This window comes from Bacillus sp. EB106-02-03-XG38 (genome assembly GCF_058792175.1).
The window spans coordinates 449226-564568 of sequence record NZ_JBYTED010000003.1; the positions used below are offsets into that span (position 1 = coordinate 449226).

The window sequence follows — 115343 nt, forward strand, 5'->3', positions numbered from 1 at the left end:
GTTTAGACTACTACCAACACACTGTATTTGAAATTATGAGTGAGGCAGAAGGTTTTGGTGCTATTACTACATTAAGCGGTGGTGGCCGTTATAACGGACTTGTACAAGAAATCGGTGGACCAGAAATGCCAGGTATCGGTTTTGCGATGAGTATCGAACGTTTAATTATGGCACTAAAAGCTGAAAACATTGAATTACCAATTGAACATAGCATTGATTGTTACGTTGTAGCGCTTGGCGACAAAGCGAAAGACCATGCTGCAAAAGTTGCATTTGATCTTCGTAAAGCTGGATTATCAGTTGAAAAAGATTATTTAGACCGCAAAATGAAGGCGCAATTTAAATCAGCAGATCGTCTAAAAGCGAAATTTGTAGCTGTATTAGGGGAAGATGAGCTAGATAAAGGTATCATTAACTTGAAAGATATGGCAACAGGTGAACAAGAAGAAGTAGCATTAGATGTATTTGCTTCATACGTAGCAGAGAAATTAATATAGGGGGAACTTACAGTGGCTGAAAGAACACATGCATGTGGAAAAGTAACAGTAGAAGCAGTTGGACAAACAGTTCAATTAAAAGGTTGGGTACAAAAACGCCGTGATTTAGGTGGATTAATCTTTATCGACTTACGTGACCGTACAGGTATCGTACAAGTTGTATTTAACCCAGAAACATCAAAAGAAGCGCTAGAAGTAGCAGAAACAATTCGTAGCGAATACGTATTACACGTAGAAGGTACAGTTGTTGAGCGTGGTGAAGGCGCAATTAATGACAATATGGCAACTGGTCGTATTGAAGTACAAGCAACGAAAGTAAACGTATTAAATGCAGCGAAAACAACGCCAATCATTATTGCTGATGATACAGATGCATCAGAAGATGTGCGTTTAAAATATCGTTATTTAGACTTACGCCGTCCTGTAATGTTTAACACATTCAAAATGCGTCACGACGTAACAAAAACAATTCGTAACTTCTTAGACACAGAAGATTTCTTAGAAGTGGAAACACCAATTTTAACGAAGAGCACACCAGAAGGAGCTCGTGACTATTTAGTACCAAGTCGTGTACATGACGGTGAATTCTATGCGTTACCACAGTCTCCGCAATTATTTAAACAGCTTCTTATGGTCGGCGGATTTGAGCGTTACTATCAAGTAGCACGCTGTTTCCGTGACGAAGATTTACGTGCAGACCGTCAACCGGAATTCACGCAAATCGATATCGAAGCTTCATTCTTAACACAAGATGAAATTTTAGATATGATGGAGCGCATGATGACGAAAGTTATGAAGGATGCAAAAGGTGTAGAAGTGAGCGCACCATTCCCTCGTATGAAATATGCTGATGCAATGGCTCGTTACGGTTCTGATAAGCCAGATACACGCTTTGAAATGGAATTAACAGACCTATCTGAATTTGCAGCAGGTTGTGGTTTTAAAGTATTTACAAGTGCTGTAGAAAGCGGCGGACAAGTAAAAGCAATTAATGCAAAAGGTGCTGCGAGCAAATACTCTCGTAAAGATATCGATGCATTAACTGAATTCGTGAAAGTATACGGTGCAAAAGGTTTAGCTTGGCTTAAAGTGGAAGAAGACGGCCTAAAAGGACCAATCGCGAAATTCTTCGGTGAAGAAGAAGCAAACGCGTTAATGGCTACATTAGAAGCTACTGCTGGCGACTTATTACTATTCGTAGCAGATAAGAAGAGTGTTGTTGCAGATAGCTTAGGTGCACTTCGTTTACGTCTAGGTAAAGAGCTTGAGTTAATTGACGAAAGTAAATATAACTTCCTATGGGTAACGGATTGGCCACTTCTTGAGTACGATGAAGATGCAGATCGTTACTTCGCAGCTCACCACCCATTCACAATGCCATTCCGTGAAGACGTTGAGTTATTAGAAACAGCACCAGAAAAAGCACGTGCACAAGCATATGACCTTGTATTAAACGGTTATGAGCTTGGTGGTGGATCACTTCGTATTTACGAGCGTGACGTACAAGAAAAAATGTTCAAAGCACTTGGATTCTCACAAGAAGAAGCGCAAGAGCAATTCGGATTCTTATTAGAAGCATTCGAATACGGTACGCCACCACACGGCGGTATCGCATTAGGTTTAGACCGTCTTGTTATGTTACTTGCAGGTCGTACAAACCTTCGCGATACAATTGCATTCCCGAAAACAGCAAGCGCAAGCTGCTTATTAACAGAAGCTCCAAGCCCAGTTGCAGAAGCACAGCTTGAAGAGTTAAACTTAAAATTAAGCTTAAAAGAAGAGAAGTAAGAATAGGGTCTAGATGGTTATACTAATACCATCTAGGCTTTTTTTTGAGAGGTTGTTTAAAAAGTCCGGTTCAGATGGCAGTCGCATCTCGTCGTTGCTTCGCCAGTCCGGTGCTCGAGTAGTACGGCTACACTGCGCTCCTCCTGGCTTCAGCGCCTCGAGCTGCTCGGCCCTCTGAATCCTCCTTTTTAAATGTATATTGGAATGGAAGTTTAAAAAGTCCGGTTTAGATAACTGTCGCATCTCATCGTTACGTATGCTAGTCCGGTGCTCGAGTAGTACGGCTACACTGCGCTCCTCCTAGCATACGTGCCTCGAGCTGCTCGGTTCTCTGAATTCTCCTTTTTAAACCTGTATTTGGGAAGAAATAAAAGTCGGTTTACACTATGTTTTTATGCTCGAAATATGTATTTTTAGGAATTCTATAACTTTTTCTATACAAATAGTCGGAAAAACGCTAGAATACATGGTAGACCATTTTTGTAATAGGAGTGTAGAGCTGAATGTTACATCAATTTTCACGTAATGAATTAGCCTTCGGTAAAGAAGGACTTGAAATATTAAAAAATAGTACAGTCGGTATTTTAGGAATTGGCGGCGTAGGGTCATTTTCGGCAGAGGCGTTAGCGCGTTCTGGCGTAGGGCGTCTCGTACTAGTTGATAAAGACGTTGTAGATATTACAAACGTAAACCGTCAAATTCACGCTTTAGTATCTACTGTAGGACGTTCAAAAGTAGAATTAATGAAAGAGCGTATCGCAGATATTAACCCAGAGTGTGAAGTAATTGGACTAGAAATGTTTTATACGGATGAAACATATGAAGAGTTTTTTAAACACGGTTTAGACTTCGTAGTGGATGCATCTGATACGATTACGTTCAAAATCCATTTAATTAAACAATGTTTACGTCGCAAAATTAAAATTATCTCGAGTATGGGTGCAGCAAATAAAATGGACCCAACTCGTTTCCGTATTGCGGACATCTCTAAAACACATACAGATCCAATTGCGAAAGTAATTCGTACGAAACTTCGTAAAGAGGGTATTAAAAAAGGTGTAAAAGTTGTCTTCTCTGACGAAAACCCAATCGTAATTCGTGAAGAAGTACGTAAAGAAATCGTACCAGACGAAAATGCAAAAATTCGTAAAGCGAAATTACCACCTTCATCAAACGCATTTGTACCATCTGTGGCAGGCTTAATTATGGCAAGTCACGTTGTACGTGAACGCATTAAAAATGTAGAAGTGAAACGTGTAGGGCAAGAATAAAAGAAAAGCATATATCCATTTCGGATATATGCTTTTTGTATGTATTAAAGAAATAGGGATATTTGCATTACTACTAGTTCAAATGTAAGCAACGCTAGTAAGTAGTGATCATATTTATCTGATTTATAGGCGGACGTCTTTTTTAAACTGTTAATGGTGAAAAGAGCCAAAGTTAGAACGAGAACACCGAGTGTTATTTTGAAGACTATTAAAGAAATAGTAACCAGCTCCCTTTAAAATTATATGTTTATAATAACATTTTAGTAAAAAATATCCAATATATATCAAGAGTTTCCTTTTATGATAGGGAGGGATATTTCGTCAGTTTTTGTCGGTAAATCGATATTCCTTGTCGAATCGTCGATATATTAAAAAATCGTTAATATAATTTCATTTACCGACAAATACATATTATACTCTCGACCAAAAAAACAAAAAAGGATGTCACTCAGTCAAAAAAGTGACATCCTTTTTTTAATTCTCTGCAGAATATATAATATCTAAATTTCCGTTTTGATCTGTTTTGAAAATTGGAGCGATCTGTTCTTCTTGTTCTTCAACTGAAACGAGTTTTCGAGCGCGGTCCATAATTCTAACGAGCATTGCGTAATCTTCTTCGATTGCTTGTTGTTTTTTTGAGAGTACCGCTAATTTTGCTTCCAGTTCATTATTCGTCTTTTTCAAAGTCGTGAGCTGAGCTTGTAATACTTCATTTTCAGTTTGTAACTTTGCGAGTGAAGGATTGGTATGCTCTAAGTTTTGCAAAAACGAGATGACATTTTGCATTGTAAGATCCTGCTTGTTTGGCATAATATCTTCTGAAAACTCGGCGTCAATTACAAGTTGTTTCGTTTTCGTGAAATGCTCTTTTTCTATTTTAGCTTCAGAGCGTTTTAATTCTTTACGTTGTTTTTTTGCAAGTTGCACCGCATCTTCGTAATTCGGCCTTACTTCAGCATTCCATCTAAATCCGCAAGCGGCTGAAGTACGGTTTAATGCATCGCCGACTTCATCGAATGCTTTTATTTGTGTACTGCCGCTGCGAATATGTCGTAAAACGGTTTCTGCTAAAAGGAGATCGTCTTCTTTTGTCCATGCATCTTGACGTGTTTTCATAAGCGAAGCCTCCGTAATGGTGACGTTTTCGCTTATGTTACCCTTTATTTTTCGTTTTATTCGAACTTTGTAATCTTTCATATACAGTAGAAAGTGCTTGCTCAAATTTCCCTGTCGTTTTCGGTTTATAATATTGTTTGTTTTTTATTTTATCAGGTAAGTATTGTTGTTGTACCCAACCACTTGGTTGATCGTGTGGGTATAAGTATCCAATGCCTCTTCCAAGTGATTCTGCGCCTTTGTAATGACTATCTTTTAAATGACTTGGGATGTCGCCTGTTTGACCGTTACGTAAATCGTGTAATGCAGCATCAAGTGCTTTATAAGCTGAGTTTGATTTTGGTGATAGGCAAAGCTCGATAACAGCATTTGCAAGTGGTATGCGTGCCTCGGGGAACCCAACTCGTTCAGCTGATTCTATAGCTGCTAGTGTACGTGGTCCAGCTTGCGGGCTAGCAAGTCCGATATCTTCATATGCCATAATAAGAAGACGTCTACCAATGCTTTGCAAATCACCTGCTTCAATAAGACGTGCTAAATAGTGAAGTGCTGCATTTACATCACTTCCGCGTACTGATTTTTGAAATGCTGATAATACGTCGTAATGAGCATCTCCACCTTTGTCGTGAACGAAGCTCTTCTTTTGCAAGCATTCTTCTGCAACTTCTAGTGTAATTTCCGCAGCTTTGTCATCCGTTGTAAAGCTAGATAAAACAGCTAGTTCAAGTGCGTTATAAGCGGAACGCATATCTCCGCCTGATGCATTTGCAAAGTGATGTAATGCTTCAGGCGTAACGGTTACATCATACTCTCCAAGACCTTTCTCTTTATCTTCAAGTGCTCGTTTTAAGCCAATTAAAAGATCATCTTCTGTTAATGCGTGTAACTCGAAGATTTGACAACGACTTCGAATAGCAGAATTAATAGCATGGAACGGATTACTCGTCGTTGCCCCAATTAAGGTAAGAAGTCCGCTTTCTAAATGAGGTAATAGAAAATCCTGTTTTGCTTTATCTAGACGGTGTACTTCATCTAAAATTAAAACGAGGTGTCGATGCATCTTTGCTTCTTGTACGACAACTTCCATATCTTTTTTATTATGAGTAACAGCATTTAATAAGCGAAAAGGGGTTCCGGTACTTCCTGCAATTGCGCTTGCAATGGATGTTTTCCCAGTACCTGGAGGGCCGTATAAAATCATAGATTGAAAATGATTTGCTTGGACCATTCGCCATAAAATCTTTCCTTCACCAACTAAATGTTGTTGTCCGATAATTTCTTGAATATTTATAGGGCGCATTCGATGTGCGAGTGGTTGTTTCATTTTTACCGTCTCCCTTAAAGTATAATCTCTTTCTATCGTATCATTTTTTTTAGTGGAATTTGAAATAGGATGCTGTTTTGTGGGAAAAATGAATATTAATATTTTCATTTTTCTTTCAATTGTAATAATTTCCGAGTTTTTCAATGTGATTTTATGTTATCATTTTGATACACAAGTTGAAATTTCTTATAATACTATATTATGCTATAATTTCATAGGATTTTAAATTGTGTTCTTTTATAAATAAGATATAACCAATAGAAGTGAAAATTTGAAAAGAGGTGCAAAATAGATGAAGATTTCAACGAAAGGCCGTTACGGCTTAACAATTATGATCGATCTTGCAAAAAAGTTTGGTGAAGGTCCAATTTCCTTAAAATCAATTGCGCAGGCACATGATTTATCGGAGCATTACTTAGAGCAATTAATTTCACCACTTCGTAACGCTCGTTTAGTAAAGAGTACGCGCGGAGCATACGGCGGATATGTATTATCAGATCAGCCAGCTAACATTACAGCTGGGGATGTAATCCGTGTATTAGAAGGTCCAATTAGTGTTGTAGAAATGATAGAAGAAGAAGAACCAGCACAACGCCAATTATGGATGCGTGTTCGTGATGCGGTGCAAGAAGTGTTAGATAGTACAACATTAGAAGATTTAGTACGTTATGAGGAAGAAAATCACGGGGGCTATATGTTTTACATTTAATTCCTTGTGAAACGATTTGGAAAGAAGGAGATTTAATGGAACGCATTTACTTAGATCATGCTGCGACATCTCCGACTCACCCAGAAGTGGTCGAAAAGATGATTCCATATATGACAGAAACATTCGGAAACCCGTCTAGTATTCACTTTTATGGACGTCAAACGCGCCATGTAGTAGATGAGGCGAGACGCGCGTGTGCACGTAGCATTCATGCGAATCCGAATGAAATTATATTTACGAGCGGTGGTACAGAAGCTGATAATTTAGCACTGATTGGTGTAGCGCGTGCAAACCGTCATAAAGGTAACCATATTATAACGACGCAAATTGAACATCATGCAATTTTGCATACGTGTGAACTGTTAGAGCGTGAAGGGTTTGAAGTGACATATTTACCTGTCGATGAAACAGGGCGCGTTCAAGTTTCTGACATACAAAAGGCATTAACAGAAGAGACAATTCTCGTATCCGTTATGTTTGGGAATAATGAAGTTGGGACGATGCAACCAATTGCGGAAATAGGTAAGTTGTTAAAAGAGCATCAAGCTTATTTCCATACAGATGCGGTACAAGCTTACGGTTTAATAGAAATAGATGTGAAAGAGTTCGGCATTGATTTATTATCGATTTCAGCTCATAAAATTAACGGGCCAAAAGGTGTCGGGTTTTTATACGCTGGTGCAGATGTGAAATTTGAACCGTTATTAATAGGCGGGGAGCAAGAAAGAAAACGCCGTGCTGGTACTGAAAATGTACCGAGTATCGCCGGGCTCCAGCATGCTATTTTGTTAGCTGAAAAAACTCGTGAGCAAAAAAATGCCCAATATGAAGAGTTTAAAGATATAATGGTATCTGTCTTCAAAAATGAAGACATTACTTTCGAGGTAAACGGAAACTTAGAATATCGCTTACCACATGTGCTTAATATTAGTTTTACAGGAATGAACATTGAACCATTTCTTGTGAACTTAGACTTAGCTGGCATTGCAGTTTCAAGTGGTTCGGCTTGTACAGCTGGTTCGATTGATCCATCACATGTATTAGTAGCGATGTTCGGAAAAGACTCCGATCAAATACGTTCATCCGTACGCTTTAGTTTCGGACTTGGAAATACGAAAGAGCAAATTGAGAAAGCGGCGTACGAAACAGTGAAAATCGTGAAGCGATTAACACAAAATTAGCATGGGAGGTGACATGATGAACAAACTACCTCAAGAAACACGCGTTGTCATCGGAATGTCCGGTGGCGTCGATTCATCTGTAGCGGCTCTTTTATTAAAAGAGCAAGGTTATGATGTAATCGGAATTTTTATGAAAAACTGGGATGATACAGATGAGAATGGTATCTGTACAGCAACTGAAGATTACAATGATGTAATTGAAGTGTGTAACCAAATTGGCATTCCATATTATGCAGTAAACTTTGAAAAACAATACTGGGATAAAGTATTTACGTACTTCCTAGATGAGTACCGAGCTGGTCGTACACCAAACCCAGATGTAATGTGTAATAAAGAAATTAAATTTAAAGCATTTTTAGAGCATGCCATTGCGCTTGGTGCTGATTATGTAGCAACAGGTCATTATGCACGCGTTGCTTATATGGACGGCGAATATAAAATGCTTCGCGGCGTTGATGATAATAAGGACCAAACGTATTTCTTAAATCAATTAAGCCAAGAGCAATTATCAAAAACAATGTTCCCGCTCGGTGAACTGAAGAAACCACAAATTCGTGAAATGGCGAAAGAAGCTGGTTTAGCGACAGCGGCGAAAAAAGATAGTACTGGTATTTGCTTCATTGGTGAGCGTAACTTTAAAGATTTCTTAAGTAACTATTTACCAGCACAACCAGGTGTGATGCAAACATTATCTGGTGAAGTGAAAGGAAAGCATGACGGTTTAATGTACTATACAATTGGACAACGTCATGGCCTTGGTATTGGTGGTAACGGTGATCCCTGGTTTGCTGTTGGGAAAAACTTGAAAGAAAACATTTTATATGTGGATCAAGGATTCCATAACGAACTTCTATATGGTGATGAAGTTATTGCTACGAATATTGGTTGGGTAAGTAATGGAGCGAAAGAAAAAGAATTTAAATGCACAGCGAAATTCCGTTATCGTCAAGAAGACAATAAAGTAACGGTTCAAATCGTTGATGAAAATACAGTTCGTATTCTTTGTGACGAGCCAATTCGTGCAATTACACCAGGACAAGCAGTCGTTTTCTATGATGGAGATGAGTGCTTAGGCGGTGCTACAATTGATGAAGTGTACCGTAGCGGTAAGAAATTGGATTATTTAGGATAAAACGAGAAGCCTCTGCCGATTCGCGGTTAGAGGTTTCTTTTACATAAAGCGAATTTTCGTTCGCTTGGAAAATACATTCTTTGTTATAATTTGTTGTAGAGGTGAAGGACATGACAAACAAACTTGAAACAGGTATTCAATATATGCAAGAAGGAAACTGGGAAGAAGCTGCTAAAAATTTCACAGAAGCAATCGAAGAAAATCCGAAAGATGCGCTTGGATATATTAATTTTGCAAACTTATTAGATGTACTAGGTGACAGTGAGAGAGCCATTTTATTTTATAAACGTGCATTAGAGTTAGATGATAAATCTGCGGCTGCTTATTATGGGTTAGGAAACGTATATTACGGTCAAGAGCAATTTGCAGAGGCTAAAGCTGTATTTGAACAGGCGATGCAAGCTGGATTACAATCAGCTGATGTAACATTTATGTTAGGTATTACACATGTGCAACTTGGTAATGATCGCCTTGCGCTACCATTTTTACAAAGAGCAACAGAATTAGATGAAAACGATGTAGAAGCTGTGTTCCAGTGCGGACTTTGTTTTGCACGACTAGAACATATTCAAGAGGCAAAACCTTATTTTGAAAAGGTATTAGAAATGGATGAAGAGCATGCAGATGCGTATTATAATTTAGGCGTTGCGTACGTATTTGAAGAAAATAACGAGAAGGCTCTAGCTTTATTTAAAAAAGCAACTGAAATTCAACCAGATCACTTTTTAGCTGGTAATGGTGTTCGTTTATTAGAGCAAGAAGCTGAATAAGATGAAAATATAGTTAATGGGTAGTTATCCCTCATCTAAAGAGGTGGGGGATGTACTGCTCATTAAAGTGAAATGAAACCGGAAAGGAGAGGAAAGATGGGAAATCAACATGCAATGGATTTGTTTGAAGAAGAGAAAAAGTTTATAAAAGCGCAAGTTCTTCATACCATTTTCCACAACGAAGAAAACCTCTATTCCGTTGTTAGTATGAAAGTCATTGAAACGAATGAAACGTACGACGAAAAAAAAGTGATGATAAACGGTCATTTTCCCCGCATGCATGAAGATGAAGTGTTTACATTGACAGGGCATTTTAAAGACCATCCGAAGTATGGGAAACAATATTTAGTTGAAACGTTTAAGAAAGAATTGCCGCAAACAAAAGCTGGTATGGTGCAATATTTAGCGAGTGATTTATTTAAAGGAATAGGAAAGCGTACAGCTGAAAAAATTGTGGACCATCTCGGGGAACATGCCATTTCTAAAATTATGGATGATCCTGATGCTTTAAACGGTGTTGTCAATAAGCAAAAAGCGCAAGAAATATATGAGACAATTGTTGAACACCAAGGATTAGAGAAAGTAATGAGTTTTTTAAATGGTTACGGTTTTGGAACGAAGCTTTCTATTAAGATTTACCAGCAATATAAAGAGATGACATTGGAAGTGATTCGTAAAAATCCATATCAGCTTATTGAAGAAGTGGACGGGATTGGGTTTGGAAGAGCCGATGATATCGGACGTGCGTTAGGGATATCGGGTAATCACGACGACCGTGTACGTGCGGGATGTTTTTATACGCTAGAGAATGTATCGTTGCAGCTTGGCCATGTTTATATGGGAAAAGATCAACTTGTAAGAGAAACGATGTCACTTTTAAATAATCAAGAAGGACGAGTGACGGAGGAAGACATTGTAGATTGCATTGAAATGATGCAAAGTGAAGGGAAAGTCATCATAGAAGAAGAACGGATATATTTAGCATCGTTATTCTACTCTGAAAAAGGTGTTGTAAAGTCTATTCGTAGGCTTATGAATCAAGAAGAAACACCTTCATTTCCTGAAGCAGAAGTGTTAAAGACGTTAGGTGAAATTGAAGAACAACTGAATGTACAGTATGCACCATTTCAGCAAGAAGCAATTCAAACGGCACTTCATAAACCGATGATGTTATTAACAGGTGGACCAGGAACAGGGAAAACAACAGTTATTAAAGGAATTGTTGAAATGTATGCGTCACTTCACGGGCTATCGTTAAATCCGAATGAATACAGTGATGATAATCCATTTCCGATATTATTAACGGCTCCAACAGGAAGAGCAGCGAAGCGAATGAGTGAATCAACAGGGCTTCCAGCTTGCACAATTCACCGTTTACTTGGCTGGACGCCAGAAGGGTCTTTCCAGCGTAATGAAACGGACCCGGTACAAGGGAAATTGCTCATTATTGATGAATTTTCAATGGTTGATATTTGGCTGGCAAATCAGCTGTTTAAGTCATTGCCGACGAACATTCAAGTTATTGTTGTAGGTGATGAAGATCAGTTACCGTCTGTAGGGCCTGGACAAGTGTTGAAAGATTTATTGAATGCAGGTGCAGTTCCAACGGTAAAGCTTACTGAAATTTATCGTCAAGCGGAAGGTTCATCAGTTATTCAACTCGCCCATGCGATAAAAAATGGAACGCTCCCACCAGATTTAGCGCAAAATCAAAAAGATCGTTCATTTATCGGCTGTACAGGAGCTCAAATTGTTGAGGTTGTTAAGAAGGTTTGTGAGAATGCTAAGACAAAAGGGTTTAGCGCAAGAGATGTACAAGTATTGGCCCCGATGTATCGTGGCCCTGCCGGTATTAATGTACTAAACGAAGCGTTACAAGAAGTGTTTAATCCGAAAAGGGAAAAGAGTAAAGAAATTGCTTACGGTGATGTCGTATACCGACGAGGCGATAAAGTATTGCAGCTCGTTAATCAGCCAGAGAGCCAAGTGTTTAATGGTGATATTGGAGAAATTGTTTCGGTGTTTTATGCAAAAGAAAACGTTGAACAACAAGATATGATTATCGTTTCATTTGATGGAATTGAGGTAACATATACAAAGCCGGACTTAAATCAAATTACACATGCTTATTGCTGTTCGATTCATAAGTCGCAAGGTAGTGAGTTCCCGATCGTGATCATGCCGATAGTAAAAAGTTACAATCGTATGTTACGTCGTAATTTAATTTACACTGGCATTACAAGAAGTAAAAAGTTCCTCATTATTTGCGGGGAGGAAACAGCTTTCCAGTCTGGTGTAAATCGCCTTGATGATGCAATGCGTCAAACGACTTTAGCGAGTCGTTTGCAAGAATCACAAGGAGAAGTACAGATGGTAACAGTTAATGGGGAGGAAATGGACGTGGAAAACATTTCACCGTATGATTTCATGTAACAAGGTGAAATTATATAGTGAAACTTTCAAACGTATAACGTTCAAAGGCCCCAGCAATGTATAAATGAATGCGGTTTGGACATAATGGCGAATAGAATCTGGGAGACTGTAAGGAGATGAAAGCCATATGTTTATTTGTCCAAATTGCAAAGGGAAAGACATTGGAAAAATAGGTGTCAACCAATTTTATTGCTGGAATTGTTATATCGAATTATCGGTTTCAAAAGGGAAAATCCATACGCATCAAGTAGAGGAAGATGGTTCATTAAGCTCACTTGATGATTTATTTGATGAGAACGAAAGAACGATCGGATAACGAAAAGGGGGATTTACTTTGAATCTACGCAATTCATTAATCGCATTAGGTGTTGGAGCGGCAGCATATCAATATGCGCGCAAACAAGATGTATTTTCAAAACGCAATATGAAAAAAGCACGTAAGATGATTAAATCTTATTTATAAGCGTAAAAAACTCCCTTTATCATAAGGGAGTTTTTTTATGCACTTGTATGCAAATATAAAAGTCCAATTTCAGAAAAGAGATAAGATAGGCCGTAACATCCAACGCCAAGCATTCCGTAATGAAATAATTGCTTCGCTCTTTCTTTTCGTGAGGAACGAATAAAGAAACCTTTCCAAATACCAAACCCGATACAAACCCATTCAAGAATCATAAAAAGTGCTGATAATACGAGCATAAATAAAACCATTATGAGCCCTCCTGATTATATTGTTTCACGCTGCATTCTCAGGGGTGGTTGTCCCTATTATGTTATGTATATGTATGTCTTTACAAAACAGTATGGTCTGCACGAAAAGATTTTAAAACTTTTGCACATAACCTACCCTATTTATTTTCAAAATAAAGGTGAGGAGGTTTTTCGTGTGAAGAATCTTAAAATCATTTGGATATATCGTTTAGGGTTATTGTTACTTGTATTTCTTTGTTTGCTCGTCTTTTTAAAAATTAAACCGTTATGGGCACCGATTATTTTTGTATTCAAAGTGGCCATTACACCGTTTCTTATTGCGTGTTTTATCGCGTATTTATTGCACCCTTTAATTGAAAAAATTCATAAGGAAGGGATGCCGCGTACACTCGCTATTTTGCTCATTTACATCCTTTTCTTTGGAGGAATTGGTTATGGCATTTATAAAGGAACGCCAGTTGTGATTAAGCAATTACAAGAAATCAATGAACAATTCCCGCAGTTTACAAAAATGTATGATTCTTGGATGGATGGCGTTACGGAACAAACAGCAAATTTCCCGTCCTTTATTCATGAAAAGGTGAAACAAATTTTTGTTGGAGTAGAAACGAAGATACAAGCACTATTAAATAAAGTGATGAGCACTGCTCGTGGTGTATTAGACTCGTTACTCATTATTTTCTTAATTCCGTTCATTGTATTTTACATATTAAAAGATTACGGTGAGTTTTATCATATCTTTTGGAAACTAGTGCCGAGTAAGTGGCGTAGTACGGGGCAAATGCTGGCGAAAGAAATTGATAAGTCACTCGGAAGTTATATTCGAGGCCAGTTGTTTGTTTGCTTAGTATTAGGGGGCGTATCTGTTCTTTCTTTTTGGTTTATCGGTATGAAATATCCATTATTACTCGGCATTATAATTGGGGTAACGGATATAATCCCGTACTTCGGTCCTATTTTAGGAGCGATCCCGACGTTGATGATCGCGGCAACGGTATCAACGAGTTTACTTATTAAGGCAGGGATTACGATTGCTATTTTGCAATTTTTGGAAAGTAACATTTTATCCCCTTACATCGTTGGTAAGTCGCTTCGCATGCATCCTGTTATTATTATGCTGGCATTACTAGTTGGGGGAGAAGTGGCAGGGATTGTAGGATTATTAATATCAGTTCCAATTTTAGCGGTCATTCGTACAGTGATCGTTCATGTAAGGCCTCTTTGGAAAAAAGAAAATGTATAATAGGAAAGCCCTCTACTTATAAGAGTAGAGGGCTATGATTATTTAGAGAGTTGCTCGTGTACTTGTTGAACGAGAGTGCTTATATCGTTTGTTTGAATATGTTTTATTTTTTTCCATTCATTATCATACATAAATATAATTTGATTGCTGAAAAGAGGCGTTTGTTCTTTTAGGTCAGAAATTTTTTCGAAATAGTACTCTTCAAATAATGGGTTCTTACCTATATCTGGTCCATAAAAGAAGAGGCGTTTGTTCGTTAAAATTAACAGTCCTGGTCTTGCAACGGAACGATAAATATATATATCTAATGAACAGGCCACGTAAAATAATATTTTTTCGTCAGTCGTTAACATATTTTTAGCTTTGCCCAATAAGGTTGTCATTACGATCGCTCCTTTATTGTTGATAATTTAATTATAACGAAAATATAATATTTAGAAAAGTCCATAGAGGTAGTACAATTTAGTAATACATGCATAATATATGAAAAGGCTGTTAAGAATGAATAGTAGAATAGCTATGATTAATAAGCAATTGATATAATATAAATGATTATCTACATTGACAAACTTAAGAGAATTCTATTATATTTAGTCATATAATACATTAAATCAATGATGGAACAAGTACGTTACAGTCCATTTATAGAGAGAAGCTTCCATATGGCTGAAAGAAGCTTTAAATGAAGGGTAACAGAAAGCTAATCCTGAGAGCAGCTAATCACTGCCGTCTTGCCACGTTACGGCACCATGAGGTGATGAATTGATTGTTATAATCAATTCATAATTAGGGTGGTATCGCGAGTTAACTCTCGTCCCTTTTATAGGGGCGGGAGTTTTTTATATTTAAGGAGGAAAATACAATGAAACAACTAACAGGCGCACAAATTCGTCAAATGTTTTTAGACTTTTTCCAAGAAAAAGGACATGCAGTAGAACCTAGTGCATCACTAGTTCCACATGAAGATCCATCTCTTTTATGGATTAATAGTGGTGTAGCAACATTAAAGAAATATTTTGATGGACGTGTAATTCCGCAAAATCCACGTATTACAAATGCTCAAAAATCAATTCGTACAAACGATATTGAGAACGTAGGGAAAACAGCTCGTCACCATACATTCTTTGAAATGTTAGGAAACTTCTCAATCGGTGATTACTTTAAAGAAGAAGCAATTACTTGGGCTTGGGAATTCTTAACGAGCGACAAATGGATCGGATTCGATAAAGAATTACTATCGGTTACAATCCATCCAGAAGATGAAGAAGCATTCAAAATTTGGAATGAAAAAATGGGAGTTCCAAAAGAGCGTATCATTCGTTTAGAAGAAAACTTCTGGGATATCGGTGAAGGACCAAGTGGACCGAATACAGAGATTTTCTATGACCGCGGAGAAGCTTACGGTAATGACTTTAGTGATCCAGAATTATATCCAGGCGGAGAAAACGAGCGTTACTTAGAAGTATGGAACCTTGTATTCTCTCAATTTAACCATAATCCAGACGGTTCATATACACCGCTTCCTAAGAAAAACATCGATACAGGGATGGGTCTAGAGCGTATGACATCTATCGTTCAAGATGTACCTACAAACTTTGACACAGACTTATTCATGCCAATGATTGGTGCAACAGAAACAATCTCTGGTGAGAAATATCGCAATGGTGACTTAGAAAAAGATATGGCGTTTAAAGTAATCGCTGACCATATCCGTACAGTAACATTCGCTGTTGGTGACGGTGCTCTTCCATCTAACGAAGGCCGTGGTTATGTATTACGTCGTTTATTACGTCGTGCTGTTCGTTATTCTAAGAAATTAAACATCAACCGTCCATTCATGTTTGAATTAGTACCGGTTGTTGGAGAAGTAATGAAAGACTTCTATCCAGAAGTACTTGAAAAGAAAGATTTCATCGCAAAAGTTGTGAAAAATGAAGAAGAGCGTTTCCACGAAACACTTCATGATGGTGAAGCAATTCTAGCTGAAGTTATCGCAAAAGCAAAAGAAGAAAAAACAACTGTTATTTCTGGAGTAGATGCGTTCCGTCTATATGACACATACGGTTTCCCAATTGAATTAACAGAAGAATATGCAGAAGAAGCTGGTATGACAGTTGATCAAGAAGGTTTTGAAAATGAAATGGAAAAACAACGTGAGCGCGCACGTGCTGCTCGTCAAGACGTTGATTCTATGCAAGTTCAAGGCGGTGTCCTTGGAGAAGTGAAAGTAGCGAGTGAGTTCGTTGGTTACGGTACAGTTGCAACAGAAAGTAACGTTGTTGCACTTGTGAAAAACGGCGAATACACAGACAGCTTACAAGCTGGCGAAGAAGGACAACTAATGCTTGATGTAACACCATTCTATGCTGAGAGCGGCGGACAAATTGCAGACCGTGGTTACCTTCTTGCTGATGGCGTGAAAGTTCTTGTAAAAGACGTACAAAAAGCACCAAACGGTCAAAACTTGCACAAAGTTGTTGTGGAAGAAGGTACATTAACGAAAGATGCAGCTGTGAAAGCTATTATCGATACGAAAAACCGTAGTAGCGTTGTGAAAAACCATACAGCAACTCACTTACTACACCAAGCATTAAAAGACGTACTTGGAACGCACGTTAACCAAGCAGGTTCTCTTGTAACTTCTGAACGTCTACGTTTTGACTTCTCTCACTTCGGTCAAGTACAAGCTGACGAATTAGAAAAAATTGAGCGTATCGTAAACGAGAAAATTTGGGAAAGTATTGATGTTGAGATTTCTCAAAAAGCAATCGAAGAAGCGAAAGAAATGGGTGCAATGGCATTATTCGGTGAAAAATACGGTGATGTTGTACGCGTTGTACAAGTTGGCGATTATAGCTTAGAGCTTTGCGGTGGTTGTCACGTTGATAACACAGCTTCTATCGGTATTTTCAAAATCGTTGCTGAGTCTGGTATCGGTGCAGGAACTCGTCGTATTGAGGCGGTAACTGGTAAGTCTGCTTATGAATTAATGAACGATCAAGTAGGTTTATTAAAAGAAGCAGCAGGAAAAATGAAAACAAATCCGAAAGACATTTTAACAAGAGTTGACGGTTTATTTGCTGAAGTAAAACAACTTCAAAAAGAAAACGAATCTCTTGCAGCGAAATTAAGCAATATTGAAGCTGGAAACTTAACTGATTCAGTAATGACAGTTGATGGCGTAAACGTATTAGCGGCAAAAGTAAATGTTGCAGATATGAACAACTTACGTACGATGATGGATGACCTAAAAAACAAATTAGAATCTGCAGTTGTCGTATTAGCGTCTGTAAATGATGACAAAGTAAACATCTTAGCTGGCGTAACGAAAGATTTAATTAGCCAAGGATACCATGCTGGTAAACTTGTGAAAGAAGTAGCTTCTCGTTGTGGCGGTGGCGGTGGTGGCCGTCCTGATATGGCACAAGCGGGCGGTAAAAACCCAGCGCAAGTTGAGGAAGCTTTAGCATTTGTACAAGAGTACGTTAAATCTGTTTCAAAATAAAGAGATAGTAGTGTACAATGGTAGGGAGAGGAGAAGTTCTTCTCCCTATACTTACTATATAAGTGAGGTGCTTGAAATGGACGGTTTTGATAAAACAATGAAGTTTAGCATTCAAGATGAAAAACAGAGTGTCCATGTTAATGATGTACTTTTAACTGTGTATGATGCACTTCAAGAAAAAGGCTATAATCCGATTAACCAAATCGTCGGTTATTTATTAAGTGGAGACCCAGCATACATACCTCGCCATAAAGATGCACGAAGCATCATTCGCAAGCTTGAACGTGATGAATTAATTGAAGAGCTTGTGAAGTCTTACTTGAAACATCATCGTGAGGAGTAATTTATGCGGATATTAGGTTTAGATGTAGGTACAAAAACAGTCGGAGTTGCAATTAGCGACGAAATGGGCTGGACAGCGCAAGGACTTGAAACAATCAAGATTAACGAAGAACGAGGTCACTTTGGTTTTGACCGTATTTCTGAGTTAGTAAAGCAGTACAATGTGGACAAAATAGTAGTAGGTTTACCTAAAAATATGAATGGTACAATTGGCCCGCGTGGTGAAGCGTGCCAACAATTTGCAGAAAACCTACGAGAACTGTTACAATTAGACGTTGTAATGTGGGACGAGCGTTTGTCAACGATGGCAGCGGAACGTTTACTCATTTCAGCTGATGTAAGCCGTAAGAAGCGAAAGCAAGTAATCGATAAGATGGCTGCGGTCGTAATCTTACAAGGATTTTTAGATAGTAAATAAGAGGTGACCAAAATGGAAGAAAATCAAATTACAATTGTAGACGAAAAAGGTAACGAACATTTATGTGAAATTATTTTCACTTTTGATGCTGAAAAATTTGGCAAAAAATCATACGTAGTCTTCTCTCCAATCGGTGAAGTAGACGAAGATGGAGACCCAATTTATGATGCAATGGCTTATGAGCAAAATGAAGAAGAGGGCGGAAGTTTACTTCCAATCGAATCTGAAGAAGAGTGGGAAATGGTACAAGAAATGTTCAACACTCTTGCTGATGAGCAAGAAGCTGAATAATAAGTACTGAAAAGGTGGACGATATATCGTCCACCTTTTTTTTGTATGTAAAATGAAAGATTTTTTGTCGAAACTGCGCAATCCTTTGTAGTATAATGAGACGGATTGTAGAAAAATAAAGTATCTGTCAAAAATGATAGGTAAGTTTATTGTGATTTTTCATTGTGTTGTATAGAAAGATGTACATATGGCCTACAATTGAATAAGGAGGAAGAGTTTTGGTAGAGAATCAAGTGAAAAAGAAGCGTAGACGCATTTTTTTATTTTCGATTATTGCACTGCTTTTAGTTTGTGGTTCAGTCTATGCGTATATTTCATCCGCATTAGGACCAGTCGCTAGCGGGAATAAAAAAGAGATTGAAGTAGAAATTCCAAAGGGAGCATCTACTAGTAAAATTGGTGAGATTTTAGAAGAAAAAGGTGCTGTGAAAAACGGTACAGTTTTTAGTTTTTATACGAAGGCTAAATCTAAAAATTTACAAGCGGGTACATATTTATTAAATCCTTCAATGAGTGCCTCAGATGTTATTGAGCAAATGTCATCGGGTAATGTACATCGTCCAGCTCTTTATAAAGTGACGATAAAAGAAGGTGCGCAAGTAACTGAAATTGCAGAAACGGTTGCAAACGAATTGAAGTGGAATAAAGATGATGTTGTACGTCAATTGAACGATAAAGCATTTATTCAAAAAATGCAGAAAAAGTATCCGAAGTTGTTAACGGATAAAATCTTTGATAGCAATATTAAATATCCATTAGAAGGTTATTTATATCCTGCGACGTACTCTTTCTATAAAAAAGATACGACGTTAGAAGAAATTGTAATTTCAATGCTTGAGAAAACAAATGCAATCATTGTTCAAAACGAAGCGAAAATGAAAGCAAAGAACTGGGATGTTCATCAGCTTCTAACATTGTCTTCACTTATTGAAGAAGAGGCAACAGGCTTTACAGATCGTCAAAAGATCTCTAGCGTCTTTTATAATCGTTTAGCGAAAGGTATGCCTCTGCAAACGGATCCAACGGTATTATACGCACTTGGAAAGCATAAGCAACGTGTATTATACGAAGATTTAAAGATAAACTCACCATACAATACGTATGTTGTAAAGGGATTGCCAGTTGGCCCAATTGCAAACTCTGGTAAACATTCAGTGGAAGCAGCGTTAGAGCCCGCGCAAACAGATTATTATTATTTCTTAGCTGCACCATCTGGTGAAGTGTACTATGCGAAAACATTGGAAGAGCATAATGCACTAAAGCAAAAATATATTACGAAAAAACAGTGAAATGGGGAGGGATAGCGAAAAATGTCGCACATCCCTCTTTTTTGTGGTAAAATATATCGGGTTAAAAACTGGCAGAAGAATCGTTTTTAATATCAAAACGGGACGTACAAGCTAAGGGTAAAGCTGGCTTGTATTTTTATTGCATTCTATGTGTGAAAAGACGTCATAGAGGCACTTCTCCATGTAAATAAGGAGGACCATTATGGAGGATGCAGTTAACGAGTACCTATTATCATTTATTGATCCGAAAGATAAATTAATTCTTGAAATGGAAGACTATGCGAAAGAAAATCATGTGCCGATTATGGATCGACTTGGAATGGAATTTATGTTGCAATTTTTACGTTTAATTGGACCAAAAAGCATTTTAGAGCTGGGTACAGCGATTGGCTATTCTAGTATTCGTATGATGCAAGCTATTCCAGATTCTCGTATTGTGACAGTTGAGCGCAATCGCGAGCGATATGAAAAAGCACTTGAATATATAGAACGTTCACCAGTTAAAGAGCGTATTTCTGTTATTTACGGTGATGCGTTAGAAACAGGCGAGCAAGTAGAAGAACACGGAACATTTGACGTTATTTTTATTGATGCAGCAAAAGGACAATATCGTCGCTTTTTTGACTTATATGAACCGTTATTAAATCCTGGTGGCGTAATTATTTCAGATAATGTTATGTACCATGGGCTTGTAACAACAAAAGAGAAAATTGAAAACAGACGTACACGTGGTTTAATCCGTCGTATTAAGACGTACAATGAATGGCTTATGAATCATGAAGGATATGATACAACGATTTTCCCAATTGGTGATGGAGTAGCTGTTAGTAAAAAGAGAGGGTGACCAAGGTATGAAGAAACCTGAATTGTTAGTAACGCCAAAAGCAGTGGCGGACATCGAACCTCTTGCGAAAGCAGGAGCAGATGCGGTAATGATCGGTGAGCAAAAGTTTGGTTTACGTTTAGCAGGGGAATTTTCACGTGAAGATGTGAAACAAGCTGTGAAGATTGCACATGAAAATGGTGTAAAAGTATACGTAGCAATGAACGCTATGTTCCACAATGATAAAGTAGAAGAATTAACAGATTATGTTGCATTTTTAAACGAAGTCCATGTAGATGCAATTGTTTTCGGAGATCCAGCAGTATTAATGGCGGTTCGCGAAGTAGCACCAAATATGCAATTGCACTGGAATACAGAAACAACAGCAACAAACTGGTTTACTTGTAACTACTGGGGACAAAGAGGAGCAAAACGTGCTGTATTAGCTCGTGAGCTTAGCTTAGATGAAATTGTTGAATTAAAAGAAAATGCTGAAGTGGAACTTGAAGTACAAATTCACGGTATGACTTGTATGTTCCAATCGAAGCGTTCATTGGTAGGAAACTACTTTGAGTATCAAGGACGTAATCTTGACATTGAAAAGAAAAAATATGAAGAGAATATGTTCTTATATGACCCAGAGCGTAACAACAAATATCCAATTTATGAAGATGAAAATGGTACTCACATTATGAGTCCAAACGATATTTGTTTCATTGATGAGTTAGAAGAGCTAATTGATGCGGAAGTCGATAGCTTAAAAGTTGATGGTGTACTAAAAAGCTCTGCATACATTATTGAGGTAACGAAGAAATATCGTAAAGCAATTGATTTATGTGTAGAAGATCGTGATGCGTATTATGACGTGAAAGACGATTTATATAAAGAGATAGAAGAAATGCAACCAGTAAATCGTCCGTTAGATACGGGATTCTTCTTTAAAGAGACGGTTTACTAAACGAGGAGGGTGTAGGAAATGACTGTACAAGAAATTTCACGAGTGATCGATGGCAAACGCGTTATTGTGAAGAAACCTGAACTGTTAATCCCTGCGGGTAACTTAGAAAAATTAAAAGTAGCTATCCATTACGGGGCAGATGCTGTATATTTAGGTGGACAAGAATTTGGTCTTCGTTCGAATGCAGGTAACTTTACACTGGAAGAAATGGCAGAAGGTGTGGAATTTGCAAAGAAATATGGAGCAAAAATATATGTAACAACAAATATCTTTGCACATAATGAAAATATGGACGGGCTAGAGGAATATTTAAAAGGGATTGAAAAAGCTGGCGTAACGGGAATTATCGTTGCTGATCCGCTTATTATTGAGACTTGTAAACGTGTGGCGCCTTCTGTTGAGGTACATTTAAGTACACAACAATCACTATCCAACTGGAAAGCAGCACAGTATTGGAAAGAAGAAGGTTTACATCGTCTTGTATTAGCTCGTGAAGCAAGCTATGAAGAAATGAAAGAAATTAAAGAAAAAGTGGATATTGAAATTGAAGCATTTGTCCATGGTGCAATGTGTATCGCATATTCAGGTAGATGTACGTTAAGTAACCATATGACAGCACGTGACTCTAACCGTGGTGGTTGTTGTCAGTCTTGCCGCTGGGACTATGATTTAGTTCAAACAGTATCACAACATAAAGATGCAAAAGAGCTTCCTCTATTCCAAGAAGAAGATGCTCACTTTGCAATGAGTCCAAAAGACTTAAATTTAATTTTATCAATTCCGAAAATGATTGAAATTGGCATTGATAGCTTAAAAGTTGAAGGACGTATGAAATCAATCCATTACGTAGCGACTGTAGCGACAGTATACCGTAAAGTAATTGATGCGTATTGTGCGGATCCTGATAACTTTGAGTTTAAACAAGAATGGTTAGATGAGCTTGATAAATGTGCAAATCGTGATACAGCTCCTGCATTCTTTGAAGGGGTTCCAGGACATCAAGAGCAAATGTTTGGAAATCATAGTAAGAAAACAACGTATGATTTCGCTGGTTTAGTGTTAGATTATAATGAAGAAACGGGCATCGTAACGATTGAGCAACGTAATCATTTCAAACCAGGACATGAAGTGGAGTTCTTTGGACCAGAAATAGAAAACTTTACGCAAACGGTGGAGAAAATTTGGGATGAGGATGGAAACGAATTAGATGCAGCGAGACATCCGTTGCAAATCGTGAAATTCAAAGTGGATCAACCAGTGTATGTGAATAATATGATGCGCAAAAGCATACTTCAATAAGAAAGAGTTGATAGTCGAATGGGGACGAATAAGCCTGTTGTAATTGGAATTGCTGGTGGTTCGGGATCAGGTAAAACGAGTGTAACGAAAGCGATTTTTGACCATTTTAAAGGTCATTCTATTTTAATCTTGGAGCAAGATTATTATTACAAAGATCAAAGCCATTTACCAATGGAAGAGCGTTTAAAAACAAATTATGATCATCCGCTTGCGTTTGATAATGATCTGTTAATTGAACATTTGCAGCAGTTGCTTGCATATGAGCAAATTGATAAGCCTGTATATGACTATACATTGCATACGCGTTCAGAAGAAATTATTCCAGTTGAGCCGAAAGATGTAATCATTTTAGAAGGAATTCTTATTTTAGAAGACCCACGTCTTTGTGAGTTAATGGACATTAAGTTATTCGTTGATACAGATGCAGATCTTCGTATTCTGCGCCGCATGCAGCGTGATATTAAAGAACGCGGTCGTACGATGGATTCAGTTATTGATCAATACGTAAATGTTGTACGTCCAATGCACAATCAATTTATTGAGCCTTCTAAGAAATTTGCGGATATCATTATCCCTGAAGGTGGACAAAACCACGTTGCAATTGATATTATGGTTACAAAAATTGCAACAATTCTTGAACAAAAAGTAAATTTGTAATAGCATAGTAAAAGATATACGGTAGGAAGGGATTTTTTCCCTTCCTATCGAATACAATGAAACATGCAACCTCATCTATATATAGGTGAGGGCATATTTATATCAACTTTCCATACATATCTTCTTTATATAAAGAAGAATTGGGAATACGGGGTTGTATGTGACAACTCCGCTAGTACAGGCGTGCTAGAAACCTCCGCTCTACATAAAGCGGGGGAGTTTTCATATGGAACTCCTCTTTTTTTCGGGGGATTGGTATATAAAAGGAGTGGAAAATATGGCAACAGAAAAAACATACCCTATGACGCAAGAGGGTAAGCAAAAGCTAGAGAACGAACTTGAGGATTTAAAAACGGTAAAACGTAAAGAGGTTGTAGAGCGCATTAAGATTGCACGTAGCTTCGGAGATCTTTCTGAGAACTCTGAGTACGATGCAGCAAAAGATGAGCAAGCGTTCGTAGAAGGACGTATTACACAATTAGAAAACATGATTCGTAACGCAGTTATCATCACAGATAACGGTGAAGAATCTACAGTTGTTACATTAGGTAAAACAGTAACATTTAAAGAGTTACCAGGTGGAGATGAAGAATCTTACACAATCGTAGGTAGCGCAGAAGCAGACCCATTTGAAGGAAGAATTTCTAACGATTCTCCAATCGCAAAAAGCTTATTAGGTAAGCAAATTGGTGAGAAGGTAGCAATCCAAACTCCAGGTGGAGAAATGCAAGTAGAGATTATCTCTGTAAAATAATTAAAAATCACTCGTGTAAAAGCGAGTGATTTTTTTATTTGTATAAAAGATGAAACACTCCGTCCAAACTATAGTAGACGAGGTGTTTTTGGATGGAAATAAACCGGAGAATTATAATTGTTTTAATTTGTTTTATAAGTGTCATGTTTATATTACTTTGTCGTTTAATTCAAATACAAATTATAGATACGGAATCATTTACGGATCGTAAGATTAATTTAATTGAAAAAAGTGTTACACAACGGACGCAATCTATTACGATAGATGATGGACGAGGCTATTTTATAGACCGAAACGGTAAGGAAATAGGAGAGAAAAAGTATCCTGTTTTAATTGTTTTTCCATTTCTACAAATAAAAAATGACATGTTAGAGAAAATTGCGCATATCATTGGTGTGTCGAGACAAGAGATTGAAAGTCAAATGAAAGATAAGAAAAATGCATTTATCATGCAAAGGGGAAATGGTCCATTTCGATTGGCACGAGAGCAGATGGAGAAGGTAAATCAATTAAATGTATTAGGTATTGTAGCAGCTGAAGTTCGTTTACGGCAAACTGGCACGATGAATCATTTAGTTGGTAATGTGGGTGAGAATGAACGAGAATTTCAAAAACGATACGGCGAAGTAAGAAAAATTTCAAAGCAAACGCAAATTGGTATTTCAGGATTGCAGCAATCATTTGATGAATTTCTTTTGACTGATGGAGAGGCAAAAGTATTGTATCAGGTGGACCGACAAGGAGAACCGATTTTTGGGAAACAAGCGAAATATACGTCGCCTGGAAATCCGTTTTACCCAGTGACGATTCAAACTACTCTACATAACGAATTACAGCAAAAAGCAGAAGAGGTGGTTGAAGCAAGCGAAATAAAGAAGGGAGGATTAGTGTTACTTGATGTAAAGAAAAATGAAATTTTAGCGATGGTCAGTAAACCATCTGTACAGGTGAAAGATGAGAGGTTATATAAAACTACACTTGAAAATCAAATGTTAATACCACATTTTCCTGGCTCTGTTTTTAAAACAATAGTTGCAGCGGCAGCAATTGATTATAATGAAAATGTTTTTAATCGCACATTTAATTGTAATAAAGATTTATATGGTGAAGACCACCCGCAAGTTATGATGGGGAAACTTAGTTTTAAAGAGAGCTTTGCTAGAAGCTGTAACAGGGCATTTTCAGAGTTAGGTAACGAGTTAATGCAAAGGGATAAGATGGTGTTAGAAAGTTACGTAGCAGCTTTAGGAGCCGCTGATAAGGTTGGATGGAGAGGTCCTGTATTTCATACAACTCATTTTGAGCAAATGCCAGAAGAGAAGAGCGTTACGATTTGGGGGAATGAAGGAAGTAAGAATAGTAAAAAGGCAGTAGCACAAACAGCAATTGGACAGAAAGATGTACGTATGTCACCTCTAGCGATTGCAAATATGATGGCGACAATTGCTAGAGATGGAGAAAAGATGGAAGTGAAAGCTGTTGAAAAGATAATGTATAAAAATGGAACGGACTTTTATACATTTGAAAACCATGCATTAGGTGGAAAACAGCTTCCGTATGAAACAGTGAAAAAATTACAACAGCTATTAAGGAGCGTTGTAACAACGGAGAAAGGAACAGGAGCAGCATTCAGGTCATTACCACTAAGTGTCGCCGGAAAATCTGGGACAGCGCAAACAGGAAAAGGAATGAAAGAGAATCGTTGGTTTGCAGGTTACTTTCCATATGAAAATCCAAGATATGCTTTAGTTGTCGTGGATATAGAAACGAATAGCAATGTAAATGCAGTTACACCTATTTTCAAAGCTATCGTGGAATCAATCTATCGATTAGAGAAGGAAAAGTAATCTTGCAATTCATAGTGAAATGTTTTCATTTCGTGAAAATATTATTGTAAATGTTCAACCTTTCTAGATTTAATGTTACAATAGCAAGTATGAAAAACTGCATGGAGGTTTGAAGAATGGCAGGAGGATCTAGATTCCAACAGAAACAACAAAAACGTCGTCAAAACGGTGTTTTAAATATTGCAATCGCAATTGTATTAATATTAGTAGCTATTGTATCATATCAATTGTTTGTTCCTGAAAGAAAAGAACAAGCGTCTTCTAGTGACAAAAAAGTAGCTCAGCAAACAACGAAAGAGAATAAGTCTGAGAACACTAAGGGCAAAGAAGAGACGAAAAAGAACGAGCAAGAGAAGGCACAGGCTAAGGAGAAAGAAGAAGAGAAGCTAAAGGCTGAAGAAGAACAGAAAAAAGCTGAGGAAGAAGCGAAAGCTAACGAGAAAGTACCAGCTGAGAAAACACAGCCAAAGGCAACTGACGCTTATACGAAATCTTCTTGGAAGCCAGTAGGTACAGAGCAAGGTGCAACACCTGCGATGACGTTTAAAAAAGGTACAGCAGATTGGAATGAGATGAACCAAGCAATTTCAGCTGCAATTGACGTTCCAGTAGAGCAATTAGTTATTCATCGAATCGGAAATAACGGTAAAAATAAAGCTTACGGTAACGTACAAGATAAACAATCAGGTAAAAGATATTATGTAAATATTGATTGGGTAGACAATGAGGGCTGGAAACCAGTGCTTGTTCAAACTCTAAACTAAAAAAAGAGAAGCTCCTGAGGAGCTTCTCTTTTTTATTAGCGTAATTTCTTTAATTTAAAATGAACAACTGCGCTATAATACGGTCTTTTGCTTTCGGGATCCATAACCATTTGATGCGAGATGTGATGAACTTCAAGCATGAGTGCTTTATTATTATCAATTTGTTCACTAATTTTTCGTTCTAAAGAAGCTAAGTCTCCCGCTTCAAAAAATTCCACTTTATCTTCTAACATTTCAAAGGTAAATGACATGAAGACGGCCCCTCTCCTATGTAATCAACTATAGTGTAACAAAGAAAAGAAGGAAATACCATGTACATTTCAATTGACATTTTTAGAAAGAGGGAATATCATACTGATAAAACCGATAAGAAAAAGGGGAATTTTTATGGGTACAGAATTTAATGGTTTATTTGACGAGTGGGCTCATACGTACGACACATTTGTACAAGGTGAAGATATACAATATAAAGAAGTTTTCGCCCATTATGAGGACATTCTAGAGGATGTAGTTAACAAGTCATTTGGTAACGTATTAGAATTTGGTGTTGGTACTGGTAATTTAACAAATAAATTATTACTTGCTGGCCGCACAGTTTACGGTATAGAGCCGTCACGTGAAATGCGCATGATTGCAAAAGAGAAATTGCCGCAAGAGTTTTCTATTACAGAAGGTGATTTTCTTTCATTTGAAGTCCCAAATTCAATTGATACCATAGTAAGCACCTATGCATTTCATCACTTAACAGATGATGAAAAAAATGTAGCTATTGCGAAGTATAGTCAATTGCTAAACAAAGGTGGTAAAATAGTGTTTGCTGATACGATATTTGCAGATCAAGATGCATATGATAAAACTGTTGAAACAGCAAAACAAAGAGGTTTTCATCAGTTAGCAAACGATTTGCAAACTGAATACTATACACGTATTCCAATCATGCAGTCTATTTTTGAAAACAATGGCTTCCATATAACGTTTACGAGATTAAATCATTTCGTTTGGGTAATGGAGGCAACTAAGCAATAGAAAGAGGGATTAGATTGAGAATTGCTGTAATTGGAGCAATGGAAGAAGAAGTACGTATTTTACGTGACAAATTAGAACAAGCAGAAACAGAAACGGTGGCGGGTTGTGAATTTACGAAAGGACAATTAGCAGGACATGAAGTAATCTTGTTAAAGTCTGGTATTGGTAAAGTAAATGCAGCGATGTCAACGACAATTTTATTAGAAAGATATAAGCCTGAAAAAGTAATTAATACTGGTTCAGCTGGTGGCTTCCATCATTCTCTAAATGTTGGAGATGTAGTTATTTCAACAGAAGTTCGTCATCATGACGTAGATGTAACAGCATTTAATTATGAGTATGGTCAAGTACCAGGAATGCCCCCTGGATTCAAGGCTGATGAAGCATTAGTTACATTAGCTGAGAAATGTATGCAGGCAGAAGAAAATATTCAAGTTGTAAAAGGTATGATTGCAACAGGCGATTCATTTATGAGTGATCCGAACCGCGTAGCAGCAATTCGTGATAAATTTGAAGATCTTTATGCAGTAGAAATGGAAGCAGCAGCTGTTGCACAAGTATGCCACCAATATGAAGTTCCGTTTGTTATTATTCGTGCACTTTCTGATATTGCTGGTAAAGAATCAAATGTTTCATTTGATCAATTTTTAGATCAAGCAGCTCTTCATTCTACAAACTTTATCGTAAAAGTACTAGAAGAGTTAAAGTAATGTAACAAAAAGGCAACTGTCTCATATAAAGAAAATACATACAGTTGCCTTTTCTTTATTGGCAAATAAGGGGGAGAACACGATGAATATATATCGTGGAGTTCATGAATTAATTGGTCATACACCAATTGTAGAAATTACTCGTTTTTCACTTCCAGAAGGGGTCCGTTTATTTGCAAAGCTTGAATTTTATAACCCAGGTGGAAGCGTTAAGGATCGCTTAGGAAGAGAACTAATAGAAGATGCGCTAGAAAAAGGGCTTGTAACTCAGGGTGGAACAATTATTGAACCGACTGCCGGAAATACTGGTATTGGACTGGCACTTGCAGCGTTACAACATGATTTACACGTTATCGTTTGTGTACCAGAGAAATTTAGTATTGAAAAACAAGAGTTAATGAAAGCGCTAGGCGCAACGGTTGTGCATACGCCGACTGAGCAAGGAATGACTGGTGCAATTGCAAAAGCAAAAGAACTAGTAAATGAAATACCAAATTCATACTCTCCAAGTCAGTTTGCGAATGAAGCAAACCCTCGTGCTTATTTCAAAACACTAGGTCCTGAACTGTGGTCGGCACTTAACGGAGAGATTAACATATTTGTTGCAGGAGCAGGAACTGGTGGTACATTCATGGGGACTGCATCTTATTTGAAAGAAAAAAATATAGATATAAAAACGGTTATTGTAGAACCAGAAGGATCCATTTTGAATGGTGGTAAAGCTGGATCGCATGAAACAGAAGGGATTGGCCTTGAATTTATCCCGCCATTTTTGAAAACATCTTATTTTGATGACATTCATACAATTTCTGATCGAAATGCTTTTTTAAGAGTGAAGGAATTAGCGCAAAAAGAAGGACTGCTCGTTGGGAGCTCTTCAGGAGCAGCGTTTCATGCAAGTTTACTTGAAGCAGAGAAAGCGGAGCCAGGTACAAATATTGTAACGATTTTTCCTGATAGTAGTGAGCGCTATTTAAGTAAAGACATATACAAAGGATGGGAATAAAAAATGAGAGCAAAGACAAAGTTAATTCATGGTATTCGCATAGGAGAACCTTCAACTGGATCTGTAAATGTACCGATTTATCAAACAAGTACGTACAAACAAGAAGCAGTTGGTAAGCATCAAGGATATGAATATTCACGTACAGGCAACCCAACACGTGCAGCTTTAGAAGAAATGATTGCTGTATTAGAAAACGGCCATGCTGGTTTTGCATTTGGTTCAGGAATGGCTGCTATTACAGCTACAATTATGTTGTTCTCAAAAGGTGACCACGTTATTTTAACAGATGATGTGTATGGGGGAACGTACCGTGTGATTACGAAAGTATTAAACCGCTTCGGTATTGAGCATACATTTGTAGATACAACAAACTTAGAGGAAGTTGTAGAAGCAATTCGTCCAAACACGAAAGCGATTTATGTGGAAACGCCAACGAACCCATTATTGAAAATTACTGATATTAAAAAAATATCTACTCTTGCTAAAGAGAAAGATTTATTAACAATTATTGATAACACATTCATGACGCCATATTGGCAGTCCCCGATTTCTTTAGGAGCAGACATTGTACTTCATAGTGCAACGAAATATTTAGGAGGTCATAGTGATGTAGTTGCAGGTCTAGTAGTTGTAAATAGTCCGCAATTAGCAGAAGACCTTCACTTTGTACAAAATTCAACAGGAGGCATTCTTGGCCCACAAGATAGCTTCTTACTACTTCGTGGTTTAAAAACATTAGGAATTCGAATGGAAGAGCATGAAACGAATTCACGCGCTATTGCTGAGTTTTTAAATAACCATCCAAAAGTAAATAAAGTATTTTACCCAGGCCTTGCATCACATCCAAACCATGAACTTGCAACAGAACAAGCAAATGGATTTGGTGCTATTATCTCATTTGATGTAGATAGCGAAGAAACATTAAATCAAGTACTTGAGAAATTACAATACTTTACACTTGCTGAAAGTTTAGGAGCAGTAGAAAGTTTAATTTCTATCCCATCTCAAATGACACATGCATCAATCCCAGCAGATCGTCGTAAAGAGTTAGGAATTACAGATACATTAATTCGAATTTCTGTCGGTATTGAAGACGGTGAAGATTTAATTGAAGATTTAGCACAAGCACTAGCATAGTAAAAATGCACTGCTCATATAGGCGGTGCATTTTTATTATGTTATTTTGTGAAATGTTTCACAAAATAGACATACACAAATGAAATCATTTCATGTATATTAAGTTCATGAAATGTTACTCACGAACAAACTTGTGAAATGTTTCACAAACAATGAGGTTCATGTAGGGAAGCAATTCTATTTTTTTGCGCTAATCGGGACTAATTACGACCTGTAGGGTCTTATTCAGTCCACGATAGCAGAATAGGAGGAATTTACATGGTAGTCAAAGAGAAAGCTGTAAATGAAATGCAGGAAGTAAAAGAGATGATTGATGCGTTAGTGAATAACGGTCAAAAGGCTTTACAAGCATTAGAAAGTTTTACACAAGAGCAAATTGACAACATTGTTCATGAAATGGCATTAGCAGGTGTGGATCAACATATGCCACTTGCAAAGTTGGCTGTTGAAGAAACGGATCGTGGTGTATACGAAGATAAATGCATTAAAAATATTTTTGCTACTGAATATATTTGGAATAGCATAAAGAAAGATAAAACAGTAGGGATTATTCACGAAGATCCTCATGAAGAAATAATAGAAATTGCGGAACCGGTCGGTGTAGTAGCTGGGGTAACGCCAGTAACGAATCCAACATCGACAACGATGTTTAAAGCATTAATCGCGATAAAAACGAGAAATCCAATTATTTTCGCATTTCATCCTTCCGCACAAAAATGTTCCATTGCAGCGGCGAAAACAGTATATGATGCAGCAGTGAAGGCGGGGGCGCCAAAACATTGTATTCAGTGGATTGAAAAACCTTCTGTTGAAGCAACGAAACGATTAATGAATCATGAAGGGGTTGCACTTGTTTTGGCAACTGGAGGGGCTGGTATGGTGAAATCAGCTTATTCTACTGGGAAACCAGCGCTAGGTGTAGGTCCTGGTAATGTACCATGTTATATAGAGCAATCAGCGCATGTAAAAAGAGCAGTTAATGATTTGATTTTATCAAAAACATTTGATAATGGTATGATTTGTGCATCGGAACAAGCAATCATTGTAGATAAGGAAATTTACGATGATGTGAAAACAGAAATGATTGCAAACAATTGTTACTTTGTAACAGAAGAAGAGAGAAGAAAATTAGAAAAGCTTGTTATTAATGAAAATACATGTGCAGTAAATAGTGATATTGTTGGGAAATCAGCACAGTATATTGCCGAATTAGTTGGGATTACTGTACCTGAAAATACAAAAATGCTTGTAGCTGAAATACAAGGTATCGGAGCAGCGTATCCACTATCTCGTGAGAAACTGAGCCCAGTATTAGCTTGTGTAAAAGCGAATTCCTTAGAAGAAGGATTTACATATTGCGAAGAAATGTTAAACCTCGGTGGTTTAGGACATTCAGCAGTCATCCATTCTGTAAATAAAGAAGTGCAAAAGCAATTTGGATTACGTATGAAAGCTTGCCGCCTTATTGTAAATGCTCCTTCATCACAAGGTGGAATCGGTGACATATATAATGGATTTATTCCATCACTTACGCTTGGTTGCGGGTCGTATGGGAAAAACTCAGTATCTCAAAACGTAACAGCGACACATTTATTAAATATAAAAAGGTTGGCAAATAGAAAAAAGAATATGCAGTGGTTCAAATTACCACCAAAAATTTATTTTGAAAAACATGCGACAGCATATTTAGCAAATATGCCTAACATTTCACGTGCATTTATTGTAACGGATCCAGGAATGGTTGAGCACGGATATGTAGATACGGTCTCGCATTATTTACGTAAACATGTAAATGATGTAAAAGTTGAAGTTTTCTTTGAGGTCGAGCCAGATCCATCAGATGAAACTGTGTTTAAAGGTGCGGAAATGATGAGAAGTTTTAAGCCAGATGTAATTATCGCACTTGGTGGTGGTTCAGCAATGGATGCAGCGAAAGGGATGTGGCTCTTCTATGAGCATCCAGAAACAACATTCTATGGAATTAAACAGAAGTTTTTAGATATAAGAAAACGTACATGTAAATATCCGGAATTAGGAAGTAAGGCACAGTTTGTTGCCATTCCAACAACATCAGGAACAGGATCAGAAGTGACACCATTTGCGGTAATTACAGATAAGAAAAATAATATAAAGTATCCACTTGCAGATTATGAATTAACGCCAGATGTAGCAATTGTTGATCCGCAATTTGTAATGACAGTACCACCACATGTAACAGCAGACACTGGGATGGACGTACTAACGCATGCAATTGAAGCGTATGTGTCTGTTCTGGCAAATGACTATACAGATGGATTAGCATTAAAGGCCGTTGATCTCGTATTTAAATATTTACCAAGAGCGTTTAAAGATGGAAATGACGAAGAAGCACGAGAAAAAATGCATAATGCTTCTGCAATCGCAGGGATGGCATTTGCCAATGCCTTTCTAGGTATTAATCACAGTTTAGCACATAAAATTGGACCGGAATTCCATATTCCGCATGGTCGTGCGAATGCAATACTTATGCCGCACGTAGTTCGCTATAATGCTATTAAGCCAAGAAAACACGCATTGTTCCCAAAATATGAGCACTTTGTAGCTGATGAACGCTATGCACATATTGCGAGAATGCTCGGGCTCCCAGCAAGTTCGGCGGCAGAAGGTGTGGAATCACTTGTCCAAGCAATTATTGAACTTGGAAAAAGCTTAAATATTAATATGAGTATTGCAGGACAAGGAGTAGATAAAGACCAATTTGAAGAGGTTGTTGGATTATTAGCAGAAAGAGCTTTTGAAGATCAATGTACAACAGCTAATCCAAAACTTCCTCTCATTTCAGAGCTGAAAGAAATTTATATGAAAGCATATAAAGGTGAGTAATGGTTATGAAAGAGCCGCCATAAAGCGGCTCTTTTTCTTTTGGAAAACATCTCCCAGAATGGCTGTATTTACTTGTCTTTAAGTATAATAGAATATGATACAGTGAAATGGAGGAGTGAGAATATAATGAAAGAATTACAAGAAAAAATAGAAGATTATACTCGTTTCGGACAAGTTCTTCTCGCTGTAAGTACATTATTAATGGTTGGCTTATTGATTCCGAATGGAGCAAAAGAAACGATACAACCTTTTGTTATGATGGGGAGCATCGTTATATTTTTAAGTTTATCTTTCTTTTTCTTTCAGCGTGTGAAAGTGATGCGAGACGAGTTAGAGGGAAACGAATGTGAATAATATAGATAAATAAAGCGTTGCAAAAAGAAGAAATCTTTTTTGTAACGCTTTTTGTTTTTTCTCTAGAAAATGTATGCGGTTTATATTGACAATGATAATCCTTATCAATTAAAGTAGAATAGTAGTTAATGATTATCATTATCAGTTAGAGGTGGAAGAATGAAAAAATCTATTACGCTATTCACAGCGATTTTATCTATTTTTTTCTTATTAATAGGCTGCAGTGCAAAAGGAGACGAAAAAGCATCTGCAACAAAAACAGAAAAAGAAAAAGTAGAAGTTACCGACCTGTCAGGAAGAAAGGTAACGTTTGATAAAGTACCAGAGACCTTTGCAACATTAAGTATGGGAGACATGAATATTATTCATGCTTTAGGTGGAAAAATAGTAGGTCGTCCGGATGCAAAAATAACTCTTCCAGAGGATATAAAGAAAGTACAAGTAATTGGGAATGCACATCAACCGAATTTTGAGCAAATTGCTAGCTTAAAGCCTGATGTACTTATTGCTAACAATGGGTTCCAAAAGAATGTTCCAACGGTTGAAGGACAAGGAACGAAAGTAATGATTTCTTCTGCGAATTCCTTGCAAGATATTCAAAAGAATATTGAACTATATGGAACGATAATGAAGAAGGAAGGTAAAGCGAAAGAACTTAACCAAAAAATTAATGATCAAATAAAGACATATGAGAAAAAGAGCGATGTAAAAGCATTGCTAGTGTATGGGGCACCCGGTACGTATTTAGCAGCATTACCAACATCTTTATCAGGTGATATTTTAGAAAAAACAGGCGGGAAAAATATTGCAGCTAATTTTCCAGAAATGAAGGAATATCCGCAATATGCGCAGTTAAGCGTAGAACGCATTATTGAGGCGAATCCAGATGTGATTTATTTAATTACACATGGAGATCCAAATAGCGTTAAAAAAGCATTCGAAGGCGAAATGATGAAAAATGAAGCGTGGAAAAACTTAGATGCAGTAAAGCAAAATCGTGTCGTTATTTTGCCACCTGACTTATTTGGATCAAACCCTGGAACAAAAGTCACAGAAGCGATGGATTTTATGTATAAAAGTATACAAGATGTAAGGAAATGATAAGTATGGAAAGTAGTGAAGTAGTAAGGGAAAAGGAACATCCTTTTGCGAAAAAAAGATGGATAATAGCAGTTACTTTAGTTGTATTAACGGTTTTAGGTCTTTGTTACGGTCTTTTCGCAGGAAGCCTATCCTTTTCTTTACGAGATATTCTAACGGGGATACAAGATGAAGATTCGACAGTTCATCGAATCGTATGGGACCTTCGTATACCGAGAGTGCTCGTTGGATTTATAGTAGGAACATGTTTAGCTGCATCTGGTGCACTGCTGCAAGGGGTTATGAGAAACCCTCTTGCAGACCCTGGTATTATCGGCGTTTCATCTGGAGCAGGCCTTGTAGCAATTGTAATTATGATTTTATTTCCTCAGCATATGGCTTTCTTACCACTCGGGGCATTTTTAGGAGCTTTCATAACGGCGATGGTCATTTATGCTTTATCATGGCAAAAAGGGGCACCGCCTTCAAGGATTGTCTTAGTAGGTGTATCAATCAATGCTTTAATTGGTGCAGCAACGTCAGCGCTAATGTTATTACATAGTGATAAAGTACAATCCGTGTTACCGTGGTTAGCGGGTGGCATTGGTGGTGTAAGCTGGGCACATTTAAACATGATTGTTTATTATGCGATATTCGCTATTATATTAGCCTTCTTTGGTATTAAGCATATTCGAGTATTAATGCTAGGAGATGAAATGGCGAAGTTATTAGGTCATAACGTGGAGAGAAGCCGGTTTTATTTAATAGTAGTAAGTACATTACTAGCTGGAATTGCAGTTAGTGTTTCTGGTCTTATTGGATTTGTCGGTCTTGTCGTACCACATATGTTACGTTTATTAGTTGGAAATGACTATAAATATTTACTGCCATTATCATGCCTTGGCGGAGGGATATTACTTGTTTTCGCGGATGCGATAGCCCGAAGTTGGTTCGATCCAATTGAATTGCCTGTTGGTATTTTACTATCATTCTTAGGCGGTCCATTCTTCTTATATTTAATTCATAGAGGAGGAAAACAGCGTGATTTCCGTTAACCAAGTGTTTTACGCACATTCTGAAAGATTTCAAATGCAAAATATGAATGTACATATTAAAGCTGGAGAGGTTGTTAGTTTAATTGGGCCGAATGGATCGGGGAAATCTACTTTGCTTCGTTTAATGGCAAGACTACTTAAACAAAGCGAAGGGGATATCATTTTAGATGGAAAAAATATTCATACGATGAAAAGTGCCGATGTAGCGAAGCAATTAGCGATGTTACCACAAATGCATGATCATCAATTAGATTTAACAGTGAAAGAATTAATTGAATTTGGAAGAGGTCCTCATAAATCATGGAGAGGTCACTTAAATAAAGAAGATGAAGAAATTGTTGATTGGGCATTGTCTGTTACAAATCTTGAAGGGTATGAATATCGTCTTTTACAATCTTTATCAGGAGGAGAACGACAACGAGCCTGGATTGCAATGACGCTAGCACAACGTACAAATGTCTTGTTATTGGATGAGCCAACAACCTTTTTAGATATCGTTCATCAGTTGGAGGTAATGGAACTTGTGAAACGATTAAATGAGGAGTTTGGCATGACAATTATAATGGTTTTACATGATATTAACCAAGCGGCTCAATATAGTGATCGTTTACTCGTATTAAAGCGAGGGAAGCTTCAGTATGACGGTATACCAGAAGAAGTGTTATGTCATGAAATGTTTCAACGTGTGTTCGGCATCGAGGTAGATATTTTTCAAGGAAGCGACAAGCCATTTTTTACACCGAAACGAATTTCTAAAGGAGGAGAAGCAAGATGCGAACAGAAGAATGTATTACCACTGAGTTAGTAAGGGAATTTGTTATGGCAGCTCACGGAGATTTAGAAAAAGTACAAGAACTGTTGGCTGAATCGCCAAGCTTACTTCATGCCTCTTACAATTGGGGAGGAGCAGATTGGGAAAGTGCGTTAGGAGCAGCGGCGCATGTAGGTCGTAAAGACATTGCTCTTTATTTATTAGAAAAGGGCGCTCGAATGGATATTTTCGCGGCCGCTATGCTTGGTGAATTAGAAGTTGTACAAGCTATTTTAGTAGCACAACCAGAAGCATTATGTGCATCTGGTCCACATGGTATTTCCCTTCTTCAGCATGCACGAATGGGTGGAGAAAAAGCACAGCGTGTATTTGAGTACTTAACGGTGCTCACATAATAACTGCAAAGGTTCTTACGGGCGGTAAACTTTTCACTTTTATATAATTGAAAAGTTTACCGCCCGTTAGAACGGGATAAGTATCTAGTATATTTGAAAATCCTACACCCCCCTCAATTGTAGTTTTCTTTATGCTAGTTATGATATGGATGCAGTAGACAACATTTGTCTACTGCCTTTTTTAATTCTTTTGAGATTGAATATTCTGTATTTAGTCTTTAGTTCCTTTATAATAGATAGTAACATTTAGTATATATCCAAAACATGATCGTGTAGGTAAGTACAAATTCGTGGGAAGGAGTGCAGAGATGTTTCATACAGAGCGTTTACAAGTTCGCAAATATACGATGGATGATTTACAGTTCTACGCCTCACTATGGGGAAATGAGAAGGTAATGCGATATATTGGAAATGGGACGTTAAAAACATATATGCAATGCAAAAAAAGTTTGGAGGAATGGGTGATTCCTAGCTATAAAAACGGTCTCGGTTTATTTGTATTGATTGAAAAGGAAACGGGAATACGAATTGGTCATGCAGGATTAGTAAAGCAGCAAATAGATGGAAAAGAGGAAATTGAAATTGGTTATTGGTTATTACCTCAGTATTGGGGAAAAGGGTATGCAAAAGAAGCAGCGGCAGCATTTCGAGACTATGGATTCCAAGCGTTACGAATGAATAAGTTAATTTCTCTTATTAATCCGGACCACCCCGCCTCCATCTTTGTTGCTAGAAAAACAGGACTTAGTTATGAGAAGACAACTTCATTTCATGGGATGGATGTTCTCGTTTATTCTATTAAGCGTGTTGGGTGAAAAAAGGTAAATTGCATTTTTTGAAGAATGGTATATAAAAATAAGGGGGGGATTACATGTACATTTATCATAATGGACTTATTATTCGCGAGGGAACGAATGGTGTACCTGCATATGCAATTAAAACCTTATTCGAAGATGCCGGTTGGAGCAATGATAATATCCCTTCTTGGCAAATTGAAAAATTTACGATAGCATTTGAAAATTCAACATGGGCATTCACAATATGGGATGAAGAAGAGATGGTTGCGATGGTGAGGGTCATTTCTGATGGAATCATGGTCGCGAACATAGTAAATTTAGTTGTGAAATATGAATATAGAGGGAAGGGATTAGGCAAGAAACTTGTCGCTCTTTGCTTGCAAAAGCTACCACATGGCGACTGGTTTGCACATACATCCGCGAGTAATTTTGATTTTTATAGAAGTTGTGGTTTTGAGGTGAGAGAGTTATCGAGAAATGGAACATGTGCGTATTATGGGTATCAAATAGCAAAAAAAGATGGGCATCGATAAAGAGAAAAAGGCTCGATATTCTAATAATATAAACTGAACTAAGACTCATTTTATGATAAAATAAAAGAAAATTCTGTTTATTATTAGGGGGATAAAAATGAGTATAAAAATTGGGGATGTATTTAAATACGAAAGAAGATTTACTGAAGAAGAGGTTTTTGAATTTGCAAATATTACAGGAGATAAAGGTAGGCATCATATGGAATATGATGAAAATGGACGTTTAATGGTTCATGGTTTATTGACTGCTAGCATTGGAACGAAAGTAGGCGAAGAATTACATTACATAGCAAGAGAATTAGTAAGTGAGTTTATTAGACCAGTTTTTACAGGAGATACGATCACTTGTGAATTAACTTTAACTAATATTGAACAGATGGAAGGATACAAAAAGGTTTCAATCGAGTCAGTTTATCGCAATCAAGACGAAAAGACTGTACTAGTTGGGACAAGCTATGGGGTTATAAGGGGATAAAAAAGAAGCCTGGTTTGCAGGCTTCTTTTTTATTTAATAAACACGTTTTCGATTTTCTGCATGACTAGAGATGAGTAATAATGCAGTTTCATCCCCTATATTACGAACGATATGAGGAACACATGCATTCCAGGAGAAAGAATCACCTTCTTCTACAATTGCAATATCTTCTCCATGTTGAACTTCTAGTTTTCCGCGTAATACAAGGTGACACTCTTCCCCTTCATGGGCATTTGGTGTGTTTTCTTTCGGAAACCCAGCAGGAATTTCTACAAGATTTAGGCGAAGGCCACCTTGTTCTGCCACATGTTCAATTCTCTGTTCATCTTTTCCGTATACACTGTATTTACGCTCTACCTTTTTGACAACTTTCAGCCGATCTTTTTGTTCTAATAATAAATAGGGAAGGGGAACGTTTAAGAAATTGGAGATCGTTTCTAAAGTTGAGATAGATGGTGAGGTTTTATTATTTTCAACTTGGCTCATAAATCCTTTAGAAAGACCTGTTCCCTCACAAATTTGTGCGATTGTTATGCCTCTACGTTGACGAATTTCACGTATTGCAGAACCAATATTCATAAAATCAAGCTCCTTTTTTGTAAACAACTATTTGTATCATAGCAAAAAAAATATATTTTTTCCCAGTGAAAATGAATTGACGAATAAAAAAAATTAGTGTATGTTTTGTAATGTAAATAAAAGTTTCGTATAAGAAAACTATAAAGGAGAGAAAGAAATGAATCAACATATCGGTAACTTAATTATTCGTATCGTGTTAGGGGTAACGTTCTTCATGCACGGTTTAACAAAATTCCAATCGGGGATTGACAATATTGCAGGGTGGTTCACAAGCATTGGTTTACCAGGAGGTCTTGCATACGGTGTAGCAACAGCGGAAGTAGTTGGTGGTCTATTATTAATTCTAGGTTTAGGTGTAAGATATATTGGATTATTGTTCGCACTTGTTATGGTTGGCGCAATTGTAAAAGTAAAATGGTCAGCTGGTTTATTAGGAGATGGAAAAAATCCTGGATTCGAATTAGAGCTTGCATTGTTAGCAATGGGTGCGTACTTATTTGTTGCGAAAGCAGACGGTTTTGTAGATAATTTCATCAAAGAGAAAATGTCAAAGAAGAACTAAATTAAATGGGGGGCTAACAAGATGAGTTTTCAACTTCATCCCGATACAACACTTGATGTTGTTCATTTATATGTATCAAATATAAAGAAATCACTAGAGTTTTATACAGAAGTACTAAGTATGAAAGTATTAAAACAAGATGAAATGGTCGTTACATTTGGTAATGAAAATAACGAAACACTCCTGATTATTGAAGAAAAGAAAGAAGCTTTGCCAAAGCAAAGAGGGAGAACGGGTTTATATCATTACGCAATTTTATTACCGAGCAGACAAGATTTAGCCAATATTCTTCGTCATCTTGTAGAAATGGTGTATCCACTGCACGGCGGAGCCGACCATTACTTTAGTGAGGCCCTTTATTTAGCTGATCCAGATGGAAACGGGATTGAAATTTATCATGATCGCCAAAAAGAAGTTTGGCGTAATGAGAATGGAGAACTACCATTTGTTAGTAACCCGTTAGCTGGTGAAGAATTATTACAGCAAGGAAGTGTGTGGAATGGTTTCCCAGCTGGTACTGTGATGGGGCATGTTCATTTCCATATAGCTGATTTAGAAGAAGCGAAACGTTTCTATGTGGATGGTCTTGGTTTTGAAGTAACAATCCCAGCTCGCAATGGAGCGCTCTTTGTATCAGCAGGCGGCTATCATCACCATATCGGTTTAAATACGTGGCAAGGTGAAGGGATACCACCGCAAATGCCAAATTCCGTTGGATTGAAATATTTTACAATTGTACTAGCGGATGAAAAACAAAAAGAGCAAGTATGTGAAAGCTTAAAAAATATTGGCAAGATTGCTACGTACAAGGATGGAATATTACAGGTCGAGGATCCATTTGGACATAGTATCCATTTCAAAATTAAAGGAGAAGCCTAAAAAGGCTTCTCTTTTTTACTTTCTTATAATGGCTTTTTCATTTTGGACAAATAGTTCATCAAATTGTTTGGCAAGCTCAAAATCGAGTTTCGTTAAACCTTTTGCATTCCAGGAGGACAAAGTAATAATGACTGCTTTATACTGGATAAGAATAAATGGATGATGATTATGTTCTTCTGATAGTTTGGCGACCTCAGACACAAATTCGACTCCTTTTAAGTAGTCGGAAAACATATATTTTCGTTCAATCCATTTTTCATCTTTTATCATCCATTTATCTACTGTCAATAATCCCTCTTGAACTTCTTCTTCAGTTAATCGTAGCATCATTTTTCACATCCTTTACAGGTAATAGTTCAAGACCATTGTTAATAAGACGTGTTATAGCTTCATCAGTTGTAAAAGTAGAAAGTTGTTGTAATAATGCTGCGGATGTTTCATGCCCTTTGTTATGATCTAAAAGCAATTCTAATATTTCAAGGCGAAGCAGCCATTCTTTCGCATAAAATTTATTTAATACTTCTTGAATTGCCACTAGCTGTTCGATATGAGCTTCGTGTAAAATACCTTCATTTCGAATATCACGAACTGTTTGATACATACGATCTAGCTCAGTTAATGTAAGAGGTGCTGGAGTTGCTTCTATTTCTTCATCAGCAGGGAAAAACGCTGCTGCATCTGCCGCTCCTGGGAATACAGAAGTGATTTTTGAGCCAACAGCCATATCAAAAGCACCCCATGAAGCATCAAATAATAAACGTTCTTTATAAGTAACGGTACAATCGATAAAGGAGATAAGAGCAATCTTTTTATCATTTTTTTGAATTGCTGTTACCGTTCCATTTACATGGATGCCACTTGCAAAAGTAAATGATGTTTTATTTCCAATTGTAATTCCTAATGATTGTAATTGTTCGTCTGTACAGTTTTCTAATGCAATATTTTCAGTAAGTAATCCAATTGGTGTTCCAAAGCCGTCACTGTGTACAGCGGTAGAGTGATCCGCTAGTTGTTTATTATGAATGGATAATGCAGTTGGTGAATTTGTACGCATGTAAATCACTTCACCTGCATCGTTTTCAATTGTCTCATTAAATGTACCTGTAATTTGTAGTCCGCTATTTAGCTCAGCAGTTGCGTGGTTTTCAGAGCGAATCGCTTTTTCTAAACCTTCTTTACCACCTGTTTTAAAGGCCATCGTTTCAGAGAACTTCTCAAGTGCCTCTGTTAACTCTTCAAAGGAGTCACAAACAAATAGTTGAGGTTGCATTTTTGTTACGTCATAAGTTGTTCCTGTACAAGCTTCAATAGAAAAAGGAACTTTTTCTACAGCGTCTGTTAAGCAATGTTTACTTTCACCAACAGAAGAAAGGAGACCAGCACCGTAGATTTTTGGATCGTCTATATTTCCAATTAACCCGTATTCTACCGTCCACCAGAAAAGGCGTGAAATTTGTTCTGCTTCTGATAAACCAGAAACTAATTTTTGTTTTTCAATTACCGCATTTTCAGCATCTGCAACTTCTTGAGGTGTAGAAGTCGGGCTTTCTTTTACGATTGTTAATATACGAACAGCTTCAAACGCATCATGTTCTTCTTTTGTAGAGAAAGCTTTTGCTCCAATTTGTCCAAAGCGTTTTACATACTTTGCATATGTAGGATCAAGTAAAATTGGTGCGTGGCCTGCAGCTTCATGAACGATATCAGGAGCCGGTGTATACTCGATATTTTCTACTTTACGAATATCTGTTGCAATTGGTAATAACCCGTGTCCCTGAAAATCAAAGAACGCTACGCCTGGAATAAGTCCATCAATCGTTACAGCTCCCCAGCCACTTGGTGCTAAACATTCATTCATTTCTTCTACTTTAGGAATGGCATCTATATTTATACCAGATGATTGTAATCCGTTTACGTAGGCTGGATGAGCAACGTCTTTTAAGAAACTATGATTTTGTCTCATAATGTAACGCCATACAGCGTGGTTCACCGGTGTGTATTGATCATAATGCTGTGTGGATACGAATGGTTTTAAATGCGATGGGATTTCTGTTTTCTTTGTCATTTAAACATCCTCCTTTTTTCTATAAAACTGTATATCGATTTCGTATAGCTTGTATCACCTCTCTTTAAAATGAAAGCGCTTATGAAAATTCTATCACAACATTCAGAATTATTTAACAAATGTTTATGTGAGAAATAGAAAAAGCCCCTATCGGAACATTGGATAGGGGCGAAAAAATCTTGGTATGACCTTATTTTACTTCTAGATCAACATTTAAATTAGTTGTATTTCCAGCTGCATCTGTTGCTACAATATGAATTGTGTTTTTTCCTTGTTGTAATTGATTACGATCGAAATAAATTTCATAGTTTTTCTCCCAAGTGTTTAGGAAGGCACTTTCCCATATGCCATTTCCGTTAATTTCATATTGCATTCTCACTGGAATACCAGGTGCTATCCAACCAGATTCTGTCATCCAATCTAGTAGAATATCATCAACGTTTCCTCTAATAATAAGATTTTCTTGATCAATTTCGTGTGTTAACTTAGGTGCTGTTCGGTCAATAAACACCGCTCCTGTTTGCTTTGTTTCTCCGCCAGAGTTAGAAGCAACAGCTTCGATTTGGTACAAGCCATCAGGTAACGGGGATCCATCAGTTTTTGTACCATTCCATTTGAAAGATTTATAACCAGGTGTTTCGCTTTTACCTTGATATACCATGCCTTGATATGTCACGCGGTCTTTCGTAATTAAATTAGCATGAAAGGCTATGTCTTCAACTGGTGTAACTAAATAGTAATTGATTAAGTTGTCATCTAATATTTTGTCATTATTTGGGCTGAAAGTAGAATTAACGATTTCAAGACCATCAATACGCTTGTATTCTTTCGGATCGATGCTAAATGTAAATGGAATACGCATTTCTTCTTTTGTTCCTTGGTCTTTTACATACAGATTTCCTGTATATACGCCTTGTGGTAAGGAGCTATCTACAGTAATCGTAAAAGGTTTTTCGATGCTACTATTTGCTTTTAAACTAATTGAAGAAGGGAAAGAAGTCTGGATTTTTGTTTTTGTATCTAGTAATTCAATACGAGTTGAAAAGTTTTTCTTTTTGTTAGAAAGATTTTGTAACGTAATATTTTGTGTTAGTTTCACTTTGCCGCTATTTGGTTTAATAAGACCGAAACTTACGTTGTTCGGTTTCACTAACGCATCCGTTTGGGCTGCTTTTGGAATGTTAATTAAACCTGATCCTTGTGCCATGACAGGATATGTATTTTCATTGACATCCTTTAATGTTTTTGCAGTGTTGGCAAGAGCAGATTTCAATTGTTCTGTCGTCCAATCAGGATGCATTTGACGCAGTAAGGCAACGGCTCCCGCTACTTGCGGAGCAGCCATACTTGTTCCGTTGTGAGATTCATAGCCACCTCGTGGCACTGTGCTTGTAATCTTTACTCCAGGTGCAATAACATCAGGTTTTATAAGCCAACTTCCTTGTGATGGTCCTCTTGAGCTGAAGTTACCAATAAGTTCGTTTTTGTTCGGTTGTCCAATCTTTATATTTTTCTTCCGTTTTGTAATTAAAGTTTTCAACTCTTCGCCATTTGTATTTGATAGCTGCATAACCGGAAGAGCTACATCTTCACGTCCAAAATATTCGGGCATACTATTAATTTCTTTTTCATTAGAAATTAGTAGTACCCCGATAGCGCCAGCTTGTTTCGCTTGTTCTGCTTTTATTAATGTGCTTGAAGTTCCTTGTAAGACGAGAGCGAACTTACCCTTCATATCTTGTTTAGCGTAATCGCTTGAATTACCGTAGCCAACATAGACAAGTTGAGCATCGTTTCCTACTTGAAAATCTGCTTTTGATAACGGTAATCCTTGGTAAGATTTATTAGAACCAGCTACTTGGAATGTCGGGAATGGAATAGAAACAGTAGATGCACCAACAGAGATGACACTACTTGCATTACCAGGAGCATCAACAGACCAAGGCTTTGGTCCATCGTTTCCATTTGAAACGACTGCAGTAACACCAAGTTTTGCTGCACGTTCTAACGTCATTGTTACAGGTTGATCAGGGACATTCAAATCTTGACCGAGAGATAAATTTAGAACATCTGCACCATCTTGAATAGCGCGCTCAATACCTTGAATAATATCATCGGTCGTACCAGTGCCGCCATCATTCATGACACGGTAAGCGAGTATCGAAGCGTTCGGAGCAATCCCCTTTATTTTTCCATTACCAGCAATAATGCCAGCTACATGAGTACCGTGTACGTTTCCATCCATCGGATCATTATCTTCATCGACCGTATCGTAGCCGCCAATATAATTTGCTTGTAAGTCAGGATGTGTATAGTCTACACCTGAATCAATAACAGCGACTTTCATTCCTTTTCCATCAAGCGGTTTGCCAGATGGATCTTTTAGTTTCCATGCTTCAGGAGCACCTACTGTAGGACCTCCAACGTTTGGTGTTTCTAAATCCGTAGGGCTTTTTGCTGTTTCATGTAACTTATATGTTAAGTTCGGATAAATTGCCTTTACTTCAGGTAAAGAAGCTAAAGCAGCAACTTGATCTCCTCGGATAGAAATAGAGAATCCAGAAAATAACGTACTATACGTTTCTTTTATTTTTGCATTCGGTGTTTTTTCTTTCATTTTCTTTGCTGTATCCTCTTGTGCCTTTTTTAGTTGTGCATGGTATGATTGCGCATTGCCATTTTTTAAATCTGGAGCATGCTGAATGTTACTTTGTGAAGCGAGCGGAGCATGTTGCAACTCTACAATGACTGAAATTTCTTTTGCTGTTTTTGTTTCAACATTTTGCGCAATTTTGTTTTCTCCCCATTGTTCAATATTTGCTTTTAACTGTGGGCTAAATTGCTTCTCCTTTTGCAGCGATTCAGCATGCGCGCTTAAAGTTCCAAAACTAGAAAAGACGAGCGCCATACTTAATAGTGCAGATGTAGTTTTTTTCATTGAAACTCCCCCTAACAAAAAGTGTCAATATTCAGAAAAGTAATCTTACAATTTTGTTGTGAAATATAAAAACGAATGTTGGCTAAACTATACTTTCGACATAATTCATACCAATCCTCTTTGAATTAAAAATTTCTTGGGAAATTTTTGGGGATTATGTCGAATGGTTAATATTCAGCGAGGGAAGCCCAGCCTTAATGGGGATAAATGCACAACTATTGTGCATTTAATACGGAGCGGGAGTCGCATATAGTAAGTGGCATATGAGGAATGCTATAAGAAAAATGGAGGAACGTATGAAAAAAATTATTGTGAGTAGTAGTGTGGGATTGTTTATTTTTTTATCTTCAATTTTGATTGCTAGTGCGGAACATAATGGGGCGAAAGTTGCCTTTATTCGTCATCATGACCTTTGGGTTAAAATTGAGGGAAAAGAAAAACAAATAACAAAAGGAGAGTACATAACAGGGCCGAAGTGGTCTCATGATGGAAAGTGGATTGCCTATGCTAAAGGAAAGAAGCAAAACACATTGGAAATGTACCGACTGGAAGATGGAAAGAAAGTTAGCCCATTTCAATCTGAAGTATCAAATTATCAATGGTCACCGACAGACAATACGATTGCATTTGTATTTGCGAATACATTACATACGTTTGATGTTCAAAAAAAGAATGCTGATTTTGAAAATGTATCAGCTGGTGTAGGTGATTATGCATGGTACCCTGATGGAAAGAAGTTTCTTGTATCTTCTGAAGCACACTTACTTCCAACTGGATGGACAGGAGCGCAGCTATATGAAGTGCAAAAAGATGCACATATGAATCCTCACAAAATGAAGCATTTGTATGCATTGCCAAATGAACATGATGATTTTTTAGCACTAGTTGCAAGTGGGTTTGAGTGGTCACCGGATCGAAAGTGGATTTCCTTTTTAGCGGTACCAACAGCTTCATGGTCAGCAGATAGTAATACACTTTGCTTAGTTCGAGCAGATGGCAGTCGGTTTGAAAAAGTAGATCAAATGTTATTAAACACACAATGGTTCAAATGGGCGCCATCTAGCAATATATTAGCTTATATTGAAGGAAGCGGAAGAGTTGCGTTAGAGAATAAACACTTAAAAGTAAAAGAACTGCCAGTGCTTCAGCAGAACACATTTACGCCGAAAGGTTATGTTGATTGGGATTTTGCATGGAAGAACAATAGAGTAATTATCGTTTCAAGGGCAAAAGAGGCAGGAATAGAAACTCCGCCGGAAAAAAGACCACTGCCATCTTTATATGAGATTGATCGTACAAGCGATAAACGACATCAAATTACAAAGCCACCTCATAAGCAAGGTGATTATCATCCGATTTTTATGAAGAAGAGCAATCAATTAATATGGATACGTTCAGACCGTAATAAGGCCAATGTATGGGTTGCAAATAGTGATGGAAAGCAAGAAAAGAAGTGGATTGAAAATATAGATGTACCAGAGTGGTATTATGAGAAGTGGAACTGGGAAAATGTTATCTCGGTGAAAGAAGAATAAAAAAGCGTGCCTACAAGATACTTTTAGGCACGTTTTTTATTGTTATTTATGTGTTTTATTTGGCTTTTTTTTCGCTGGGTTGCCGTTTCCCTGATGCTTTCTATTCTGTTCATCTTTTGCTTGTTTTTCATGCAGTGTATCTAAAAAATCATTCGAGTTACTCATTTTTATATCGCTCCTTTCATTTTGTCCTAATTACTATAACCATTTAGGAGGATAATCATGAGATAAAAGTTAAGCACTTAGTTTTCTTCGATAATATATATAAAATATTCCATACGTAATAAATAGCATAAATAAAATTTGTAACTCAACATTTTCTTTTAAAATAGTTGCGACAGAAGGTGGTAAGTAAGGCGATGTATCGTTTGTTCCTACACCTAACCATTTGTTTAAAAGGTTAATGGTACAAAACATAAAAACACCAGACCAGCTTGCAATAATTGCTTTCTGTTTAATTTTTGTTTCCCGTTCATCATCTGTAATCCAAGGGTTAGCAGTTTTATCACTACTAAAAAATCCATTTATATATGCCCATATAATCGTTCCAATTAAGATAGTTAGCCATTTCATATTTGTGATTCCCTCCCCGGTGTAAAAAATATTTTACATGTATAATTGTAATATTTTCCAATTATTTATGTCAAATCTTTTTTACATATCGGTTTTCCATATAGCAGGAATAATGGATGAGATAGGGAAGAAATTATATTGAAGGAATTCAGAGAGAGGAGGATGGGTATGAAACTCGTCTTTGTTCGGCATGGTGAAGGAGAACATACAAAAAATCTGCCGGGAAGTTTACAAGTGTTGCATCCATCATTAACGGATGAAGGAAGGAATCAGGCTAAATTACTTCAATACAATGTGCCATTGCAAGAAACGGATATATTAGTTGCCAGTCCTGCAATTAGAACTTTACAAACGGCGACAATATGGAGTGAGAAGCTAGCTTGTCAAAAAGTCGTCCATCCATATGTATCCCCACGTATTTTTCCTTATCGAGAAGGAGCGAAAACATTACCATGTGACCACATAGTAGATCAGGGAATGATAGCAAATTTATTTCCACATTTTTCGATAGAGAAAAGTACAAATAAGCAGTTATGGACGGGAGGTATAAATACTATTTCAGAGAATCGTTTTCGGCAAATAGTAGATGAATTTCTTCTCTGGTGTTATGAACTGGGAGCTGAAAGAATTTGCATTGTATCTCACGATGGGACGATTACAGCATATAGGCAATATTTACAGAAAATCGTTTTAACTAGATCTGATTTTTTGCAAGAAACGGGTATATATGAAATGGATGTAGCGTTTGAAAGTTTGATGGATGAAATCTAATGATAGGATGGAGGGTGTATATTGAATGTTGCACTAGTAGTTGGTTTTAATTCTGATTTAGAGGCTCAATCAATCCGGGCATCGCTTGAATATTTTGGGGCAAAAGTTATAACATACTGGATTGGTAGACCAAAAGAGTTCACAGATATTCTTTCTGGAAAGGGTCTATATAATGATATCGATTATGTTGTTTTTTGCTTTCATGGTGAGGAAGGAAAGTTTGTCATGGAAGAGTTAGGTGAAGATATATATGAACAAGATGAACCGAGGGGATACTTTGGTACAGCAGAAATTTATAAATATGCAAAATTGCATAATACACATATTGTAAATAGTGGGTGTACGTTAGGGGAGCAAAAACTAGCAGAATCTTTCTTACGTAGTGGGGCGAAATCGTATATTGGATCGATCGATTATGTAGATGGGAATGCGGCACTTATGTTTACAATACGCTTATTTTACGCGCTTATTAACCATGAAAAAACGTTAGGAGAGGCTTTTGAAGAAGCACGGTTAATTGATAAAGAGACACATACATTTCGATTATATAAGTAGTGTGAAACACGTTTATTTTATATTCGAATAAATGTGTTTCACATTTAACTCACATTTTTTTTACATTTTCTTCAATGAAAACCATTATCACTTATGGTATGATATGTTCAAGTTTTTACAGGTAATAAAAGTTACTATATAAACGTTAGTTTTTAATGTTTCATACACATGTCACGAATTATTCATAATTAACGTTTAAAAAATAAGTGACTAATGTTATTATATTATCTGTAACTAACTTAATTACAACTTTAGGAGGAAGATATGGTTATTCAATTTTTAAGAGAAAACAAAGCAGTTTCTTTTGTGCTAGCAGTAATTCGAGTGTATCTTGGTTACACATGGTTAATGGCTGGAATCGGTAAACTACAAGGAAAAGGATTCGATGCAACTGGTTATTTACAGGGGGCAATTGAAAAGTCTAAAGGAGCACAACCGGCTGTTCAATCTTGGTGGGCATCATTTTTACAAGATTTCGCAATTCCAAACGTTGAGCTATTTAATACACTTGTAACATGGGGAGAAATTTTAGTTGGAATTGGTTTAATTGTAGGCTGTTTAACAAAAACAGCGGTCTTTTTCGGTCTTGTAATGAACTTTTCCTATATGTTTAGTGGGTCAATTGGTGTAAACCCTGAAATGGCTATTCTATCAATATTCGTTCTAGTCTCTGGCATGAATGCTGGTAAATTTGGAATAGATGGCTTCGTTATTCCGAAAGTATTAGGATCAAAAACTCAAAAACGCCAAAAGCAAGCTGCTTAATATATGAAAGCGGGTATCTCAAAATGAGATACCCGCTTATGTTATTTTTCAACTTTGATAGGATTGTTCTTAAAGAATTCTTTTACATAACCTACAAATTCTTGTGGCTCTTGACGAAATGGTGCATGATAACCTTTTTCGATAATATGAAAAGTACTATTTTTTAAGAATTGATGATACGTTTCTCCTTCTTTCCAAGAAACGCTACTATCATTTCTTCCCCATATAATTAAGGTTGGTTGATTCAATTCATTTGCATTGATTTGAAGACGTCTAGGCCATAATTTCATTTTATTGTAGTGCTCTTCATCATTACGTTTGAATTTCACTTTGCTCTCATCGTAATCTGCAATAGCAGAGACGGCATTTAAATCGGTCGACAATTGTGGTTTTGGTGAACCTTGTTTATTAACGAGTGTATGCGGACCGCCTGTAGCATCAGTTAAAATAAGGTGAGTAACGGCTTCGGGATATAAATACGTTAAATTAAGAGAAATTTCTCCGCCCATTGAGTGTCCCAATATTGCAAACGAATCATAACCTAGTTTTTTCATTAATTTATAATACAAATTTGCATGGGCTGGGAAAGAATAATAAAAATCCATCGGCTTAGATGAGCGCCCGAACCCTAAAGCATCTACAGAAATAATTGTATGATCTTTCGCTAAGTCTGAATAAATCTTTTGAAAACCATCTGAAGATCCTCCAAATCCATGAATCATAAGTAAAGGTGGTTTTTCATTACCGATCTTTTTAAAGTAAATGGTTTGACCATCTATTTCTACCATTTTTTCCTCTGTAGCTAGTTTCGTTGTAAGTGTATTTTTAACTTGTTTTACTTGTTCTACTGGCTTTTCTGCTGCACTACATCCTACTAATAGTGTAAGAGTAAGACAACCTACCATAAAATAGCTAAATCGCTTCAATTAGGTGTCCCCTTTCTAACATAACGCTGTATCTATCATAGCAAATAGCATATTACGATTTCCAGGAAGTTGGCTACCGTTTTTTATCATAAGAGGTGAAAGGAGCGTTTCTTGGAAATGTTCTGTTTGAAGAAATTTACGAAATAAAAATTGTGAATGGGGGACATCAATCCTTACTGTGCCATTCCAACATTCACAGATCTTCTTGAATAATTGAATAGCATCCTTCTCTTGCTTTGCGATAAGTGGATTGACGCATAATATATTACCTTTTTGTATACATAAGGAAAAAGCTTCTATACAGTTATTCCTCTCTATTTTAAAAGAGCGGCTCGCTCTTGGTAATAGCAATGAATAAAGGAAAGAACGATTAGTGCCAGTTGTAATTTGATCGAGAGAAATAAGTGTTTCAAGATCTTGTTCTGTCACTTGTTGCATAGGAGTAATATGTGTTTTAGTAGTTTGTTTCTCAAAACGATGAATCGTCGTTACTGTTTGAAATCCGCATGACGTATAAAGAGGTTCTCCAGCTTTTGTTGCAATAAGTGCAATTGGTTGTTTTGGATGAGTGTGTGCTAAGCATCGATTAAGCAACATACGTCCGATTCCTTGGCCTTGAAAATTAGGGTGGACGATTAACATGCCGATAGTAGAAAAACTATTTTTAAATGGAAATACTCCTCCAGCTGCAATCAGTTTATTTTCATGCATATAACCGATAAGTGTGCCAATAGAAAGATACATTTCGAATTGTTTTTTCATAAATGCTTTCTCTTGTAACCATCCAATAGATTTGCAAAGGTCGAGTAGATCAAAAATAAAAGTTTCGTCTAGCTTTATTATTTTCATACATGCTCACCACATTTCTATTAATTTTGATGAAAGTAGATTGAAAATGTTAAATAAGAGATTTACGTTACATGAAATCCAACTTGTTTATATTTTAATTGTAAAGGGGAAGATGGTTGATATGAAAAGACAAAGTTATACAAATTATAACTGATATTTACATAAGTTAACAAAAAATTTACATATAACTAATTTTCTCTTAATAGTCTTCTATTAAATTTGATAGTGGGAAATGAATAACCTAATTAGGGGGACAAGACAGTGAAAAAGTTTGTGAAAAAAGCATGGCCATTTGCAGTTGTGGCGTCGTTAGCAGTTACTTCGGTGGCAACATGGAATTTTACACGTTCTAGTGAAGTAAATGCAGATGAGAGCGGAAGCAATGCAAAGATTAAAAATGTTATTGTGTTAATTGGAGATGGTATGGGTCCTTCATACATGACGGCTCATCGTTATATGAAAGATAATCCGAAAACATTCGAGATGGAATCTACAGAGTTTGATAAGCATCTTGTAGGGACACAAAAGACATATCCGGAAGATGAACATGAAAATATCACAGACTCTGCATCAGCAGCAACAGCTATGTCAGCAGGAATTAAAACATATAATGCGGCAATTGCGGTTGATAATGATAAAGCAGAAGTGAAAACTGTTCTTGAACAAGCGAAAGAAAAAGGCAAATCAACAGGACTAGTCGCTACTTCTGAAATTACACATGCAACACCAGCTGCTTTCGGGGCGCATGACATTAGTCGTAAAAATATGGACGCAATTGCAAATGATTATTTTGATGAAAAAATTAAAGGGAAGCATAAAGTAGACGTTATGCTTGGCGGCGGAGTAAATAACTTTGTTAGAAAAGATCGCAATCTTACAGAAGAATTTAAGAAATCTGGTTATAGCTATGTAACGGATCGCAATCAATTGTTAAATGATAAAAACGATCAAATTCTAGGTTTATTTGCGCCAGGCGGTTTAGATAAAATGATTGACCGCACTGATAAAACACCTTCATTAGAAGAAATGACAAATGCAGCAATTGAGCGTTTGAACAAAAATAAAAATGGTTTCTTCTTAATGGTTGAAGGAAGTCAAATCGACTGGGCTGGACACGATAATGATATCGTTGGTGCAATGAGTGAAATGGAAGACTTTGAAAAAGCATTTAAAGCAGCAATTGAGTTTGCGAAAAAAGATAAAAATACGTTAGTCGTTGCAACGGCAGACCACGCTACTGGTGGATTATCTTTAGGTGCGAATGGTGAGTATAACTTTAAAGTAGATCCAATTAAAGCTGCAAAACGCACACCGGACTTCATGGCAAACGAGATTGCAAAAGGTGCAAATGTAGAAGAAACATTGAAAAAATATATTGATTTACAATTAACACCAGAAGAAATTAAAGCGGTAAATGATATTGCTCCTTCAAAAGATGTAACAAAGATTGATAACGCGATTGAGGATATTTTCAATAAGCGTTCAGTTACAGGATGGACAACAGGTGGACATACAGGGGAAGATGTAAACGTATATGCATTTGGACCTGGTAAATACTTGTTCTCTGGCGTTCAAGAGAATACAAATATCGCTAAACGTGTCTTTGATATCGTTGGCGGTGGCGATCCGAATAAAGGAAGACGCTAATTATAAATGAAAGTGAGGCGAAATGCCTCACTTTTCTTTTTAGGAGATGGGAAGATGAGGGCTTTTTTCATGGGAATAGGATCCCTTCTAATAGGTGTATTATGGCTAGTTGGATGTCAATCCAAGGAGGATCATATAGAACAAAAATCTACTACTACAAAAACTGAGGAAAAGGTACAAATAACGAAAGAAGAAGAAAAATTGATTCAAGATGTGATGGAGAAATTTGTACGGACGACAAACGAAAAAAATCTTGCTGAACATATGGACTTATTTTCCAAAAAAATGCCTAGTGCTGAAGATTTAAAAACACAAAAAGAAGCAGCTTTTCAAAAAGGAAATAAGAAAATTGAATTGGAACATATAGATATGAAAGCTAGTAAAGCAGGGTATGTTGTTGTTGAAACAAAGGAAAAGGAAATAGATGGAGAGGTCACTCTTCAGAAGAAAGTACAGTATGCGCTTGGAAAAGAAGAGGATGGATGGAAAATTGAAGAGGTTCGCACGATAGGGAAGAAATAAAGTGAAACTTTAATCTGGGAGTCTTTCGGCCTGTAAATAGTGAAATAAAAAAGGTTCTCATTGGCGAGAACCTTTTTTATCCCGCGTTAACGGACAGTAAAACTCCCACCTCAAAATTCAGTTGGATCAAAGAAGTTAGGTGGGAGTCTGGCTGTCCGTTAACGCCCGATTGGTGAGGGCTGATTAAAGTTTCACTTTATAGTGGTAACATAATTTGATTTGAGCATGCTTCGATATCATCAATATCTTGGCGAATGGTTGCCATTTTATTATCAAGATCTTCAGCTTTCATTGCTGCATCATGTAATTCATCTTTTAAATACTCAGGTATTTTTCCTTCATATTTATAATAAAGTTTATGTTCTAAACTCGCCCAGAAGTCCATTGCTAGCGTACGTAATTGAATCTCTGCAAAGACTTCTTTTGTACCTGAATTTAGTGATAAAGGATATTTAATAATCATGTGTAAACTTTTATAGCCATTTTGTTTTGGGTTAGCAATATAATCTTTTACTTCTATGATTTCCATATCTTCACGTTTTTGAATGACATTTTTTAAATGATAGATATCTTCTACGAAGCAACATGTAATACGAATGCCGATGATGTCTTGTAAATGCGTTTGTGCATTTTCAACTGTCGGTAATAAATTTTTACGCTCAAGCTTTTTAATAATACTTTCAGGTTGTTTTAATCTTGTTTTTATATGTTCAAACGGGTTGTAATCCTCTAAAAATTGGGCTTCCCGGTTCATAATTTCAAATTTAGTCTTTAACTCTTCTAAAGCAAATGTATATGGTAGTACAAAAGCTTTCCAGTAGTTAACTGTTGATTGATTATATTCCATTTATATACACACCTTTTCCTATTTACAAGTGAGGTTGTTATTATACTAAACACCAAATCATGTAGGCGCAAGCAGCAAATGATGAGATCATAAAACGATATTTAGTTTTCATAATTTCAGCTCCTTTCGATTAAAAATTTATATAAATAAACGTGATTGTTAATAAGTTCACTATGTACAATTCCTATAGTAATAGATTCGTGTGAATTTCGTATGAACTAATTGTTTCAGCTTTTTGTCTTTTTTTGCAATTGACAAATAGAATAAAGTTATATAACATATAAATCGTAATAATTACGATTTAGTTTGCGATCTTTAAAAGAAAGGAGAATTACATATGCGTGTAAATATTACATTAGCTTGTACAGAGTGCGGTGATCGTAATTATATTTCTAAAAAGAATAAACGAAATGATCCAGAGCGCATCGAACTAAAAAAATATTGTCCACGATTAAAGCGAGTAACGTTACATCGTGAAACAAAGTAGAAGACTAGAGATATCTCTAGTCTTTTTTGTTTATATTGTTTTTGGTTGTGTTTGTTATAATTACCTTAAATTGTAATGAAGGGATCGGTATGATGAATCAAAAAGATAAAGAGAGAAAAGAACAAGTGTATCATATGATTAATATTCCAGATGATTATAGACTTGTAGTAGACGATCAAGAAGGCGTGGATGACCCGTATCATCTATTATGGTGGGAGTATAAAGAGGATGAGGAGAGAACGATACAAATTACGCTGAATAGACACACTGGTAATTTAATAGAGTTTAGGATAGATGATGAAAATTATTTTTCGAGTGATAAGGAAGCGCTAGAGGAGAATAAAGCAAGAGAGATTGCAAATGCATTCTTAAAAAAATATACAAAAGAAGGATATGAGTTTTATACATATGTAACTGTTAAGGAAGGAAGGCGTGGTTGGAAAGAAGTAAATTATATGCAAGAAGTGAATGGCTATCCATTGCCGAATACAGGGTGTGTCGTGCAAATGCATCCTTCAGGTAATGTTGTGAATTTCCATCATAATGGACAAAAAGCGATAGAGAAAAAACCGTTATGGCCAAGTGAAATTGTTGAGGAGAATATCGTTTTAGGAAATTTGAAAGCAAGACAAGATATGAGACTTGTATTTGTAGATTTAACATACTCTTCATGTGAGTATGAAAATGGAGAAAGAGTAAAAGGGTACCATCTTGTATATGAACCAGAACCTAGCCATGCGTTTATTAAAGCAAGTACAGGGAAAGATTTATTTGGACCAGATCACTATAAAATGCCTCCAACTGTAGCTATTGAAATAATGGAAAAGGGTAGCCAGCAAGATGATATATTCGATTTGCTTGACTGGGATAAAGAAAGTTTTACAAAAGTAGCTGAGACGGAAGATGATTATGAAATAAGGATGAAATTTGTTCCGAAAGAGGAATTACAGAAACAAAAAGAAGAAAAAAATCTATATTTAATGAATGAATTTTTTAAGAAGCATTTACCGATGTTAAAATATAATAATTTTGTTTGCATTATGATTGATAAATCTACTAATGAATTAACTGGTTTTATAAAACGGACAGACGATAAAGAAGTAAAGCAAATATTGTCTAGAGAGGAATGTTTACAAAAAGCACTTCAATTTTTGGAACAAGTTATTCTAGATGTCACACAATATCTACGTCTTTGGGAAGAACGTGAAGCAGCAGAAGATGGGATTGAAAGATTTACTTTTTCCGTATATGTGAATGGTATTCCGGCAGAGTGTAAACAATTTATGGTCAATATCAATACAGAGAATGGTGCTGTGATGCATTACTCAGGAGAATCTAGCAACTTTATAAAAGAATTACTTACATACGAAACAACACCAAAAGTAACAAAGGGAAAAGCGTTAGACATATACAGAGGGGCCATGCGAGTTCATTTAGAATGGTTTTTAGAGAACGATGTAGAGGCAACAGGCTACGAACTACTGTATAAACAAACAACGGATGAAAATTATAAAGAACCCTTCGATTGTAGACGAGAACTGCGTTATATTGATGCTAACACAGGGGAGAAAATTTGGAGTGAATGAGCTTTTAAATAGGGAAAAAGGTCTTCGAGCGAAGACCTTTTTTAGAAAGAACGATTATTTTTCGTATGTGTCAATTTTGTATAACCACTTCTGTACACTAGCAGGTGGTCCGTCTGTTCGCCACTTTGTTGTACACATTCCGCAAGAACAGTGGACTTTTCCTTTCGCAAAAATACCGGCAATTTCAGGAGTATATCCCCATGCGTGTGTTGCAATATTCATCTTTCGGCGCATCGTACGTTGACGTTGGTGTCTCGTATAAGCACGTGTTCTTTCAAATTTCATATGTGTAAATCCCTCCTTGTAGTACAAGCAGCTTGCAAGAGCGTACAAGGAGTTCATCTCTTACAAGCTACTCATGTACAAGAAGGCAATAAAATGTTTCACATTTTACCCTCCTAACTGTTGTTTTAGTATACGTAGCAAACCTTTGTGAGACAAGAATTATGCTTAAAAAGATGTTGGAATGATATCGTACAGACACAAACAACCTCAAGCCCACATACACATAGTAAAGACCACTATTTTGGCGGAGGTGAAAGGTTTGAGTCTATTCGCCGCAATTGGATATATGGTTCGAGAAGTGTTTGTCTTTGTTTCTTATGTAAAGAACAATGCGTTTCCGCAGCCGTTATCATCAGATGATGAGAGAAAGTACTTAGAGTTAATGGAGCAAGGTGATGCTCAAGCGAGGAATTTGTTAATTGAACATAATTTACGGCTTGTAGCTCATATCGTTAAGAAGTTTGAAAACACAGGGGAAGATGCAGAAGATTTAATTTCAATTGGTACAATCGGGCTTATTAAAGCAATCGAGAGCTATTCGGCAGGAAAAGGTACAAAACTTGCGACGTATGCAGCACGCTGTATTGAAAATGAAATTTTGATGCATTTACGTGTACTAAAGAAAACGAAAAAGGACGTTTCACTTCATGACCCGATCGGGCAAGATAAAGAGGGGAATGAAATATCGCTTATTGATATATTAAAATCAGAGTCTGAAGATGTAATTGATATGATTCAGCTTAGTATGGAGTTAGAAAAGATTAAAGAGTATATCGATATTTTAGACGAACGGGAGAAAGAAGTAATCGTGAAGCGTTTTGGACTGGGGCTTGATAAGGAGAAAACGCAACGAGAGATTGCAAAGGCACTTGGTATTTCCAGAAGCTACGTTTCAAGAATTGAAAAGCGTGCTTTAATGAAAATGTTCCATGAATTTGTAAGAGCAGAGAAAGAGAAAAAAGCGAAAGAATAATGTACATTGCAAGCAGCCGTATTTTAAAACGGGCTGCTTTTCTTTTTGGAAATAAGGAAAGAAAAAGAGTTCTATTCAGAAGAAATACATGTTCACTGTTGAAAATGACGGATTCTATCTGTAATATTAGAGGGTGCTAAACAATTTAAGAATAATACCATACTTAGTTTTCTGCATATATTATATGGTGGTTCTATATGATATGTGGGAATAAGAACCAATTTTACATATGATATAGAAGGAAAAGAAGGGGAAGCTAAAGTTATAGACTGATTAGGAGGTTTCGCAATTTGCGACGTACATTATATCGACTTATGATCGAACTTACAAATGGTCGTTTTACTTCTTATATATTACGTAAATTTGCACAATCTCGTTTGAGCTCTATCATTATTCCATCGTATGCGAAAGTTTTTCAAATTAATCAAGATGAGATGGAAAAGGGTTTGAAGGAATATAGAACATTGCATGAATTATTTACGCGTAAGCTAAAAGAAGGAAAGCGTAGTATTGATACAGATGCATCGAGTATCGTTAGTCCTGTTGATGGTGTTTTTGCTGATCAAGGTCCTATTGAGGACACAAAAACATTTGATATTAAAGGCAAGCGTTATTCGATTGTGGATATGCTAGGTAATGAAGACCGTGCACAGCGATATGCAGGTGGTACATACATGGTTATTTATTTAAGCCCAAGTCATTATCATCGTATTCATAGTCCGCTTTCTGGTTCTGTGACTGAAAGATTTGTACTCGGTAGAAAATCATATCCGGTAAATGCAGCTGGTATGGAATACGGAAAAGAACCGTTGTCAAAAAATTATCGCTCTGTTACAGAAGTGAATAGTGACGGTGAACATATGGCACTTGTAAAAGTAGGAGCTATGTTTGTAAATAGTATTGAGCTGCTGCATGAAAGAGACGTTGTTCAAAAAGGTGAAGAAATGGCATACTTTACATTCGGTTCAACAGTTGTGTTATTGTTTGAAAAAGATATGATAAGAGTAGTGCAGGAATTGAAGAGTGGACAAGAGCTTCGCCTTGGTGAAAAAATTGCTACTCGATTGGCTCAAAAGTAAAGAAAAGATTTTATAACTGTAAGCAAGAGTTATGGACAAAGATGCTTAATGATGAAATTCCCTAGATGGGAGTACTTGTTTATTCGAGAGCCATCGCAGGATGGCTCTTTTTACAAGTTAGCTAATTAAAATTTCCCTTTATATGTAATCAAGACGATTTGACAAGCTTGTCCTCTAATGAGCGTCTAATAATTTCTTGTTTTATAAGTAAAATGAAGTCGGGATTTAATTTTAGTTCTTTTGCTTTATAATAAGACTCAGTGAGTAACTCAGTAGATAACTGTTCCATATGTTTTGTTTTCAAGGTGAGTCACCTCCTAATAATATAAGGATTGATTCGTTGTTGCATTTAATGTACCAAAAAAATATGACAGTCACAAACGAGTGGTTATCCACATACCTAGGTGGATAAAATGTGTATAGATTGTTAGTAAATTCCAAATTGACTGAAAGATTAATGTGGAAAATGTGTACAATTTTATCCACAGGTCATATATCGAAATATGTTGTCGAAAAATTTTTATGAAAACTCCTCAAAGAGGTGAAAGAAATTGAAACTATTTTTACCAAATGAATATGTGAAAAATGTATATCATGTTCAACCAGAAGATTTGAAAAAGCGTGGAATTAAAGGTGTTATTACTGATTTAGATAACACTTTAATTGAATGGGATCGTCCCAATGCAACGCCACAACTTGAAGAATGGTTTTTGAAAATGAAAGAGCAAGGCATTCAAGTAACGGTCGTTTCAAATAATAATGAGCAACGAGTGAAAGACTTTGCTGATCCATTAGGCATTCCATTTATTCATAGTGCGCGTAAACCATTTGTTCGTGCATTTAAGCGTGCGATACAAGAGATGCAATTGCAACCAGATGAAGTTGTAGTAATTGGGGATCAGTTACTAACGGATGTTTTAGGTGGAAATCGAGTAGGACTTCATACAATTTTAGTTGTACCGGTAGCACAAACGGACGGATTAGTAACGCGCTTTAATCGAAAAATTGAACGAAGAATTATGAGAAATATGAAGAAAAAAGGTTTAATTAACTGGGAGGAATAAAGTTTGACTGAAACAATTAAATGTATTGGTTGCGGTGTAGAAATTCAAACAGAAGATAAAAATGAAGTAGGATACGCTCCTGCCTCATCTTTAGAAAAAGAACAAGTAATTTGCCAACGCTGTTTTCGCTTGAAACATTATAACGAAATTCAAGATGTATCATTAACAGATGATGATTTCTTACGTATTCTAAACGGAATTGGAAAATCAGATGCGTTAGTAGTTAAGATTGTAGATATTTTTGATTTTAATGGTAGCTGGTTACCTGGCTTACATCGTTTCGTAGGAAATAATAAAGTATTACTTGTTGGAAATAAAGCTGATTTAATTCCTAAGTCAGTAAAACATGATAAAGTAAAGCATTGGATGCGTTATAGTGCAAAGCAGCTAGGATTAAAGCCAGAAGATGTCTTTTTAATTAGTGCAGCGAAGGGACAGGGAATTGCTGAGCTGGCAGATGCGATTGAGTATTACCGCGGCGGAAAAGATGTTTACGTTGTTGGATGTACAAATGTAGGGAAATCAACATTTATTAATCGTATGATTAAAGAGTTTAGCGATGAGACTGAAAATGTAATTACAACATCTCATTTCCCAGGAACAACGCTTGATTTAATTGATATTCCGTTAGACGAAGAATCTTCTTTATATGATACGCCAGGTATTATTAACCATCACCAAATGGCTCATTATGTTGGGAAACAAAGCCTAAAGCTTATTACACCAACAAAAGAAATTAAGCCAATGGTGTTCCAATTAAATGAAGAACAAACATTGTTCTTTAGTGGACTGGCACGTTTTGATTATGTAAGTGGCGGTCGTCGCGCATTTACTTGCCACTTCTCAAATCGTTTAACAATCCATCGTACAAAGCTTGAGAAAGCAGATGAATTGTATAAAAATCATGCTGGAGATTTACTAAGCCCGCCAACACCAGAAGAATTAGAAAATATGCCGGAGCTAGTGAAATACGAGTTTAATATTCGTGAACCAAAAACGGATGTTGTATTCTCTGGATTAGGATGGGTTACTGTGAACGAACCGGGAGCAAAAATTGTTGCACACGTACCAAAAGGAGTAAGTGTTTCATTGCGTAAATCTTTAATTTAATATGGAGAGGGATTTATGAAACAATTATATGGTGTAATCGGAAATCCAATTGGACATTCATTATCACCCGTTATGCATAACGATGCATTTGAACACTTGAATATGGATGCCCATTATCATGCCTTTCTTGTTAAAGAGGAAGAGCTAGGGGAAGCAGTAAGAGGTTTAAAAGCATTAGGTATTTCAGGATTTAATGTAACAACTCCGCACAAAGTTGCGATTATGGATTATTTGGATGAGATTGACCCGCTAGCAAAACAAATTGGTGCGGTAAATACAGTGGTTCATAAGGATGGAAAGTTGATTGGCTACAATACAGATGGAATTGGTTTTGTCCGAGCATTGCAGTCCATTAGTAGTGAACCACTTCAAGAGAAACGTATTTTATTGCTTGGCGCAGGTGGTGCTAGTCGAGCGATTTATTTTTCTCTTGCCGATGTAGGTGTGAAAGAGATTGATGTAGCTAATCGTACAGTGGATAAGGCGAAAGAACTTATTGCTGCATGTACGGCTACTGTTCATTCTGTTGCTTTATCTTTAGAAAAAGCAACAGAAGAACAAGGAAATTATGATATTATCATTCAGACGACAACGATAGGTATGCATCCACGCGTTGAACATACGCCATTACAAATTTCTTCGTTAAAAAAAGGGACGATTGTATCAGATATAATTTATAACCCATTTGAAACGAAAATTTTATGTGAGGCGAAAGAGCAAGGTGCAACCATTCAAAATGGTATTGATATGTTTGTTTATCAAGGTGCACTTGCGTTTGAAATGTGGACAGGCCGCGCGCCAAATATCGAACGAATGAAACAATTAGTTATAAGAAAGCTTGGAGGCTAACATATATGTTAACAGGAAAACAAAAAAGATTTTTACGTGCACAAGCACATCATTTAACACCAATTTTTCAAGTAGGAAAAGGCGGAGTAAATGAAAATATGATTAAACAAATCGGAGATACTTTAGAAGCTCGTGAGCTATTTAAAGTAAGTGTGCTACAGAACTGTGAATTCGATCGCCGTGAAGTTGCAGAAGAACTTGCAAAAGGTGCACGTGCTGAAATCGTTCAAGTAATTGGAAGCACAATCGTTTTATACAAAGAATCAAGAGAAAATAAACAAATTAAGCTTCCTCGATAAAAAGATTATCACGAGCTATTTTTATCACGCTTTAATGGGCAGTAAGACCCCCCACCTCAAAATTCAGCGAAAGCAAAGAATTTAGGTGAGGGGCTGGCTGGCCATTAAAGTCCGATTGGTGAGGGCTGATTAAAGTTTCACTTTATCGCAGATGCGTAATGATGTAGAGGGCGAAACCAATTGAACTTTTATTAATAGCAACTCTCTTCATTCCTAACCGAAGAGAGTTGCTATACGTAAAAGGAAGGGGCGGTTCTTTTGAGGAAAATTGGCATCATTGGCGGTACATTTGATCCGCCACATTATGGACATTTGCTCATTGCAAATGAAGTATATCATGCTTTGAATTTAGAAGAAGTATGGTTCTTACCGAACCAAATTCCGCCGCATAAACAAGGGCGAAATATTACAAGTGTAGAAAGTCGCTTACAAATGTTAGAGCTTGCGACTGAGGCAGAGGAACATTTTTCTATTTGTTTAGAAGAGCTAAGCAGGAAGGGCCCATCTTATACGTATGACACTATGCTACAATTGACGAAGAAGCATCCGGATGTGCAGTTTCACTTTATTATTGGTGGAGATATGGTTGAGTATTTACCGAAGTGGTATAACATTGACGCGTTGCTTGATCTTGTAACGTTTGTTGGGGTTGCAAGACCTGGTTATACATTGCATACACCTTATCCTATCACCACTGTGGAAATTCCGGAGTTTGCAGTTTCTTCATCTTTATTACGCGAGAGATATAAAGAGAAGAAAACGTGCAAATATTTACTTCCTGAAAAAGTACAGGTATATATTGAGAGGAATGGGTTGTATGAATCGTGAGAAAGCACTACATATTGTCAAACAACAAATGCATGAAAAACGTTATATACACACAATTGGTGTAATGGAAACAGCAATTGAACTTGCTAAGTTATACGGTGTGGATGAAAAAAAGGCTGAAGTTGCAGCTATATTCCATGATTATGCGAAGTGTAGAGCGATTCCAGAGATGGAAGAGATTATTAAACGTGAAGATTTGCCGAAAGATTTACTTTGTTATAACAAAGAGTTATGGCATGCACCTGTTGGGGCATACTTAGTAGAAAAAGAAGTAGGCATTACGGATCCTGAAATCCTGCAAGCTATTACATATCATACAAGTGGTCATGAGAAAATGACGATGTTAGATAAAGTAATTTATGTAGCTGATTACATTGAGCCTGGTCGAAAGTTTCCAGGAGTGGAGGAAGCTCGTAAACTCGCATATGCGGATATAAATCAAGCTTTATTATTTGCATTAAAGAGAACAATTCAATTTTTAATGGAAAAAAATCAAACGATTTATCCATTAACATTCCAAACATACAACGCAGTTATCAAGGAGGAAATTAGTAAATGAACGATAAAGATTTATTAGTATTAGCGGCAAAAGCAGCTGATGATAAGAGAGCAGAAGATATGGTTGTCCTAAATATGCAAGGTATTTCACCAATTGCAGATTATTTCATTATTTGTCACGGTAACTCGGATAAGCAAGTGCAAGCAATTGCACGTGAAATTAAAGCAAAAGCACACGAGTTCCAAATCGACGTACAACGTATGGAAGGTTTTGACGAAGCGCGCTGGGTATTAGTTGACCTTGGAGATGTAGTTGCTCATGTATTCCATAAAGATGAGCGTAATCACTATAATTTAGAGCGTCTATGGGGCGATGTGCCACGTGAAGATATTACAGAAGAGCTAGGCCAATGAATTACGAACAATTTGCATTGCTGTACGACGAACTGATGAATGATGTCCCTTATGATAAATGGGTAGAATTCACAGAGGAAAGCCTACAGCAAGCGGATATGAAAGAGGCGAAAATTCTTGATGTAGCATGCGGTACTGGTAATGTAACACTTCCGCTTGTACAAAAGGGTTACGATGTAATCGGTGTCGATCTTTCAGAAGAAATGTTAGCAGTTGCTCAGCAAAAACTAGGCGGGGAAGGATATTTTATTCCTTTTTATCAACAAGATATGCGAGAGCTTGATGTTCCGGGTGAGTTTGACTGTGTAACGATCTTTTGTGATTCATTAAATTATGTATTGCAAGAAGATGGAGTGCAAGAAACATTTCGAAGAGTGTTTCACCATTTACGTCAAGATGGTTTGTTTTTATTTGATGTACATTCTTTATATAAAATACATCATGTATTTCAAAATGAAACATACACAGTAAATGGAGAAGAAATATCTCTTATTTGGAATTGCTTCCCTGGTGAAGAATCAAATAGTGTAGAACATGATTTAACATTCTTTGTTCAAGACCCAGAAGAAGATGTGTACCATCGCTTTGACGAATGTCACGTGCAACGTGCATATCCGGTTGAAGAGTTAACGAAATGGCTTGAAGCAGCTGGTTTTACAGTGCTTCGCGTAACTGGTGACTTTGAGAGACTTGAAGTTACAGAACAAACAGAGCGTATTTTCTTCATGGCGAAGAAAAATGGATAAAGTGAAACTTTAATCAGCGGGGGGCGAAGCTCCCCGTTGATTATTAGTTGAACCAATCGGGCTTTTACGGGCAGTTGATCCCCCACTGAACTTCTTTGCTTTGGGGATCTTACTGGCCAGCAAATAGCGTGGTAAAACAAAAGCAACCGAGAAGGTTGCTTTTGTTTTGTAAAGAAACTGTAATTTTTGCCCTAGCATAATAAGAAGATGATATACGTGAAGTGTGAAAATGCTAGTTTAAGTGAAAATGTAATGTGAAAAACTAAGTATTTATAAAAAGGATTTGGAATGACGATGACGTATTTATTATGTGTGTTTATTGAATTGCTGATCAACGCATTTTAAATCTTCATCAAATTTCTCGTGTGTCCGCTCGATTAATTTATGAAACATATCCCCAACATGTTCTTCTAAAACACGAATACCTTCTCCTGTAACGCCGCCTTTAACACATACTTTTTCTTGTAAAGTAGGTAATGTGAAAATCCCTTTTTCAAGTAATTTCCCCATTCCGACGACCATTTCACTTACTAAAGTAGTGGCCTCTTCATGTGTAATATTTGTTTTATCTACAGCAGCATTAATGAAACATTGTAATAAATAACTAAAGAATGCAGGGCCGCAGCTTGCTATATCAGATGAAACGCGCGTTATATCTTCTTCTATTACAAGGGGAGTAGAAATATTTTTGAATAGGCGAAATAATTTTTGTTGCCACTCTTCAGAGCATTTACTTCCAAAAGTAAATAGTGATGCGCCAGACAGAGCACGGTTTGTAATGCTTGGAATAATACGGGCAACGTGGCAAGGTACAAGTGTCTCTAATTGTGATGGAGATATTGGACTGGTGATAGAAACTAAGCACTTTTCATCAGAAAAATATTCAGCGTATTTTTGTAGGATCGGGTATATATCTATCGGCTTTACGCAAATAAAAATAAGATGTGATCGTTCGATTACCTCATCAATAGTTTTGGCTATATGAACAGAAGGGTGTTTTTCCTTTATATGATATGCTTTGGCGGGCGTTCGATTAATGATTGTAAGGCACGAAGGTTTGACAGCACGGGTTTCTAAAAATGCATCGATTAGTATATTCCCCATGTTCCCTGTCCCTATAATTCCTATGTTCAATGTTTCATACCTCCTTCGTAACAGCTTTCTCCTAAACAATATGAATGATGTTATAAATTTATGATTAGAGGTGAAAAATGATGTGGGATTTTCCAAAGAAATGGTTAGGATTAGTAGCTATTATTGGAACTGTACTTTTTCTTTTTTTCTGGAAAATGAACGGGCATACAGAACGATCAATCATTGCAACGGATATTCAAGCGAAAGAGATAGAGAAAAAAAGTAAACCGAAAATATCGGATACAAAGCAGCAGAAAAAAATAATTGTAATTGATATGAAAGGGGCTGTTGTTAAAGAGGGAGTGTATGAAATGAAAGAAGGGGACCGGGTCAAGGATGCCATTGAAAAGGCAGGTGGTTTTTTGCCCGAGGCAGATAGGATGAAGGTGAATTTAGCACAAATGGTACAAGACCAAATGATTCTTTACGTACCGAATAAAAGCGAACAAGTGCAAGGAGAAACTGCTGTTTCAAAGGGAGAGGGGAAAGTTCAAATAAATGCAGCTTCTAAAGAACAACTTGAAAAAATTACAGGTATCGGCTCTCGGAAAGCAGAAAGTATTTTGAAATATCGAGAGGAGCATGGTCCATTTCAAAAAATAGAAGATTTATTAGAAATTGATGGGATTGGTGCGAAGTCTTTGGAAAAAATAAAAGATCAAATTATTATTCCGTAAAAGATTGACGAAGTTTTTCTTCATTCGCTACACTACAAGTAGACAAAAAAGTAGGTGAAGAATATGGAACGAATTTCATGGGATCAATATTTTATGACGCAAAGCCATTTACTATCTTTACGTAGTACATGTACAAGGCTTGCAGTAGGCGCGACAATCGTTCGTGATAAACGAATTATTGCTGGTGGATATAATGGTTCAATTAAAGGTGGCGTACATTGTATAGATGACGGATGCTACGTTATTGATAATCATTGTGTTCGTACAATTCATGCAGAAATGAATGCTTTATTACAATGTGCAAAGTTTGGCGTGAAAACGGAGGAAGCGGAAATTTATGTTACGCATTTCCCTTGTTTACAATGTTGTAAGGCGATTATTCAAAGTGGTATTACAGCGGTTTATTATGCGCAGGATTATAAAAATCATCCATATGCCGTAGAGTTATTTGAAAAAGCGAATGTAACAGTGAAACACGTTCCGCTAGAATATGATATTGCGGCATTAGAGGATCAAAAGCGTCATATGGAGTTAAAAGAACTATTTGCATCTTTAGAAAAAGAGAATTTATCAATGGAAGAATTACAGCATGTATTTACGAAAGCAAAAATGATGCTATAAGGAGTGAGTATAGGTTGCATGGACAATGGGGCTATGTTGCAATCTCATTTATAATAGGGATTGCAATTGCCTTCTCCTCTTCGGTTTTATTGCTGATGTGTTGTCTCGTTCTATATGCTATCTTTTGTTTGTATCGTACTTCGCATAAAACCTTCCTTTATTGTATGATAGCGTGTTTTAGTGGCGCTATGTACACTGCGTATGTTCAAGGGCAAAACAAGCCTCTAGGAGAGTCCTACGAAGCTACAAGAGGAGTGATATATAGTACACCTCTTATTAACGGGGATCGCCTATCATTCCAAGTTGAAGATCAGTATAAAAATATAGTGCAGTTAAGTTACAAAATTAAAACAGCCTCGGAAAAGAAACAACTGCGACGATTACATGCAGGAGCATCGTGTGTATTCGAAGGTGAGAGGAAAGAACCACCAATAGCTCGGAATTTTCATGGTTTTAATTATCGTGATTATTTGTATAAGCAAAATATTCATTTCATATTGGAAGCTACATATATTTCTGATTGCTATAAAACAGCATTGTCACCCGTGCAATGGATTCTTCTTTTAAGGCAACAAGCTATCTCGGGAGTTACAGAAATGTTTCCGGAGCAATCAGGTGCTTTTATGAATGCATTAGTATTTGGTGATAGACAACAAATGATATATGAAGTTGAAGAGCAATATCAACAATTTGGTCTTGTACATTTGTTGGCGATTTCAGGATCACATATCGTATTGTTAATGGTGATCGTGTATTTTATTTTGCTAAGAAGTGGTGTGACAAGGGAGATAGCTACAGTATGTCTTTTCTTTTGTATTCCTCTATATATGGTTTTAGCAGGAGCGTCACCGTCTGTTATAAGAGCTTCTATAACAGGAGTTTTAATGTTGATTGCTTTTATGTGTTCTATTCGTTTATCTAGCTTAGATGCTTTAAGTGTAACAGCTATATGTATGCTTATATTTGATCCATATCTCGTGTTTAATATTGGTTTTCAGTTTTCTTTCGTCGGTAGTTTTGCTCTACTTTTATCTGCCCTGCTTTTACTAGAGAGTAGTAATGGAGTAATCCGAAACTCTATTTATATTTCTTTTATTTCACAGCTCGTTAGTACCCCAATTTTGTTATATCACTTCGGTTATTTTTCTCCATATAGTATTTTTCTAAATATCCTATACGTTCCGTTTTTATCTCTTATTGTATTGCCGTGTAGCATTGTTATTTTGATATGTATACCGATCATCCCGTTTCTTGCAAAAGGACTTGCGAATGTACTATCAATAGGTTTGAATCTTTCTAATGATTTTTTAAGTTATTGTGAAAACTTACCATTTACCCGTCTTAATTTTGGGCAAACACCTATACTTCTTGTAACCCTATATTGTGTGAGTATTATTAGTGTATTGATGGTTTGGGAAAGGCGAATGTCGAAAGGGATTATGTGTATAGCTTCGGGTGTATTTCTGTTTATTAGTACATGTCATTATGTATATCCGTATTTTCGGGAAAGTGGAAGTGTTACATTTCTTGATGTTGGACAAGGGGATGCGATATTAATTCGTCTCCCGTACGATAAAGAGGTTTACCTCATCGATACTGGTGGAACAATTCGTGTAAATAAGGAAGAATGGCAACAGAAAAAACATGAATTTTCTGTCGGAAATGATATTTTGATTCCGTATTTACAAAAAGAAGGTATTAAAAAAATCGATAAATTAATCGTAACGCATGGCGATGCGGATCATATAGGTGCTGCCCAAGAGTTATTATCAAATATAATCGTAAAAGAAGTCGTATTTGGCCGAAAGGAACAAGATGCGGAATTAGAAAAAGTAGTAAAAAAACGGGCGTTAGAAAAGAAAGTGAAAATAAGAGAAGTGGGAGAAGGAGAGAGTTGGAGTATAAATGGAGCGGAATTTTTCGTATTATCCCCAACAGGAAAGGAAAGAGGTGAAAATAACGCTTCAATTGTAATGTGGGCAAAATTAGGAGGACTAACGTGGTTGTTTACAGGTGATTTAGAAGAAGAAGGAGAGAAGTTTTTAGTAGCTACGTATTCAGAGCTACGAGCGGACGTTTTAAAGGTTGCTCATCACGGGAGTAACACGTCATCTATAATGCCTTTTTTGAGCGCTGTACAGCCTAATATGGCGATTATTTCTGCCGGTGAGCGTAATAGGTATGGACACCCTCATAAAGAAGTTATAGAGCGTTTGGAGGAGATGGGGATTGAAATATGGCGCACGGATAAGCAAGGTGCTATTTCCTATGTTTTTAAAGGGGAAAGCGGAACCTTTCGTAGCAAAATCACATATGATGAAACACATAATCGATAAAAAAGAAGACTGCCAGTAAGCAGCAGTCTTTAAGAACCGATAAATTTAATAACAGTTGCAATGATGAAAAGTGTTGCGAAAAAACCAAATGAGACGATAAATCCTACCCCTGAATCAATAGCGTCATTGCGTTTACTTTGAACATTTTGTTCAAAATCATTCATTTAGAATCCCTCCCCAACATTCCACTTTAGTATAAAATATTGTCAGAAAAAAATCTACAATTTATATATGAAGAGAAATAGAGCGTTTTTACTACTTTTAGATCATGAAGTAACGTGAGTTTTTTGTTTCCAAGCATGTTAACAGTTGGCACTTATACTCGAATTTTTATTGTGAATAATAAAGGGAAGGTGATTACCGCACACCAATAAGAAACCCGGGGCTTATTGCGTGGCGTTTAATATAAATAAAGGGACGGGTTATACAGCCTGTTCCTTTGTACTTGTAAAACAAAAGCTAGGGCATTAGTATAAATATATATTGCCAAGTTAGGGAGTAGGAAAAAGTATGAGTGATATACATAAAAAGATTAAAAAGAAGCAGTTTTCGCCGTTGTATTTACTGTATGGAACGGAAGCGTTTTTTATAAATGAAACGATAAAGCTTATTACAACAGAAGCGCTTGAAGAGGAAGATCGTGAGTTTAATGTTGTGACATATGATTTAGAAGAAGCGTATTTAGAAGATGTGGTTGAGGATGCACGTACACTTCCTTTTTTTGGAGAGCGTAAAGTACTATTAATAAAATCACCACTATTTCTAACTTCACAAAAAGAAAAGTTAGAACAAAATATAAAAATTTTAGAAGAATATATTGGGGAGCCTTCTCCTTTTTCTATTCTTGTTTTTGTTGCGCCTTACGAAAAGCTTGATGAACGAAAAAAAATTACAAAACTATTAAAGAAAACAGCGGATGTAGTAGAAGCGAATGCGATGCAAGTGCAGGATGTTCAGAAGTGGATTGTGGCTCGTGCGGATGAAGTGCATGTACATATTGATAATGCGGCTGTTAGTTTGTTGCTAGAGCTTGTGGGAAGTAATGTTACGATGTTGGCGAAGGAAATGGACAAGTTAACGTTATACGTTGGTATGGGCGGAGAGGTTACCCCAAAACTGGTTGCGGAGCTTGTGCCAAAATCAGTTGAACAAAATGTGTTTGCTTTGACAGAAAAAGTGGTGAAAAAAGATATTGCCGGTGCGATGCAAATTTTGGATGGATTATTTACGCAGCAAGAGGAACCGATTAAACTACTTGCGTTATTAGTAAGTCAATTCCGTTTGCTCCATCAAGTGAAGGAGTTACAGCAACGCGGTTATGGACAGAATCAAATTGCGTCTCATATTGGTGTGCATCCCTATCGTGTAAAGTTAGCGATGAATCAAACGAAGTTTTTCTCTTTCGAAGAATTAAAAAAAGTGATTATAGAATTAGCGGAAGCTGATTATAGTATGAAGACAGGAAAAATGGATAAGAAACTTGTGCTTGAGTTTTTCTTAATGCGGTTAAATCATATGTAATGAAACAAAAAAGTTCACGTGCTTAGCGCGTGAGCTTTTTTGTATATAAAAAAACGATCCAAATGGATCGTTTTTTAAACGCCTTACGCGTTTACTTGTTTCGCTAAGCGAGATTTTTGACGAGCTGCAGCGTTTTGGTGGATAAGACCTTTACGAGCTGCTTTGTCAAGTTTTTTAGAAGCAGTTTTGAAAGCTTCTTTAGCATTTTCAAGATCGTTATTAGTAACTAAAGCTTCAACAGTTTTAACAGCAGAACGCATGTCAGACTTGATAGAAGCGTTATGTGCACGACGCTCTTCGCTAAGTTTAGCGCGTTTGATAGCAGATTTGATGTTTGCCATACTTTTCACCTCCCTGGTGCAATCGAATGACTCGATTCATAACATAGAACAAGTGATATTCTATCAAACGGTGAAGAGAATTGCAATAGTATATCCATGAAATTTCACGTAAAGGAAAGAATGACCTTATATAACTTTGGGAAATCTAACGATATTTACTATGAATTACGGAGGAGATACGATGAAAGAACCATTAGATTTAAGTAAATATAGTGTTAGAACGGACCTTGCTATAGAGGCACATCAAATGTTGCAAGAACGTCAAGAAGAGCAGCAAGGAATACAAGGAGTTATTGTAAAAGAGAGGGAAGAAGAAGGTATCACCATTACGAAAGTAACGATTGATGAAGTTGCCTCTGAATCGATGGGTAAAAAACCTGGAAATTATTTAACGCTTGAAGTACAAGGTATACGTCAACAAGATACAGAGCTGCAACAAAAAGTAGAGCGTATTTTTGCAAAAGAATTTTCTTATTTCTTAGAAGAGGTTGGCGTTACGAAAGAAGCGAGTTGTTTAATTGTTGGTCTTGGGAATTGGAATGTAACGCCAGATGCGCTTGGGCCGATAGTTGTAGAAAATGTATTGGTAACGAGACATTTGTTTCAATTGCAGCCTGAAAGTGTAGAAGAAGGGTTTAGGCCTGTCAGTGCAATTCGGCCAGGGGTAATGGGAATTACAGGAATCGAAACGAGTGATGTCATTTATGGAATCATTGAGAAGACGAAGCCAGACTTTGTCATTGCAATTGATGCCTTAGCTGCCCGTTCTATTGAACGAGTAAATAGTACGATACAAATTTCTGATACGGGGATTCATCCTGGATCAGGTGTTGGGAATAAACGTAAGGAACTTAGTAAAGAAACATTAGGTATACCTGTTATCGCGATTGGTGTTCCGACTGTGGTGGATGCCGTTTCAATTACAAGTGATACAATTGATTTTATTTTGAAACATTTTGGCCGGGAGATGAAAGAAGGAAACAAACCTTCAAGATCTTTGTTACCAGCTGGCTTTACATTTGGAGAAAAGAAAAAATTAACAGAAGAAGATATGCCGGATGAAAAGAGCCGAAATATGTTTTTAGGTGCTGTAGGTACACTGGAAGATGAAGAGAAGAGAACATTAATTTATGAAGTGTTATCACCTCTTGGACATAATTTAATGGTGACTCCGAAAGAAGTGGATGCTTTCATAGAGGATATGGCAAATGTAATAGCAAGTGGTTTAAATGCAGCACTGCATCATCAAATTGACCAAGATAATACAGGAGCATATACACATTGATGGGAAGAGAGGATAATTATTTAAGCCGCTTTTCGCTTTTATGTATATGTAGTGCGTCCCTATGCTTACTTATGGTGATAGCGGGGGTGGCACTTGCTAATCACGGTTTGAAAAGTATGAAAGGGTATCAGCAAATGTCGTATGAACAAATCGCTCATATGACAGGAACAAAAGGTGAGGCTGCTGAATCAGAAATTTTGGAAGGCTCGTTTTCCGCTGCTGAAAAACAAAAACAATTAGAAAGCTTAAGAAGTTTTAATGTTGTAGAAGGAATTGGTATGGCGATAGCAAGTGTTGCCTATGAAATAACAAAGTTTGGAACAGATATAGTTGTCGGGAAAGTAAAAGAAATTTTTAGTTAAGAGTCAAACGGGGGACGGTTGTTTTACAGATTTGTAAGACAGCCGTTTTTTAATTTGAAAAAGGTTTGTCTCTTATGGTTTGTTCGCATAAGATATAGATAGAATGATTTGTATTGTAAGCAGCACGAGTTTTCATTGAATCTTTGCTGCTCTATTGATATAATCAGTGCTAGTGTATATTGGCGAGACTATTAGGAGTTGAGAACATAGATGAACAAAGAAGAAAGAGCAAAAAGACAGTCCAAAATTCGTAACTTCTCTATCATTGCTCATATTGACCACGGAAAGTCAACGTTAGCAGACCGTATTTTAGAGAAAACAAACGCGTTAACACAACGTGAAATGAAAGCTCAGTTGCTTGACTCTATGGATTTAGAGCGTGAGCGTGGTATTACAATTAAATTAAACGCAGTACAGTTAAACTATAAAGCAAAAGACGGTGAAGAATATATTCTTCACTTAATTGATACACCAGGACACGTCGACTTTACGTACGAAGTATCTCGTAGTTTAGCGGCTTGTGAAGGTGCGATTCTTGTAGTAGATGCAGCGCAAGGTATTGAAGCGCAAACGTTAGCAAACGTATACTTAGCGCTTGATAACAATTTAGAGATTTTACCAGTTATTAATAAAATCGACTTACCAAGTGCAGACCCAGAGCGTGTACGCCAAGAGGTAGAAGATGTAATCGGTTTAGATGCATCAGAAGCTGTACTTGCTTCTGCAAAAGCTGGGATTGGTATTGAAGAGATTTTAGAACAAATCGTTGAAAAAGTACCAGCACCAACAGGAGATTCAGAAGAGCCGTTACAATGTATGATCTTTGACTCTTTATATGATCCATACCGTGGTGTAATTGCATATATTCGTGTTGTTAACGGAACGGTAAAAGTTGGCGATAAAGTACGTATGATGGCAACTGGAAAAGAGTTTGAAGTAACAGAAGTAGGTGTATTCACACCGAAAACTACGCAACGTGATGAGTTAACAGTAGGTGATGTAGGTTTCTTAGCAGCATCGATTAAAAATGTTGGTGACACACGCGTTGGTGATACGATTACACACGCGAAACGTCCGGCTGCAGAGCCGTTAGCAGGTTATCGTAAATTAAACCCAATGGTATTCTGTGGTTTATATCCAATTGATTCTGCACGTTATAACGACTTACGTGATGCGTTAGAAAAATTAGAGCTAAACGATTCTGCTCTTGAGTTTGAACCAGAAACGTCTCAAGCACTAGGATTTGGTTTCCGTTGTGGATTCTTAGGACTTCTTCACATGGAAATCATCCAAGAACGTATTGAACGTGAATTTAAAATTGACTTAATTACAACGGCGCCAAGCGTTATTTATAAAGTGTATTTAACAAACGGTGAAGATGTTATTGTTGATAACCCATCTAATATGCCAGATCCACAGTCTATCGATCGTGTAGAGGAGCCGTTTGTGAAGGCTTCAATTATGGTTCCAAATGACTATGTTGGAGCTGTAATGGAAATTTGCCAAGGTAAACGTGGAACGTTTATTGATATGCAATATTTAGATGAAACACGTGTTACATTAACATATGAAATCCCGTTATCAGAAATTGTATATGATTTCTTCGATCAATTGAAATCAAATACAAAAGGATATGCATCATTTGATTACGAGTTAATTGGTTACAAACCATCTAAACTTGTGAAAATGGATATTCTTTTAAATAATGAACAAGTCGATGCTCTATCATTTATCGTACACCGTGATTCAGCGTATGACCGTGGTAAAGTGATTGTAGAAAAATTAAAAGATTTAATTCCAAGACAGCAGTTCGAAGTGCCAATTCAAGCGACAATCGGAAACAAAGTTGTAGCGCGTTCTACAATTAAGGCGATGCGTAAAAACGTACTTGCGAAATGTTACGGCGGTGACATTTCTCGTAAACGTAAACTTCTTGATAAGCAAAAAGAAGGTAAAAAACGTATGAAGTCTGTTGGTTCTGTAGAAGTACCGCAAGAAGCGTTCATGGCTGTACTGAAAATGGATGACAACTAATAATTGATTGTTATTTCATACGAATCGATATAAAAAGAGAAGTCGTTTATACGGCTTCTTTTTTATATCATTACTTTTTAGACAACGTGGCATCTCTCATTTACAATGGTGAGAGAGCTTTTTAGTTCATATAGAGTTAGGAGTTTGTTAATGTCCGAAAATATTCGAAAAGATATTCACGAGAAAATACAAAATGGAAATTTTAATTGTGAAAAGGAATTGACGCTTTCTATTATTAGTGGAAAGTGGAAAGTTGTAATACTGTGGCATCTTGGTGTGGAAGGGCCTCATCGTTTTAGTGAATTACAACGATTATTTCCAAGCATTTCTCATAAAGTTTTGTCAAATCAATTAAAAGAGTTAATGGAAGATGGGATTGTTGACCGAACAGTATACCCAGAAATTCCTCCGCGAGTGGAGTATTATATGACGGAATTAGGCATGTCGCTTTTACCAATCGTTGAAATGATGTATGATTGGGGAAAAATGCGAATGGAGCAAATTCGTAATACGTTAGAGAAGTAAAGAAGCCTCCCGAGCGCGGAGGTTTTCTTTTTAGAAAGGTAGGAGTTATATTTGGTGCAAGCTGCATATATTCATATTCCGTTTTGTCAGCATATTTGTCACTATTGTGATTTTAATAAAGTGTTTATTGAACGCCAACCGGTCGATCAATATTTAGAGTATTTAGAGAAAGAAATAATAAATACAGTCCAAAAGGTCCCATTTGATAGTATGAAAACGATTTTTGTTGGCGGGGGAACTCCGACAGCGTTAAATATGGAGCAGACAAAAAAGTTACTCGATATTATAAACCGTCGTTTACGTCCATTTGCTCCGAATTGTGAATTAACATTTGAAGCGAATCCAGGTGATTTACCGAAAGAGAAGTTAAATGTATTGCTAGAAGGTGGAGTGAACCGAATTAGTTTTGGCGTGCAAACATTTCGAGATGAATTGCTTGAGAAAATTGGGCGCAAGCATACGAGGGAGGATGCATTTGTAGCAATTAGAGAAGCGCAGGAAGTGGGCTTCAAAAATATAAATGTAGATATTATTTATGCTCTGCCAGGGCAGACGATAGAAGATGTGAAAGAAACGCTAGATATTGCTTTTACGCTCGGTGTACAACATTTCTCGGCCTACTCATTAATTGTGGAACCGAAAACTGTTTTTTATAACTTAATGAATAAAGGGAAATTAAGACTTCCAGGTGAAGACCATGAAGCAAAAATGTACGAAATGGTAATGGATGAAATGGAGAAACACGGCTATACCCAGTATGAAATTAGCAATTTCTCAAAAGGTGATAATGAAAGTAGACATAATCTCACATACTGGAATAATGAAGAGTATTATGGATTTGGAGCTGGGGCACATAGTTATGTAAATGGAGAACGTATCCAAAATGTAGGACCGCTCAAGCAATACTTCAATAAAATCGATGAAACTGGATTTCCATATTTAGATGTTCACGCGGTGACGGAGAAAGAAAGAATGGAAGAAGAGTTGTTCTTAGGACTTCGAAAAACAAAAGGTGTATCTAAAATAGGATTTCAAAAGAAATTTAATATGGAAATGGATGAAGTTTTCGCGAAGCAGTTACAAAGCAACGAAGAACAAGGGTTGCTTGAAGAGAGCGATGGATATGTTCGTTTAACGCGAAAAGGAAAATTATTAGGGAATGAAGTATTCCAATCATTTTTGATTGACTAATTAAATGTTCCATTAACGTGAAAAAGTTTCATTATTTCGTGACGTTTCCGTTGACAATTGAATGTCAATTTTGGTAAGTTATTAATAGATTTAGCACTCGAAGACAAAGAGTGCTAACAGAGGTGATGATGAGATGCTTACGGAACGTCAGCTCTTAATTTTACAAACAATTATTGATGACTTTATTGGATCAGCGCAACCTGTTGGGTCGAGGACGTTGGCTAAGAAAGATGAAATTACGTTTAGTTCAGCTACTATTCGAAATGAAATGGCTGATTTAGAAGAACTAGGATTTATTGAAAAAACGCATAGTTCTTCAGGACGTGTTCCTTCTGAAAAAGGATATCGTTTTTATGTAGATCATCTTTTAGCGCCGCAAAACTTACCGAACGATGAAATTGTACAAATTAAAGATTTATTTGCTGAAAGAATTTTTGAAGCAGAAAAGATTGCACAGCAATCGGCTCAAATTTTATCAGAGCTTACGAATTATACGGCCATTGTTCTTGGACCGAAGTTAAGCACAAATAAACTTAAAAACGTACAAATTGTACCGCTTGATCGTCAAACTGCAGTCGCTATTATTGTAACGGATACAGGGCATGTACAAAGCAAAACGATTACCGTTCCGGAATCTGTTGATTTATCAGATTTAGAAAAAATGGTTAATATTTTAAATGAAAAGCTGTCGGGCGTACCAATGTCGGAACTCCATAACAAAATCTTTAAAGAGATTGTTACAGTTTTACGTGGGTATGTTCATAATTACGATAGTGCAATAAAAATGTTAGATGGTACATTTCAAGTTCCTTTATCGGAAAAGATATACTTTGGAGGAAAAGCAAATATGCTTTCGCAACCAGAGTTCCATGACATTCACAAAGTAAGATCCTTACTGACGATGATTGATAATGAAGCCGAGTTTTATGACATTTTGCGTCATAAACAAGTAGGTATTCAAGTGAAAATTGGTAGGGAAAACTCTGCGACGGCCATGGAAGATTGTAGTTTAATTTCTGCAACCTATTCGATTGGAGACGAGCAACTTGGAACAATTGCTATTTTAGGTCCTACAAGAATGCAATACTCTCGGGTAATTAGTTTGTTACAGTTATTTACGAGACAATTTACTGATGGACTTAAAAAGTAAATGAGAGTAATACATTCGCTCAAGTAATGAAATTTTCATTGCTGTGTGTAATATATAATGCTTAGGTAATTGTGCTATGCATAATACCTAATACCTTTTAAGGAGGTGAATATTGTGGAAGAGCGTAACGAACAAGTGGTAGAAGAAGTAAAAGAAGCGCAAGTTGAAGAAGCTGTCACGACAGAAAACAGTGAAAAAACTGTAGAAGAAAAAAGTGAGGCTGCTCTTTTACAAGAAAAAGTAGATGAGTTACAAGCGAAACTAACGGAAACGGAAGGTCGCACATTACGTCTACAAGCTGATTTTGAAAATTATAAGCGTCGTGTCCAAATGGATAAACAGGCTGCTGAAAAATATAGAGCACAAAGCCTAGTTTCAGATATTTTGCCAGCTCTTGATAATTTTGAAAGAGCGATGCAAGTGGAAGCAACTGATGAGCAAACGAAATCCTTGTTACAAGGTATGGAAATGGTGCATCGTCAATTGCTAGAAGCGTTGTCTAAAGAAGGTGTTGAGGCGATTGAAGCTGTTGGTAAACAGTTTGATCCTAATGAGCATCAGGCTATTATGCAAGTAGAAGACAGTGAATTTGAATCAAACGCGGTAGTTGAAGAATTCCAAAAAGGTTATAAACTAAAAGACCGTGTGATTCGCCCATCAATGGTAAAAGTAAATCAATAATTTACATAAAAGTAGGAGGATTCGCCATGAGTAAAATTATCGGTATTGATTTAGGTACAACAAACTCTTGTGTAGCTGTTATGGAAGGTGGAGAACCAAAGGTTATCCCAAATCCAGAAGGAAACCGTACAACACCTTCTGTTGTAGCTTTCAAAAATGAAGAGCGTCAAGTTGGGGAAGTTGCAAAGCGTCAAGCAATTACAAACCCAAATACAATCATGTCTGTTAAACGTCATATGGGTACAGACTACAAAGTAGAAGTTGAAGGTAAAGATTATACACCTCAAGAAATTTCTGCAATCATTTTACAAAACCTAAAAGCTTCTGCTGAAGCATACTTAGGTGAAACAGTTACGAAAGCTGTTATTACAGTACCTGCATACTTCAACGATGCAGAGCGCCAAGCAACAAAAGATGCTGGTCGTATCGCTGGTTTAGAAGTTGAGCGTATCATTAACGAACCAACAGCAGCAGCGCTTGCTTACGGTTTAGAAAAACAAGATGAAGAGCAAAAAATCTTAGTATATGACTTAGGTGGCGGTACATTTGACGTATCTATCCTTGAGTTAGCAGACGGAACATTCGAAGTTATTTCAACTGCTGGTGACAACCGTCTTGGTGGAGATGACTTTGACCAAGTTATTATTGATCACTTAGTAGCTGAGTTCAAAAAAGAAAATAACATTGATTTAAGCCAAGATAAAATGGCACTTCAACGTTTGAAAGATGCAGCTGAAAAAGCGAAAAAAGATCTTTCTGGCGTAACACAAACACAAATTTCATTACCATTCATTAGTGCTGGAGCTGCTGGCCCATTACACTTAGAATTAACATTAACAAGAGCGAAATTCGAAGAGCTTTCAGCAGGTCTTGTTGAAAGAACGTTAGAGCCAACTCGCCGTGCATTAAAAGACGCTGGTTTTGCTCCAAGCGAATTAGATAAAGTTATCCTTGTTGGTGGATCTACTCGTATCCCAGCTGTACAAGAAGCTATTAAACGTGAAACTGGTAAAGAACCATATAAAGGTGTAAACCCTGATGAAGTTGTAGCGTTAGGTGCTGCAGTTCAAGGTGGCGTACTTACTGGTGATGTAGAAGGCGTACTATTATTAGACGTAACTCCACTTTCTTTAGGTATTGAAACTATGGGTGGTGTGTTCACGAAATTAATCGAGCGTAACACTACAATTCCAACAAGTAAGTCACAAGTATTCTCAACAGCTGCTGATAACCAACCGGCAGTAGACATTCATGTATTACAAGGTGAGCGTCCAATGTCAGCTGACAACAAAACATTAGGTCGTTTCCAATTAACAGACCTTCCACCAGCACCACGTGGTATTCCACAAATCGAAGTAACATTCGATATTGATGCGAATGGTATTGTTAACGTACGTGCAAAAGATTTAGGAACAAGCAAAGAGCAAGCTATTACAATCCAATCTTCTTCAGGTCTTTCTGATGAAGAAGTAGATCGTATGGTACAAGAAGCAGAAGCAAATGCTGACGCTGACCAAAAACGTAAGGAAGAAGTTGAACTTCGTAACGAAGCTGACCAACTTATATTCCAAACGGATAAAGTTGTAAAAGATTTAGAAGGTAAAGTGGATGCAGCTGAAGTTGCAAAAGCAACAGAAGCGAAAGAAGCATTACAAGCTGCGATCGAGAAGAACGAGCTTGAGGAAATCCGTGCGAAAAAAGACGCTTTACAAGAAATCGTACAACAATTAAGTGTTAAATTGTACGAGCAAGCTCAAGCAGCTGCAGGGCAAGCAGAAGGTGCACAAGGAGCACAAGATGCTGGCGCGAAGAAAGACAATGTAGTAGACGCTGAGTTTGAAGAAGTAAAAGAAGATAAGTAATATAAATAAGTAAGATGACAAAAAGTCAAAGTCAAGCGTGCCTTGGCTTTGGCTTTTTTCATGAATGAGAAGAAAAGTGTGAGGTTCTTAAGTTTTTTACTTTGCATACTGTAAGTGAGGAAACTTTGTTGCAAAGCACTTTCTTTCGGTGTTAAAATTACGTTTATGTGAAAGATTCGGGGGTTGTAAATTTATGAGTAAACGAGATTATTATGAGGTCCTTGGACTTAGCCAAGGTGCTTCAAAAGATGAAATAAAAAAAGCGTATCGTCGTTTGGCTAAAAAATACCATCCAGACGTAAGTAAAGAAGAAAATGCAATTGAAAAGTTTAAAGAAGTACAAGAAGCATACGAAGTATTAAGCGACGACCAAAAGCGCGCACAATATGATCAATTTGGTCATGCTGGTGCAAATCAAGGTTTCGGTGGCTTTGGCGGCGGAGGAGACTTCGGCGGTGGCTTCGGTTTCGAAGATATCTTTAGTTCGTTCTTTGGCGGCGGTGGCGGTAGACGTCGTGATCCAAATGCTCCGCGTCAAGGTGCTGACTTACAATATCAAGTTACTTTAGAGTTTGAAGAAGCTATTTTTGGTAAAGAATTAAATGTCGAGATTCCAGTAGAAGATCCATGTGATACTTGTAAAGGTAGTGGAGCGAAACCAGGAACTTCAAAAGAAACATGTAAACATTGTTCAGGTTCAGGGCAAGTAAGTGTAGAACAAAATACACCATTTGGTCGTATCGTAAACCGTCAAGCTTGTGGTCATTGTTCAGGAACTGGTCAAATGATTAAAGAAAAATGTACGACATGTCACGGTTCTGGTAAAGTACGTAAACGTAAAAAAATCAACGTTAAAATTCCAGCAGGTATCGATAATGGTCAACAAATCCGTGTATCTGGAAAAGGTGAAGCGGGTGTAAATGGCGGACCAGCAGGAGATTTGTATGTTGTTGTTCATGTAAGAAATCATGAATTCTTTGAGCGTGAAGGAGATCACATTATTTGCGAAATGCCATTAACATTTGCGCAGATGGCACTTGGTGCTGAAGTGGAAGTTCCTACCGTTCACGGGAAAGTGAAGCTGAAAATTCCAGCAGGAACACAAACAGGAACAGAATTCCGCTTAAAAGGAAAAGGTGCTCCGAATGTACGTGGATACGGTCAAGGAGATCAATATGTAGTCGTTCGTGTTGTAGTACCGACGAAATTAACTTCACATCAAAAAGATTTATTACGTGAATTTGCGGGACAAGAAGAGCAGGATGATAGTCTATTTGGAAAGCTTAAACGTGCTTTCAAAGGGGAATAATGGAAATGAAAAATGGAGTTGGTAAATTGTGAAATGGTCAGAAATTAGTATTCATACAACAGAAGAAGCAGTAGAAGCTGTCTCTCATATTTTACATGAAGCTGGTGCTAGTGGAGTTGCGATTGAGGACCCAGCGGAGTTGACGAAAGAGCGCGAGCAACAATATGGTGAAATTTATGCATTGAACCCAGATGAGTATCCGGCGGAAGGTGTATTAATAAAAGCATATTTCCCGCAAACGGATTCTTTACATGAAACGATTGCAGGTGTAAAATCATCTATTGATATGCTTCCATCTTACGACATCGAAATTGGTACTGGAAATATTACAGTTAACGAAGTCAATGAAGAAGACTGGGCTACTGCTTGGAAAAAATATTACCATCCAGTACAAATTTCTGATACATTCACAATTGTGCCGACGTGGGAAGACTATACACCATCTTCTCCGGAAGAAAAAATTATTGAATTAGATCCAGGTATGGCGTTTGGGACGGGAACTCATCCGACAACAACGATGTGTATTCGTGCTTTAGAAAAAACAGTTCAGCCAGGTGACACTATTATTGATGTAGGAACAGGTTCTGGTGTACTTAGTATTGCAGCAGCAAAATTAGGTGCGTCTTCTGTTCAAGCGTATGATTTAGATCCGGTTGCAGTTGAAAGTGCAGAAATGAATGTACGTTTAAATAAAACAGATGATATCGTGTCTGTTGGACAAAATAGTCTTTTAGAAGGCATTGAAGGTCCTGTTGATTTAATCGTAGCTAACTTATTAGCAGAAATTATTCTATTATTCCCCGAAGATGCAGCGAGAGTTGTGAAGTCGGGCGGATTATTTATTACATCGGGCATTATTGCTGCGAAGGAAAAAGTAATTTCTGAAGCGTTAGAAAAAGCTGGATTTACAATTGAAGAAGTGTTAAGAATGGAAGATTGGGTAGCAATTATTGCACGAAATGCGTAATATAGATTTTAGTCTATAATGAAAAGGGGAGTCTCTCACTATAAAGTGAGGGACTTGCCGTTTGTTATATGAAAAATGATAACGTTTCGTTCTTTTCGTAAGTATTGACTTACGAAAGGAACGAAACTCTACTAAGGTGATTATATGCAACGTTATTTTGTAGAAGAGAAATATGTAAATGAGACAAGTATTCGCATTGTAGGTGATGACGTACATCATATCGCAAGAGTGATGCGTATGTCAGCTGGTGATCACATTTATTGCTGTGTAAACGGAAAAACAGCCGTATGTTCAATTGATGAAATTACCAGTGAATTTATTAATACGGCTATTGTAGAATGGGTAGAGGCGTCAAGTGAACTTCCTGTTTTCGTGACGATTGCAAGTGGACTGCCGAAAGGAGACAAGCTAGAGTTGATTTTTCAAAAAGGAACTGAGCTTGGGGCAGCTGCATTCTTACCATTTCAAGCATCTCGATCTATTGTAAAATGGGATGCGAAAAAAGCTGATAAAAAAGTTGAGCGTTTAAGAAAAATTGTGAAAGAAGCTGCGGAACAATCGCATAGAAGTGAAGTTCCAGAAGTACATGCTCCGGCATCATTTAAACAATTGCTTTCTATGAGTGGTGAGTATGATGTTTGTCTTGTTGCTTACGAAGAGGAAGCAAAACAAGGGGAGAAATCTAACTTTGCGAAAGCTTTAACGACGATGAAACCAGGTCAAAAGCTATTGATTGTATTTGGCCCAGAAGGCGGTTTAGCTGAGGAAGAGATTACAACGCTTCGTGAACATAAATTTGTACCATGTAGTTTAGGACCAAGAATTTTAAGAACAGAAACGGCGCCGTTATACGCGTTAAGTGCTGCTTCGTATCATTTTGAATTGATGGGGTGATGATCAATGTCAACTGTTGCGTTCCATACGTTAGGTTGTAAAGTAAACCACTATGAAACAGAAGCCATTTGGCAATTGTTTAAACAAGGTGGATATGAAAGAACTGAATATGAAAAGAAATCTGATGTATACGTTATTAATACGTGTACAGTAACGAATACGGGAGATAAGAAAAGTCGTCAAGTTATTAGACGTGCTGTTCGTCAAAACCCAGATGCGGTTATTTGTGTAACAGGATGTTATGCACAAACGTCTCCAGCGGAAATTATGGCGATTCCAGGTGTAGATATTGTAGTTGGTACACAAGATCGTGAAAAGATGTTAGGATACATCGAAGAATTCCGTAAAGAGCGTCAGCCAATTAATGCTGTCCGCAACATTATGAAAACACGTGTATACGAAGAGCTGGATGTACCTTACTTCACGGATCGTACACGTGCATCTTTAAAAATACAAGAAGGTTGTAATAATTTCTGTACATTCTGTATTATTCCTTGGGCGCGTGGTTTAATGCGTTCTCGTGATGGAAAAGAAGTTATTAAACAAGCGCAGCAATTAGTAGATGCAGGCTATAAAGAAATCGTATTAACAGGTATTCATACAGGTGGATACGGTGAAGATATTAAAGATTATAACTTAGCTGGATTACTTCGTGATATGGAAGCGGAAGTAGGCGGATTAAAACGTCTTCGTATTTCTTCTATTGAAGCAAGTCAGATTTCAGATGAAGTAATTGAAGTGTTAGATAAGTCTGAAGTAGTTGTACGTCACTTACACATTCCGTTGCAATCTGGATCTAATACAGTATTAAAACGTATGCGTCGTAAGTATACGATGGAATTTTTCCAAGAGCGCTTAGATCGTTTGAAAGAAGCTTTACCAGGTCTTGCGATTACATCGGACGTAATCGTTGGTTTCCCAGGTGAAACAGAAGAAGAATTCATGGAAACATACAATTTCATTAAAGAGAATCGCTTCTCTGAATTACACGTATTCCCGTACTCAAAACGTACAGGAACACCTGCAGCGCGTATGGAAGATCAAGTTCCTGAAGATGTGAAGAATGATCGTGTTCACCGTTTAATTGAACTATCTAATCAATTAGCGAAAGAGTATGCGTCACAGTTTGAAGGTGAAGTACTTGAAATCATTCCAGAAGAGCAATTTAAAGAGGGTGACCGCGAAGGGTTATATGTAGGTTATACAGATAACTACTTGAAAATTGTATTTGAAGGATCAGAAGAATTAATTGGTAAACTAGTGAAAGTGAAAATTACGAAAGCTGGTTATCCATATAACGAAGCGCAATTTGTTCGTGTCCTTGAAGATGATGTGAAAAAGGAATCAGCAAGCGCATAAAGTGAAACTTTAATCAGCGGGGGGATTCATCCCCCCGCTGATTATTAGTTGAACCAATCGGGCTTTTACGGGCAGTTGATTCCCGACCTAACTTCTTCGTTTTCGCTGAATTTTGAGGTGGGGGTCTTACTGCCCGGCGAATAGCGGGGTAAAAAAGCATGCAAATGGAAACGATTTGCATGCTTTCTTTTTTAGTGGAGAAATTAAGTACTAAAAATGTGAGAAATGAGAAGTTTTTTCGTACATTCCTGCATGAAAAAAGGTGTAATGATAAAAATATAGTTGGCTTCAGGGGAAAGGATAACAGCTATCTGCATAGTTTTTGAAAAAGGAAGAGCATCTATTCTTCTTTTATTCTGCCAAATAGTTGACCTGAAGTGATAAAATGTATTATAATCGTAAAAGACATGCTGAAGAAGTGTTTCTTTTTGCATGCTGAAGTTAGTATGTAAGTGTGATGTTTCGGAGGGAGGGAAAGAGAATGTCAAAAACAGTCGTTCGTAAAAACGAGTCTTTGGAGGATGCACTTCGCCGTTTTAAAAGATCGGTTTCTAAAACTGGTACACTTGCTGAAGCAAGAAAGCGCGAGTTTTATGAAAAACCAAGTGTAAAACGTAAGAAGAAATCTGAAGCGGCAAGAAAGCGTAAATTCTAAGAGAGGGTGTAAGTTATGAGTCTTCTCGGTCGTTTAAACGATGATATGAAACAAGCGATGAAGAATAAACAAAAAGAAAAATTAACCGTCATTCGTATGGTTAAGGCTGCTTTACAAAATGAAGGTATTAAACTACAGCATACTCTTACTGAAGAAGAGGAACTAACAGTTTTAGCTCGTGAAGTAAAACAGCATAAGGACTCCCTCCTTGAATTTAAAAAAGCTGGTCGTGAAGACCTTGTTAATAAACTGCAAAGTGAAATTCAGATTTTAAGCGCATATTTGCCGGAGCAATTAACGGAAGAACAACTAGCTGATATAATCAAGCAAGTTATTTCTGAAGTTGGTGCAACTTCGAAAGCAGATATGGGTAAGGTGATGACTGCTGTTATGCCGAAAGTAAAAGGTAAAACAGACGGATCACTTGTGAATAAGCTGGTTGTCCAGCTATTAGCATAAAAAAACGTCTCATTTCGTATGAGACGTTTTTTTATGCTTTTTTTCAGTTTGGACGTGATATTACAAGCTCTTTTTTCATACATATGGGATGAGAGGGGGTCTTTTGGGATGAAAAAATTAGAACAAATGAAGAATTGGTTAACGAAGCAAATAGACCTACCAGTGGATGTGCTAATGGATCTACCTCGGATCACGCTTGTTGGGCAAGTGCATATCTATATAGAAAATCATCGAGGTTTATTAGTGTTTTCAGATAAAGAAGTAAGATTGTTGTTAAAGCATGGTCAGTTATTAATTAAGGGGCAGTCCTTTGTTATTAAAACAATCCTTCCAGAAGAACTTTTGCTTGAAGGGATCATTGAGCAAGTGACGTTTTTAGAAGGCGAACAGAAAGAGAAGTAAGGGAAACTTCCGTATGTGAAGTTTTTCTTCTTTATTCTAATGATATGAACCTACTATTTAGTTTGTCCTGTTATTTATGGAAAAAACTCTTTATTTCATTTTCGTACGAGCTATTTTGCTAATTAAAGTGAAAAGTAGTGTGTCTACTTTGGGAAAGGTAGTGAAGGTGGTAAATGAAAAATAAATGGTTTATAAAGTGGCTTGGATATGTAAAGGTACGAATTGAAGGTAGAGGAGCGGAACGGTTCGTTAACGAATGTGTGCGTAGGAAATTATTAGTTTGGGACGTTAAGAAAATTGCTGATGAAACGTTAGTATTTTGTATGCTATTACGAGATGTGAAAAAAATAAAGCCGATTTATAGAAAAAATGAATGTAAATTATATTTTATTGGGCGCTATGGCTTTCCTTTTTGGAATAAGCGTTTAATTAAAAATAGTGGATTCTTAATTGGTTTTCTAATTTTCTTTTTTGGTATGATTGCATTATCGAATATGGTTTGGAAAATTGAAATTACAGGAGCCAAACCTGAAACAGAATATATATTAATGAAAGAATTGGACAAAATGGGTATTAAAAAAGGGAAATTACAATTCCAAATGCCTAATGTAGAAGATGTACAGCGTCATTTGACTGACAATATTAATGCAATTACTTGGGCGGGGCTAGAAATAAGAGGAACGACGTACCATTTTAAAATAGTTGAAAAAAACGAGCCGAAAAAAGAAAAGGAACAAAGGCCGCAAAATTTAGTGGCGAAAAAAGAAGCGATTGTTACAAAAACATTTGTTGAAGTAGGAAAACCAGTAGTTCTAAAAAATGATCATGTAGAAAAAGGGCAGCTTCTTGTATCAGGGATATACGGTAACGAGGAGAGTCCAACGATTGTTTCGGCGAAAGGTATTGTATATGGGGAAACGTGGTATACATCTAATGTAACTGTGCCACTAAAGACACAATTTCAAGTATATACGGGCAATGCATATAATGAGCATTACCTTACATTTGGGAGTACGAAAATAAAAATATGGGGATTTCAGCATGATAAGTATAAACGCTCTCGTACGGAAAGTGTAAAGCATGATGTGAAATTATTTGGTTTTACATTACCGATTGCATACGAAAAAGATATAGTACGGGAAGAGGAAGAAGCAAATCGAGAATATACAGAAAAACAGGCAATAAAAGTAGCGAAAGAGATGGCTGAAAAAGAACTAAAGAAAAAATTGGATGAACATGCTATGATTGTAAGTGATAAGATTTTGAGTAAAGAGGTTGAGGCGGATCAACTAAAAGTCACATTGCATTATACTGTGATTGAAAATATTGCAGAGTCACAACCAATATCCGAATCCGATATTCAAGGAGACTGAGTAATGGCAGAACAATTAGTAGAAATGAACCAACAATTGGAAAATACTAACGAAGCAATCGCTCTTTTTGGAGTCAATGATGCTCATTTGAAAGTAATTGAACGTGAACTGAATGTATCGATTGTAACTAGAGGTGAAACTGTTCATGCATCTGGAGCAGTTGAAACTGTGACACTCGTAGAAAAAATCTTACAGCAACTACTTGTTGTTATTCGAAAAGGTGTATCAATTACAGAAAGAGATGTTGCGTATGCAATTCAGCTCGCACAACAAGGAAAAATTGCTCAATTTGAAGAGTTATATGAAGAAGAAATCTTTAAAACGGCAAAAGGTAAATCCATTCGTGTAAAAACAATGGGGCAAAGAAGATATATTCATGCAATGAAGAAAAATGATATTGTATTTGGAATAGGGCCTGCCGGAACTGGGAAAACATACTTAGCTGTAGTAATGGCTGTAAGAGCTTTAAAGCAAGGGTATGTAAAAAAAATCATTTTAACGAGACCAGCTGTAGAAGCTGGAGAAAGTTTAGGGTTTTTACCAGGTGATTTGAAAGAGAAGGTAGATCCGTACTTACGTCCATTATATGATGCCCTGCACGATATTCTTGGACAAGAATATACGCAGCGTATGATGGAACGAGGTGTAATTGAAATCGCGCCTCTTGCTTATATGAGAGGACGTACGCTCGATGATTCATTTGTTATTTTAGATGAAGCACAAAATACAACGGGTGCACAAATAAAAATGTTTTTAACTAGATTAGGTTTTAGTTCTAAAATGGTTATTACGGGAGACCCTTCACAAGTAGATTTACCAAAAGGGGTAAAGTCAGGGCTTACGCTAGCTTCTAATATTTTATCTGGTGTATCTGGTCTTTCATTCATTACATTAGAACAAACGGACGTTGTAAGGCATCCGCTGGTGCAACGTATTATTGAGGCATATGATAAAATGGAATGATCCTATTTGTCAGGATCATTTCTTTTTGTATTAAGGTTGGCGAACGGCATATTTTTTAATATCATAAAAGATAAGAGAAATAAACTATAGGTACTGGTGTATAAAATGTTACCTAAAAGTATCGTTGGCTAAAAGAAATGAAAGCTATAAATAGTTTCACTTTATTTCTGGAGAGGAGAAGGTATTGAAATCATGTTAAGATCTCAAGAAATTTCTAAGTGGTTTCGTAATTTACAACATTCGAAAAAACTAAGTTGGATTTCTTACGTTTTATTAGGAGCGGTGCTGTTTTTTGCGCTGATGAATAATGTGAAACCAGAGCAATTAGATGTTGATATGTATTCTATTGCAAAAAAAACAATTCATTCTCCTATTAAAATTGAAGATAAGGTTATAACGGACAGGAAAAAACAAGAGGCCGCTCAAAAAGTCGGGGATCAATATACATATAGAAGTGAATATAAACAAAATAGAGTAGATATTGTAAATGATGTTTTTGCTAAGGTAAATGAAGTCATTCAGGAGATGAAAGCTGCTGGACCTGAAGAGCAAAAAAAGATGACCGATGCTAATAAATTAGAAAAATTGAAGAAGAAGTTGCCATCTAATTTAACAAAAGAATTATCGGATGAGAATTTATTGTACTTTATTAATGCAGAACCGGATCAATTAGAATTAGCAAAGAATGCGGCTTTAACGTCTGTTAGTGTTATTATGGGTGGAAATATTAAAATGTCCGAAGAAATGGCAGCGAAAGAGCGATTTGTTAATGAAATGAAGAGCCTTAATGTGAATAGCGGATTAAAGGAAGCTGTGAATGCGCTAGGATCCTATGCGATTACAGCGAATTATTTTTATGATCCAGCTGTAACGAAAGAGAAGAAGAAAGCAGAAGAAGATTTAGTTCCACCTGTTTATATTCTTCAAGGACAAGTTATCGTTAGAGAAGGTGAAACAATTTCAAGTGATATGTATAATCAGTTGAAATTAGTCGGTTTATTAGAGAAAGGTAATAGTTTTCAGCCTTACGTTGGATTAGCGGTGCTCATTGGTGTGTTACTATACTTTATGCATAAGCAGTTTGAAGTATTTTTACAGCGGAAAAGAGAAGACAGACCGTACATTTTAGCGTATATTACAATTTTGTCTATCACGATTGTTTTAATGAAAATTATTAGTTTGTTTCAAAAGCTTGAATATGCAGGAATTGCGTATGTTGTCCCTGTTGCGATGGGAACAATACTTGTAAAACTAATGATTGGCGATCGATTTGTATTTTTAACAAGTATGATTTTTTCTGTGTGCGGAAGTATTATGTTTAATGAAGGGGTAACAAGTACACTGAATTATAGTGTAGGTATTTATGTGTTATTAAGTTCATTATCAGTAAGTATTTTCTTGCGAGAAAAAAATCGTCGTACGATGATTTTGCAAGCTGGTATACTCGTTTCTATCTTAAATGTAGTCGTTTTGGCGGCGTTATTATTATTACGTAATGGGAATTTTTCACCTCTTGAAATTGGTACGCAATTATTGATGGCTTCCGTTTCAGGCATTATCTCATCTGTTTTGGCTATGGGAATATTACCATATTTAGAAAGTGGGCTTGGAATAGTATCAAGCATGAAACTTATGGAACTATCAAGTCCGAATCATCCGCTTTTGCGTAGAATTCTGTTAGAAGCGCCAGGAACATATCATCATAGTGTAATGGTAGCAAACCTTTCTGAGTCGGCTTGTGAAGCAGTTGGAGCAAATGGTGTATTAGCACGTGTAGGAGCATATTATCATGATGTAGGAAAAACGGTACAACCACAATTCTTTATTGAAAACCAGATGGGAATTGAAAATCCGCATGATAAATTAGATCCTGTGACGAGTAAAGATATTATCATTGCCCATGTAACAGATGGAGTGAAAATGCTCGAAGAATACCATATTCCACAAGAGATTATCGATATTGCTGGACAACATCATGGTACAACGCTCCTTAAATATTTTTATTATAAAGCGATTAAAGAAGATAAAGAAAAATATACAGAAGAGATGTTCCGTTATCCGGGATCAAAAGCAACTTCTAAAGAATCGGCGATTGTTGGTATTGCTGATAGTGTTGAAGCGGCGGTGCGTTCTATGAATCATCCAACGCCAGATCAAATTAATAATTTAGTGCAAAGTATTATTAAAGATCGTCTGCAAGATGGGCAATTTAGTGAATGTGATTTGACATTTAAGGAACTACAAATCGTTGGAAAAACGTTATGTGAAACGTTAAATGGTATTTTCCATTCGCGTATTACATATCCGGAACCACCGGAAGAGAAGGAGAAAGAATGAGTTTATTAATTGATTTCATTGATGAAACAGAAGAAGTGAAAGAAGAATATGTGAATTTAATTCGTGAGATATTAGGAACAGCGGCTCACATGGAAAAAATAGAGGATGGCGCGGAGTTATCCGTGACATTTGTAGATAACGAACGTATTCGCGAGATTAATCGTGATTACCGAGATAAGGATCAGCCTACTGATGTCATTTCCTTTGCTATGGAAGAAATGGGAGAGGGAGAAATGGAAATTGTAGGTGCAGAGATGCCTCGTATGTTAGGTGACCTTATTATTTCTATTCCGAGAGCGAAAGAACAAGCTGAAGAGTATGGACATTCTTTTGATCGTGAACTTGGCTTTTTAGCGCTACATGGCTTTTTACATTTGCTTGGTTATGACCACATGACAGAAGAGGATGAAAAAGAAATGTTCGGAAGACAAAAAGAAATTTTAGAATCATTTGGATTAGGGCGATGAAAAAAGGAAAACTTATAGATAGTTTTGGATATGCTATAGCAGGTGTATTCTTTTGTCTTCGTCATGAACGAAATATGAAAATTCATTATTTAGCCGCAGTCATTGTTATATGCTGCGGCTTTTATTTCCATATTACGAAAGTAGAGTGGATGGTATTACTCATTGTAATAGGAATTGTAATGAGTTTAGAGATGGTAAATACGGCTGTGGAAAAAACAGTAGATTTAGCGACTACGGATATACATCCGTTTGCAAAAATTGCAAAGGATGTCGCAGCGGGAGCGGTTTTACTGTTTACGATAATAGCCGTTATAATTGGTGCTATTATCTTTTTACCGTATGTGGTATAGTTGCATTCCAAAGCTTTTATTAAGCTTTGGAAGTGCCATAAAAGCCTTTAATAAGAGAGTGTATCTATTCACAGCTGTGAACAGGAAGGATGCGGGAATATGAATAGTAAACAATTAATTCAAGAAGCAATCGAAGCGCGTAAACAAGCGTACGTACCATATTCTAAATTTCAAGTAGGTGCAGCACTATTAACACAGGATGGAAAAGTGTATCGTGGATGTAACGTTGAGAATGCATCATATGGCTTATGTAACTGTGCAGAAAGAACAGCCTTATTTAAGGCGGTTTCTGAGGGAGATAAAGAGTTTGTAGCTATTGCAATTGTGGCGGATACAAAGCGCCCAGTACCTCCTTGTGGAGCATGTCGACAAGTTATGGTAGAATTATGTAAACAGGATACGAAAGTATACCTATCAAACTTACATGGTGACGTTCAAGAGACGACAGTCGGAGAATTGTTACCAGGAGCATTTTTAGCGGAGGATTTACATGAATAGAAAAGGTTATAAATCAGGTTTTGTCTCTATTATTGGCAGACCGAATGTTGGGAAATCTACATTTTTAAATCGTATTATCGGCCAAAAAATTGCCATTATGAGTGATAAACCACAAACAACTCGTAATAAAATTCAAGGCGTATATACAGAAAATGATTCACAAGTAATTTTCATTGATACACCAGGAATACATAAACCGAAACATAAGCTAGGCGACTTCATGGTAAAAATGGCGCAAACGACATTAAAAGAAGTTGATATCGTTCTGTTTATGGTTAATGCGGTTGAAGGGTTTGGTCGTGGTGAGGAATTCATCATTGAGAAATTAAAAGAAACGAAACAACCAGTATTTTTAGTTATTAATAAAATTGACCAATTGCATCCAGAGCAGTTATTAGAGTTAATTGACCAATACCGCAAACTACATGAGTTTGCAGAAATTGTACCAATTTCTGCATTAGATGGTAATAACGTGGACGCTTTAATTGGAACAATTAAAAAGTATTTACCAGAAGGACCACAATATTACCCTGATAATCAAGTAACCGATCATCCGGAAAGATTTATTATTGCAGAGCTTATTCGTGAGAAAGTACTACATTTAACACGTGAAGAAGTACCGCATTCTGTGGCTGTTGTTATCGATGCAATTCAAAAACGCGAAGGCGGGGCAGTTTATATCAATGCAACGATTGTTGTGGAACGTCCATCGCAAAAAGGGATTATTATCGGAAAACAAGGGAAGATGCTAAAAGAAGTTGGTAAGAGAGCTCGTTTTGATATTGAAGCATTGCTTGGTTCTAAAGTATTTTTAGAAGTATGGGTAAAAGTACAAAAAGATTGGCGTAATAAAATGTCTCAGCTTCGTGACCTTGGTTTCCGCGAAGACGAGTATTAAAATAGAGTAAAGCTGTAATCAGCGGATGTTTTGTTCATCCGCTGATTATTGGTTTTTATGAGTTTTGATAAATTAGGAAAAATTTTTCTCACATGAAAATGGACAAAATGGGTCAATTTAATAACAACAAAGGAAATTGGTTTATAGGCTACGCTTATTGAGAAAGGTGGATTCTTATGCTAGATTTTACCTGGAAGTTTTTCTCCAAAACAGGAAGCATTGAGACGTACTTGCTTTTGAAAGAAATGGAAAAAGACGTAAACGATGAGATGGATCAACATGAAGAGGAGCTAGCGCATCTAGACTCTCCAATTTCTTGACCCGTTTTGTTCAAACCTTGGATGGTGACGAACATGTTTCAAAAAGTTGAGGGCATCGTTATCCGTACGACAGATTACGGAGAAACGAACAAGATTGTTACAATATTCTCAAGAGAATTGGGTAAGGTAAGTGCGATGGCAAGAGGAGCGAAAAAACCGAAAAGCCGGTTAGCATCTGTTTCGCAACTTATGACACATGGTCATTTCCTTATTCAAATGGGATCTGGACTTGGAACTTTGCAACAAGGCGAGATTATTTCAACTATGAAAGAAATTCGCGAGGATATATTTTTAACTGCTTATGCATCATTTATTGTTGAGTTAACTGATAAAGCAACAGAAGATAAAAAACATAATCCATATTTATTTGAAATGTTATATCAAACGTTGCATTATATGTGTGAGGGTGTTGACCCAGAAGTATTATCATTAATTTATCAAACGAAAATGCTTCCGGTATTAGGGATGCGCCCGTACTTTGATACATGTGCGATTTGTCATCAAGAAACAGATTTTGTCGCCTTCTCTGTCCGGGAAGGCGGTTTTCTGTGCTCTCGTCATGCTGAGCAAGATCAGTATCGTATACCGGTGGGGGAAGCTGTTCATAAATTATTGCGTCTTTTTTACCACTTCGATTTACATAGACTGGGCAATGTATCAGTGAAGGATAGCACAAAAAAACAAATGCGTTTAGTATTGAATACATATTATGATGAATATTGCGGGATTTATTTGAAATCAAGACGTTTCTTAGAACAACTTGATAAGTTTCAAATATAATTCGGACCGTATACGGTCCTTTTTACATCCTATCTTTTTCGAATAGCATATTTAGTATATAATATTTAAGAGATAGTATAACTTTTTTCGTTGTGCATTAAAGGTGGTGATTATCATAGAGCTGAATAAACGGCAAGAACATATCATTCAGATTGTAAAAGATCACGGTCCTATTACAGGGGAGTCAATTGCTGCGCAATTGGGATTAACACGTGCAACGCTAAGACCAGACTTAGCAATTTTAACGATGGCTGGTTATTTAGAAGCGCGTCCACGCGTAGGTTATTTTTATACGGGTAAAACTGGGGGGCAGCTATTATCTGAAGCTGTTAAGAAAATTAAAGTGCAAGATTATCAATCTAGACCAGTTGTAATTGATAAAAATGTATCAGTATACGATGCGATTTGTACTATGTTTTTAGAGGACGTAGGTACATTATTCGTTGTAGATCAATCGACTCTATTAGTTGGCGTTGTATCTCGTAAAGATTTATTACGAGCTAGCCTAGGAAAGCAGGATTTAACCTCTCTTCCGGTTAATATTATCATGACAAGGATGCCAAACATTGCGATGTGTCGTAGAGAAGATTCTTTATATGATATTGCGATGGAATTAATAGAAAGACAGATTGATGCGATGCCAGTTGTAAAAGATACAAAACAAGGTTTAGAAGTGATTGGACGAATTACAAAAACAAATATTACACGTGCGTTTGTAAACTTAGTAAATAACGAGTAAGTGTAATTTGTTTAAAGTGAGGTAATGTAATGGATAATAAAATCGTATATGTCGTATCTGATTCTGTTGGAGAAACGGCTGATTTGGTTGTTCGAGCGGCAATGGGGCAATTCCCATTTGCTCCTGATATTAGACGTGTACCGTATGTTGAAGATACAGGGACATTAAAAGAAGTGATTTCGATTGCTAAGAGCAATCAAGCGCTTATCTGTTTTACGTTAGTAAAGCCTGACATGCGTCAGTATTTAGTGACAGAGGCTGCAAAAGAAGGCGTAGAGGCGTATGATATTATCGGGCCTCTTATCGATCAAATCGAAGAAATTACAGGGCAAGTGCCGAGATATGAGCCGGGTGTTGTTCGTAGATTAGATGAAGAATACTTTAAAAAGATTGAAGCGATTGAGTTTGCTGTAAAGTATGATGATGGTAGAGATGCACGTGGTATTTTGAAAGCAGATATCGTGCTGATTGGCATTTCGCGCACATCAAAAACACCACTTTCTCAATATTTAGCTCATAACAAACGTTTGAAAGTTGCCAATGTACCGCTCGTACCAGAAGTAGATCCGCCTGAAGAATTATATCAAGTGGCTAAAGAAAAATGCTTCGGTTTGAAAATTACACCAGAGAAGTTGAATCATATTCGAAAAGAGCGATTGAAATCACTTGGACTAAGTGACGGTGCAACATATGCTAATATTAATCGTATTAAAGAAGAAATTGATCACTTTGAGAATGTAGTTAGTAAAATAAATTGTCAAGTAATTGATGTATCGAACAAAGCGATTGAAGAAACGGCTAACATTATTGTGAATGCAGTGCAAAACCAAAAAATGTTTTAGCACATTTACCAAAGGTGAATGTGCTTTTTTCGCTCGTGAGAAACACGATGCCTGTTGATTTCGTAATAGATGATAGCGAAGTGGTTATACTTATATTCTTCTCGCTTTTTATTATGTTAAAGGCAGGGTTTCGTTATCCTGAAATAGAAGATGAAAAAATAAAGGGATATGTAGCGTAGTTGAAGAAAATATATTATAATAAAAAATTGTGATAAAAACCTATATTTTACGTTTAGACTTTAATTTTTCAGAATAAACTAGGGATAGGATTTACGAAAAGACATGTAATTACGTTAAATCGACAAAATCTATACAAGAAAACGCACATTATGGAAGGATTCGCAGAAGGGATGTAGAATACAGAAATATGCAAAACATCAATATCGTTTTAGTCGATGCAGATGCATATACTGTGAATGCTGAAAATTGTGCAAGTTGGGATGAAATTTCATGTCGAAATTTTGTTTGTCACATCGTATGCTCATCGTTTAAGGAAGCGGTAAGGGAATTTGGATCTATGTAGATGCTGAATAAGCAAAAGTTGATTTTTTTATATGTATCAACATGCAAAAACAGATCTCGTGATCACATAGGATATGGTGCTTGCTAGTCTTCTTGTGAAAAAAGTGCATATGTATCTTTTTAAAGGAGGTACATTTGTAACAGATGAGCAAATGGATACAATTTTATATAGTAGGTACGTATCTGCGAAATGACGCAGAAAAGGGCCTACAAAATCGCTTGATAACGTAATCGACAACACTTTCTAATAAGTTTAGAAAAAATATTGTCGAATTATAAAGGAATTTTTTAATTTATATCGAATACAAAATACGACACGGAGATGGATTTATGGGGAACAGAATTCCCGAAGAAGTTGTTGAACAGATTCGGACATCATCGGATATTGTAGAAGTGATTGGTGAATACGTTCAACTTAGAAAACAGGGGCGTAACTATTTCGGCCTTTGTCCATTTCATGGTGAGAATTCTCCTTCATTCTCTGTTTCATCTGATAAGCAAATTTTTCATTGCTTCGGATGTGGGGAAGGTGGAAATGTATTTTCCTTTCTAATGAAAATGGAAGGACTTGCTTTTACCGAGGCTGTTCAAAAGCTAGGTGAAAGAAATGGAATTGCGGTTGCAGAGTATACATCAGGGCAAGGACAACAAGAAGACATATCTGATGACACTGTCATCATGCAACAGGCTCATGAACTTTTGAAAAAGTATTATCATCATTTATTAGTAAATACAGAAGAAGGAAATGAAGCACTTTCGTATTTGTTAAAGCGTGGTATTACGAAAGAGATGATTGAGAAGTTTGAAATTGGTTATGCGTCACCTGCTTGGGATGCAGCAACGAAAATTTTACAAAAAAGAGGTTTATCGCTGTCTAGTATGGAACAAGCTGGTCTTCTCATAAGAAGTGAGAAGGATGGTAGTCATTATGATCGCTTCCGTGGAAGGGTTATGTTTCCAATCTATACGTTACAAGGTAAAGTGATAGCGTTTAGTGGAAGGGCGTTAGGAGATGACACTCCGAAATATTTAAATAGCCCTGAAACACCGATTTTTCATAAAAGTAAATTGTTGTATAACTTCCACCAAGCGAGGCCGTTTATTAGAAAACGTGGGCAAGTGGTCCTTTTTGAAGGGTATGCCGATGTACTAGCTGCGGTAAAAAGCGGTGTGGAAGAAGCTGTTGCGACAATGGGAACAGCTTTAACTGAAGAACAAGCAAAACTTCTGCGACGTAACGTTGAAACTGTTGTTCTTTGCTATGATGGTGATAAAGCAGGACGAGAAGCAACGATGAAAGCAGGGCAATTATTGTTGCAAGTTGGTTGCCAAGTGAAAGTTACATCCTTGCCAGATAAGCTTGATCCTGATGAATATGTGCAACAATATGGGACGACTGCTTTTGAAAATCTTGTAAAATCAAGTATAAGTTTTGTTGGTTTTAAAATAAATTATTTGCGTTTAGGGAAAAATTTGCAAGATGAGTCTGGCAAAGAAGAATATGTGAAAAGTGTTTTAAAAGAGTTATCGTTGCTACAAGATGCGATGCAGGCAGAATCATATTTAAAGTCGTTATCGCAAGAATTTTCGTATTCAATGGAAACACTTTTGAATCAATTGCACCAATATCGCAAAGAACAAAAGGTACAGCAAAAACAAGTAAAGCAGGTTTCTAAGCCGTCTCAAATTGTTCAAACAAAACCGAAGTTAACAGGTTTTGAAAGGGCAGAAAGAGAAATTATTTACCATATGTTGCAAAGTCCAGAAGTGGCTGTTCGTATGGAATCCCATATAGAAGATTTTCATACAGAAGAACATAAAGGGATTTTATATGAACTATACGCATATTATGAAAAGGGAAATGAACCTTCAGTCGGAACATTTTTAAGTTGGCTCTCTGATGAAAAGTTGAAAAATATTATCACTGATATTTCGACGGATGAATTTATTAATCCAGAATACACAGAAGAAGTGTTGCAAGGCCATTTGGAGACGCTTAGACGTCATCAAGAAAAACTTGAAAAGATGGAAATCATCTTCAAGATAAAACAAATGGAAAAAACAGATCCTGTAGAGGCTGCTAAATATTATGTGGCATATTTACAAAATCAAAAAGCGAGAAAATAGCTTTTTTGATAAATTTTTAGTATAATGAATGTTTGTATCTCGCGTAAGGAGGGGAACAGATGGCTGACAAACCAGCTCGTTCTAAACAAATTGAAACTGAAATGACCCTTGAGCAAGTGAAAGAACAACTCACTGAGCTCGGAAAAAAACGTGGCGTTCTTACATATGAAGAGATTGCAGAACGCATGAATGGATTTGAAATTGAATCCGATCAAATGGATGAATACTATGAATATTTAGGTGAACAAGGAATTGACTTAGTTGGTGACAATGACAACGAAGAAGGTCCTAATAATCGCCAAATTTCAAAAACGGAAGAAGAATTCGACCTTAACGATTTAAGTGTACCACCTGGGGTTAAAATCAATGATCCAGTTCGTATGTATTTAAAAGAAATTGGTCGTGTAGATTTACTGTCTGCAGAAGAAGAAATTCGACTTGCAACGCGTATTGAAGATGGCGATGAAGAAGCAAAACGTCGTCTTGCAGAAGCAAACTTACGTCTTGTAGTAAGTATTGCAAAGCGCTACGTGGGCCGTGGTATGCTTTTCTTAGACTTAATCCAAGAAGGGAATATGGGTCTAATTAAAGCGGTTGAAAAGTTCGATTATCGTAAAGGTTTCAAATTCAGTACGTATGCAACTTGGTGGATTCGTCAAGCAATTACACGTGCGATTGCAGACCAAGCAAGAACAATTCGTATCCCAGTTCATATGGTTGAAACGATTAATAAGTTAATTCGTGTACAACGTCAATTATTACAAGATTTAGGACGCGAACCATCTCCTGAAGAGATTGGTGAAGAAATGGATCTTGCTCCAGAAAAAGTACGCGAAATCTTAAAAATTGCACAGGAGCCAGTTTCTCTTGAAACACCAATTGGTGAAGAAGATGACTCCCATTTAGGTGATTTTATTGAAGACCAAGAAGCAACTTCGCCTGCGGACCATGCAGCGTATGAATTGCTAAAAGAACAATTAGAAGATGTGTTAGATACACTAACAGATCGTGAAGAAAATGTTCTACGTCTTCGTTTTGGTTTAGATGATGGACGAACTCGTACGCTTGAAGAAGTTGGGAAAGTATTCGGCGTAACGAGAGAACGTATCCGACAAATTGAAGCAAAAGCACTTCGTAAATTAAGACATCCCAGCCGTAGTAAGCGTCTTAAGGATTTCTTAGAATAGGTTCTTTTTAAGTTTACTTCACCTGTGTGGAGTAAACTTTTTTATTTTGTTAATTTTTGTTAAACTTTAGCTGTCATCAACGATTACAATTTCTTGTAATTTATTTTACAGAATTGTCTTTTGATTTGCAAATGCTCATTTTTCGATTTTTCGATTAATTTTGTTTATTCTATACAAAAATATATGTAGAAAAGTGAAAAATATGATGAGAAACGTTAATAATTATCGAAATAATAAGCGATATAACAATAAAAAACAATAAACTGAATTTATGGAATATTTTTAACGATTAGTAGTTTACTCTTTTCTGATAGAGCGTTTTCAAGTACAATGGAAATGACTGAATCATCTAACTATTTAGGGGTATAGAGGGGGGAGAAGAGATATGAAACGTAATCCGCTGATTCCGTTCGCTCTTATTGCAGCATTAGGTATTATCGTTATGTTTGTATTTTCATTTCAGGGGCTAAATAAATCTAAAGAGTTAGCTGATGCAAAAAATGGTGGGAAGCCAGCGCAAACAGCATCAAAGCCAGAGGATATTGTGAAGCAAAGCTGTACGAGCTGCCACGGTGATCAGCTACAAGGGGCAGTAGGACCTAATTTACAAAAGATTGGTGGAAAACTTTCGAAAGAAGAGATTCAAGAAGTTATTTCGAAAGGAAAAGGAAACATGCCACCAAATATAGTTCCAGCTGATCAAGCCGCTAAAGTAGCTGATTGGTTATCGAAGAAAAAATAAAGTTCCGTATGACAAGTCTTTTGCTTATGCAAAGGGCTTGTTTTTCTATATTTTCTAAAATACGATGAATGATAGAGAAGTGAATTGTTGTTATGGGCTTGCAACAACTACTATAAATTCATTATCATGGAGACAGACTGACAAGAGAAGGAGTAATGGAAATACATGAATGAAGTAAAGCTTTCAAAACGATTAGAAGAAGTTGTGCGTGAAATACCAGTGGGATCTACAGTTGCTGATATTGGATCGGATCATGCGTATTTACCGTGTTATACAATTATAAATAATATTGCTACAAAAGCAGTTGCAGGAGAGGTTGTAGATGGGCCGTTTCGCTCTGCACAAGCAACTGTAGCTGAAAGTGGCTTACAAGATAAAGTAGACGTGCGTAAAGGGAATGGTTTAGCTGTTATAGCGCCAGGAGAAGTAGATGTAATTACGGTTGCCGGAATGGGCGGAGCATTAATTCGTGACATTTTAGAAAGTGGTAAAGAGAAATTAGAAGGTGTAACACGTTTAATTTTACAGCCGAATATTGCAGCGCATCACATTCGTGAATGGTTTATTGAGAATGGATGGGAGCTTATCCATGAAAAAATCGTAAAAGAAGATGGAAAAATTTATGAGATTTTAGTAGGAGAACGAGGAAACATCGAGTTGCCTTATTCTGAAAATAAACAAGCTGAATTATTTATGGGACCATTTTTAATAAAAGAAAAAAGTGAAGCTTTCGTTGAAAAATGGGAAGGAGAGTTGAAAAACTTCCAAAATATTTTAAAACAGTTAGAACGTGCGGTTGATTCTGAAGAAACAAAAGCGAAGCGTGCGGAAGTGGAAGCGAAAATGAAAATGATAGGGGAGGTTTTATCATGAGTAAAATTCCAAATGGCCATGAAATTATTTCTTTATTTGAAAGTATGTATCCGAAGCATTTGGCAATGGAAGGAGATAAGATCGGCCTGCAGATTGGAGCGCTTAATAAACCTGTGCAGCACGTATTAATTGCGTTAGATGTAACGGAAGAAGTGGTAGATGAAGCAATTCAATTAGGAGCAAATGTCATTATTGCACATCACCCTTTAATTTTTAATCCGTTAAAAGCAATCCATACAGATAAGGTGTATGGGAAAATTATCGAAAAATGTATTAAAAATGATATTGCAATCTATGCAGCACATACAAATGTGGATGTTGCTAAGGGCGGGGTAAATGATTTACTTGCTGAGGCGTTAGGATTGCAAAATACAGAAGTGTTGGCGCCGACATATGCAGAAGAAATGAAAAAAGTTGTTGTGTTTGTACCAGTAACTCATGCAGAAGAAGTACGCAAAGCATTAGGAGATGCAGGTGCGGGTCATATCGGCAATTATAGCCACTGTACGTTTAATAGCGAGGGTATAGGCACGTTTGTACCTCAAGAGGGGACAAATCCTTATATCGGGGAAACTGGGCAGTTAGAGCGCGTAGAAGAAGTGCGAATCGAAACGATTATTCCAGCTTCACTACAGCGAAAAGTGATGAAAGCAATAGTAACGGCACATCCATATGAAGAAGTAGCGTATGATGTGTATCCACTTGATAATAAAGGTGAAACATTAGGGCTTGGAAAAATAGGCTATTTACAGGAAGAAATGACACTTGGACAGTTTGCAGAACATGTAAAACAATCATTAGATGTGCAGGGTGCGCGTGTTGTTGGGAAATTAGATGATAAAGTGCGCAAAGTAGCTGTACTTGGTGGCGATGGTAACAAATACATCAATCAAGCTAAATTTAAAGGAGCGGATGTATATGTAACAGGTGACATGTATTATCATGTTGCTCATGATGCGATGATGCTCGGTTTAAATATAGTCGACCCAGGACATAACGTTGAAAAGGTAATGAAGCAAGGTGTACAGAAGCAATTACAAGAAAAAGTAGATGCAAAGAAACTGAATGTACACATTCATGCTTCGCAGTTACATACAGATCCATTTACATTTGTATAAGAGAAATAAAAACCGTTGCTCATATAGGCAACGGTTTTTATTATTGTTCTTTTTTCACTTTTACACGAGGTAATATTTTTTGTAACGGCACTTTCCGAACTCTTTCCCATGTAGCGGGATTCATTGGATCATATTGATCTAAGAAAGCGATAACTTCTTTCGTAATTGGCGTTGGAGTAGAAGCACCTGCTGTAACAGCTACGTTTTCTACACCTTGTAGCCATTCTAATTTGATTTCACTTACATCTGCAACGCGATATGCTTTCGTACCAGCGATTTCTTGTGATACTTGTGCTAAACGGTTTGAGTTGTTACTTTTCGGATCACCGACAACAATTGTTAAGTCTGCAACATCAGCTTGCTTAGCGACAGCTTCTTGGCGAACTTGGGTTGCTAGACAAATTTCCTTATGGAATTCTGCTGTTGGGAATTTCTTCTGAATGTCCTCCATTAAATGTTGAACATCCCATTGGCTCATCGTTGTTTGATTTGTAACTAAAATTTTATCCGTTGGAATTTCTAATGTTTTTAAATCATCAGCTCTTTCAATAAGATGAACGATATCAGGTGCAATACCAACTGCGCCTTCTGGTTCTGGATGATTTTTTTTGCCGATATAAATGACATGGTAACCTTCAGCTTTCTTTGCTTCAATAAGGTCATGTGTTTTTGTAACATCTGGGCAAGTAGCATCGATTGTCGTTAAACCTTTTTCTTTTGCACGTTGTTTAACTTCTGGAGAAACACCGTGTGCAGTGAAAATAACAGTACCAGAATCGATTTTATCTAAAATGTCTAATCGACTTGGCCCGTCTAATGTGATGATGCCATCTTCTTCGAATGCATCTGTTACATGTTTGTTGTGAACAATCATACCTAAAATATAAATAGGTCTTGGTAATGATGTATCTAATGCGGCGTTACGTGCAATAACCATCGCGTCCACAACACCGTAGCAATAACCACGAGGGGAAATTTTAACAATTTTCATATGAGTAATCCTCTCCTTCTAAACAAGGGATACTTTTGTGCATAGTCTTTTACATTATAAAGGAGGAGTGGATAGAAAACAAAGGATTGTTACACATATAGTTTTGGTTTTGTTGCTATTTTTTGAACGGGCTCTTCTCGTACTTCTTTTTCTATGACGGGCTCAATCACTATTTTTTTTCTTTTTCTTTTTTTTGGTGGAGGAGGTGGAGTTGCTACCTCAGCCTTCTCTGCTACGTCTTCCGTTTGATCTTCGGCTTGATTTTCTTCCGTACTTTTTCCAGAGGTGAGGATTTTAACAATGCTTGGTAGGTTACGCATAATGGGACCGTACTGTTCGACGACAGGGCTTACAGATTGAACCACTTGGGATACTTTTTCGATATTGTTTATCATATTAGTTGGATTCGAAATCAAATTCGAAATAAAGCTACCGATGCCACTGCTTGATGCCGTTGTAGTTGTTGCACCACCGCGCGTTTCATTTGATTCATACATTTGAGGGGGAATCATTTGCTCTTGATGTTGCTGCATATATGGTTGATATTGCTGTGAGTATTGCTGTTGGTACTGTGGTTGAAATTGTTGTTGGTATTGTGGTGGATAGTGCTGTTGATATTGTGGTGGCGGTTGCTGTTGCTGGTGCATCATTGGTGGTGCTCCTTCCATTTGTCGATAAGGCGGAACCATTTGCATGTAAGGTTCGGTTGGATCGTGCTTTTTAAAGAGTTTAGCAAGGAACCCTTTCTTTTTTTGTGCCATCGGTGGTAGCTGTGGAATTGGATATGGTGTATAAGGTTGCTGTCCTTGATTCGGATACATTTGCCTTGCGGGAGATTTTGGAAACATGTGAGAAATCCTCCTTTCTTCAGTTAGGTATATACACATACAATATGCAATAAGGGGGAAGAAGGTTAGTTTTTGAAGGAAAAACCTAAACTAAAGATGGATTTTACTTGTAGATTTCGATATAATGTAGACTTGACTGATTTGTGCGCGCAGTAGAAATTTAGAAAGAAGGTGTAACTTATGACACAACAAACTTTTACACAGTATGATTTTAAACCATTTTTAATAGATGCAGTTCGTGAACTACGCTTTACAGAGCCGACAGGAATTCAAAAGAAAATTTTCCCAGTCGTGAAAAAAGGTGTAAGTGTAATTGGACAATCCCAAACAGGTTCTGGGAAAACACATGCATACTTACTTCCTACATTGAACAGAATTAATGCAAGTCGTGAAGAAGTACAACTTGTTATTACAGCGCCTACTCGTGAGTTAGCACAACAAATTTACGAAGAAATCGTGAAATTAACAAAGTTCTGTGCGGAAGATCAAATGATTACAGTACGTTGTTTAATTGGTGGAACTGATAAACAACGCTCAATTGAAAAGTTGAAAAAACAACCTCATATTGTAGTTGGAACACCAGGACGTATTAAAGACTTAGTAGAAGAACAAGCACTATTTGTTCATAAAGCAAATACGATTATTGTTGATGAAGCAGACTTAATGCTTGATATGGGATTCATTCATGATGTAGACAAAATTGCAGCACGCATGCCTAAAAACTTGCAAATGCTAGTTTTCTCTGCAACAATTCCTCAAAAACTAAAACCGTTTCTGAAGAAATATATGGAGAATCCAGAGCATATTCATATTAACCCAAAACAAGTTGCAGCTGGAAATATTGAGCATTATTTAGTACCTTCTAAACATCGAAACAAAATTGATTTAGTGAACAAAATGTTGCTACAATTTAAACCGTATTTAGCAGTTGTTTTCACGAATACGAAAAAGATGGCGGATCAGGTTGCTGACGGATTAATGGAACGTGGCTTAAAAGTTGGACGAATTCACGGTGATTTATCACCACGTGACCGTAAAAAAATGATGAAACAAATTCGTGACCTTGAATTCCAATATATTGTTGCAACTGATTTAGCAGCACGTGGTATCGATATTGAAGGAATTAGTCATGTTATTAACTACGAACTTCCATCAGATTTAGATTTCTTCGTTCACCGCGTTGGAAGAACAGCACGTGCAGGACATTCAGGTATTGCGGTGACGATTTATGATCCAGCAAACGAAGAAGCATTAGATAGTTTAGAAAAACAGCGTCATATTGAGTTCAAGCATGTAGATTTACGCGGAGATGAGTGGGTGGATTTAGGTGAACGCCGTCGTCGTAAGAGCCGTAAGAAACCAAATGATGAACTTGACGTTATGGCAACGAAAGTTATTAAAAAGCCGAAAAAAGTAAAACCAAACTATAAACGTAAACTTGCAACAGAACGTGACAAAGTGAAGAAAAAATATAGCAATAAAAAAAGATAAGGGGAGCCCCCTTATCTTTTTTTATCCCGCTTTAATGGGCAGTAAGACCCCTACCTCAAAATTCAGCGAAAGCAAAGAAGTTAGGTGGGGGGCGGGCTGCCCATTAAAGTCCGATTGGTTCAACTAATAATCAGTGGGGATGAAGAAAACCCCCGCTGATTAAAGTTTCACTTTATCCGGCTATTTGCGGGATGATAATTAGTAGAGAATGGAGAAAAAACAATTCGCTACATATTTCTACAAATTATGCTATCATTATATCTATTGTATATTGAAGAGGTGATTGTATGTTAAAGATTGGATCTCATGTTTCCATGAGTGGTAAGAAAATGTTATTAGCAGCAAGTGAAGAGGCTGTTTCATACGGTGCAACAACGTTTATGATTTATACAGGTGCACCGCAAAATACAAGAAGAAAACCAATAGAAGAATTGAATATAGAAGCAGGAAGAAAACATATGGAGCTAAACGGTATTGAGGAAATTATCGTACATGCACCATATATTATTAATGTCGGGAATACGACGAAGCCAGAAACATTCCAATTAGGTGTAGACTTCCTTCGCATGGAGATTGAAAGAACATCAGCATTAGGTGTAGCGAAACAAATCGTTCTTCACCCAGGTGCGCACGTTGGGGCAGGAGCGGATGCTGGTATTCAACAAATTATTAAAGGGCTGAATGAAGTATTAACGCCAGATCAGACGGTTAATATCGCGTTAGAAACGATGGCAGGTAAAGGGACAGAATGCGGTCGTAGCTTTGAAGAAATTGCAAAGATTATTGACGGTGTAACATATAATGAAAAACTATCCGTATGCTTTGATACGTGCCATACGCACGATGCAGGATACGATATCGTAAATGATTTTGACGGTGTATTAAACGAATTTGATAAGATTGTTGGTATTGATCGTTTACAAGTACTTCATATTAATGATAGTAAAAATGTACGCGGCGCAGGAAAGGACCGTCATGAAAATATCGGTTTCGGTCATATCGGTTATAAAGCGTTGCATCATATTGTACATCATCCACAGTTAATGCACGTACCAAAAATTCTTGAAACGCCATATGTAGGTGAAGATAAAAAAGATAAGAAGCCGCCATATAAATTAGAAATCGAAATGCTGAAAAATGGTGCTTTTGATGAAGGAATTCTTGAGAAAATTAAAGCGCAATAAGCAATAAGGAGGGGATTTTCCCCTCCTTATTTTAGTAGTTGCTGAAATAAAGTATTCACTTGTTGGGCAGTTGCTGGGGAGGTTACTTTTGCTATTTGTTTTAAAAGCTCTAGTCGTTCGTCATTATCGTAAATATTAATATTCTTTCCTTTCATAAGTCCAACAATTTGATCAGCTTGTGCAGTCGTAATAGAAACCTCATACTCTTTACTATATTTCAATAACTCTTTTGTAGAAATATGATTTAATTTTTTATTTACAAGTTGTTTAATAAGATTCATCGAGTTATCCTCCTTCACTCGTTCTTCTATCGAAATATATGAGTATGTAGCTTGTACATATTCGTATAGAGTTTCTTTTTTCATGAGAAAAAGAAGCGTATGTTATAATATAAGGACAAAACTATAGAAAAAGAGTATAGGGAGGACTTATGGAGCAGAAGCAACATCGAAAAGAAAGTGTTATCCATCTTATTTATCGTTTAGTTATGATTATTTTTGGGGCAGCATGCGCAGCGGTAGCGATTGAACTATTCTTAATGCCAAATAAAATTATTGATGGTGGAATTATTGGTATTTCTCTTATATTAGATTATCTTACTCCTAATATTTGGTGGTTAAGTTTCTCTACTTTAGTCGTTATTCTCAATATCCCATTTATGTATTCGGGTTATAAGCAAATCGGAAAAACGTTCATGTTATCTTCGGCATTCGGTATTGTAGCTTTAGCGTTTATTGAATCAACGTTACATGCTGTTCCGCCATTTACAACAGAACCGATTTTAGCGACAGTGTTTGGTGGTCTTATTTTAGGTCTTGGTGTAGGGCTTGTTATTCGTCACGGTGGATCAATGGACGGAACAGAAATTATGGGTATTTTATTAACGAAGAAATTACCTTTCTCCGTTGGCGAATTTGTAATGTTTGTGAACTTATTTATTTTTGCATGGGCAGCATTTGTATTTGGTGTGGAACAAGCTATGTATTCTGTTATGACGTACTATATCGCATTCAAAACAATTGATACAGTCATTCAAGGTTTAGATGAAACGAAAGCAGTTTTAATTGTATCAGATCAATATGAGGAAGTATCAAATGCGATTTTGCATCGTCTTGGTCGTGGAACGACAAAGCTTGTAGCGAAAGGCGGTTACACGGATAAAGAAAAAGAAGTGATTTATGCAGTTGTAACGCGTCTGGAAGTGACAAAACTGAAATCAATTGTGTATGAAATTGATGCGAATGCGTTTGTTACAATTATGAGTACACAAGAGACAAATGGTGGCAAGTTTAAATCGGCTATTCACTAAAAAATGTATTAAGTAACAGTTTTCGTCAATCGGCAATGGGATGGACTTATTATATTAAGGCTTCACTTTATAGGAATATTTTTCGAAAGCAGAGAATTTTTCTCTGCTTTTTGTTATAATAAGAAGGTTTCTTGAAAAAGTAGATATATTTTAGGCAGATTGGTTTACAACTATAATAAGCTATACTATAATTCAAATAGATATAAATCGGAATCATTCTGAATTAAAATAGGTGAGATGCTATGAATAATATATTAGAAATAGAAGGATTGTCATTTCGATATGAAGATCGAAATGTGTTAGAAGATATTAACTTGCAAGTTCCGAAGGGAGCTTTTTTAGGTTTAGTTGGACCAAATGGTTCTGGGAAATCAACATTACTAAAATGTTTATTAGGTGTTTTAAAGCCAAAACAGGGAAGTATTCGTTTGTTTGGTGTTGATAGTAAGAAGTTTAAAGAATGGAACAAAGTTGGTTATGTGTCGCAAAAGGCAAATAGCTTTAATTCTGGTTTTCCGGCAACTGTGTTTGAAGTTGTGTCAATGGGACTCGTTTCGAAAAAAGGGCTGTTTCGCTTTTTCACGAAAAGCGATAAGGAAAAAGTAGAAAAAGCAATTGCTGATGTAGGGATGAGTGAGTTTCAAGGGCGCAATATCGGAGAACTTTCTGGTGGACAACAACAGCGTGTATTTATTGCTCGTGCGCTCGTTAGTGATCCTGAATTACTTATTTTGGACGAGCCTACTGTTGGAATTGATGTGAAGAATGTAGAAAGTTTTTATGAGATATTAGAGGATTTAAACAAAAGGTTAGGAATCACATTAATTCTCGTTACGCATGATATGGGAGCTGTTACTGAGAAAGTAACACATGTTGCATGCCTAAACCAACATCTACATTTCCATGGGAATGTAGAGAAGTTCCGAGAGTTAGAAGATGCGGAAATGTCTGTCCTATATGGACATCATGTTCATCGTTTAGAACACGAGCATGAGCATCACGGGAGGGTATAATGATACAAGATTTTTTACAATATGACTTTTTACGTAACTCTTTATATGCAGGGATTTTAATAGGACTTGTTGCGCCACTTATCGGTGTATTTGTTGTCATTCGTCGTATGTCGCTTATTGCAGATGCATTAAGTCACGTGACATTATCGGGTATTGCTGCAAGTTTACTATTAGAAAAAACAATTTTCACTGGGGGATTTTTAAATCCATTATATATGGGAATGGTTTTTTCTATTGGCGGGGCGTTACTAATTGAAAAACTACGTACTGTATATAAACATTATCAAGAATTAGCAATTCCAATTATTCTTTCAGCAGGAATGGGGATTGGCGTTATTTTTATTTCACTTGCAAATGGATTTAACACAGATTTATTTAGTTATTTATTTGGTAGCGTAAGTGCGGTAACAAGTACGGATTTAATCATTATTGGTATTGTAGCAATTGCTGTTATTGTAACGATTACTTTATTATACAAAGAGTTATTTTTACTATCGTTTGATGAAGAATATGCTGTATCAACTGGTTTGAGTGCAAAGTGGATTCACTTTATTTTCATTATATTGGTTGCTCTTGTCATTGCAGTATCAATGCGTGTAGTAGGGGTTCTTCTCGTATCATCATTAATGACGTTACCAGTTGCAGCAAGCATTCGTATTGCGAATGGATTTAAACAAACAATTTTCTTCTCCATTTTATTTGGTGAAATTGCAGTAATTGGTGGAATGTTTGCTTCGTATCAACTTGATCTAGCACCAGGTGGTACAATTGTTATGATAGCAGTTCTTATTTTAATTGGTGCGATTTTATGGAAGAAGAAAAAAACTGCATAAAGTAGGGATAGATATGAATCTAACAGAAGCTTTACGCCTAATGAAAGATAAAGGATACAAACATACTGGGAAAAGGGAAGAAATGCTCAGGTTATTTGCAGCTCACAATCGTTATTTAACGGCTAAAGACGTTTTAGAGCATATGAAGGATGATTATCCAGGTCTTAGCTTTGATACGATTTATCGTAACTTAACCGTGTTTGCTGATATTGGTGTTTTAGAACAAACAGAATTAAACGGTGAAAAACATTTTCGTTTTACATGTTCTATTATGGAACATCATCATCATTTTATTTGTTTAGATTGCGGGGGGACGAAAGAGATTACTTCCTGCCCAATGGATTTTATGAATAAAGATTTTAACGGTTATGAAGTAACAGGTCATAAGTTTGAAATATACGGACGTTGTCCAAAATGTGCAAAGTAAAAGCCCGTCAGTTATAGAACTGACGAGCTTTTTTACGTGGAAAAGAAGGCTGCTCACAAATATTGTGGCAACCTTCTTTTTATTGTTCTTGTGTTTCTTTTTCTTTTTCTCGTTCAGCAGCCATTTCAGCAGCAATTACGTCGATTTCTTTTTTCAGTTCTTCTACCATTATTTCTTCTGGTACTTTACGAACGACTTGCCCTTTACGGAATAATAGTCCTTCTCCACGTGCACCAGCAATACCGATATCAGCTTCACGAGCTTCACCAGGGCCATTTACAGCGCAGCCAAGTACTGCAACCTTAATTGGTACTTGTAGTGTAGAGATATATTCTTCCACTTCGTTAGCGATGCTAATTAAATCAATTTCAATACGACCACAAGTTGGACAAGAAATAAGTGTTGCTGCATTAGATGCAAGGCCGAATGACTTTAATAGTTCACGCGCAACTTTTACTTCTTCAACTGGGTCAGCACTTAATGAAATACGTAATGTATTTCCAATGCCTTTATTTAAGATTGCTCCAAGACCAGCGGCACTTTTTACAGTTCCAGCAAATAATGTTCCAGATTCTGTAATACCTAAATGTAACGGATAATCAAAAGCACGTGCAGCTTTCTCGTATGCTTCAATTGCTAAGTTAACATCAGAGGCTTTCATAGATACGATAATATCGTGGAAATCTAAGTCCTCTAAAATTTTAATGTGATGTAGGGCACTCTCGACCATACCATCTGCAGTTGGGTATCCGTACTTTTCTAAAATGTGACGCTCTAACGAACCTGCGTTTACACCGATACGGATTGGAATACCGCGTTCTTTTGCGGCATTTACTACAGCTTCTACTTTATGGCGACGACCAATGTTACCTGGATTGATACGTACTTTATCAATGCCACCTTCAATTGCTTTTAAAGCAAGGCGATAATCAAAATGAATATCAGCAACAAGTGGAATGTTGATTTGTTTTTTAATATCAGCAATAGCATTTGCTGCGCGTTCGTCTGGAACAGCAACACGCACGACTTGACAGCCAGCTTCTTCTAAACGTTTAATTTCAGCAACTGTTGCTTCAACATCATGTGTTTTTGTTGTTGTCATACTTTGTATAATTAATTCATTATTACCGCCAATTGTTAAATTACCGACTTTAACTGGACGTGTTTTTGTACGATGAGTCATTTCATTCACGAATAGATCGCTCTCCTTATAAAAGAAGTTTCTTATTTAGTCCCTTATATCAAGGATAGTATACGTGACATAGGGCTATAGAAACCGAAGTGCTCGGTTTCACTTTTACTATTGTATCAGCGCCTTTATGTAATTGACAAGGATTAAGTGATTGCTTATTGATATAACGGGAATTTATAAGACTTTCCAATTTGTATTTTTGTAGCAGATGTACTTTTGTTCAGTTGTTTAAAGTCATCAATTACCTTTTCAATAGAAGGGATTTTTTTCTTGTTAATTTGTTCAGTAATAGAAAGAACTGTCTCACCTGTTTTGACTTCAATTGTTTTATAAGAGACATCTGTTTCTTTTTCTACTTTGTTCTCTTTCTTTTGTTTTGTATCTGTACTTTCTTGTTTTATCGTTTGGGCTGCAGTTGTTTTTTTATATGAACTTAACATCGGTAAAGTGCCGATTTTTATATCGTAATAAAATATATAACCAAGAACAAGCACGAATAAGAATACACCTAATCTTTTCATATTCTTCACTCCTTTGCTAGGAATATATGCTTGTCCAAAAAAAAAATGCCTATTTAGGCATTTTTTTGTTATTATTTTTCTTTCGGTTTTGGAACTTCTTTAATCGTTAAGTATAGAACAATTAAAACAACTGCGATATAAATGAATGTTGAACCAGGTACAACAATTTTGAATGAATCCATAATCATAAAGAAGATGGTTGGAATTGTGTAGCTGTAAGCAGTTAACGTCCATACTTGCTTATAAGATAATTTACGTTGACCACTCATAGCAGAACCTATAAACGCAAGTAAAGTAATTCCTAAGAAAGTAATAAACAGTTGGAAGAGGTATACTAACACGCCGATAACAGCTAATAAAATTGGATAAATACTATCGAATACAGAAATGAAATCTTGCAAATCTTTCTTCTCAAGAGATGTCCCTAATAAATCATTGTAGGAGTATGTTTGTGTTTGACCATTTCCTATAGAAACTACTTTATCTTTTAAAATAAATAAACCAGTTTTATTTTGGTATTGTTCTATATCTGTTGTATTTGGATCAAATACGAAAAGAGCATCTCCCTCTTCTTTTTGAATAGGTTGTTCAATATCAGCTTTTAGTTCACCATTTTCGATCTTAAAATCAGGTAAATCTTTTTCAATTGCTTGATTTACCATAGTAACACTATCTTGTATAAAGCTACCGTAAAAGAACGTTCTTGGAATAGTAGTGATTAGACAAAGTAGCATAATATACAAAATGGTTTTTCCGATTTTTTGAAAACGGAATAACGCCATATCTTTAGGCGAATATACGCTTTTTGCTAATTGGGTAAATATGGACATAGATTCACTTCCTTTATGTATGTATAAAATCATTGTAACGTAGGAATCTAGGGAATCTCAAGATATATTATATTTACATATAGTGGAGATAACTAAATTTCTTTTTATTATTTTTCTTCTTTTAAAAGAGAAAAATACAATTGACACTTTTCTTTTCTATATGGTAAATTTATCTTACATTTCTTAAAGGATATATCCGATAGGAATTCCTATATTTGATATATTGTTACATACATAATTGTGGACCCTTAGCTCAGCTGGTTAGAGCAGACGGCTCATAACCGTCCGGTCGTAGGTTCGAGTCCTACAGGGTCCATATCCATTTCACATGTTTATTACGTCAGCAGGAAGCTTCCTTGTAGAAGGGAGCTTTTTTTACGGAATATATGAGCATTTTAATTGAAAAGAAGTGGGAATTTTGCTACTTTAATGATAGCAAGACAATGTGATTTATTTGTTTGCACCCTATGGCAATTAGGGTAGAATGAAGTTGTATGTCACTTAAGTGGCAATACATAAACTGGGAGGAATATAACAATGGCAAAACACGAATTACCAAATTTACCTTATGCGTATGATGCTTTAGAGCCTCACTTTGACAAAGAAACAATGAACATCCATCATACAAAACATCATAACACGTACATTACAAACTTAAACGCTGCTTTAGAAGGTCATGCAGAATTAGCTGACAAAAGCGTAGAAGAATTAGTTGCAAACTTAAACGAAGTACCAGAAGCAATCCGTACAGCAGTACGTAACAATGGTGGCGGACATGCTAACCATACATTCTTCTGGACAATCTTATCTCCAAACGGTGGCGGACAACCAGTAGGCGAACTTGCAACTGCAATTGAAGCGAAATTCGGTAGCTTCGATGCATTCAAAGAAGAATTCGCAAAAGCTGGCGCAACTCGTTTCGGTTCTGGTTGGGCTTGGTTAGTAGTAAATAATGGTGAGTTAGAAGTAACAAGCACACCAAACCAAGATTCTCCTTTAACTGAAGGTAAAACTCCAGTTATCGGTTTAGATGTTTGGGAGCATGCTTACTACTTAAATTACCAAAACCGTCGTCCAGACTACATCGGTGCATTCTGGAACGTTGTAGATTGGAACGCTGCTGAAAAACGTTACCAAGAAGCAAAATAATTATAATAACGATAGAAAAAGCTAGGAGAATGCTCCTAGCTTTTTTCTGTACTTTCCTTTTACATAATTGGGCTTGTCTTTGGAAGACTAGAACATGAA

At 36.7% G+C, this 115343-nt stretch carries 123 protein-coding genes, 1 tRNA gene, 1 pseudogene and 1 other annotated feature (1 of these 126 only partly in view); of the genes and pseudogenes, 100 read left to right on the forward strand and 25 right to left on the reverse strand.

The window, feature by feature from the left end:
* The 3 genes from hisS to AC3WTI_RS16800 all read left to right on the forward strand — a co-directional run.
* Positions 1-497 carry the final stretch of a histidine--tRNA ligase gene (gene hisS, locus AC3WTI_RS16790; protein ID WP_253621646.1) on the forward strand. The gene continues 775 nt to the left of window position 1, outside the view, so 497 of the gene's 1272 nt are visible here — the last part of the coding sequence; the start codon falls outside the window, past its left edge; it ends in the stop codon at positions 495-497.
* 12 nt (positions 498-509) lie between these two features.
* A complete protein-coding gene (aspS, locus tag AC3WTI_RS16795) occupies positions 510-2285 on the forward strand; it encodes an aspartate--tRNA ligase (protein ID WP_097841224.1) in 1776 nt (591 codons plus the stop codon).
* A 503-nt stretch (positions 2286-2788) separates the two neighbouring features.
* Complete coding sequence (locus AC3WTI_RS16800) at positions 2789-3556, forward strand: tRNA threonylcarbamoyladenosine dehydratase (RefSeq protein WP_060632367.1); 768 nt, start codon at positions 2789-2791, stop codon at positions 3554-3556.
* A 474-nt stretch (positions 3557-4030) separates the two neighbouring features.
* On the opposite strand, the gene AC3WTI_RS16805 is transcribed toward AC3WTI_RS16800, so the two are convergent.
* Positions 4031-4672, reverse strand: a complete 642-nt coding sequence (locus AC3WTI_RS16805) for an RsfA family transcriptional regulator (protein ID WP_087957031.1) — start codon at positions 4670-4672, stop codon at positions 4031-4033.
* 37 nt (positions 4673-4709) lie between these two features.
* Positions 4710-5996, reverse strand: a complete 1287-nt coding sequence (locus AC3WTI_RS16810) for a replication-associated recombination protein A (protein WP_087957030.1) — start codon at positions 5994-5996, stop codon at positions 4710-4712.
* 292 nt (positions 5997-6288) lie between these two features.
* Here AC3WTI_RS16810 and cymR point away from each other — a divergent pair, with 292 nt between their 5' ends.
* From cymR to AC3WTI_RS16845, 7 genes are all read left to right on the forward strand, one after another.
* Positions 6289-6705, forward strand: coding sequence for a cysteine metabolism transcriptional regulator CymR (gene cymR / locus AC3WTI_RS16815; RefSeq protein WP_000704116.1), 417 nt, complete (start codon positions 6289-6291; stop codon positions 6703-6705).
* A gap of 35 nt (positions 6706-6740) precedes the next feature.
* Entirely contained in the window at positions 6741-7886 is a 1146-nt protein-coding gene (locus AC3WTI_RS16820) for a cysteine desulfurase family protein (protein ID WP_087957029.1), read from the forward strand.
* 16 nt (positions 7887-7902) lie between these two features.
* Positions 7903-9018: a tRNA 2-thiouridine(34) synthase MnmA gene (mnmA, locus tag AC3WTI_RS16825; protein WP_087957028.1), complete on the forward strand. Its 1116-nt coding sequence runs from the start codon at positions 7903-7905 to the stop codon at positions 9016-9018.
* Between the two features lie 110 nt (positions 9019-9128).
* On the forward strand, positions 9129-9788 hold the full coding sequence (locus AC3WTI_RS16830) for a tetratricopeptide repeat protein (RefSeq protein ID WP_097841223.1): 660 nt from the start codon (positions 9129-9131) through the stop codon (positions 9786-9788).
* A gap of 96 nt (positions 9789-9884) precedes the next feature.
* Positions 9885-12221 (forward strand): SF1B family DNA helicase RecD2, encoded by a 2337-nt coding sequence (gene recD2, locus AC3WTI_RS16835; protein ID WP_087957026.1) that lies wholly within the window; start codon positions 9885-9887, stop codon positions 12219-12221.
* Positions 12222-12348: 127 nt separating this feature from the next.
* On the forward strand, positions 12349-12537 hold the full coding sequence (locus AC3WTI_RS16840) for a YrzR-like zinc ribbon domain (RefSeq protein ID WP_000469281.1): 189 nt from the start codon (positions 12349-12351) through the stop codon (positions 12535-12537).
* An 18-nt stretch (positions 12538-12555) separates the two neighbouring features.
* On the forward strand, positions 12556-12684 hold the full coding sequence (locus AC3WTI_RS16845) for a YrzQ family protein (RefSeq protein ID WP_001053553.1): 129 nt from the start codon (positions 12556-12558) through the stop codon (positions 12682-12684).
* 35 nt (positions 12685-12719) lie between these two features.
* On the opposite strand, the gene AC3WTI_RS16850 is transcribed toward AC3WTI_RS16845, so the two are convergent.
* Complete coding sequence (locus tag AC3WTI_RS16850) at positions 12720-12932, reverse strand: hypothetical protein (protein ID WP_000242555.1); 213 nt, start codon at positions 12930-12932, stop codon at positions 12720-12722.
* Between the two features lie 175 nt (positions 12933-13107).
* Between AC3WTI_RS16850 and AC3WTI_RS16855 the strand changes: the two genes are divergently transcribed.
* Positions 13108-14175 carry an AI-2E family transporter gene (locus AC3WTI_RS16855; RefSeq protein WP_087957025.1) on the forward strand — a complete coding sequence of 356 codons (1068 nt, stop codon included), beginning with the start codon at positions 13108-13110 and terminating at the stop codon, positions 14173-14175.
* A gap of 38 nt (positions 14176-14213) precedes the next feature.
* Here the strand turns inward: AC3WTI_RS16855 and AC3WTI_RS16860 are convergent, their stop codons facing one another.
* Positions 14214-14558 (reverse strand): PH domain-containing protein, encoded by a 345-nt coding sequence (locus AC3WTI_RS16860; protein ID WP_097841222.1) that lies wholly within the window; start codon positions 14556-14558, stop codon positions 14214-14216.
* A gap of 222 nt (positions 14559-14780) precedes the next feature.
* Positions 14781-14997 (forward strand) — a binding site (T-box leader).
* Positions 14998-15037: 40 nt separating this feature from the next.
* Here AC3WTI_RS16860 and alaS point away from each other — a divergent pair.
* From alaS to AC3WTI_RS16920, 12 genes are all read left to right on the forward strand, one after another.
* Complete coding sequence (gene alaS, locus AC3WTI_RS16865) at positions 15038-17680, forward strand: alanine--tRNA ligase (protein WP_087957023.1); 2643 nt, start codon at positions 15038-15040, stop codon at positions 17678-17680.
* 76 nt (positions 17681-17756) lie between these two features.
* Complete coding sequence (locus AC3WTI_RS16870) at positions 17757-18023, forward strand: IreB family regulatory phosphoprotein (protein ID WP_000348590.1); 267 nt, start codon at positions 17757-17759, stop codon at positions 18021-18023.
* Positions 18024-18026: 3 nt separating this feature from the next.
* Positions 18027-18440 carry a Holliday junction resolvase RuvX gene (ruvX, locus tag AC3WTI_RS16875; protein ID WP_001221193.1) on the forward strand — a complete coding sequence of 138 codons (414 nt, stop codon included), beginning with the start codon at positions 18027-18029 and terminating at the stop codon, positions 18438-18440.
* Positions 18441-18452: 12 nt separating this feature from the next.
* A complete protein-coding gene (locus AC3WTI_RS16880) occupies positions 18453-18731 on the forward strand; it encodes a DUF1292 domain-containing protein (protein ID WP_000392245.1) in 279 nt (92 codons plus the stop codon).
* Between the two features lie 218 nt (positions 18732-18949).
* Positions 18950-20020: an endolytic transglycosylase MltG gene (gene mltG / locus AC3WTI_RS16885; protein WP_097841221.1), complete on the forward strand. Its 1071-nt coding sequence runs from the start codon at positions 18950-18952 to the stop codon at positions 20018-20020.
* A gap of 202 nt (positions 20021-20222) precedes the next feature.
* Complete coding sequence (locus AC3WTI_RS16890; protein WP_088022460.1) at positions 20223-20864, forward strand: O-methyltransferase; 642 nt, start codon at positions 20223-20225, stop codon at positions 20862-20864.
* A gap of 7 nt (positions 20865-20871) precedes the next feature.
* Positions 20872-21801 (forward strand): peptidase U32 family protein, encoded by a 930-nt coding sequence (locus AC3WTI_RS16895; RefSeq protein ID WP_048531337.1) that lies wholly within the window; start codon positions 20872-20874, stop codon positions 21799-21801.
* An 18-nt stretch (positions 21802-21819) separates the two neighbouring features.
* The gene (locus AC3WTI_RS16900) at positions 21820-23100 is read left to right on the forward strand and encodes a peptidase U32 family protein (RefSeq protein ID WP_000217969.1); all 1281 of its coding nucleotides are present in this window, start codon (positions 21820-21822) and stop codon (positions 23098-23100) included.
* 18 nt (positions 23101-23118) lie between these two features.
* Positions 23119-23757, forward strand: coding sequence for a uridine kinase (gene udk, locus AC3WTI_RS16905; protein WP_000537078.1), 639 nt, complete (start codon positions 23119-23121; stop codon positions 23755-23757).
* Positions 23758-24034: 277 nt separating this feature from the next.
* Positions 24035-24511 (forward strand): transcription elongation factor GreA, encoded by a 477-nt coding sequence (greA, locus tag AC3WTI_RS16910; RefSeq protein ID WP_000179964.1) that lies wholly within the window; start codon positions 24035-24037, stop codon positions 24509-24511.
* Positions 24512-24603: 92 nt separating this feature from the next.
* Positions 24604-26358, forward strand: coding sequence for a peptidoglycan D,D-transpeptidase FtsI family protein (locus AC3WTI_RS16915; protein ID WP_087957020.1), 1755 nt, complete (start codon positions 24604-24606; stop codon positions 26356-26358).
* 116 nt (positions 26359-26474) lie between these two features.
* Entirely contained in the window at positions 26475-27122 is a 648-nt protein-coding gene (locus AC3WTI_RS16920; protein WP_087957019.1) for a YrrS family protein, read from the forward strand.
* Between the two features lie 35 nt (positions 27123-27157).
* Here AC3WTI_RS16920 and AC3WTI_RS16925 read toward each other — a convergent pair whose 3' ends face one another.
* A complete protein-coding gene (locus AC3WTI_RS16925; RefSeq protein ID WP_000010984.1) occupies positions 27158-27373 on the reverse strand; it encodes a YrzA family protein in 216 nt (71 codons plus the stop codon).
* 136 nt (positions 27374-27509) lie between these two features.
* On the opposite strand from AC3WTI_RS16925, the gene AC3WTI_RS16930 reads away from it, so the two are divergent.
* From AC3WTI_RS16930 to AC3WTI_RS16990, 13 genes are all read left to right on the forward strand, one after another.
* The gene (locus AC3WTI_RS16930) at positions 27510-28148 is read left to right on the forward strand and encodes a class I SAM-dependent DNA methyltransferase (RefSeq protein WP_087957018.1); all 639 of its coding nucleotides are present in this window, start codon (positions 27510-27512) and stop codon (positions 28146-28148) included.
* Between the two features lie 14 nt (positions 28149-28162).
* Positions 28163-28858 (forward strand): 5'-methylthioadenosine/S-adenosylhomocysteine nucleosidase, encoded by a 696-nt coding sequence (gene mtnN / locus AC3WTI_RS16935; protein ID WP_048531328.1) that lies wholly within the window; start codon positions 28163-28165, stop codon positions 28856-28858.
* A gap of 82 nt (positions 28859-28940) precedes the next feature.
* A complete protein-coding gene (locus AC3WTI_RS16940; protein WP_097841220.1) occupies positions 28941-29864 on the forward strand; it encodes an O-acetylserine dependent cystathionine beta-synthase in 924 nt (307 codons plus the stop codon).
* 3 nt (positions 29865-29867) lie between these two features.
* On the forward strand, positions 29868-31001 hold the full coding sequence (locus AC3WTI_RS16945) for a bifunctional cystathionine gamma-lyase/homocysteine desulfhydrase (protein WP_087957015.1): 1134 nt from the start codon (positions 29868-29870) through the stop codon (positions 30999-31001).
* A 258-nt stretch (positions 31002-31259) separates the two neighbouring features.
* Positions 31260-33863: a bifunctional acetaldehyde-CoA/alcohol dehydrogenase gene (gene adhE / locus AC3WTI_RS16950; protein WP_087957014.1), complete on the forward strand. Its 2604-nt coding sequence runs from the start codon at positions 31260-31262 to the stop codon at positions 33861-33863.
* Between the two features lie 126 nt (positions 33864-33989).
* A complete protein-coding gene (locus AC3WTI_RS16955) occupies positions 33990-34217 on the forward strand; it encodes a YrhC family protein (protein WP_087957013.1) in 228 nt (75 codons plus the stop codon).
* A gap of 159 nt (positions 34218-34376) precedes the next feature.
* A complete protein-coding gene (locus tag AC3WTI_RS16960) occupies positions 34377-35318 on the forward strand; it encodes an ABC transporter substrate-binding protein (protein WP_087957012.1) in 942 nt (313 codons plus the stop codon).
* 5 nt (positions 35319-35323) lie between these two features.
* On the forward strand, positions 35324-36352 hold the full coding sequence (locus AC3WTI_RS16965; protein WP_142286681.1) for a FecCD family ABC transporter permease: 1029 nt from the start codon (positions 35324-35326) through the stop codon (positions 36350-36352).
* The gene (locus AC3WTI_RS16970; RefSeq protein ID WP_087957010.1) at positions 36339-37157 is read left to right on the forward strand and encodes an ABC transporter ATP-binding protein; all 819 of its coding nucleotides are present in this window, start codon (positions 36339-36341) and stop codon (positions 37155-37157) included. Before AC3WTI_RS16965 ends, AC3WTI_RS16970 begins: the two co-directional genes overlap by 14 nt.
* Positions 37124-37519, forward strand: coding sequence for an ankyrin repeat domain-containing protein (locus tag AC3WTI_RS16975; protein WP_087957009.1), 396 nt, complete (start codon positions 37124-37126; stop codon positions 37517-37519). The genes AC3WTI_RS16970 and AC3WTI_RS16975 overlap by 34 nt, the downstream gene beginning before the upstream one ends.
* A gap of 308 nt (positions 37520-37827) precedes the next feature.
* Positions 37828-38334: a GNAT family N-acetyltransferase gene (locus tag AC3WTI_RS16980; protein ID WP_087957008.1), complete on the forward strand. Its 507-nt coding sequence runs from the start codon at positions 37828-37830 to the stop codon at positions 38332-38334.
* Positions 38335-38390: 56 nt separating this feature from the next.
* Entirely contained in the window at positions 38391-38849 is a 459-nt protein-coding gene (locus tag AC3WTI_RS16985) for a GNAT family N-acetyltransferase (RefSeq protein WP_048531313.1), read from the forward strand.
* Between the two features lie 97 nt (positions 38850-38946).
* Positions 38947-39324 carry a hotdog family protein gene (locus tag AC3WTI_RS16990; RefSeq protein WP_048531311.1) on the forward strand — a complete coding sequence of 126 codons (378 nt, stop codon included), beginning with the start codon at positions 38947-38949 and terminating at the stop codon, positions 39322-39324.
* 33 nt (positions 39325-39357) lie between these two features.
* Here the strand turns inward: AC3WTI_RS16990 and AC3WTI_RS16995 are convergent, their stop codons facing one another.
* The gene (locus tag AC3WTI_RS16995) at positions 39358-39903 is read right to left on the reverse strand and encodes a helix-turn-helix domain-containing protein (RefSeq protein ID WP_061677238.1); all 546 of its coding nucleotides are present in this window, start codon (positions 39901-39903) and stop codon (positions 39358-39360) included.
* A 157-nt stretch (positions 39904-40060) separates the two neighbouring features.
* Here AC3WTI_RS16995 and AC3WTI_RS17000 point away from each other — a divergent pair, with 157 nt between their 5' ends.
* On the forward strand, positions 40061-40465 hold the full coding sequence (locus AC3WTI_RS17000) for a DoxX family protein (RefSeq protein WP_048531309.1): 405 nt from the start codon (positions 40061-40063) through the stop codon (positions 40463-40465).
* Positions 40466-40486: 21 nt separating this feature from the next.
* Positions 40487-41344, forward strand: coding sequence for a VOC family protein (locus tag AC3WTI_RS17005; RefSeq protein ID WP_087957007.1), 858 nt, complete (start codon positions 40487-40489; stop codon positions 41342-41344).
* Between the two features lie 15 nt (positions 41345-41359).
* On the opposite strand, the gene AC3WTI_RS17010 is transcribed toward AC3WTI_RS17005, so the two are convergent.
* The 3 genes from AC3WTI_RS17010 to AC3WTI_RS17020 all read right to left on the reverse strand — a co-directional run bounded on the left by AC3WTI_RS17010 (position 41360) and on the right by AC3WTI_RS17020 (position 46347).
* Complete coding sequence (locus AC3WTI_RS17010; protein WP_087957006.1) at positions 41360-41674, reverse strand: 4a-hydroxytetrahydrobiopterin dehydratase; 315 nt, start codon at positions 41672-41674, stop codon at positions 41360-41362.
* Positions 41655-43409 (reverse strand): aromatic amino acid hydroxylase, encoded by a 1755-nt coding sequence (locus AC3WTI_RS17015; RefSeq protein WP_087957005.1) that lies wholly within the window; start codon positions 43407-43409, stop codon positions 41655-41657. Before AC3WTI_RS17015 ends, AC3WTI_RS17010 begins: the two co-directional genes overlap by 20 nt.
* A gap of 190 nt (positions 43410-43599) precedes the next feature.
* Positions 43600-46347 (reverse strand): S8 family serine peptidase, encoded by a 2748-nt coding sequence (locus AC3WTI_RS17020; protein ID WP_144488069.1) that lies wholly within the window; start codon positions 46345-46347, stop codon positions 43600-43602.
* A gap of 296 nt (positions 46348-46643) precedes the next feature.
* Here AC3WTI_RS17020 and AC3WTI_RS17025 point away from each other — a divergent pair, with 296 nt between their 5' ends.
* Positions 46644-47882: an eIF2A-related protein gene (locus AC3WTI_RS17025; RefSeq protein WP_097841218.1), complete on the forward strand. Its 1239-nt coding sequence runs from the start codon at positions 46644-46646 to the stop codon at positions 47880-47882.
* A gap of 42 nt (positions 47883-47924) precedes the next feature.
* Here the strand turns inward: AC3WTI_RS17025 and AC3WTI_RS17030 are convergent, their stop codons facing one another.
* Positions 47925-48047, reverse strand: a complete 123-nt coding sequence (locus AC3WTI_RS17030; RefSeq protein WP_002173541.1) for a DUF4023 domain-containing protein — start codon at positions 48045-48047, stop codon at positions 47925-47927.
* Between the two features lie 69 nt (positions 48048-48116).
* A complete protein-coding gene (locus tag AC3WTI_RS17035) occupies positions 48117-48455 on the reverse strand; it encodes a phosphoglycerate mutase (protein ID WP_087957002.1) in 339 nt (112 codons plus the stop codon).
* A 168-nt stretch (positions 48456-48623) separates the two neighbouring features.
* On the opposite strand from AC3WTI_RS17035, the gene AC3WTI_RS17040 reads away from it, so the two are divergent.
* From AC3WTI_RS17040 to AC3WTI_RS17050, 3 genes are all read left to right on the forward strand, one after another.
* Positions 48624-49226 carry a phosphoglycerate mutase family protein gene (locus AC3WTI_RS17040; RefSeq protein ID WP_087957001.1) on the forward strand — a complete coding sequence of 201 codons (603 nt, stop codon included), beginning with the start codon at positions 48624-48626 and terminating at the stop codon, positions 49224-49226.
* Between the two features lie 18 nt (positions 49227-49244).
* Positions 49245-49781 (forward strand): delta-aminolevulinic acid dehydratase, encoded by a 537-nt coding sequence (locus tag AC3WTI_RS17045; protein WP_087957000.1) that lies wholly within the window; start codon positions 49245-49247, stop codon positions 49779-49781.
* A gap of 264 nt (positions 49782-50045) precedes the next feature.
* Positions 50046-50546, forward strand: coding sequence for a DoxX family protein (locus tag AC3WTI_RS17050; RefSeq protein WP_087956999.1), 501 nt, complete (start codon positions 50046-50048; stop codon positions 50544-50546).
* 41 nt (positions 50547-50587) lie between these two features.
* Here AC3WTI_RS17050 and AC3WTI_RS17055 read toward each other — a convergent pair whose 3' ends face one another.
* Positions 50588-51472 carry an alpha/beta fold hydrolase gene (locus tag AC3WTI_RS17055; RefSeq protein WP_087956998.1) on the reverse strand — a complete coding sequence of 295 codons (885 nt, stop codon included), beginning with the start codon at positions 51470-51472 and terminating at the stop codon, positions 50588-50590.
* A 15-nt stretch (positions 51473-51487) separates the two neighbouring features.
* A complete protein-coding gene (locus AC3WTI_RS17060; RefSeq protein WP_087956997.1) occupies positions 51488-52321 on the reverse strand; it encodes a GNAT family N-acetyltransferase in 834 nt (277 codons plus the stop codon).
* Positions 52322-52582: 261 nt separating this feature from the next.
* On the opposite strand from AC3WTI_RS17060, the gene AC3WTI_RS17065 reads away from it, so the two are divergent.
* On the forward strand, positions 52583-53968 hold the full coding sequence (locus AC3WTI_RS17065) for an alkaline phosphatase (RefSeq protein WP_000714923.1): 1386 nt from the start codon (positions 52583-52585) through the stop codon (positions 53966-53968).
* Between the two features lie 54 nt (positions 53969-54022).
* Positions 54023-54490 (forward strand): hypothetical protein, encoded by a 468-nt coding sequence (locus AC3WTI_RS17070; RefSeq protein ID WP_087956995.1) that lies wholly within the window; start codon positions 54023-54025, stop codon positions 54488-54490.
* Positions 54491-54686: 196 nt separating this feature from the next.
* Here the strand turns inward: AC3WTI_RS17070 and AC3WTI_RS17075 are convergent, their stop codons facing one another.
* Positions 54687-55337: a GTP pyrophosphokinase gene (locus tag AC3WTI_RS17075; RefSeq protein WP_000456225.1), complete on the reverse strand. Its 651-nt coding sequence runs from the start codon at positions 55335-55337 to the stop codon at positions 54687-54689.
* A gap of 337 nt (positions 55338-55674) precedes the next feature.
* Between AC3WTI_RS17075 and rpmG the strand changes: the two genes are divergently transcribed.
* Positions 55675-55824 carry a 50S ribosomal protein L33 gene (gene rpmG / locus AC3WTI_RS17080; RefSeq protein ID WP_087956994.1) on the forward strand — a complete coding sequence of 50 codons (150 nt, stop codon included), beginning with the start codon at positions 55675-55677 and terminating at the stop codon, positions 55822-55824.
* A 92-nt stretch (positions 55825-55916) separates the two neighbouring features.
* Complete coding sequence (locus AC3WTI_RS17085) at positions 55917-57410, forward strand: YcdB/YcdC domain-containing protein (protein ID WP_087956993.1); 1494 nt, start codon at positions 55917-55919, stop codon at positions 57408-57410.
* Positions 57411-57464: 54 nt separating this feature from the next.
* Here the strand turns inward: AC3WTI_RS17085 and AC3WTI_RS17090 are convergent, their stop codons facing one another.
* Positions 57465-57695 carry a hypothetical protein gene (locus tag AC3WTI_RS17090; RefSeq protein ID WP_087956992.1) on the reverse strand — a complete coding sequence of 77 codons (231 nt, stop codon included), beginning with the start codon at positions 57693-57695 and terminating at the stop codon, positions 57465-57467.
* A gap of 259 nt (positions 57696-57954) precedes the next feature.
* On the opposite strand from AC3WTI_RS17090, the gene sigK reads away from it, so the two are divergent.
* Both sigK and AC3WTI_RS17100 read left to right on the forward strand, forming a co-directional pair.
* Positions 57955-58668, forward strand: a complete 714-nt coding sequence (gene sigK, locus AC3WTI_RS17095; protein WP_000051382.1) for an RNA polymerase sporulation sigma factor SigK — start codon at positions 57955-57957, stop codon at positions 58666-58668.
* 290 nt (positions 58669-58958) lie between these two features.
* The gene (locus AC3WTI_RS17100) at positions 58959-59747 is read left to right on the forward strand and encodes a phosphatidylserine decarboxylase (protein WP_087956991.1); all 789 of its coding nucleotides are present in this window, start codon (positions 58959-58961) and stop codon (positions 59745-59747) included.
* A 148-nt stretch (positions 59748-59895) separates the two neighbouring features.
* On the opposite strand, the gene AC3WTI_RS17105 is transcribed toward AC3WTI_RS17100, so the two are convergent.
* Positions 59896-60051, reverse strand: coding sequence for a sporulation histidine kinase inhibitor Sda (locus tag AC3WTI_RS17105; protein ID WP_000850094.1), 156 nt, complete (start codon positions 60049-60051; stop codon positions 59896-59898).
* 247 nt (positions 60052-60298) lie between these two features.
* Between AC3WTI_RS17105 and AC3WTI_RS17110 the strand changes: the two genes are divergently transcribed.
* The 8 genes from AC3WTI_RS17110 to AC3WTI_RS17145 all read left to right on the forward strand — a co-directional run bounded on the left by AC3WTI_RS17110 (position 60299) and on the right by AC3WTI_RS17145 (position 65555).
* Entirely contained in the window at positions 60299-60811 is a 513-nt protein-coding gene (locus AC3WTI_RS17110; protein ID WP_000765309.1) for a YqeG family HAD IIIA-type phosphatase, read from the forward strand.
* Positions 60812-60814: 3 nt separating this feature from the next.
* Positions 60815-61921: a ribosome biogenesis GTPase YqeH gene (gene yqeH, locus AC3WTI_RS17115; protein ID WP_000140795.1), complete on the forward strand. Its 1107-nt coding sequence runs from the start codon at positions 60815-60817 to the stop codon at positions 61919-61921.
* 15 nt (positions 61922-61936) lie between these two features.
* Positions 61937-62770: a shikimate dehydrogenase gene (aroE, locus tag AC3WTI_RS17120; RefSeq protein ID WP_087956990.1), complete on the forward strand. Its 834-nt coding sequence runs from the start codon at positions 61937-61939 to the stop codon at positions 62768-62770.
* Between the two features lie 5 nt (positions 62771-62775).
* Complete coding sequence (gene yhbY, locus AC3WTI_RS17125; protein WP_087956989.1) at positions 62776-63069, forward strand: ribosome assembly RNA-binding protein YhbY; 294 nt, start codon at positions 62776-62778, stop codon at positions 63067-63069.
* Between the two features lie 258 nt (positions 63070-63327).
* Positions 63328-63897, forward strand: a complete 570-nt coding sequence (gene nadD / locus AC3WTI_RS17130) for a nicotinate-nucleotide adenylyltransferase (RefSeq protein ID WP_048531269.1) — start codon at positions 63328-63330, stop codon at positions 63895-63897.
* Positions 63887-64456, forward strand: coding sequence for a bis(5'-nucleosyl)-tetraphosphatase (symmetrical) YqeK (gene yqeK / locus AC3WTI_RS17135; RefSeq protein ID WP_087956988.1), 570 nt, complete (start codon positions 63887-63889; stop codon positions 64454-64456). The genes nadD and yqeK overlap by 11 nt, the downstream gene beginning before the upstream one ends.
* A complete protein-coding gene (rsfS, locus tag AC3WTI_RS17140; protein ID WP_048531266.1) occupies positions 64453-64809 on the forward strand; it encodes a ribosome silencing factor in 357 nt (118 codons plus the stop codon). The genes yqeK and rsfS overlap by 4 nt, the downstream gene beginning before the upstream one ends.
* Entirely contained in the window at positions 64806-65555 is a 750-nt protein-coding gene (locus AC3WTI_RS17145; protein ID WP_048531264.1) for a class I SAM-dependent DNA methyltransferase, read from the forward strand. The genes rsfS and AC3WTI_RS17145 overlap by 4 nt, the downstream gene beginning before the upstream one ends.
* Positions 65556-65861: 306 nt before the next feature.
* On the opposite strand, the gene comER is transcribed toward AC3WTI_RS17145, so the two are convergent.
* Positions 65862-66689 (reverse strand): late competence protein ComER, encoded by an 828-nt coding sequence (comER, locus tag AC3WTI_RS17150; protein ID WP_048531262.1) that lies wholly within the window; start codon positions 66687-66689, stop codon positions 65862-65864.
* Positions 66690-66766: 77 nt separating this feature from the next.
* Between comER and AC3WTI_RS17155 the strand changes: the two genes are divergently transcribed.
* From AC3WTI_RS17155 to AC3WTI_RS17165, 3 genes are all read left to right on the forward strand, one after another.
* Positions 66767-67366, forward strand: coding sequence for a helix-hairpin-helix domain-containing protein (locus AC3WTI_RS17155; protein ID WP_087956987.1), 600 nt, complete (start codon positions 66767-66769; stop codon positions 67364-67366).
* Positions 67367-67429: 63 nt separating this feature from the next.
* Positions 67430-67987 carry a ComE operon protein 2 gene (locus tag AC3WTI_RS17160; RefSeq protein ID WP_000439783.1) on the forward strand — a complete coding sequence of 186 codons (558 nt, stop codon included), beginning with the start codon at positions 67430-67432 and terminating at the stop codon, positions 67985-67987.
* 14 nt (positions 67988-68001) lie between these two features.
* The gene (locus AC3WTI_RS17165; RefSeq protein WP_097841217.1) at positions 68002-70323 is read left to right on the forward strand and encodes a DNA internalization-related competence protein ComEC/Rec2; all 2322 of its coding nucleotides are present in this window, start codon (positions 68002-68004) and stop codon (positions 70321-70323) included.
* A gap of 29 nt (positions 70324-70352) precedes the next feature.
* On the opposite strand, the gene AC3WTI_RS17170 is transcribed toward AC3WTI_RS17165, so the two are convergent.
* Positions 70353-70487 carry a YqzM family protein gene (locus tag AC3WTI_RS17170; protein ID WP_000997609.1) on the reverse strand — a complete coding sequence of 45 codons (135 nt, stop codon included), beginning with the start codon at positions 70485-70487 and terminating at the stop codon, positions 70353-70355.
* A gap of 346 nt (positions 70488-70833) precedes the next feature.
* Between AC3WTI_RS17170 and holA the strand changes: the two genes are divergently transcribed.
* On the forward strand, positions 70834-71844 hold the full coding sequence (gene holA / locus AC3WTI_RS17175) for a DNA polymerase III subunit delta (protein ID WP_087956985.1): 1011 nt from the start codon (positions 70834-70836) through the stop codon (positions 71842-71844).
* A gap of 83 nt (positions 71845-71927) precedes the next feature.
* Here the strand turns inward: holA and rpsT are convergent, their stop codons facing one another.
* Positions 71928-72185, reverse strand: coding sequence for a 30S ribosomal protein S20 (gene rpsT / locus AC3WTI_RS17180; RefSeq protein ID WP_001274011.1), 258 nt, complete (start codon positions 72183-72185; stop codon positions 71928-71930).
* Positions 72186-72366: 181 nt separating this feature from the next.
* On the opposite strand from rpsT, the gene gpr reads away from it, so the two are divergent.
* From gpr to AC3WTI_RS17340, 32 genes and pseudogenes are all read left to right on the forward strand, one after another.
* The gene (gene gpr, locus AC3WTI_RS17185) at positions 72367-73470 is read left to right on the forward strand and encodes a GPR endopeptidase (protein WP_097841216.1); all 1104 of its coding nucleotides are present in this window, start codon (positions 72367-72369) and stop codon (positions 73468-73470) included.
* Positions 73470-73832 carry a YqxA family protein gene (locus AC3WTI_RS17190; protein WP_142305868.1) on the forward strand — a complete coding sequence of 121 codons (363 nt, stop codon included), beginning with the start codon at positions 73470-73472 and terminating at the stop codon, positions 73830-73832. The genes gpr and AC3WTI_RS17190 overlap by 1 nt, the downstream gene beginning before the upstream one ends.
* A 210-nt stretch (positions 73833-74042) precedes the next feature.
* A complete protein-coding gene (lepA, locus tag AC3WTI_RS17195) occupies positions 74043-75866 on the forward strand; it encodes an elongation factor 4 (protein ID WP_001030955.1) in 1824 nt (607 codons plus the stop codon).
* A 150-nt stretch (positions 75867-76016) separates the two neighbouring features.
* The gene (locus AC3WTI_RS17200; RefSeq protein WP_001293536.1) at positions 76017-76391 is read left to right on the forward strand and encodes a winged helix-turn-helix transcriptional regulator; all 375 of its coding nucleotides are present in this window, start codon (positions 76017-76019) and stop codon (positions 76389-76391) included.
* A 51-nt stretch (positions 76392-76442) separates the two neighbouring features.
* Positions 76443-77582 (forward strand): radical SAM family heme chaperone HemW, encoded by a 1140-nt coding sequence (gene hemW, locus AC3WTI_RS17205; RefSeq protein ID WP_087956983.1) that lies wholly within the window; start codon positions 76443-76445, stop codon positions 77580-77582.
* Positions 77583-77715: 133 nt separating this feature from the next.
* Positions 77716-78732, forward strand: a complete 1017-nt coding sequence (gene hrcA, locus AC3WTI_RS17210) for a heat-inducible transcriptional repressor HrcA (protein ID WP_087956982.1) — start codon at positions 77716-77718, stop codon at positions 78730-78732.
* Between the two features lie 114 nt (positions 78733-78846).
* A complete protein-coding gene (grpE, locus tag AC3WTI_RS17215; RefSeq protein ID WP_087956981.1) occupies positions 78847-79413 on the forward strand; it encodes a nucleotide exchange factor GrpE in 567 nt (188 codons plus the stop codon).
* Positions 79414-79439: 26 nt separating this feature from the next.
* Entirely contained in the window at positions 79440-81275 is a 1836-nt protein-coding gene (gene dnaK, locus AC3WTI_RS17220; RefSeq protein WP_097841214.1) for a chaperone protein DnaK, read from the forward strand.
* 193 nt (positions 81276-81468) lie between these two features.
* Positions 81469-82584: a molecular chaperone DnaJ gene (gene dnaJ / locus AC3WTI_RS17225; RefSeq protein ID WP_000043953.1), complete on the forward strand. Its 1116-nt coding sequence runs from the start codon at positions 81469-81471 to the stop codon at positions 82582-82584.
* A gap of 28 nt (positions 82585-82612) precedes the next feature.
* On the forward strand, positions 82613-83551 hold the full coding sequence (prmA, locus tag AC3WTI_RS17230) for a 50S ribosomal protein L11 methyltransferase (RefSeq protein ID WP_087956980.1): 939 nt from the start codon (positions 82613-82615) through the stop codon (positions 83549-83551).
* A 144-nt stretch (positions 83552-83695) separates the two neighbouring features.
* Positions 83696-84445, forward strand: a complete 750-nt coding sequence (locus AC3WTI_RS17235; protein ID WP_001190162.1) for a 16S rRNA (uracil(1498)-N(3))-methyltransferase — start codon at positions 83696-83698, stop codon at positions 84443-84445.
* A gap of 6 nt (positions 84446-84451) precedes the next feature.
* The gene (gene mtaB / locus AC3WTI_RS17240) at positions 84452-85804 is read left to right on the forward strand and encodes a tRNA (N(6)-L-threonylcarbamoyladenosine(37)-C(2))-methylthiotransferase MtaB (RefSeq protein WP_061677306.1); all 1353 of its coding nucleotides are present in this window, start codon (positions 84452-84454) and stop codon (positions 85802-85804) included.
* 481 nt (positions 85805-86285) lie between these two features.
* Positions 86286-86459 carry a 30S ribosomal protein S21 gene (rpsU, locus tag AC3WTI_RS17245; RefSeq protein ID WP_000048061.1) on the forward strand — a complete coding sequence of 58 codons (174 nt, stop codon included), beginning with the start codon at positions 86286-86288 and terminating at the stop codon, positions 86457-86459.
* A 15-nt stretch (positions 86460-86474) separates the two neighbouring features.
* Entirely contained in the window at positions 86475-86918 is a 444-nt protein-coding gene (locus AC3WTI_RS17250) for a GatB/YqeY domain-containing protein (protein ID WP_048531234.1), read from the forward strand.
* A 108-nt stretch (positions 86919-87026) separates the two neighbouring features.
* Positions 87027-87320, forward strand: coding sequence for a sporulation protein YqfC (yqfC, locus tag AC3WTI_RS17255; protein ID WP_087956977.1), 294 nt, complete (start codon positions 87027-87029; stop codon positions 87318-87320).
* 173 nt (positions 87321-87493) lie between these two features.
* Entirely contained in the window at positions 87494-88693 is a 1200-nt protein-coding gene (gene yqfD / locus AC3WTI_RS17260; protein WP_048531232.1) for a sporulation protein YqfD, read from the forward strand.
* A 3-nt stretch (positions 88694-88696) separates the two neighbouring features.
* A complete protein-coding gene (locus AC3WTI_RS17265; RefSeq protein WP_002194561.1) occupies positions 88697-89656 on the forward strand; it encodes a PhoH family protein in 960 nt (319 codons plus the stop codon).
* 192 nt (positions 89657-89848) lie between these two features.
* Positions 89849-91993, forward strand: coding sequence for an HD family phosphohydrolase (locus AC3WTI_RS17270; RefSeq protein ID WP_048531228.1), 2145 nt, complete (start codon positions 89849-89851; stop codon positions 91991-91993).
* Positions 91990-92460 (forward strand): rRNA maturation RNase YbeY, encoded by a 471-nt coding sequence (ybeY, locus tag AC3WTI_RS17275; RefSeq protein WP_087956974.1) that lies wholly within the window; start codon positions 91990-91992, stop codon positions 92458-92460. Before AC3WTI_RS17270 ends, ybeY begins: the two co-directional genes overlap by 4 nt.
* On the forward strand, positions 92457-92810 hold the full coding sequence (locus AC3WTI_RS17280) for a diacylglycerol kinase family protein (RefSeq protein WP_087956973.1): 354 nt from the start codon (positions 92457-92459) through the stop codon (positions 92808-92810). The genes ybeY and AC3WTI_RS17280 overlap by 4 nt, the downstream gene beginning before the upstream one ends.
* A gap of 99 nt (positions 92811-92909) precedes the next feature.
* On the forward strand, positions 92910-93308 hold the full coding sequence (locus AC3WTI_RS17285; RefSeq protein WP_001086294.1) for a cytidine deaminase: 399 nt from the start codon (positions 92910-92912) through the stop codon (positions 93306-93308).
* Positions 93301-94206 carry a GTPase Era gene (gene era, locus AC3WTI_RS17290; RefSeq protein WP_048531222.1) on the forward strand — a complete coding sequence of 302 codons (906 nt, stop codon included), beginning with the start codon at positions 93301-93303 and terminating at the stop codon, positions 94204-94206. Before AC3WTI_RS17285 ends, era begins: the two co-directional genes overlap by 8 nt.
* A gap of 176 nt (positions 94207-94382) precedes the next feature.
* Positions 94383-94526, forward strand: a complete 144-nt coding sequence (locus AC3WTI_RS17295; protein ID WP_000883924.1) for a YqzL family protein — start codon at positions 94383-94385, stop codon at positions 94524-94526.
* A 33-nt stretch (positions 94527-94559) separates the two neighbouring features.
* Positions 94560-95306, forward strand: a complete 747-nt coding sequence (recO, locus tag AC3WTI_RS17300) for a DNA repair protein RecO (RefSeq protein WP_000487010.1) — start codon at positions 94560-94562, stop codon at positions 95304-95306.
* Between the two features lie 106 nt (positions 95307-95412).
* A complete protein-coding gene (gene ccpN / locus AC3WTI_RS17305; protein ID WP_000583758.1) occupies positions 95413-96045 on the forward strand; it encodes a transcriptional regulator CcpN in 633 nt (210 codons plus the stop codon).
* Between the two features lie 29 nt (positions 96046-96074).
* Positions 96075-96887, forward strand: a complete 813-nt coding sequence (locus tag AC3WTI_RS17310) for a pyruvate, water dikinase regulatory protein (protein WP_000368943.1) — start codon at positions 96075-96077, stop codon at positions 96885-96887.
* Between the two features lie 632 nt (positions 96888-97519).
* A pseudogene (locus tag AC3WTI_RS17315) lies at positions 97520-97600 on the forward strand (DUF188 domain-containing protein); the annotation flags it as partial.
* Positions 97601-97739: 139 nt separating this feature from the next.
* On the forward strand, positions 97740-99536 hold the full coding sequence (gene dnaG, locus AC3WTI_RS17320; protein WP_000528216.1) for a DNA primase: 1797 nt from the start codon (positions 97740-97742) through the stop codon (positions 99534-99536).
* Between the two features lie 59 nt (positions 99537-99595).
* The gene (gene rpoD, locus AC3WTI_RS17325) at positions 99596-100723 is read left to right on the forward strand and encodes an RNA polymerase sigma factor RpoD (protein WP_000764063.1); all 1128 of its coding nucleotides are present in this window, start codon (positions 99596-99598) and stop codon (positions 100721-100723) included.
* A gap of 385 nt (positions 100724-101108) precedes the next feature.
* Positions 101109-101465 (forward strand): cytochrome c550, encoded by a 357-nt coding sequence (gene cccA, locus AC3WTI_RS17330; protein WP_000828147.1) that lies wholly within the window; start codon positions 101109-101111, stop codon positions 101463-101465.
* 165 nt (positions 101466-101630) lie between these two features.
* Entirely contained in the window at positions 101631-102338 is a 708-nt protein-coding gene (locus tag AC3WTI_RS17335; protein ID WP_087956970.1) for a tRNA (adenine(22)-N(1))-methyltransferase, read from the forward strand.
* On the forward strand, positions 102335-103456 hold the full coding sequence (locus AC3WTI_RS17340) for a Nif3-like dinuclear metal center hexameric protein (RefSeq protein ID WP_097841211.1): 1122 nt from the start codon (positions 102335-102337) through the stop codon (positions 103454-103456). The genes AC3WTI_RS17335 and AC3WTI_RS17340 overlap by 4 nt, the downstream gene beginning before the upstream one ends.
* Before the next feature lie 40 nt (positions 103457-103496).
* Here the strand turns inward: AC3WTI_RS17340 and AC3WTI_RS17345 are convergent, their stop codons facing one another.
* Positions 103497-104447: a 4-hydroxy-3-methylbut-2-enyl diphosphate reductase gene (locus AC3WTI_RS17345; RefSeq protein WP_048531213.1), complete on the reverse strand. Its 951-nt coding sequence runs from the start codon at positions 104445-104447 to the stop codon at positions 103497-103499.
* An 89-nt stretch (positions 104448-104536) separates the two neighbouring features.
* Positions 104537-105295, reverse strand: coding sequence for a VrrA/YqfQ family protein (gene vrrA / locus AC3WTI_RS17350; RefSeq protein WP_097841210.1), 759 nt, complete (start codon positions 105293-105295; stop codon positions 104537-104539).
* A gap of 180 nt (positions 105296-105475) precedes the next feature.
* On the opposite strand from vrrA, the gene AC3WTI_RS17355 reads away from it, so the two are divergent.
* The gene (locus AC3WTI_RS17355) at positions 105476-106786 is read left to right on the forward strand and encodes a DEAD/DEAH box helicase (protein WP_087956967.1); all 1311 of its coding nucleotides are present in this window, start codon (positions 105476-105478) and stop codon (positions 106784-106786) included.
* A gap of 287 nt (positions 106787-107073) precedes the next feature.
* A complete protein-coding gene (locus tag AC3WTI_RS17360; protein ID WP_087956966.1) occupies positions 107074-107970 on the forward strand; it encodes a deoxyribonuclease IV in 897 nt (298 codons plus the stop codon).
* Between the two features lie 26 nt (positions 107971-107996).
* Here AC3WTI_RS17360 and AC3WTI_RS17365 read toward each other — a convergent pair whose 3' ends face one another.
* A complete protein-coding gene (locus AC3WTI_RS17365) occupies positions 107997-108251 on the reverse strand; it encodes a DUF2624 domain-containing protein (RefSeq protein WP_048531205.1) in 255 nt (84 codons plus the stop codon).
* A gap of 149 nt (positions 108252-108400) precedes the next feature.
* Here AC3WTI_RS17365 and AC3WTI_RS17370 point away from each other — a divergent pair, with 149 nt between their 5' ends.
* From AC3WTI_RS17370 to AC3WTI_RS17385, 4 genes are all read left to right on the forward strand, one after another.
* Entirely contained in the window at positions 108401-109279 is an 879-nt protein-coding gene (locus AC3WTI_RS17370; protein ID WP_000435958.1) for a YitT family protein, read from the forward strand.
* 242 nt (positions 109280-109521) lie between these two features.
* Positions 109522-110292 (forward strand): metal ABC transporter ATP-binding protein, encoded by a 771-nt coding sequence (locus AC3WTI_RS17375; protein WP_048531203.1) that lies wholly within the window; start codon positions 109522-109524, stop codon positions 110290-110292.
* The gene (locus AC3WTI_RS17380) at positions 110292-111125 is read left to right on the forward strand and encodes a metal ABC transporter permease (protein WP_087956965.1); all 834 of its coding nucleotides are present in this window, start codon (positions 110292-110294) and stop codon (positions 111123-111125) included. Before AC3WTI_RS17375 ends, AC3WTI_RS17380 begins: the two co-directional genes overlap by 1 nt.
* A 13-nt stretch (positions 111126-111138) precedes the next feature.
* Positions 111139-111552: a Fur family transcriptional regulator gene (locus AC3WTI_RS17385; protein ID WP_087956964.1), complete on the forward strand. Its 414-nt coding sequence runs from the start codon at positions 111139-111141 to the stop codon at positions 111550-111552.
* Positions 111553-111631: 79 nt separating this feature from the next.
* Here AC3WTI_RS17385 and ispG read toward each other — a convergent pair whose 3' ends face one another.
* The 3 genes from ispG to AC3WTI_RS17400 all read right to left on the reverse strand — a co-directional run bounded on the left by ispG (position 111632) and on the right by AC3WTI_RS17400 (position 114095).
* Complete coding sequence (ispG, locus tag AC3WTI_RS17390; protein WP_002194540.1) at positions 111632-112735, reverse strand: flavodoxin-dependent (E)-4-hydroxy-3-methylbut-2-enyl-diphosphate synthase; 1104 nt, start codon at positions 112733-112735, stop codon at positions 111632-111634.
* A 164-nt stretch (positions 112736-112899) separates the two neighbouring features.
* Entirely contained in the window at positions 112900-113265 is a 366-nt protein-coding gene (locus tag AC3WTI_RS17395) for a hypothetical protein (RefSeq protein ID WP_087956963.1), read from the reverse strand.
* A gap of 71 nt (positions 113266-113336) precedes the next feature.
* Complete coding sequence (locus AC3WTI_RS17400; protein WP_048531197.1) at positions 113337-114095, reverse strand: DUF1189 domain-containing protein; 759 nt, start codon at positions 114093-114095, stop codon at positions 113337-113339.
* Positions 114096-114337: 242 nt separating this feature from the next.
* Between AC3WTI_RS17400 and AC3WTI_RS17405 the strand changes: the two genes are divergently transcribed.
* Together AC3WTI_RS17405 and sodA are read left to right on the forward strand one after the other, a co-directional pair.
* Positions 114338-114411: transfer RNA gene (locus AC3WTI_RS17405), tRNA-Ile, on the forward strand.
* Between the two features lie 221 nt (positions 114412-114632).
* On the forward strand, positions 114633-115244 hold the full coding sequence (sodA, locus tag AC3WTI_RS17410; RefSeq protein ID WP_001052031.1) for a superoxide dismutase [Mn]: 612 nt from the start codon (positions 114633-114635) through the stop codon (positions 115242-115244).
* Positions 115245-115343 lie beyond the last annotated feature (99 nt).

Bases quoted from the DNA above. Each gene is read 5' to 3' on its own strand.
- AC3WTI_RS16800 (WP_060632367.1), top strand. From the start codon at position 2,789: ATGTTACATCAATTTTCACGTAATGAATTAGCCTTCGGTAAAGAAGGA.
- AC3WTI_RS17250 (WP_048531234.1), top strand. From the start codon at position 86,475: ATGAGTCTTCTCGGTCGTTTAAACGATGATATGAAACAAGCGATGAAG.
- AC3WTI_RS17005 (WP_087957007.1), top strand. From the start codon at position 40,487: ATGAGTTTTCAACTTCATCCCGATACAACACTTGATGTTGTTCATTTA.
- aroE (WP_087956990.1), top strand. From the start codon at position 61,937: ATGAAACAATTATATGGTGTAATCGGAAATCCAATTGGACATTCATTA.
- AC3WTI_RS16995 (WP_061677238.1), bottom strand. From the start codon at position 39,903: ATGAATATTGGTTCTGCAATACGTGAAATTCGTCAACGTAGAGGCATA.
- rpoD (WP_000764063.1), top strand. From the start codon at position 99,596: ATGGCTGACAAACCAGCTCGTTCTAAACAAATTGAAACTGAAATGACC.
- hrcA (WP_087956982.1), top strand. From the start codon at position 77,716: ATGCTTACGGAACGTCAGCTCTTAATTTTACAAACAATTATTGATGAC.
- AC3WTI_RS16920 (WP_087957019.1), top strand. From the start codon at position 26,475: ATGGCAGGAGGATCTAGATTCCAACAGAAACAACAAAAACGTCGTCAA.
- yqeK (WP_087956988.1), top strand. From the start codon at position 63,887: ATGAATCGTGAGAAAGCACTACATATTGTCAAACAACAAATGCATGAA.
- AC3WTI_RS17170 (WP_000997609.1), bottom strand. From the start codon at position 70,487: ATGAATGATTTTGAACAAAATGTTCAAAGTAAACGCAATGACGCTATT.
- AC3WTI_RS17060 (WP_087956997.1), bottom strand. From the start codon at position 52,321: ATGAAAATAATAAAGCTAGACGAAACTTTTATTTTTGATCTACTCGAC.
- AC3WTI_RS16820 (WP_087957029.1), top strand. From the start codon at position 6,741: ATGGAACGCATTTACTTAGATCATGCTGCGACATCTCCGACTCACCCA.
- AC3WTI_RS17235 (WP_001190162.1), top strand. From the start codon at position 83,696: ATGCAACGTTATTTTGTAGAAGAGAAATATGTAAATGAGACAAGTATT.
- AC3WTI_RS17360 (WP_087956966.1), top strand. From the start codon at position 107,074: ATGTTAAAGATTGGATCTCATGTTTCCATGAGTGGTAAGAAAATGTTA.
- greA (WP_000179964.1), top strand. From the start codon at position 24,035: ATGGCAACAGAAAAAACATACCCTATGACGCAAGAGGGTAAGCAAAAG.
- AC3WTI_RS17385 (WP_087956964.1), top strand. From the start codon at position 111,139: ATGAATCTAACAGAAGCTTTACGCCTAATGAAAGATAAAGGATACAAA.
- holA (WP_087956985.1), top strand. From the start codon at position 70,834: ATGAGTGATATACATAAAAAGATTAAAAAGAAGCAGTTTTCGCCGTTG.
- AC3WTI_RS16940 (WP_097841220.1), top strand. From the start codon at position 28,941: ATGAATATATATCGTGGAGTTCATGAATTAATTGGTCATACACCAATT.
- AC3WTI_RS17015 (WP_087957005.1), bottom strand. From the start codon at position 43,409: ATGACAAAGAAAACAGAAATCCCATCGCATTTAAAACCATTCGTATCC.
- AC3WTI_RS17395 (WP_087956963.1), bottom strand. From the start codon at position 113,265: ATGAAAAGATTAGGTGTATTCTTATTCGTGCTTGTTCTTGGTTATATA.
- AC3WTI_RS17295 (WP_000883924.1), top strand. From the start codon at position 94,383: ATGCTAGATTTTACCTGGAAGTTTTTCTCCAAAACAGGAAGCATTGAG.
- AC3WTI_RS17340 (WP_097841211.1), top strand. From the start codon at position 102,335: ATGAGTAAAATTCCAAATGGCCATGAAATTATTTCTTTATTTGAAAGT.
- AC3WTI_RS16895 (WP_048531337.1), top strand. From the start codon at position 20,872: ATGAAGAAACCTGAATTGTTAGTAACGCCAAAAGCAGTGGCGGACATC.
- rpsU (WP_000048061.1), top strand. From the start codon at position 86,286: ATGTCAAAAACAGTCGTTCGTAAAAACGAGTCTTTGGAGGATGCACTT.
- AC3WTI_RS17145 (WP_048531264.1), top strand. From the start codon at position 64,806: ATGAATTACGAACAATTTGCATTGCTGTACGACGAACTGATGAATGAT.
- dnaK (WP_097841214.1), top strand. From the start codon at position 79,440: ATGAGTAAAATTATCGGTATTGATTTAGGTACAACAAACTCTTGTGTA.
- AC3WTI_RS16930 (WP_087957018.1), top strand. From the start codon at position 27,510: ATGGGTACAGAATTTAATGGTTTATTTGACGAGTGGGCTCATACGTAC.
- vrrA (WP_097841210.1), bottom strand. From the start codon at position 105,295: ATGTTTCCAAAATCTCCCGCAAGGCAAATGTATCCGAATCAAGGACAG.
- AC3WTI_RS17270 (WP_048531228.1), top strand. From the start codon at position 89,849: ATGTTAAGATCTCAAGAAATTTCTAAGTGGTTTCGTAATTTACAACAT.
- AC3WTI_RS17075 (WP_000456225.1), bottom strand. From the start codon at position 55,337: ATGGAATATAATCAATCAACAGTTAACTACTGGAAAGCTTTTGTACTA.
- AC3WTI_RS16860 (WP_097841222.1), bottom strand. From the start codon at position 14,558: ATGACAACCTTATTGGGCAAAGCTAAAAATATGTTAACGACTGACGAA.
- AC3WTI_RS16965 (WP_142286681.1), top strand. From the start codon at position 35,324: ATGGAAAGTAGTGAAGTAGTAAGGGAAAAGGAACATCCTTTTGCGAAA.
- AC3WTI_RS16805 (WP_087957031.1), bottom strand. From the start codon at position 4,672: ATGAAAACACGTCAAGATGCATGGACAAAAGAAGACGATCTCCTTTTA.
- recO (WP_000487010.1), top strand. From the start codon at position 94,560: ATGTTTCAAAAAGTTGAGGGCATCGTTATCCGTACGACAGATTACGGA.
- dnaJ (WP_000043953.1), top strand. From the start codon at position 81,469: ATGAGTAAACGAGATTATTATGAGGTCCTTGGACTTAGCCAAGGTGCT.
- dnaG (WP_000528216.1), top strand. From the start codon at position 97,740: ATGGGGAACAGAATTCCCGAAGAAGTTGTTGAACAGATTCGGACATCA.
- AC3WTI_RS17070 (WP_087956995.1), top strand. From the start codon at position 54,023: ATGAGGGCTTTTTTCATGGGAATAGGATCCCTTCTAATAGGTGTATTA.
- cccA (WP_000828147.1), top strand. From the start codon at position 101,109: ATGAAACGTAATCCGCTGATTCCGTTCGCTCTTATTGCAGCATTAGGT.
- adhE (WP_087957014.1), top strand. From the start codon at position 31,260: ATGGTAGTCAAAGAGAAAGCTGTAAATGAAATGCAGGAAGTAAAAGAG.
- AC3WTI_RS16955 (WP_087957013.1), top strand. From the start codon at position 33,990: ATGAAAGAATTACAAGAAAAAATAGAAGATTATACTCGTTTCGGACAA.
- AC3WTI_RS16945 (WP_087957015.1), top strand. From the start codon at position 29,868: ATGAGAGCAAAGACAAAGTTAATTCATGGTATTCGCATAGGAGAACCT.
- AC3WTI_RS17375 (WP_048531203.1), top strand. From the start codon at position 109,522: ATGAATAATATATTAGAAATAGAAGGATTGTCATTTCGATATGAAGAT.
- AC3WTI_RS16975 (WP_087957009.1), top strand. From the start codon at position 37,124: ATGCGAACAGAAGAATGTATTACCACTGAGTTAGTAAGGGAATTTGTT.
- mtaB (WP_061677306.1), top strand. From the start codon at position 84,452: ATGTCAACTGTTGCGTTCCATACGTTAGGTTGTAAAGTAAACCACTAT.
- yqfC (WP_087956977.1), top strand. From the start codon at position 87,027: ATGAAAAAATTAGAACAAATGAAGAATTGGTTAACGAAGCAAATAGAC.
- rpsT (WP_001274011.1), bottom strand. From the start codon at position 72,185: ATGGCAAACATCAAATCTGCTATCAAACGCGCTAAACTTAGCGAAGAG.
- gpr (WP_097841216.1), top strand. From the start codon at position 72,367: ATGAAAGAACCATTAGATTTAAGTAAATATAGTGTTAGAACGGACCTT.
- AC3WTI_RS17190 (WP_142305868.1), top strand. From the start codon at position 73,470: ATGGGAAGAGAGGATAATTATTTAAGCCGCTTTTCGCTTTTATGTATA.
- AC3WTI_RS17000 (WP_048531309.1), top strand. From the start codon at position 40,061: ATGAATCAACATATCGGTAACTTAATTATTCGTATCGTGTTAGGGGTA.
- AC3WTI_RS17020 (WP_144488069.1), bottom strand. From the start codon at position 46,347: ATGAAAAAAACTACATCTGCACTATTAAGTATGGCGCTCGTCTTTTCT.
- AC3WTI_RS17050 (WP_087956999.1), top strand. From the start codon at position 50,046: ATGGTTATTCAATTTTTAAGAGAAAACAAAGCAGTTTCTTTTGTGCTA.
- AC3WTI_RS16870 (WP_000348590.1), top strand. From the start codon at position 17,757: ATGGACGGTTTTGATAAAACAATGAAGTTTAGCATTCAAGATGAAAAA.
- AC3WTI_RS17030 (WP_002173541.1), bottom strand. From the start codon at position 48,047: ATGAGTAACTCGAATGATTTTTTAGATACACTGCATGAAAAACAAGCA.
- ispG (WP_002194540.1), bottom strand. From the start codon at position 112,735: ATGACTCATCGTACAAAAACACGTCCAGTTAAAGTCGGTAATTTAACA.
- alaS (WP_087957023.1), top strand. From the start codon at position 15,038: ATGAAACAACTAACAGGCGCACAAATTCGTCAAATGTTTTTAGACTTT.
- AC3WTI_RS17010 (WP_087957006.1), bottom strand. From the start codon at position 41,674: ATGATGCTACGATTAACTGAAGAAGAAGTTCAAGAGGGATTATTGACA.
- AC3WTI_RS17345 (WP_048531213.1), bottom strand. From the start codon at position 104,447: ATGAAAATTGTTAAAATTTCCCCTCGTGGTTATTGCTACGGTGTTGTG.
- AC3WTI_RS17365 (WP_048531205.1), bottom strand. From the start codon at position 108,251: ATGAATCTTATTAAACAACTTGTAAATAAAAAATTAAATCATATTTCT.
- era (WP_048531222.1), top strand. From the start codon at position 93,301: ATGAATAGAAAAGGTTATAAATCAGGTTTTGTCTCTATTATTGGCAGA.
- AC3WTI_RS16990 (WP_048531311.1), top strand. From the start codon at position 38,947: ATGAGTATAAAAATTGGGGATGTATTTAAATACGAAAGAAGATTTACT.
- rsfS (WP_048531266.1), top strand. From the start codon at position 64,453: ATGAACGATAAAGATTTATTAGTATTAGCGGCAAAAGCAGCTGATGAT.
- AC3WTI_RS17160 (WP_000439783.1), top strand. From the start codon at position 67,430: ATGGAACGAATTTCATGGGATCAATATTTTATGACGCAAAGCCATTTA.
- AC3WTI_RS17035 (WP_087957002.1), bottom strand. From the start codon at position 48,455: ATGAAATGGCTAACTATCTTAATTGGAACGATTATATGGGCATATATA.
- sodA (WP_001052031.1), top strand. From the start codon at position 114,633: ATGGCAAAACACGAATTACCAAATTTACCTTATGCGTATGATGCTTTA.
- AC3WTI_RS17025 (WP_097841218.1), top strand. From the start codon at position 46,644: ATGAAAAAAATTATTGTGAGTAGTAGTGTGGGATTGTTTATTTTTTTA.
- AC3WTI_RS17400 (WP_048531197.1), bottom strand. From the start codon at position 114,095: ATGTCCATATTTACCCAATTAGCAAAAAGCGTATATTCGCCTAAAGAT.
- AC3WTI_RS17335 (WP_087956970.1), top strand. From the start codon at position 101,631: ATGAATGAAGTAAAGCTTTCAAAACGATTAGAAGAAGTTGTGCGTGAA.
- recD2 (WP_087957026.1), top strand. From the start codon at position 9,885: ATGGGAAATCAACATGCAATGGATTTGTTTGAAGAAGAGAAAAAGTTT.
- ruvX (WP_001221193.1), top strand. From the start codon at position 18,027: ATGCGGATATTAGGTTTAGATGTAGGTACAAAAACAGTCGGAGTTGCA.
- yhbY (WP_087956989.1), top strand. From the start codon at position 62,776: ATGTTAACAGGAAAACAAAAAAGATTTTTACGTGCACAAGCACATCAT.
- cymR (WP_000704116.1), top strand. From the start codon at position 6,289: ATGAAGATTTCAACGAAAGGCCGTTACGGCTTAACAATTATGATCGAT.
- AC3WTI_RS16985 (WP_048531313.1), top strand. From the start codon at position 38,391: ATGTACATTTATCATAATGGACTTATTATTCGCGAGGGAACGAATGGT.
- AC3WTI_RS17380 (WP_087956965.1), top strand. From the start codon at position 110,292: ATGATACAAGATTTTTTACAATATGACTTTTTACGTAACTCTTTATAT.
- AC3WTI_RS17155 (WP_087956987.1), top strand. From the start codon at position 66,767: ATGATGTGGGATTTTCCAAAGAAATGGTTAGGATTAGTAGCTATTATT.
- AC3WTI_RS16925 (WP_000010984.1), bottom strand. From the start codon at position 27,373: ATGTCATTTACCTTTGAAATGTTAGAAGATAAAGTGGAATTTTTTGAA.
- AC3WTI_RS17265 (WP_002194561.1), top strand. From the start codon at position 88,697: ATGGCAGAACAATTAGTAGAAATGAACCAACAATTGGAAAATACTAAC.
- AC3WTI_RS17370 (WP_000435958.1), top strand. From the start codon at position 108,401: ATGGAGCAGAAGCAACATCGAAAAGAAAGTGTTATCCATCTTATTTAT.
- udk (WP_000537078.1), top strand. From the start codon at position 23,119: ATGGGGACGAATAAGCCTGTTGTAATTGGAATTGCTGGTGGTTCGGGA.
- AC3WTI_RS16960 (WP_087957012.1), top strand. From the start codon at position 34,377: ATGAAAAAATCTATTACGCTATTCACAGCGATTTTATCTATTTTTTTC.
- AC3WTI_RS16810 (WP_087957030.1), bottom strand. From the start codon at position 5,996: ATGAAACAACCACTCGCACATCGAATGCGCCCTATAAATATTCAAGAA.
- AC3WTI_RS17085 (WP_087956993.1), top strand. From the start codon at position 55,917: ATGAATCAAAAAGATAAAGAGAGAAAAGAACAAGTGTATCATATGATT.
- AC3WTI_RS16840 (WP_000469281.1), top strand. From the start codon at position 12,349: ATGTTTATTTGTCCAAATTGCAAAGGGAAAGACATTGGAAAAATAGGT.
- AC3WTI_RS16915 (WP_087957020.1), top strand. From the start codon at position 24,604: ATGGAAATAAACCGGAGAATTATAATTGTTTTAATTTGTTTTATAAGT.
- yqfD (WP_048531232.1), top strand. From the start codon at position 87,494: ATGAAAAATAAATGGTTTATAAAGTGGCTTGGATATGTAAAGGTACGA.
- AC3WTI_RS16850 (WP_000242555.1), bottom strand. From the start codon at position 12,932: ATGGTTTTATTTATGCTCGTATTATCAGCACTTTTTATGATTCTTGAA.
- AC3WTI_RS17280 (WP_087956973.1), top strand. From the start codon at position 92,457: ATGAAAAAAGGAAAACTTATAGATAGTTTTGGATATGCTATAGCAGGT.
- AC3WTI_RS16980 (WP_087957008.1), top strand. From the start codon at position 37,828: ATGTTTCATACAGAGCGTTTACAAGTTCGCAAATATACGATGGATGAT.
- mnmA (WP_087957028.1), top strand. From the start codon at position 7,903: ATGAACAAACTACCTCAAGAAACACGCGTTGTCATCGGAATGTCCGGT.
- AC3WTI_RS16830 (WP_097841223.1), top strand. From the start codon at position 9,129: ATGACAAACAAACTTGAAACAGGTATTCAATATATGCAAGAAGGAAAC.
- lepA (WP_001030955.1), top strand. From the start codon at position 74,043: ATGAACAAAGAAGAAAGAGCAAAAAGACAGTCCAAAATTCGTAACTTC.
- rpmG (WP_087956994.1), top strand. From the start codon at position 55,675: ATGCGTGTAAATATTACATTAGCTTGTACAGAGTGCGGTGATCGTAAT.
- AC3WTI_RS17285 (WP_001086294.1), top strand. From the start codon at position 92,910: ATGAATAGTAAACAATTAATTCAAGAAGCAATCGAAGCGCGTAAACAA.
- AC3WTI_RS16890 (WP_088022460.1), top strand. From the start codon at position 20,223: ATGGAGGATGCAGTTAACGAGTACCTATTATCATTTATTGATCCGAAA.
- AC3WTI_RS17355 (WP_087956967.1), top strand. From the start codon at position 105,476: ATGACACAACAAACTTTTACACAGTATGATTTTAAACCATTTTTAATA.
- AC3WTI_RS16880 (WP_000392245.1), top strand. From the start codon at position 18,453: ATGGAAGAAAATCAAATTACAATTGTAGACGAAAAAGGTAACGAACAT.
- AC3WTI_RS16900 (WP_000217969.1), top strand. From the start codon at position 21,820: ATGACTGTACAAGAAATTTCACGAGTGATCGATGGCAAACGCGTTATT.
- AC3WTI_RS17310 (WP_000368943.1), top strand. From the start codon at position 96,075: ATGGATAATAAAATCGTATATGTCGTATCTGATTCTGTTGGAGAAACG.
- AC3WTI_RS17200 (WP_001293536.1), top strand. From the start codon at position 76,017: ATGTCCGAAAATATTCGAAAAGATATTCACGAGAAAATACAAAATGGA.
- ybeY (WP_087956974.1), top strand. From the start codon at position 91,990: ATGAGTTTATTAATTGATTTCATTGATGAAACAGAAGAAGTGAAAGAA.
- AC3WTI_RS17040 (WP_087957001.1), top strand. From the start codon at position 48,624: ATGAAACTCGTCTTTGTTCGGCATGGTGAAGGAGAACATACAAAAAAT.
- AC3WTI_RS17090 (WP_087956992.1), bottom strand. From the start codon at position 57,695: ATGAAATTTGAAAGAACACGTGCTTATACGAGACACCAACGTCAACGT.